Raw genomic sequence first — 94,521 nt, 5'->3', positions numbered from 1 at the left:
TGCCTGATGACCATAGCAAGTTGGTACCACTCCTTCCCATCCCGAACAGGACAGTGAAACGACTTTGCGCCGATGATAGTGCGGGTTCCCGTGTGAAAGTAGGTCATCGTCAGGCTCTTACAGCCCAGAAAACCCCAGTCAGCAATGACTGGGGTTTTTTGCTTTGCGCGATGCAAAAGCAGAAATCGATGTGAGTGAATCGTAAGACTCGTCGGCGATTTTTTCAGCCACCAAGCGTTCCCAGAAGGCCAAACTGGCGGGGCCCCCGAGTCTTCGCCGCTGCCCCGGCCAGCACTAAATTGACAGCCTTCGGCCCTGTTCAAAGACCAGCAACTCACCCTTGCCGAAGGCTGTCCACTCTTCGTTCGTCGTCAGTGGGCTTGTCACGATCACTGCCACCTCGTCCCGCTCGTCCGTCTCGCGGGAAAAGTCCAGTCGCACGTCCTCGTCGCTCAGCTGCGCCTCGCCGAAAGGGTGTCGGCGCTCGATGTAATACAGGCTGGTCGACGCATGGCTCCACAGGGCTTGGCCGTTGGACAGCAGGAAGTTGAAGGTACCGTGCGGGCTGATGCGCGCCGCCAGTTCTTTCAAGGTCAGGGTGAGCTCCCGCACAGTGGGAACGCTGGCGTGGGATTTGGCGAGTTCCTGCATGATCCAGCAGAAGGCATGTTCACTGTCGGTGTCTCCCACCGGCCGGAAATGCGAGTGCAGGCGGGGGCGAAAGTCCTTGAGATCTCCGTTGTGAGCAAACACCCAATAGCGGCCCCACAGTTCGCGCACGAAGGGGTGGCAGTTCTGCAGGCTGACCACGCCCTGCGTGGCCTTGCGGATATGGGCGATGACGTTGCGGCTCTTGATGGGGTAGCGCCGGATCAGTTCGGCAACCGGCGAGTCCACGGCAGGCAGGTGGTCGACAAAGTGCCGAAGGCCTTTGTCCTCGAAGAATGCGATGCCCCAGCCGTCGCTATGGTGGTCGGTCTTGCCGCCGCGCTGTGCAAACCCCGTGAAGCTGAAGGTCACATCCGTCGGTACGTTGCAGTTCATGCCGAGCAATTGGCACATGACTTGGTTTCCATTTGGGCAATGTTCGTGAAAGTGTGGCGCGCAACGAGCCTGGGATGAGTGGACAGCCGCATCCCGAGGCCGTGGAAGCCGCGTCTGCGCGGCACCCTGTTTATAGCTCTGCGATGCATGCCCCGGCCACCGACGCCACCGCGTGGCAGCAGAAGCATCCGTGGCGTGCTTGCGGGTCAGCATACCGCCAGTTCGTCTGCTGCCCCGAGCCAATCACTCGCGAATCTATCGGGGCAGGCCCGTCCGCCAGCGCTTTGAACAACCGAGTTCAGGCCGTCCCTGCAGCATCCGGCTCTGCCGGAGCCTCCTTCAGTTGCCAGGCGGCCACCAGGGCTAGCCCGCACAGCAAGGTCAGCATCAAAAACGTTTCACCAAACGCCGCGATGCGCGCGGGGTTGCTGCCCCCGGCCGCCAGGGCAACGCCGTGGGCGCCCAGGCGCCACTCCAGGACGATCCCGCAAAGGCTCACGCCCGCAGCGCCGCCCAGCATCCGCAGAAAGCCGATGGTGCTGGAGCCTTGCGAAATGAGCGACTTGTCCAGTGGCCGCATGGAGCCGAGATTGAGCGACGGCAGAATGAACCCGAGGCCGATCCGGCCGAGGATCGCCAGTGCCACAAGGATCCACAGCGACACCCCCAGGCCCACGAACACCATCAACCCGAACGACAGAGCCAGGAGTGTCAGGCCGATGCTCACCAGCAGGTTGGTCGGCTGGCGGTCGGCCAGCCGGCCGACCACGGCAATCGTGGCGGCGAGCACAAAGCCCGCAGGCAGCATCAGCGTGCCCACGTGCGATGCCGATAGCTCCAGCCCCAGCTGCATGAACACGGGCAAGAGGTAGGTGGAGCCGAACAGCGCGGTGCCATAGATGAACGCCACCACACTGCCCATGGCGAACTGCCGGTACTGAAAGAGGCGCAAGTCCATGAGGGGTTTGCGTCCCTGTTGCAACTGCCGCCGCTGCCAGGTGATGAAGAGCGCGACCGAGATCGCTGCGCCCAGCAGCAAGATGCCAGCTTCGGCCGCAGACCCGCCGTGCAGCGAGACCAGGCCGTTGAGCAGGCACAGCGTGCCCACGGTGCCCAGGAGCAGGCCGCGCCAGTCCAGCGCCTGCCCCTGTCGATTCGCCTCGACACCGCCGGGGGCGGTGACGGGCACGTACTTGTAGGCCAGCGCAATGGACGCCAGGCACAGCGGCACCACCATGAAGAAGATCGAGCGCCAGCCGAACCAGTCCACCAGCAGGCCGCCAATGCTGGGGCCGATGGCCGGGGCCAGCACAACGCCCATGCCGAAGATGCCGCTGGCGCGGCCCTGTTCGTGCGGCTTGAAGGCATACAGGATGATCACGGCCGGGATGGGCTGCACCACGCCAGCGGCCAGCCCCTCGGCCACGCGGGCCACGAGCACCAGCCCGAAATCGCGTGCCAGGCCGCCGCCGATGCCGCCAGCGAGCAGCAGCAGCATCGCACCCACGTAGGTGGCCCGGTAGCCGTAGCGTGACAGAAGCCACGGCGTGGTGAGCATCGAAACGGTGGTGGCGACCATGAAGCCCGACGTCACCCACTGCGCGCGTTCCTGGCCCAGGGTGAAGTAGTGGCTCATGTCCGGGATGGCCACGTTCACGATGGTGGACGACATGATCGACGCCATGGTGCCGACCATGACGGACAGCAGCACCAGCCAGCGGTAGCGCTCTCCGTAGCGCTCGCGCAGCACGGCCAGGGAGCCGGAATGCGGGGATGTGGACATGGCCGGTGGGAGCGATGGTGATTGTGAGCCCGGCTGCCAGCGCAGCAGGGCCGCTTTGCTCAGTGTGCGGCTATCTCAAGTCCGCTCGGACCAGAGCTTGCCGCCCGTGGCCCAGTTCTCGCGCTTGATATCGGTGATCAGGATGTCCACGGACTCGGGCGAGCCGCCCAGCACTTCGACGGAGACGCGGGTGATCTCTTCGACGAGCTTGCGCTTTTGTTCGACCGTGCGGCCTTCCATCATTTCAACGTGGTACGTCGGCATATCTGTTTCCTCGTGGGCAGTTAAAGAAGAAGAGAAATCGCTGTTCCATGCAAAACAGCGGCAGGGGGCAAATCATATCGGCGGGCTTGCCGGTATGTCGGGTGTTGGCGGGGCGTCGGGCAAAGCTACAGGGTCTGCCGGGGGCGCGCCGCAGACCGGGCAGATACATGCCCTGCTGCGCTGGTTGGCGGGCACACGGGCCAGGGCGTCGCGGTCAATGGACTTTGCCATGCACCAGCAACTCTCGGGTGCACGGCCCGCAGCGATGGCGCAGCGGTTGGGCTGGCCGCACAAGGGGCAGCGCGAGGTGTCGGGTTCCGAGGGGTGGGGCATGTGAGCAGGGGCGCATTGCCAACACGCGGCGCCCGCAAGCCAGTGTACGGCGTGCGCCGCAGCCATGCCCGCACGGGGATATCCGGGCCACCCGGAACACGGCGAACCCGGCCCAGACACGATGGCGGCATGCACCGACACGGGTTTCCCAATGCAGTCGGGCGCCCGACAACGCAGCCGGTGCCTGCATTTCAAACAAAAAAAGCCGCCGCCGCAAGGTGTGCCAGCGGCGGCAGCTATCAGTTTGGGAGCGTTTCCCGCCCCGCCAGCGACAGCTGAGCAGGCGGTAGGCTGCCTTGGAGCCCTGCAGGCTCAGGCCTGCGCGGCCTTGAGCTTCAGGCGCCAGGCGTGCAGCAGCGGTTCGGTGTAGCCGCTGGGCTGCTGCTGGCCCTTGAAGACCAGATCGCAGGCCGCCTTGTAGGCCATGCTGCTGTCGAAACGGCCGGCCATGGGCTTGTAGAGCGGGTCGCCAGCATTCTGGCCGTCCACCACTGCGGCCATGCGCTCGAAGGTCTCGCGCACCTGGGCCTCGGTCACCACGCCGTGCAGCAACCAGTTGGCCATGTGCTGGCTGCTGATGCGCAGCGTGGCGCGGTCCTCCATCAGGCCTACGTTGTGGATGTCGGGCACCTTGGAGCAGCCCACGCCCTGGTCCACCCAGCGCACCACGTAGCCCAGGATGCCCTGGGCGTTGTTGTCCAGCTCCTGCTGCTTCTCGGCGTCGCTCCAGTTCGGGGCGGCGGCCACGGGCACGGTCAGCAGGCCGGTCAGCAGGTTGTCGCGCTCGGCGTTGGCATCGGTCTTTTCCAGCTCGATCTGCACGTCGCTCACGTTCACTTGGTGATAGTGCAGCGCGTGCAGCGTGGCGCCGGTCGGGCTGGGCACCCAGGCGGTGTTGGCGCCGGCCTTGGGGTGGGCGATCTTCTGCTTGAGCATCTCGGCCATAAGGTCGGGCATGGCCCACATGCCCTTGCCGATCTGCGCCTTGCCGCGCAGGCCGCACGACAGGCCCACCAGCACGTTGTTCTTCTCGTAGGACTGGATCCAGGCGCTGGTCTTCATGTCGCCCTTGCGCACCATGGGGCCGGCATGCATGGCGGTGTGCATTTCGTCGCCGGTGCGGTCCAGAAAGCCCGTGTTGATGAAGGCCACGCGCGCCGATGCAGCGGCGATGCAGGCCTTGAGGTTGACGGACGTGCGGCGCTCCTCGTCCATGATGCCCAGCTTGACGGTGTTGGCGGGCAGGCCCAGCAGTTGCTCCACGCGGCCGAACAAGTCGCTCGCAAAGCCCACTTCGGCGGGGCCGTGCATCTTGGGCTTGACGATGTAGACGCTGCCCTTGCGGCTATTGCGAATACCGTTCGCGCCATGGCCTTGCAGGTCGTGCAGGGCAATGGCGGTGGTCACGACCGCGTCCATGATGCCTTCAGGGATCTCGCGCACCTGGCCCTGTGTATCCGTCCACAGGATGGCCGGGTTGGTCATGAGGTGGCCCACGTTGCGCAGGAACATGAGCGAGCGGCCATGCAGGCGCACTTCGCCGCCTTGGGGGCCGGTGTAGAGGCGGTCGGCGTTCAGGCCGCGTGTGAAGGTCTTTCCGCCCTTGGCGACCTGCTCGGTCAGCGTGGCCTGGATGATGCCCAGCCAGTTGCTGTAGCCCAGCACCTTGTCCTCGGCGTCCACGGCAGCCACGGAGTCTTCCAGGTCCAGGATGGTGGACAGGGCCGCTTCCAGCACCAGGTCGCTCACGCCCGCCGCGTCGGATTGGCCGATGGGCGTTGTGCGGTCGATCTGGATATCGAGGTGCAGGCCGTTGTGCTGCAGCAGCACCGCCTTGGGTGCTGCGGCATCACCCTGGAAGCCCTTGAACTGCGATGCGTCCTTCAGGCCCGTCGTGGAGCCGTTGGCGAGCGACACCACCAGCTGGCCGCCTTCGACACGGTAGCCGGTCGAATCCTTGTGCGACCCGCTGGCCAGGGGCGCAGTGTCGTCCAGCACCTGGCGAGCGAACGCGATCACCTTCGCGCCACGCACGGGGTTGTAGCCCTTGCCCTTTTCCGCACCGTCGGTCTCGGGGATGGCGTCCGTGCCGTACAGCGCGTCGTACAGGCTGCCCCAGCGGGCGTTGGCGGCGTTCAGCGCATAGCGGGCGTTCAGGATGGGCACCACCAGTTGGGGGCCGGCCTGCGTGGCCAGTTCGTCGTCCACATTGGCGGTGGTGGCGCGCGCGTCGGCGGGCTGGGGCACCAGGTAGCCGATCTTTTCGAGGAAGCCACGGTAGGCCACCATGTCCTTGATGGGGCCGGGGTTGGCCTTGTGCCAGGTGTCCAGCTCCGTCTGCAGGCGGTCGCGCTCGGCCAGCAGCGCGATGTTGCGTGGAGCGAGGTCGGCCACGATGGCGTCGAAACCCTTCCAGAAGGCTGCGGCATCGACACCCGTGCCGGGCAGCACCTTGTCTTCGACAAAGCGGTACAGGGAAGTGGCCACTTGCAGGCCGTGGACTTGGGTGCGGTCGGTCATGGGGGTGCCTTGCAGGAAGGAGGGGTCAAAAAGAGAATGAAAAAAGCCTACAGGCCCGCTTTCGCAGGCTGATGGAAAGACTGTATTGCATTTGTTTGGCGATATAAAGATGCTGAAAATCTCTAAACCAGTGACTTTTGCGCAAAAATGAAAGCGTGTGTCCAGCCTGCATGCGCAGGCAGATTGCTCACTAATTAATAGCTGTCATCGCTTTGTGGCAAAGCGTCGGCAGCCTGTTTCACCTGGACCATCATGGACAAGCTCAAGGCTTTTGAATCCTTTGTCTCCGTGGCCACCCGGGGCAGCCTCACCGCCGCTGCCAAGGCCGAGGGCGTGGCGCCCGCCATCATGGGCCGGCGGCTCGACGCGCTGGAGGAGCACCTGGGCGTGAAATTGCTCGTGCGCACCACGCGGCGCATCAGTCTCACGCACGAAGGCAGTGCCTTCCTCGAAGATTGTCAGCGCCTGCTTTCCGACGTGGCCAATGCCGAGGCCAGCGTGTCGGAAGGTGGGGTCAAGGCCACGGGCCACCTGCGGATCACCGCGCCTGCGGGCTTCGGGCGCCGGCACGTGGCGCCGCTGGTGCCCCGCTTTCGCTCTGCGCACCCGGATGTGACCATCTCGCTGAACCTCAGCGACCGCGTGGTGGACCTGGCCGGCGAGGGTTTTGACTGCGCTGTGCGCGTGGGCGATCTGCCCGACTCCTCGCTGGTGAGTGTGCGCATCGCCGACAACCGTCGCCTGTGCGTTGCGACGCCGGAATACCTGGCCCGCCGCGGCACCCCGCGCGCGCCTGCGGAGCTGGTGCAGCACGACTGCCTCACGCTGTCCAGCGACGCCTCGCAAACGCGCGGCTGGGCGTTCAAGGGGGCGCATGCCGAGGGCTCCACCGAGGTGATGCACCTCAAGCCCGGCGGACCCCTCGATTGCTCCGACGGCCAGGTGCTGCACGACTGGTGCCTGGCCGGCTGGGGCATCGCCTGGCGCAGCACCTGGGAGGTCGAGGCCGAGATCGCCGCCGGCCGCCTGGTCGCGGTGCTGGAGGACTTCGCCGCTCCGCCCAACGGCATCTACGTGGTGTTTCCCCAGCGCAAGCACCTGCCGCTGCGGGTGCGGCTGTGGATCGACTTCCTGAAACACCAGTACGCACAACCGGCATTCTGGAAGGGCGAATGAAGCCCCCTGCGCCGCGTCGTGCCAGCACGGCGTATGGTGCAGGGTGACTGCTCCGTGGCAGACTGCGCATTCCATGTCCGAGCCCACGCTCCTCGTCGCTGACGACCACCCCCTGTTCCGCGCGGCCGTGCTGCACGTGCTGCGCGAGCGCCTGCCCCAGTTCCGCACGCTGGAGGCGGCCAGCGCGGCCACGCTGGGCACCGCGCTGCAGGAGCACCCCGAGGTGGAGCTGGTGCTGCTGGACCTGAGCATGCCGGGTGCGCGCGGCTTCTCGTCGCTGCTGCACGTGCGCGGTGAGTACCCCGAGCTGCCGGTGGTGATCATCTCGTCCAACGACCACCCGCGCGTCATCCGCCGCGCGCAGCAATTCGGCGCCGCAGGCTTCATCCCCAAGTCCGCACCGGCCGAGGCAATGGGCGAGGCGATCGAGGCCGTGCTGGACGGCGGCAGCTGGTTCCCGCCCATGGCGGCCGAGCGTTCCGAGGCCGACGCCGAGCTGGCCGCGCGGCTTGCGCAGCTCACGCCCCAGCAGTTCCGCGTGCTGCTGTGCCTGGCCGACGGCCTGCTCAACAAGCAGATCGCCGCTGCATTGGGGCTGGCGGAGAACACCGTCAAGGTGCACGTCACCGCCATCCTGAAGAAGCTCGCGTGCTACAGCCGCACGCAGGCGGCGGTGCTGGTCAAGAGCTTGGAGGCGGATGAGGGTGGTGCGGGGTGAGGAGAGCCGAAGAGGGCTTGCCTGTGCGGAGGCCCCCTCTCCCCGGCCCTCTCCCGCGAGGGGCGGGGGAGTAAAGACAAGGGCGCAGCTGACGGAGTGAAGGTAGGGTGCGATGGCTTGGCAGCGGTTTCATTGCCTCGCGAGGGTTGCTCCCGGCCAATGCTTGATAGCGCGCACGCCCAGCTCCCTCTCCCCGCGCGGGAGAGGGCCGGGGAGAGGGGGGCGCAGCCCAGGGCAGACCGCCCCATCCACCCCCTCAATCCCAGGTCAGCAGTTTTCACACCTAAGGCTCCCTCTTCTCCCGCAGCCTGAGCAAGGTCTGGCTCACCAGCGCCCGCAGCGCCGGCGCCCGCACCGGCTTGGCCAGAAATCCCCATCCCCGTTCCGCAGCCTGCCGGCGCAGCGTGGCGTCGCGCTCTGCGGTGACCAGGATCACGGCGGGGGCTTGCCCCCAACGGTCGCACAGCTGCGCATAGACATCGGGGCCGTGGTGGCTGGCGCCCAGGTGCACGTCCAGCAGCACCAGCTGCGGCGCCTGGCCCGGCTGGGCGTGGGCCAGGGCTTCGGGTGCACCGCCTGCCAGCGGCACCTGGCAGCCCCAGCGCTCCAGCAGGGCCCGGGTGGCGGCGCAGGTGGGGCCGTCGTCCTCGATCACCCAGGCGGTGCAGCCCTGCAGCGGCGCGTCTTCCTGCGGCTGCTGCTGAACGGTGGCGGGTGCGGGGGCCTGCTGCTGCGCCGCGGCGGGGTCGCCCAGCGGCACGCACACCCAGAACACGCTGCCGCGCCCCAGCTGCGAACGCAGCCCGATATCGTGGCCCAGCAGGCGGCCCAGCCGCTCGACGATGGCCAGGCCCAGGCCCGCGCCCCGGTCGTCGGCGCGGCCTTCGTCCAGGCGGCGGAACTCCTCGAAGATCTCGCGCTGCAGCGCCTCGGGGATGCCGGGGCCCTGGTCATGCACCTCGATGCGCAGGTGGCGGCCCACGCGCCTGCAGCCCACCACGATGCGCCCTCGCCGGCTGTAGCGGATGGCGTTGGAGACGAAGTTCTGCAGGATGCGGCGCAGCAGGTTCTCGTCGGTGCGTACCACCGCGCGCGTGGGCACGCAGGCCAGCTGCAGGCCCTGGCTTTCGGCCAGCACGCCGAAGTTGTGCGCCAGCACCTGCAGCAGCGGGCCCAGCGCCACGTCGTGGATGTGCACGTCAAGCTGGCCCGACTCCATGCGCGAGATATCGAGCAGGCTGTTCAGGATCGCATCCTGCGACGCGAGCGCGCCGTCGATGCTGTCCACCGTGCGCAGCGCGTCCTCGCCCTGCACATGGCTGCGCAACAGGGATGTGAACATGCGCGCCGCATTCAGCGGCTGCAGCAGGTCGTGCACGGCGGCCGCGACGAAGCGGGTCTTGTAGCGGTTGGCGCGCTCAGCCTCGCGCCGTGCGGCGTCCAGGTCGCGCGTGCGGTCGGCCACGCGCTGCTCCAGCGCGTCGGCGAGGGAGCGCAGTTCGCGGGCGGCATTCTTGTAGCTGGTGATATCGGCGTAGCTCGTCACGAAGCCACCCTCTGGCAGCGGATTGCCGCGGATCTCCAGCACCGTGCCGTCACCCTTGGCGCTTTCATGCAGGTGCGGTTGGCCGCTGCGCAGGTGCGCCAGGCGCCGTTCGATGGCGCCCTCCGTGGGCCCGGCGCCCAGCAGCCCGCGGCGCGCGTTGTGTCGTAGCAGGTCTTCGATGGGCTGGCCCACGCGCATCAGGTCGGCGGGATAGCGGAACAGCTGCACGTAGCGCGAGTTCCAGGCCACCAGGTTCAGGTCGGCATCGATGATGACCACGCCTTGGGGCAGGTGCTCCAGGCTGCGCGACAGGCCTGTGTCGGTCTGCTGCGCCGCCTGCTGTGCCGCCTGCACGATGCCGTCCTGGGCGGTGCGCAGCTCCTGCGCGTGCTGCTGCAGCACGGTCTCCAGCTCCTGGCGGCTGCGCTGGCGCAGGTTGGCCAGGCGCTGCCGCTGGCGCACGAACAGCACCAGCAGGGCCAGTGCCAGCCAGCCGCCTCCACCGGCTGCGGCAGCCCAGCGGCTGTCGGCGATGCTGCTGTGCGTCTCGTGCACCAGGTGCAGCTGCCAGGGCGTGCCGGGCAGCGGCTGGGTTTGCCAGAGCACGCGGCCGGGCAAGGGCGGCAGGTCGGGCGACAGAATGCGCACCAGGCGGCCGCCGTTGTCCATGTGGTCGTCCACACGCCAGGCCAGCGGGCGCAGCGGCTGGGTGGAGTACTGGCGCGTGGCGTTGAGTTCGCGGCGCTCCTCGTCACCAAGCGGCTCCAGCAGGCGGTAGCGCCACGGGTCCTGGCTGGCAAGGAACACCACGCCGTGCGCGTCGGACGCGAGCACGATGTCGGGGGTCTGCAGCCACTCGCGCTCCAGCTCCTGCAACGCGATCTTGATCGCCACCAGGCCCAGGGTGCGGCCGTCCGAGTCGCGGATCGCCTGCGACAGGAAGTAGCCGGCCTCCCCGGTAGTCACCCCGATGCCGTAGAAGCTGCCGCGCCCCTGCGCCAGCGCCTGCTGCACATAAGGGCGGAAGCTGTAGTCCACGCCCACGTTGCTGGTGGCGGTGCGCCAGTTGCTGGCAGCCACGGCCAGGCCCTCGCGGTTGAGCAGGGTGAGCGTGGACGACTGGCTCGCGCCGTTGGCCTGCTCGAGCTTGAGGTTGAGCTGCTCGACCTCGGCCGGGCTGAGATTGCGGGTGAGAGCGTCCTGCAGTTGCGCGTCCAGCGCCAGCACTTCGGGCAGCGTGCGGTAGCGGTCGATGCGCTGGGCCAGGGTCTGCCCATACAGGGCCAACTGCCGCTGCACCGTGTCGCTTTCTTCGCCCAGCGAGTGCCGCCACGCCCACTGCCCGGCCACGAACATGCAGCCGGCCATGCCGGCCAGCACGAAAAGCAGGGTCCAGAACTTGCGAAGGCGCGGCGTTGTCATGGGCAGAAAGCAAGAATGTCGGGGCTTGGCCCGGGCGCTGGTACTGGGCCGCCAGCGATCCAGAGTGGGTGCTGGAGTCTAGGGGTTTTCCCTATATTGGGGCATTTACCGCCCTCTGGCGGTGCCGCCGACTAATACCAATAGGTTATCGGCTGAAAGCAGGTGCGGCGGTACAAACGGCACCCTCGACGCACCCCGATGGTGCCGTCACCGTGATTTCAGGAGACATCCCCATGCACGCCATCCCCGCCTCTGCCGCCCAGCCCGTGCGGCTGCCTTTCTACCGCCAACTGTACTTCCAGGTGGTGGTCGCCATCGTCCTGGGCGTGCTGCTGGGCCACTTCGAGCCCGCCTACGGCGCCGCGCTCAAGCCCCTGGGCGATGCGTTCATCAAGCTGATCAAGATGATCATCGCGCCGGTGATCTTCCTGACCATCGTGACCGGCATCGCCGGCATGTCGCAGCTGTCCACCGTGGGCCGCGTGTTCGGCAAGGCCATGGCGTACTTCCTGACCTTCTCCACGCTGGCGCTGGTGGTGGGCCTGGTGGTGGCCAACGTGATGCAGCCGGGCGCCGGCATGCATATCAATCCGGCCGATCTGGACCAGAAGGAAGTCAGCTCATACGTGGCCAAGTCCCACGACATGACGCTGGTCGGCTTCGCGATGGACATCATCCCCAAGACGCTGGTCAGCCCCTTCGTGGGCGACAACATCCTGCAGGTGCTGCTGGTCGCCGTGCTGTTCGGCGTGGCGCTGGCGCTGTCGGGCAATGCCGGCCGGCCGGTGACGAACTTCCTCGAATCGCTCACGGTGCCCGTGTTCAAGGTGGTGAACATCGTCATGAAGGCCGCTCCCATCGGCGCGTTCGGCGCCATGGCCTTCACCATCGGCAAGTTCGGCCTGGGTTCGCTGCTGAACCTGGCCGAGCTGGTGGCCACGTTCTACATCACCTCGCTGCTGTTCGTGTTCATCATCCTGGGCGCGGTGGCACGGGCCTGCGGCTTCTCGGTGTTCAAGCTGATCAAGTACCTCAAGGCCGAGCTGCTGCTGGTGCTGGGCACGTCGTCGTCCGAATCCGCCCTGCCGTCGCTGATGGAAAAGATGGAGCGCGCAGGCTGCAAGAAGTCCGTCGTCGGCCTGGTGGTGCCCACCGGCTACTCCTTCAACCTGGACGGCACCAACATCTACATGACGCTGGCTGCGCTGTTCATCGCCCAGGCCACCGATACCCACCTCACGCTGGGCCATCAGATCGCGCTGCTGCTGGTGGCCATGCTGTCGTCCAAGGGTGCGGCCGGCGTGACCGGCGCGGGCTTCATCACCCTGGCGGCCACCCTGGCCGTGGTGCCTGAAGTGCCGGTGGCCGGCATGGCGCTGATCCTGGGCGTGGACCGCTTCATGTCCGAATGCCGCTCGCTCACCAACTTCATCGGCAACGCGGTGGCCACCGTGGTCGTCTCGCGCTGGGAAAACGCGCTGGACTACACCCGCCTGAATGCGGCGCTGGACGGCCATCCGCTGCCGGAGCCGGTGACTGCGCCGGTGGTGCCTGCAGACTTGCCCGCGGCCGCCTGACCGAAAGCGGCGGGATCGGGCCACCTCACACCTTTGCTGCCTGTACTGGCGGTGCGTGCCCTCGGGCCGCACCGCCTTTTTCTTTAATGGAGCCGGCGTTGCCAAGGCAGCTGGGTGTGTGGGAGATGTTGATTGCTATATTTTTAATAGCTACTGGCGATTGCCTGATGAGCGGCAGGGGGCGTTGGGGTCTTCAACATGGCCTGGGTGCCAGGGGCGCGTGCCGTGCGGCCCCTGCGGGCCCTTGTGGCGGGCCCGGCGCGCGGGCTAGGATCGCGCTCATCAAGCCCGCCCCCCGCGCCACTCCACGAAAGCCATCGCCATGACCACCGAAGCCCTGCTGGCCTATGCCCATTTCGTCGCCATCCTGACCATGACCGTCTTTCTGGCCAGCGAGGCGGCGCTGTGCCGCAAGGAGTGGATCAACCCCGCCGTGGTCGAGAGGCTGGCGCGGGTGGACATGATCTACGGCATCGCGGCCGTTGCCGTGCTGGCCACCGGCCTTGCGCGCACCTGGTGGGGCATGAAAGGCATGGGCTGGTACTGGTCGCAGCCGCTGCTGCACACCAAAGTCACGCTGTTCGTCATCATGGGCCTGATCTCCATCGTGCCCACACTGCGCTTTGGCCGCTGGCGCAAGGCCCTGCGTGCCACGGGTGCGCTGCCCACCGACGCCGAAGTGCGCAGCACCCGCCGCCTGGTGATGATCGAAGCGCACTTGCTGGTAGTCATCCCGCTGCTGGCCGTGTTCCTGGCGCGGGGCGTGGGAGTCCGCTGAAAACACAAAGCCCCGCAGGCGTTGCAGCATGCAGGGCTGTGGCGGTGTGCAGCGCAACCGCGCTGCGGTACTGGGCGACTCAGGCCTTGTTGCTCAAACACTCTTTCATGAAGGCCTTGCGCTCGTCGCCCTTCTTGTCCTTGGCGTCGGCATTGCAGGTCTTCATCTTGCTCTGCTGCTTTTCCTGCTTGTTGGCGGACAGGCATTCCTTCATGAATGCCTTGCGCTCGTCGCCCTTGAGCGTCTTGGCCTTTTCGTCGGCGTTGCAGGTGGCCATCTTGGATTGCTGCTTGGTCGGCGCCTTGGCATCTTCTGCGGCGTGAACACTGGCGCCCAGGGTCAGGGCCAGGCCCAGTGCGGTCAGGGAAATCAGCTGTTTCATGGAAGCTCCTGGAGTGAATGCGTTATAGGGGGAACCCGGCGGGATTGCACCATAGAACAGAGTGGCCCACAACGCGAATCCGCCGGTGCGGATCCCTTCGGCAGCTTGTGCGCAACTGCGCGGGGCGGGCAGATGTTTTTGCGGTATGACCCTCCTCTGCACGGCACGCACCCAGCCCCGATCTGGCGCCGCCCCGAGCGCGTGGCTGCGCGGCTTGCGATGTCCGTGCCGGACGCCCCGTAAAATCCGCCGATGCTCTCTGCAAAAAATGAATTGCTCGCGGCGTTGGCCGGCGAGCTGGAAAAGCTGTCGCCCGGCTCTGCCGTGCGCGCCGCCTTCGAATCCCCCAAGGTGGCCGCCCATGGCGACTTCGCGTGCACTGCCGCCATGCAATTGGCCAAGCCGCTCAAGCTCAACCCGCGCGCGCTGGGCGAGCAGCTCAAGGCGGCGCTGGAGGCCACGCCGGCCTTCACCCGCTGGGTCGATGCCATCGAGATCGCGGGCCCGGGCTTTCTGAACATCCGCCTCAAGCCCGCCGCCAAGCAGGAAGTGGTGCGCGAGGTGCTGGCCGCCGGCGAGCGCTTCGGCTACCAGCAGGACAACGGCCAGCGCGTGCTGGTCGAATTCGTTTCGGCCAACCCCACCGGCCCGCTGCACGTGGGCCACGGCCGCCAGGCGGCTCTGGGCGACGCGATCTGTAACCTGTTCAGCACCCAGGGCTGGAACGTGCACCGCGAGTTCTACTACAACGACGCGGGCGTGCAGATCCAGACGCTGACCACCAGCACCCAGCTGCGTGCCAAGGGCTTCAAGCCTGGCGACGAGTGCTGGCCCACCGACCCCGAGAACCCCGCGTCCAAGGCGTTCTACAACGGCGAGTACATCCAGGAGATCGCGGGCGACTTCCTCGCGAAGAAGACCGTCAAGGCCGACGACCGCGAGTTCACCGCCAGCGGTGATGTGGAAGACCTGGAGTCCATCCGCCAGTTCGCCGTGGCCTACCTGCGCAACGAGCAGGACAAGGACCTGCAGGCGTTCAACCTGAAGTTCGACGAGTACTACCTCGAGTCGAGCCTGTACACCAGCGGCCGCGTGGACGCCACGGTGAACAAGCTCATCGCCAACGGCAAGACCTACGAGCAGGACGGCGCCCTGTGGCTCAAGAGCACGGACTACGGCGACGACAAGGACCGGGTCATGCGCAAGAAGGACGGTACGTACACCTACTTCGTGCCCGACGTGGCGTACCACATCGCCAAGTGGGAGCGCGGCTTCACCAAGGTCGTCAACATCCAGGGCACGGACCACCACGGCACCATCGCCCGCGTGCGTGCCGGCCTGCAGGCGGCCGACGTGGGCATACCGCAGGGCTACCCCGACTACGTGCTGCACACCATGGTGCGCGTGGTCAAGGGCGGCGAAGAGGTCAAGATCAGCAAGCGCGCGGGCAGCTACGTCACGCTGCGCGACCTGATCGAGTGGACCAGCAAGGACGCGGTGCGCTTCTTCCTCCTGAGCCGCAAGCCCGACACCGAGTACACCTTCGACGTGGACCTGGCCGTCGCGCAGAACAACGACAACCCGGTGTACTACGTGCAGTACGCGCACGCGCGCATCCAGTCGGTGCTGCGGGCTTGGCAGGAGGCCGGTGGTGGCGACGTGGCGTCGCTCAAGGGGGTGGATCTGTCCGCTCTTGAAGGTCCCCAGGCCCAGGCGCTGATGCTGCAATTGGCCAAGTACCCCGAGATGCTCACGGCCGCCGCCGACGGCGAGGCGCCGCACGACGTCACCTTCTACCTGCGCGACCTGGCCGCCAGCTACCACAGCTACTACGACGCCGAGCGCATCCTGGTGGACGACGAGGCCGTGAAGAAGGCCCGCCTGGCGCTGGTCGCCGCCACCGCGCAGGTATTGCACAATGGCCTGGCCGTGCTGGGCGTGTCGGCTCCAGCCAGAATGTAAGCAGTTACTCGCACTATGAAAAAGCAACAGACGGGCGGAACCATCATCGGCTTTATCGTCGGCGTCATCGTGGGCCTGGGCGCCGCGCTGGCCGTGGCGGTGTACGTGACCAAGGTGCCGGTGCCCTTCCTGAACAAGGGCAATGGCCGGGGCGTCGACATGGATGCTGCCGAATCCCAGAAGAACAAGAACTGGGACCCCAACTCTCCGCTGTACGGCAAGAATCCGGCCCGTCCTCCCGTGGCTGCGGCATCCGCACCCCCTTCGGCCCCTGCCGCCGCGCCTGCGCCGGATGTGCGGGCCGCAGCGTCCGCACCCAAGCTTGCGGCCAGCAAGCCCGAGCCCGCCAAGGCCGAGAGCAAGCCCGGCGCCGACCCGCTGGGCGATCTGGCTGTCGCCAAGGCCGCAGCCAAGGGCAACGTGGACCCGTTCGACTATTTCGTGCAGGCCGGTGCCTTCCGCACCCAGGCCGATGCCGACGCCCAGCGCGCCAAGCTGGCCATGCTGGGCTGGGAGGCGCGGGTGAGCGAGCGCGAGCAGAATGGCCGGCCCGTCTTCCGGGTGCGCGTGGGGCCGTTCACCAAGCGCGACGATGCCGAGCAGCTCAAGGAAAAGCTGGACGGCACGGGCGTGGAGTCGGCCCTGGTGCGCGTGCAGCGTTGATGGTTGCGCCCCTCGCCGCGACTTTGGCGCGCGCGGGGCTGAACTTTTTCCGGGGGCAGGGCTCCCATCCCCAGACCTGAACTAGGAGAGTCTTTGTCATGAAACGCCGTGAGTTTTCTTTGTCCGCTGCCTCGGCAGCCGCCGCTTGCGCCCTGGCGCTGCCCGTCGCCACGCCCGCGCTGGCGCAGGCCCGCCAGTTCAAGGAGGGCAAGGACTACCGGCGCCTGGACAAGCCCGTGACGCCGGACGCGCCCGCGGGCAAGGTCGATGTGATCGAGTTCTTCTGGTACAGCTGCCCCCACTGCAATGCCTTCGAGCCCACGCTGGACGCCTGGGTCAAGGCCGCGCCGAAGGACCTGTCCATCCGCCGCGTGCCCGTGGCGTTCAATGCCAGCTTCGTACCCCAGCAAAAGCTGTACTACGCCCTGGAAGGCATGGGCAAGCTCGAAGCCCTGCACGCCAAGGTGTTCCGCGCCATCCACGTGGAAAAGCAAAAGCTCGCCAAGGACGATGAAATCATGGCCTGGGTGGCCCAGCAGGGCGTGGACGCCGCCAAGTTCAAGGAGGTCTACACCTCGTTCACCGTGTCCAACCAGGTGCGCCGCGCCTCGCAGCTGCAGGACGCCTACGGCGTGGAAGGCGTGCCTTCGATGGGCGTGGCCGGCAAGTACTACACGGACGGCCCCATGGCCGGCAACATGCAGAACGTGCTGCAGGTGGTGGAGTATCTGGTCAAGCAGAAATAAGCAGCCAGGCACGCCGCGTCATTCATTGGCCCGCGGTGCCCGTTCAAGGGCGCACCGGGCCCGGCGGCCAGTGGTTGTGGAAAGCCCGGACCTCTATACCCGACGGAGAAGCCCGCATCTGCGGGCTTTTTTCATGGTGCATGCTCTTGGATGGCTACAATGAACTGCAAGATTCGTGCCCTATGAAACACAGCATCCTCCCAACCCTCCTGCTTACGGCCCTGGCCTGCATTCATGGCGTTGCCCACGCTGAAAAGGCCGACCGTGCCAAGCCCATGAACATCGAGGCCGACGCCTTGCGACACGACGAGCTCAAGCAGACCAGCGTGTTCACCGGACGGGTGGTCATGACCAAGGGGTCCATCATCCTGCGCGGTGCGCGTCTGGATGTGCGGCAGGACGCCGACGGCTACCAGTTTGGCGTCGTCACGGCCGAGGCCGGCAAGCGTGCTTTCTTCCGCCAAAAGCGCGACACAGCCCCCGGCGCACCCGACGAGTTCATCGAAGGCGAGAGCGAAATCATCGAGTACGACGGCAAGGCCGACAACGTCCGCTTCATCACCCGCGCCGAACTGCGCCGCTACCGGGGCGAGGTCCTGAGCGACGAGATCACAGGCGCCGTCATCGTCTACAACAACCTCACCGACGTGTTCACCGTGGACGGCCAGCGCAAGCCTTCCACCAACGCCGCGGGCGACGCCCCGGCCTCCGGCAACCGCGTGCGCGCCGTGCTTGCGCCCAAGGACCCCGCTCCCGGCGGGGCGGTGCCTGCAGCGCCTGCGGCGCCCTCTTCGGCGCCTGCGCTGCGACCCAGCAACAGCCTTGGCGGCGGCGCCCGGTGAGCGCGGTGCCTGTGCAGTCCGGCGCCGAGACCGCCGCAAATGCTCAGCCCGGCAGCCGCCTGGAGGTGCAGCATCTGGCCAAGTCGTATGGCAGCCGCAAGGTGGTCAAGGACGTGTCGCTCGTCGTGCAAAAGGGCGAAGTCGTCGGGCTGCTCGGCCCCAACGGCGCGGGCAAGACCACATCGTTCTACATGATCGTGGGTCTGGTGCGCAGCGATGCGGGCGACATCCGCATCGACGGGCAATCGGTCGCCCACATGCCCATCCACCGCCGCTCGCGCCTGGGGCTTTCCTACCTGCCTCAGGAAGCGTCCATCTTCCGCAAGCTGTCGGTCGAGGAGAACGTGCGCGCCGTGCTGGAGCTGCAGCGCGGTGACGACGGCCAGCCGCTGCCCCGCGCCGCCATCGAGGAGCGCCTGACCGCACTGTTGCAGGAATTGCGCGTGGACCACCTGCGCGCCTCGCCCGCGATGGCCCTGTCCGGCGGCGAACGCCGGCGAGTGGAGATCGCCCGGGCGCTCGCCACGCAGCCGCGCTTCATCCTGCTGGACGAGCCCTTCGCCGGCATCGACCCCATCGCCGTGATCGAGATCCAGCGCATCATCGGCTTTCTGAAGGCGCGCGGCATCGGCGTGCTCATCACCGACCACAACGTGCGCGAGACGCTGGGCATCTGCGACCACGCCTTCATCATCAGCGACGGCCAGGTGCTGGCGCAGGGCACACCGTCCGAGATCGTGGACAACGCGGAAGTACGCCGCGTGTACCTCGGCGAACACTTCAGGATGTAGACATGGCCCCCACGCTTGTCACTCCGTGTACTGCGCTGCCCCCCATGGGGGCCCTCGCGCCTTGGGGCGGCCCGGCGGCGCACTATTGCGCCCCCACGCTCCCCGCTGCGCGTGGTTCGCTGCCCCCCATGGGGGCTCTCGCGCCTTGGGGCGGCCCGGCGGCGCACTATTGCGCCCCCACGCTCCCCGCTGCGCGTGGTTCGCTGCCCCCCATGGGGGCCCTCGCGCCTTGGGGCGGCCCGGCGGCGCACTATTGCGCCCCCACGCTCCCCGCTGCGCGTGGTTCGCTGCCCCCCATGGGGGCCCTCGCGCCTTGGGGCGGCCCGGCGGCGCTCGATCAATGAAACCAGGCCTTTCGCTGCGCGTCTCGCAGCACCTCGCATTGACCCCCCAGCTGCAGCAGTCCATCCGGCTGCTGCAGTTGTCCACGCTCGAGCTCTCGCAGGAAGTCGAGCAGATGCTGGACGAGAACCCGTTCCTCGAACGCACGGCCGACGAGGCGCCGCGGGAGGAGTTTGGGCTGGACGCCGAAAACGCGCCCGCACAGGCCGATGACTACAGTGCGGATGATGCTATCTTTTCAGGAGCTTCCAGCGCAAGTGCCACAAGCGCTGAGGGCCCGGGGGATGCTGAAGCGCCGAGCGCGGGGGCCGACGAACCCGACTGGAGCGGCGACGGCACGGTCGAGATGGCGCCCAACGATGCGGAGTGGGGTGGCGACGCCCCCGCCCGCAACCGCAACGATGGCGAAGGCGACGAGGCCGACGCCACCGAGCTGGCCCGCTCGCACGAATCGCTCACCGCCTTTTTGCATCGCCAGGCGCTATCGCTGCGCCTGTCCGAGGTGGACTGCGCCGCGCTGCGGTTCCTGATCGAATCACTGAACGACGACGGCTACCTCGAAGAACCGCTCGAAGAACTCGCCATCGCCCTGGCCGGCCCCGAGGACCTGGAGCAGATTGAGGAGCTGGTGCACCGCTTCACGGTGGCCCTGCGCCTGCTGCAGAGCCTGGAGCCTGTGGGTGTGGGCGCGCGCAACCTGGCCGAATGCCTCACGCTGCAGCTCAAGGCGCTGGACGCCGACGAGGAGGCCGACCCCGACACCGTCAAGACGGCGCTCACCATCTGCCAGCAGCCGCTGGAGATGCTCGCACGCCGCGACATCCGCCGCCTGACACAGCTCTGTGGCGATGGCGAGGAGCGCACCCGCGCCGCCATGGCGCTGATCGCCCGGCTGGAGCCGCGCCCCGGCCGCAAGTTCGTCGATGTAGAGCGCAACATCATCATCCCTGACGTCATCGTGCGCAAAGCCGGTCGCGCCAACGGGCGCGATGGCCAGCACAACTTCATCGTGCAGCTCAACCCCGACGTGATGCCCCGTCTGCGCGTGCACGACATCTACGCTGGCGCACTGCGCGGCCACAAGGGGGGCGAGGGCCACCAGGGGATGCAGCAGCGGCTGCAGGAGGCGCGCTGGTTCATCAAGAACATCCAGCAGCGGTTTGACACCATCCTGCGCGTCTCGCGGGCCATCGTGGAGCGGCAAAAGAACTTCTTCACCCACGGCGAACTTGCCATGCGCCCCCTGGTGCTGCGCGACATCGCCGACGAGCTGGGCCTGCACGAGTCCACCATCAGCCGCGTGACCACGGCCAAGTACATGGCCACGCCCATCGGCACCTACGAGCTCAAATACTTCTTCGGCTCGGGCCTGGGCACCGAGACCGGCGGCAACGCGTCCAGCACTGCAGTGCGCGCGCTGATCAAGCAGTTCGTGTCGGCCGAAAGCTCCGCCAAGCCGCTGTCGGACAGCCAGATCGCCGAGATGCTCAAGGAGCAGGGCATCGAATGCGCGCGCCGCACGGTGGCCAAGTACCGTGAAGCGCTCAAGATCGCGCCGGCCAACCTGCGCAAGGCGCTGTAGGGGCGCAGCCATTGGGGATGGGGGGCTGCGCAGCGCTCGCCGGCGCTGAGCCGGCGCCCCCCGGCTCCTACTGTCCTTCTATTTGGTGGCCACAAACACCGCGTCGTAGGCCTGGGCCGTGAAGCCATTGATCCGCTTGCCTTGCGTGAGCAGCACGGGCACGCCACGTCCGCCGATCTGGGTGAACGCTGCCTTTCCTGCCGGGGTATCGATGTCCAGCTCGCGGTAGGCAATGCCTTTGCGGCCCAGGTAGGCCTTGGCTGCCTTGCAGTAGCCGCACCAGGTGGCCATGTAGAGCACCACCTCTCCACGCGGGGCGGCCGCAGTCTGCGCCTGTGCAGCGGCAGCGCTGGATGCGGGCTGGGGCGCGGCGCCCGGCACCACGCTGACCGGCAGGTTGTCCAGCTTCAGCGCCTTGTCCACGCCCGCGCCCGTGGGCGGCTTGTCGCTGTAGACCACCCTGCCGTCCGTGCCCACTGACTTGTAGAGCGTCTGGGCGCCTGTCGAGGGCGCGCACAGCGCCATTGCCATTGCAAGGGCGGCAGCCGCGCTACAGCGAAAGAGGCTCATGGAGGGGCTCCGTTAAAATCCGATGCCTGCGAGCATAAGAGACAGCGTGCCTGCTGTCTGCAAGATGGCCCTGCGGTGCCCCGCCATTGCGCTGCCGTCCAGGCGCGACCCGCTTCGCTGCCGGCCCGACGGCGCGTGCTGCCGCAGGCGAATTGCGCTCACGCGGTGAGCCCTGCCACAGCGGTGGCGCCACCGTGGTGCCGTGATGATCGTTGTCCCCGTTCCCACCTTCACCGTCCGTCCCATGGCCCGCATCGTCTTCGACCTCCCCGCTCAGTTCGGTTTTTCCACCGAGCTGCAGATCTACATCAGCCATGTGAACCAGGGCGGGCACCTGGACAACGCGCAGCTGCTGAGCCTGGTGTCCGAAGCGCGCGTGCGATTTTTCCAGTCGCTCGGCTATCCGGAGGCGGACGTGGGCGGGCTGTCCATCGTGGTGGGTGACATCGTGGCGCAGTACAAGTCCGAGGGTTTTCACGGCGAGACCCTGCGTGTGGAGATGGCGCCGATGGATTTCAACCGCTATGGCTTCGACCTCGTGTACCGCATGACGGAGAAGACCACGGGCCGCGAGGTGGCGCGCGGCAAGATCGGCATCGTCTTCATCGGGCGCAGCGACCGCAAGGTGGCGGGCATTCCAGAATCCATCCGGCAGTTGCTGCTCCAGCGCGCGCCCACAAGTGCCGCTGCCCCGGCGGCCTGAGATCATCAACATCGACATGTTCTCAGGCGTATCCTCCAGCCAGTCCTATGAACCAACTACAACTTTTCCTTCCTTGCGCCGCGGGCGTCGAGGGCTATCTGGCCGACGAGGTGCACGCCATCACGGGCCTTACCGGGCAGGACCTGCTGGTCGGGCGCGGCGGCGTGCTGCTGCGCGCCTCCTGGCGCGATGCGCTGCTGCTGAACCTGCACAGCCGGCTGGCCCAGCGCGTGCTGGTGCAACTGGCGCACCGTCCCTACCGCTCTGAAAACGACCTGTACGCCGCCGCGAGCGATGTGGCCTGGGAGATCTGGTTCACCACGCGCCAGACCTTCAAGGTAGAGGTCACAGCCCAGCACAGCCCGCTGACCAGCCTGAACTTCGCGGGCCTGAAGGTCAAGGACGCGGTGGCCGATCGCTTTCGCGCCAAGAGCGGCGTGCGGCCCGATGTGAACACCCAGTGGCCGGACGTGCGCATCCACCTGCACCTGACCACCGACGAGGCCACGATCTACATCGACACCTCCGGCGAGCCGCTGTTCAAGCGCGGCTGGCGCGAGGACAAGGGCGACGCACCGCTCAAGGAAACCCTGGCCGCAGCCATGATCGCCGCGAGCGGCTGGGACCCTCTGGGCGACAACCCCCAGCCGCTGTACGACCCCTGCTGCGGCAGCGGCACCATCGCCATCGAGGCCGCGCAGATCGCCTGCCGCATCCCGGCCGGCATGGGGCGGCGCTTTGCGTTCGAGAAGCTGCTGCCGTTCCAGGCACATGTCTGGTCTGCTATCAAATCAGAAGCCAATGGCGCAATACAGACAAGCGCTGTCCCCATATTTGGCAGTGATGTGGCCTTCCGCATGGTCGATTTTGCTGTGCGCAATGCCGAGCGTGCCGGCGTGGCCGATGCGGTGCAGCTGCGCGGCGGCGACGCCCTGCAGCGCATGCCCCCCTGCGAGCAGCCGGGCGTGATGCTGCTCAACCCGCCCTACGGTGAGCGGATCGCTGCGGCGGGCACGGCGGGGCGCAGTGCGGGCGAGCGCATGGGCCAGGTCGAACGCGTCGGGCGCGAGACGGCGCAGACCGAAGACGGCGGAGAGTTCTTCAGCCAGCTGGCCGCGCACTGGAAGAAGAACTACAGCGGCTGGACGGCCTGGATGCTCACGCCCGACCTGAAGCTGCCCGGCAAGATGCGCCTGAAGGAATCGCGCCGCGTGCCGATGTGGAACGGCCCCATCGAGTGCCGCATGTTCCGCTTCGACATGATCAAGGGCGCCGTGCGCGAGCGCGCCGCCAAGCCTGGCGAACCCGGCCCGCGCGATGCGGGTTGAGCTGCCCCTGCCGGCCGAGGCTGCCGCGGGCGAGCCCGCGCGCCCCGTGGTGGTGGACACCAATGTGGCGCTCGACCTGCTCATCTTCTCGGACCCCGCCACCGTGCCGCTGCGCACGCTGCTTGAAGCCAGGCGCCTGGACTGGATCGCCACGCAGGTGATGCGCGACGAACTCGAACGCGTGCTGGCCTATCCCCACATCGTCTCGCGCATGGACTACTACCGTGTGGATGCCGCGCAGGTGTTGGCGGCGTTCGACGCGCAGGTGCGCCTGGTGGACATCGCCACGCCCGTGCGCTACGTGTGCAAGGACACGGACGACCAGAAGTTCATCGACCTGGCCGCCGCGCACCGCGCCATCCTGCTCTCCAAGGACAAGGCCGTGATCTGCATGAGGAAGCGGTTGCTGACGCTGGATGCGCACGTGGCCACGGCGCTGGTGCTCGTGCAGCCCGAGGCCGCAGCTGCCTGATACCCGTTTGTCTTCGGCAACACCAAGCAAAGCGGTTCGCGCCGCATGAAAGCGGCGCGGTGACGCCGTGCCTTAGCCGTGCCTTCGCCGTGCCTTATGCCGCGAACTGAAAGTCGCTCGCAGCGTGGAGCTGCCAAGTCCCATCGCCCTTGAGCTCCAGCACATGGCTGTGGTGCTGCAGCACGGCGGGCCGGTGGGCAATGCTCACCAGCGTGGTGCCGCTGGCGCGCAGGCGCTCGTACAGCGCCGCTTCGTTGGCGCTGTCCAGCGCGCTGGTCGCTTCGTCCAGGATCACGATGCGCGGCTGGCGGGCCAGCACGCGCGCGAACGCCAGGCGCTGCTGCTCGCCGGTGGACAGCAGCTTCTCCCAATCGTGCGAGGCATCGAGCCCGCCCACGCGTTCTGCCAGCGATTCCAGGCGCACGGCCTCCAACAGCTGCAGCAGCTGCTCGTCGCTGAGCTCTGACTCCCGGCTGGGGTAGATGATCTGGCTGCGCAGCGTGTCCTGCTGCATGTAGGGGCGCTGCGGCAGGAAGAACATGTCCGTGAGCGGGGGGCTTTGCACGGCACCGGTGCCGCTGCGCCACAGCCCGGCCATGGCGCGCAACAGCGAGCTCTTTCCGCAGCCGCTCGGACCGGTGATCAGCAGGGCATCGCCCGGCTGCAGCGACACGCACAGGTCCTGCACGAGCAGTCGGCCGAATTGCGGCGTGTGCAGCGTGAGGCCTTCGATGGCCAGCGTATCGCCCTCGCGCGCAGCGATCTGCGGCGACGGCGCGGCGTCACCGGCGTCCACGGGCAGGGCCTTGCCCGTGGCAGGCACCGCAGAGGGCTTGGGAGGCCCGGCCTGCTCAGCCCAGGGAGTCGGCGCTTCGGGCGTTTTGAGCGCGACCTTCGACAGCGCGTGCAGCCGGTCGATGCCTGCTACAAAGCGGCTCAGACTCTCGAAGTTATCCACGATCAGCGAGACAGCCGCCAGCACCGCAGCAAATGCGCCCGCCGCCTGGATGGCGCGGCCCACTTCCATCTCGCCCGACAGCACGCCGTTGGCCAGGATGATCGCCGGCAGCACCAGCGTGAGCTGGCTGAACGCGCGCTGGTACAGGTTGAGCGCGCGCTGCTTCTTGATGAGCCGGCCGAAGTTGTTGAACGCGGCTTCAAAGCGGCGGTTGAGCTGGGCCCGCTCCTGCGGTTCGCCCCGGTAGAACGCGATGGACTCGGCGTTCTCGCGCAGCCGCATCAGGCCGAAGCGGAAGTCTGCCTCGCGCCGGATCTGCCAGAAGTTGAGCCGGATCAGCGGCGCTCCGAAGAAGTACAGCGCGCCGAACGTGCCGAGCAGCGCATACACCGCCAGAAACGCCACCAGCGTGTGCGAGATGGACCACAGCACGGCGCTGAACGCCACCAGTTGCATCAGCGACCCAAGAAAGATCAGCAGGAAGTGCGTGGAGCGCCCGGTGAAGGTGTTGATGTCTTCGCTGATGCGCTGGTCCGGGTTGTCGATTTCGCTGCCCGTGCCGATCTCGTAGTACTTGCGCTCGCCCAGGTAACCGTCCAGGAAGCGGTGCGTGAGCCAGCGCCGCCAGTGGTTCGAGAAAGCGTCGCGCATGAAGTAGTAGAAGGCATACACCGGCACGGCGAACGCGAGCACCAGCAAAGTGCCGCGCACCGCACCCCAGAACCTGTCGGCCTGCTTGGCGGCCAGGGCGGATGTCAGCTCCCCGCTCTTGTCGACCAGCATCACCGCCAGCTGGGTTTCCAGCACCATCAGCCCGATCAGCAGCGCAAGCAAACCCCAGGCGGTGCGTTTCTTGTCGCCCGTCCAGTAGGGGCGGGCCACGCTCATGAACTGTTTCCAGGCGGACCAGGACAGCGTGGGGGGGCGGCGGCGTTTTTTCTTGGCAGGCTGGGGCGTGGCTGAAGGGACGGCAGTCGGGTCAGGCAGGGCGGTGGCGATGGAAGCGGCGGAGGCAGGCTGTGGCATGGGCAAGGGTCTGAGAAGCGTGGTGCGAAACACCTGCCTGCACGATAGGTTGCAGACACCCGTGGTGCTGTCAGCCAATGCCTACCTGGCAGTACAGCGGCTTGCGCGACCTGTCCGAGCAGCGCGATCTGCGCCCTCCCGTGAGCGGGCAGGTCTCAGCCCTGCCCAAAGATGACGCTCAGGGCCGCAGCAGGTCGTACGCCGCCCGCACGCGCTGCAGGTCGCGCCCCAGCCGGCGGCTGGCCGGCAGCAGGCGCATCCAGCGCATGCGGCGCAGGCTGGCGGCCAGCACGGCCTGCATGTCGGGGCTGCCCTGTGCGGCCCACACCGCCCAGCGTGCGCGCGCCGCTGGCAGCAGGCCACCCTGGTGCAGGTAGATGGCGGTGGAATGCGCATAGCACAGCGCATCGCGCGCATGGCACAGCGCCAGCGGCAGCACGGCGGCCGGGTCGTCCTCGAAGTCGATGCAGACCACAGCGCCGCTCGGGTCGCGCACCATGTTGCGGGCGAAGGCCTGGCTCAGGCAGGCGCCCTGTCGGTGCACATGGGTCAGAGCATCGAGGCCCTGCTGCCACAGCGCCAGAACGGCGGCGGGGTCGCCCGCCCGCAGGGTGCGATCGATCGCATTGCCCAGCGAATGGGCCTCCTCGCCCACGCGGCCCAGGTGGCGCATGGCAAAGCCGTTCGGCTGCACCGCCAGCACCTCGGGCACGCGCACGCCGCGCGCCGCCAGGTCGGCCAGGCGCCGCACTTCGGTGGCGATGGCCGCCTCTCCGCCCGGGTTGGGCACGGGGCGCAGCACCGGCAGGCGCAGCAGGCCCGCCAGAACCGCCATGGCGCGGTAGCGGCCCACGCCGTGGGGTGCGCCGGCGCGCTTGACCCAGACCTGCTCGTGACCCAGCACGTGGGTCATCACGTTGTGGGGCTGCGTGGCCAGTTGTTGCCGCAGGAAGGCGTCGTAGTCCGTGCGTGCTTCGGGGAAAAGGGCAAGGGGGCTCTCCATGCGCGTCATACGGCCGCGTCTCCCGTGGCGGCCGCAGCCTGCGTCACGGCCACGGCGGCCTGGGCGATCTCCACATGGTGCGGCACCGAGGGCTCTAGCTGCGGCTCGCGCGCGGCGAAGCTGTGGGCATTGGCCAGCGGCCAGTACAGGCGAAAGACGTTGTGCTGTGCCTCGAGCGGGCCCAGCAGCGCGCCCGGCTGCATGCGCGTGATGAGGTTGGACAGCAGGCGCACCTCGGTGTCCGTGATGCGGCGCACGATGTGGTGCGCGGTGATGTCCTTGGGATGGGTGAGGCCGGCTGCCTGCACCAGCTCCTGCAGCGCGTGCAGCGTGCTGTGGTGAAACTGCGCCACGCGCGCGGCCTTGTCGGGCACCACCAGGGCCTGCTGGCGCAGCGGATCCTGCGTGGTCACGCCCGTGGGGCAATGGCCGGTGTGGCAGCTTTGCGCCTGGATGCAGCCCAGTGCCATCATGAAGCCGCGCCCCGCGTTGCACCAGTCGGCCCCGAGCGCCATCATGCGCGCGATGTCGAACGCGCTGATCACCTTGCCCGCGCAGCCGATGCGCACGCGATCGCGCAGGTTCACACCCACCAGCGTGTTGTGCACCAGCAGCAGGCCCTCCTGCAGCGGCGCGCCCACGTGGTCGCTGAACTCCACGGGCGCGGCGCCCGTGCCGCCTTCGGCGCCATCGACCACGATAAAGTCGGGCGTGATGCCGGTGACGAGCATGGCCTTGACGATGGCGAACCACTCCCAGGGGTGGCCCAGGCAGAACTTGAAGCCCGTGGGCTTGCCGCCCGAGAGTGTGCGCAGCTTCGCGATGAACTGCATCATCTCGACCGGCGTGCGAAAGGCGCTGTGGCTGGCGGGCGAGATACAGGCCTCGCCCTGCACCACGCCGCGCGCCGCCGCGATCTCGGCCGTGACCTTGGCGCCGGGCAGCACGCCGCCGTGGCCCGGCTTGGCGCCCTGGCTGAGTTTCAGCTCGATCATTTTCACCTGCGGGTCGGTGGCGTTGGCGGTAAAGCGCTCTTCGCTGAAGCTGCCGTCGCTGTTGCGGCAGCCGAAGTAGCCCGAGCCGATCTCCCAGATCAGGTCGCCGCCGTGCACGCGGTGGTGCTGGCTGATGCTGCCCTCGCCCGTGTCATGCGCGAAGCCGCCTTTCTTCGCCCCCTGGTTCAGCGCCAGGATGGCGTTGGCCGACAGCGCGCCAAAGCTCATGGCCGAGATATTGAATACGCTGGCTTGGTAGGGCTTGGTGCAGGGCGCCACCGACTGCGAGGGCGCGTCCGGGCTGCCGCCGATCCACACGCGGAAGTCGTGCGAGGGCAGCTGTGTGGGCGCGAGCGAGTGGTTCACCCATTCGTAGCCGTGCGCGCCCACGTCCAGGTGCGTGCCGAAGGGCCGGTTGTCCGGGTCGCCCTTGGCGCGCTGGTAGACCAGCGAGCGCTGGGCGCGCGAGAAGGGCGCGGCCTCGCTGTCGCTCTCGATGAAATACTGGCGCACCTCGGGCCGGATGTACTCGAGCATGAAGCGCAGGTGGCCGATGACCGGGTAGTTGCGCAGGATGGCGTGGCGCGTCTGCTGCAGGTCGTACACGCCCAGGGCCACCAGGGCCGCGAACACCAGCACCACGGGCAGGCCCGCGCTGAACGCGACCAGCGTGAACAGCGACAGCAGCAGGCCGAACACGCTGAGCGCGAAGGCGGTGTAGCGCACCGGGTACAGGGAGTTGAGCTGGTGGATCATGGGGTGTGGGACTTTCTTGTGGACTGCGGCCGGGCGTACACTGGCCGCCTTTCACGCAGGCACCCCGCCCGGGCGCCACCCATCATAGAAGTAAAAGATTGTTGTGGCCGCCGCGCGGTGGCCGGAGTTTTCCCCATGACAGACGCACCAGCCACCTCTGCAATTCCCCCGGGCCTCGGCCCCGACGAGCTTGAGGAGATCGACAACATCCTCGACGACCTGCGCTCGCGCGGCGAGGAAATCCCGCAGTGGGAGTTCTGCGACGGCTTTCTCGCTGCGGTGGTCTGCAGCCGCCGGCCCATCGCGCCCGCCGAATACCTGCCCATGCTGCTGGGCGACGGCGCCGAGCTGGATGTGGCCGAAGGCGAGCCGCTGCCGCTGCTGCCCGCGTTTGCCGACGCCGCGCAGCAGGCCCGCTTCCTGGAGCTGTGGGAGCGTCGCTGGAACGAGGTGGTGGCCCAGCTCGACGCCAAGGTCGAGTCGCTGGACGACGAGCGCACCTACCAGCCCGAAGCCATGGACATGCGCGGAGCGGTGGCCAGCCTGACCGACGAGCAGCGCGCCGAGATGGGTGACGACCAGGAGATCCCGTCCTTCGGCCAGGTCTGGGCGCTGGGCTTCATGTTCGCGGTGGAGAACTGGCCCGAGGACTGGGCCGCCCCGCGCGACAAGGACGCCGCCCGCTGGCTCGACGACGCGCTGGACAGCATCGTGGCCCTGACCGAGGACGACACCGGCAAGCCCGAGGTCTGCATGTACGACGAGGACGGCCCGCCCAGCACCAGCCAGGCGCGCGTGGAAGCCTTCGGCGAGGCCATCTGGGCCGTGTACGACCTGCGCCAGGTGTGGAAGAGCCTGGGTCCGCGCGTGGAGACCTTGCGCAAGGCCCCCGAACCCGGCCGCAACGACCCTTGCCACTGCGGCAGCGGCAAGAAGTACAAGAAGTGCCACGGGGCGTGAGCCCTGTTTTGCTATTGATTTGATAGCTTTTGCCGCTTGCTGGATGGGCGGTACAGGCCGTTTTTTGCTTGAATGTTCATGTCGCGCCCCCGGGGCGCGATGTTTTTTTGCCGTATGAATTCCGTTTTTCTCACCCGCCTGCGCGCCGAATGGGCGCCCAGCGTTCCGCGCGAACTGCTGGCGGGCGCCGTCGCCACGTTTGCGCTCATCCCCGAGGTCATCGCTTTCTCGTTCGTGGCGGGTGTCGATCCGTCGGTGGGGCTGTTCGCCTCGTTTGTCATCAGCCTGGTGATCGCTTTTGTGGGTGGCCGTCCTGCCATGGTGTCTGCGGCCGCGGGCTCGGTGGCGCTGGTCGCGGCGCCGCTGGTGCAGTCGCACGGACTTGGCTACCTGCTGGCGGCGGGGCTGCTGGCGGGCGCGGTGCAGGTTGTCTTCGGCCTGCTCAAGCTGGGGGTGCTGATGCGCTTTGTCTCCAGCTCGGTGCGCACGGGCTTCGTCAATGCGCTGGCGGTGCTGATCTTTGCCGCGCAACTGCCGCACCTGCAGGGCCAGGGCGTGGCCACGTGGGCCATGCTGGCACTCGGGCTGGCCATCATCTACGGCCTGCCGTGGCTGGGCGGCGTGCTGCGGCTGCCCGCGCTCAGCGCCGTGCCGTCCCCGCTGATCTGTGTGGTGGCACTGACCCTGCTGGCGCAAAGCCTGGGCGTGCAACTGCCGACGGTGGCGGACCTGGGCAAGCTGCCGGACTCTCTGCCCGTGTTCGGCTGGCCCGGCGTGCCGCTGTCACTCGACACGCTGCGCATCATCCTGCTGCCCGCGCTGGCCATCGCGATGGTGGGCCTGCTCGAGTCGGTGCTCACGGCCGCCGTCGTCGATGAGATGACCGGCACCCCGAGCGACAAGAACCGCGAATGCGCGGGCCTGGGCGCGGCCAACATCGCCGCGAGCCTGTTTGGAGGCATCGCGGGGTGCGGAATGATCGGCCAGGCCGTGGGCAACGTGAAGTACGGCGGGCGCGGGCGGCTGTCCACGCTGTTCGCAGGCGTTTTCCTGCTCATCCTCATGGTGGTGCTCAAGGACTGGGTGTCCAGGGTGCCGGTGATCTCCCTCGTGGCCATCATGGTCATGGTGTCGGCATCGACCTTCGACTGGAAGTCGCTGTCCGCGCTGGTGCGCCACCCGCGCCTGTCCAGCGCCGTGATGGCGGCCACCGTGGTGGTCACCATCGCGACCCACAACCTGGCGGCGGGGGTGGGCGTGGGCGTGCTGCTCAGCGGCGTGTTCTTCGCGTTCAAGGTCTCGCGCATGCTCGACGTGCAGGTGCACGACGAAGGGGGGGCCGCCGGTGCGCGCACATGGCGTGTCGCGGGCCAGGTGTTCTTTGCTTCGGCCGATGCTTTCGTCGAGGCGTTCGACGTGCTGGGCGCCGAGGGCCGCGCGGTGGTCATCGACGTCACGCACGCCCACTTCTGGGACATCACGGCCGTGGCCGCGCTCGACAAGGTGGTGCAGCGTCTGCGCCACCACGGCTGCACGGTGCAGGTGCTGGGGCTGAACCAGGCGAGCGCGGTGCTGATCGACCGGATGGGGGTTGAGCGGGGCTGAGAGCCGCCGTGCAGGGCAGCAGCCTGCCGAATCTTTCAGCACCTTGCCGCATGCGCGCCAGCGCCTGGTGCCCCGGGAGTTGTCAGGCCAGCAGGTGTGCCAGCAGCCGCTGCAGCGCGTAGCGCAGCGTGGCCGCGCGCACGGTGCCCCGGTCGCCCGGAAAATGCTGCACCTCGCTGTGGGTCTCGCCGCCCACGCACCACGCGAACCATACGGTGCCCACCGGCTTGTCGTCACTGCCGCCCGTCGGGCCGGCCACGCCGGTCACGGCCAGGCTGACCTGGGCCTGCGAGTGGGTGAGCGCGCCGTCGGCCATGGCGCGTGCCACCGCTTCGCTCACGGCGCCGTGCTGCTCGATGAGCGCGGCGGGCACGCCCAGCATGTCGGACTTGGCCGCGTTGGAGTAGGTGACGAAGCCGCGCTCGAACCACTGGCTCGAGCCTGAGAGGTCGGTACAGGCTGCGGCAACCATGCCGCCGGTGCAGCTCTCGGCGGTGGCCAGCATGTGGCGGTGCTGCAGCAGGTGCAGCGAGATCTGCGTCAGATTGGCTTCCAGCGCAGCACTGTCAAGCGCTATCAGCTCACTTTTTGATAGTGACGTCATGGTCATCGGAGTCTCCGCAGCGCCTGTCGGCAAGCCCCCAAGGCTGCCACAAACTTCTGGCGCGGTACAGGTGCAGGATCAGGCCACGGTGCCTGCCGGCACCGCGCCGCCGTTCACCAGAAGAGGAAACGCCACAGCGCGATGACCAGCAGTGTGCAGAAAGCCGCCACGAAGTCGTCCCACAGGATGCCCCAGCCGCCGCGCCAGCCGAAGCCCTTGAACAGGCCGTCGGCCCAGCCTACGGGCCCGGGCTTGGCCGCGTCGAAGAAGCGGAACAGCGCGAACGCCGTGAGCTGGCCCCAGAAACCCATGGGCATGGCCAGCCACAGCACGAGCCAGAAGGCGACGATCTCGTCCCACACGATGCTGCCCGGGTCGGCCACGCGCAGTTGGCGCGCGGCGGTGGTGCAGGCCCACCAGCCCACCAGCGTGCCCCCGGCGATGAGCAGGCCCATGCGCCACGGCGTCATCCACTGCTGCAGTACCAGGAAGGCCAGCCAGGCCCACAGCGTGCCCACGGTGCCCGGCGCCTTGCGCGAGAGGCCCGCGCCAAAGCCGAGCGCGATGAAGTGGGCCGGGTGGGCGAGCAGGAAGCGCACGGTGGGGCGCAGGGCGTCGGGGGCGGAGGGCATGTCGGGGTCAGAAAGAAAAAGGGCAGGCCCGTCATGGCGCCTGCCCTTGGATTGTCGCCCAGCGGGGCAGGTGGGCCCGGCGGGTGGTTCGATGGTGCGCCTGCTGTATCTGCCGCGTTACTGCCGTTCCTGCAACTGGATATCCTTGGGGTAGCGGATGGTGTGCTCCGCACTGAACTGCGCCGTGGCGCCGGCCGCCAGGCTCTGCTGCCAGGCCACGGTACCGGGCGAGCGGTCCCACGCCAGGTCGGCGGGTTGGGGCTGGTAACGCGACTCCACCTCGATCTTCTCGTTGCGCGACACCGGCGCCGCGTGCAGCACCTGCAGCGTGATGGCGGTCTTGTGGCGGTTGTCCACGCTGTAGGCGCGCCGTGTCTTGCGCTCCGTGCGCGAGCCGGTGAAGCCCGTGCTGCCGGTCAGGTCCTGCACCGCCTCGGCGCGCACCGTGACCAGCTCATCGCGGCCGAACGACAGGTTGGTGCTGCCCGCTGGCGTACCGGCACTGGCGCTGGCGAAGTCGATGCGCCCCGTGCCCACGAAAGCGCCGTCACGGTACAGCCCCACCGCGCCTGCCGGCCACACGCCCGCGGGCTGCGCCATCTGCGCGATGAGATAGGCCGCTTCTTCCACCGCTGGCGCAGTGCGCGTGATCAGCGTGGCGGTGGCCGTCTGGCTGCCCAGCGCCAGCGTCACGCGCTGGCCGTTGGACGGCACGGTGATGCGCTGCGGCACGGCGAACTCGGTGGCGAAGCCCTTGTCGATGGAGCTCACATCGAAGCTGGGCATGGCTTCTTCGGCCATGCGCGAGCGTGCGAGCGGGGCGGGGGAGGCTGGTGGCGCGGGCGCTGCCATGGCCATGGCAGGCGCAGCCGCGACGGGCTGCGGCGGCGGCGCCACGTCCAGCGTCCACGCGCGTGGCAGTCGGCCCTGCGTGGCGCGGCCGGGCTGGCCGGTGGACAGCGTCAGCTGCACGCCGCTCCAGTCCTCGCCGCTGTTTTGCGCCACCAGTGCCTGGCGCTCCAGCAGCACGGTGGAGTTGGCGCTGTCCAGCGTTGCGCGGTAGGTGGGCTGCCAGCCGGGCCCGCGCACCTGGTAGGACAGGCGCAATTCGGCGTCACGCTCGGCCGCCAGGTTGATGCTCACCGTGACCACGCGCGCGCGTTGGCCGGCCACACGGTCGCGCTCGGCCACCAGGGGTTTCAGCGCGAGTTCCAGCGCCTCCTGCTTGCGCTTGAGCTGGTGCGCGCGGGTGAACGCGTCCTGCCCGGACTTGCGCAGCACCTCGGCCGTGGCCGTGATCTGGGCGGGCGTGGGGCTGGCGGTGCGGCCGGCGGCGGCGGTAGTGGGCGGCGTGGCGGCGTCATCTCCCGCTACGATGCCGCCCACGCCGGCCACGCCGCGCAGGTATCCGTCCACCAGTTGCAGCGCCGACGACTCGGCCTTCACGCCCGCGATCTGGTCTTCCAGTTCGCGGATGCGGCCATCCAGCGGGCTGGCGCAGGCTGCGGCCACATCGCGGTCTTCGGTGAGCACGTTGAATTCGCCCACGCGCACGGCCGGGTCCGCGCTGATCTGCAGGCTTTGCGCGTCGATGGATGCGGGCAGGCAGCCAAGGGTCAGGCTGCGCGCGCCGGCCGGCACACGGGCCACACGCTCCACAGTGGCGCTGCCGGGGTACACGGTGACGCGGGCGATACGCGACGCGGCGCCCGCCTCAGCGGCGGGCCGGGCTTCCTGGGCCTGCGCGCCGGCCATGGTGGCGCACCACAGTGCTAAGCCACCCAGCGACAGCGGAGCGACGGTGCGCAGAACGGAGCGGGAGTGGGGCATGCGGCTCATGCAGATCCTTGGGCAATGGCAAGAGGGGTGGGGGGGAACATCCGGCCCGCATGCTAGCAGTCCGACACCAGGCCCTGCACCGCCCAGGGCAGGCCGCTGGGCCGGGCGTCACAGCGCCTGCGGAACCTCCTGCGCCAGGAAGTCATACACCGCGCGGATCTTGCGACTGGTGCGGATCTCGCGGTGCACGGTGAGCCAGACGGGCAGTTCCGGCAGCGCCAGCGTGGGCAGCACGGGCACCACGTTCGGGTCCGTGCGGGCCATGTAGGCGCCGACGAAGCCCACGCCCAGGCCTGCGCGCACGGCCTCCCAGCAGGCGATCAGGTCGTCGGTGCGAAAGGCAAAGCGCTGGCGGTCCACCGGGTAGCCCATGGCGGCAAAGCCTTGCTGGATGTCCTCGTGCCGGTCGTTGCCGATCAGCTCGTGCTGCAGCAGGTCCGACGGCTGGCGGGGCGTGCCCTTGCGCCGCAGGTAGTCGCGGTGGGCGTAGGCCCCCAGTTTCACCGCGCCGATGCGCTTGGCGACCAGGCTGGCCTGGTCCGGGCGCACCATGCGCAGCGCGATGTCGGCCTCGCGGCGCAGCAGGTTGGTCACCTCGTTGCTGGAGACCAGCTCCACCTGCACCTCGGGCAGCGCCTGGCGCATGCGCGCGAGCACCGGCGGGAGCAGCACGCAGGCCACGGGCTGGCTGGCGGTGATGCGCACAGTGCCGCTCACGCCGCCGTCGGCGCCCGACACGCTGCGCGCCAGCTGGTGGGCGCCCGCCTCCATGGCGCGGGCTGAATCGGCCAGCTGCAGTGCCATGGCCGTGGGCTGCAGGCCGCGCCCGGTGCGCTCGAACAGCACCACGCCCAGTTGCGACTCCAGCTCGGCGATGTGGCGGCCGATGGTGGGCTGGCTGGCATGGAGCACGCGGGCGGCGCCCAGCAGGCTGCCCTGGTCCAGCGCGGCCAGGAAGGACTGCACCAGGCTCCAGTCGAAGGTCTGATTCATGGCGGTAGCGTGCTCCGGTCGTGCGTTGTTGTGCTATTCAAAAATGAATTGCTGGTATGGAAAGTTAAGCAATTGTGTGGTTGGCCGCGCGTTTCCACAATCCGCTCATTCCTTCTTTTTGGAGACCGCGATGAACCGCACCATCACAGATTTGCCCGCCCCCGCCACGCCAGCCGCTGCCTCCGATGGAGCGCCTACCGTGCTGATCCTCGGGGCGCGCGGCCGGTTCGGGCTGGCTGCGGCGCGGGCCTTTGCCCAGGCCGGCTGGCAGGTGCTGGCGCAGGTGCGGCCCGGTGCGGGCGGCCCGGCGCTGCCCGCCATCGGCGGTGTGTGGTGGCTGCCTGTGGCGGTGCACGATACGGCGGCGCTGGTGCGCCAGGCGCAGGGCGCGCAGGTGGTGGTGCATGCGCTCAGCCCGGCCTACACCGACCAGGCATGGCGCACCGAGGCGCCAGCGCTGCTGGACGCGGCCATCGCCGCCACGCGGGAGCTGGGCGCCACGATCATGCTGCCTGGCAACGTCTACAACTTTGGAGAGGGCATGCCGCCCGTGCTGCGCGAAGACACGCCCCAGGCGGCCACCGGCGTCAAGGGCCGCGTGCGCATGGGGCTGGAGCAGCGCCTGGCCGCCGCCACGCGGGACGGGCGCATGCGGGCCGTGGTGGTGCGAGCGGGCGACTTCTTCGGCAGCGGCGCGAGTGGCTGGCTCGACCAGGTCATCGCCAAGGACCTGCACCGGGGCCGCATCACCTGGCCCGGCGCGCTCGACGTTGCCACGCCCTGGGCCTACCTGCCCGACCTGGCGGCCGCCTTCGTGCGCGTGGCGCAGCAGCGCCACCGCCTGGCAGCGTTCGACTGTCTGCATTTCCAGGGCCATACGGTGAGCGCACAGGCCTGGCTGCGCAGCCTCTCCGCGGTCGCCGCAGAGCGCGGCTGGCCCCCCGATTCCGGCGCGCTGCGCGTCGTGCGCCTGAACTGGACGCTGATGCGCGTGGCCGGCCTGTTCATGCCCATGCTGGCGGCGCTGGCGGCCATGCGCTATCTGCGCGACCAGTCGCACCGGCTGGACAACACCCGCCTGCGGGCGCTGATCGGCGACGAGCCGCACACGCCGTTCGACCAGGCGGCGCGCCAGGCGCTGGCCGACCTGGGCCTGGGCGGGCAGCCATTGCCGCGCGCCGCGCTGGCCTGACGCGTGCCCCCGTTCTTTTCCATGTTGTTGGCAACGCACCGGCCGCAGGGCCAGAAGGAATCGCCATGAACCGTCGCAATTTCATCCGCCTGGCCGGCGGTGGCACCGTCGCCGCCGCCACGGCCGGCACCCTGGCCGCCTGTGGCATCTACGGCCCCCACTACCCGGCCGAAGCGGTCGAGGCCTGGCAGGGCCCGGTGGGCGAGACCGATCTGCGCCGCCGCGCCGTGGCCTACGCCATCACCGCGCCCAACCCGCACAACCTGCAGCCCTGGGTGGCGGACCTGCGCGAAGAGGGCGTGATCACCCTGCGCACCGACCGCGAGCGCGTGCTGCCGCACACCGACCCGCTGGGGCGCCAGATCCTGATCGGCCACGGTGCCTTCCTGGAGCTGCTGGTGCTGGCCCTCGCTCAGCAGGGCGTCGGCAGCGAGGTGCAGTTGTGGCCGCAGGGCCCGCTGCCCGCAGCGCTGGCGGATTGGGACGAGCGACCGGTGGCGCGTGTCACCTTGAAGCCCGCGGGCCGGTCAGACCCGCTGTTCGCCCACGTGCTGCAGCGCCACACACCCAAGAGCGATTTCGACACGGCCCGCTCCGTGGCGCCCGACGTGCTGGCTGCTCTGCTGGCCGGGCAGCGGTCCGGCACGGCGCTGCAGGTGGGTGGAACGGTGGAGGAGGCGCGCCTGCAGCCGCTGCGCACGCTGTGCTGGGAGTCGGCCCAGGTGGAGCTGCTGACCCCGCGCACGATGATGGAGAGCATCCACCTCACGCGCGTGGGCCCTGCGGAGATCCTGCGCCACCGCGACGGCATCTCGCTCAACGCGCCGTTCGTGCGCGCCGTGGCCGCTTTGGGCATGTTTGACCGCTCCGCCCCGCCCGCCGAAGGCAGCGCGGCCTACAAGAGTGCGATGGGCCGCTTCGAGGGCCACAGCCGCACGGCGATGGGCTTTGTGTGGATCACTGGCGGCAACACGCGCGCCGATCAGGTGGAGTCCGGCCGCGCCTACGTGCGTCTGCAACTGCAGGCCACGGCGCTGGGCGTGGGCATGCACCCCATGAGCCAGGCGTTGCAGGAGTTCGCCGAGATGGCGCCGCACTACGAGCGCGTGCACCAGTTGGTGCTGGGACGGCCGGCGCCGCGCGCGCCGCAGGATGCGACGGTGCAGATGTTCTGCCGCATCGGCTACCCGCAGGATGAGGTGCCCGCCACGCCGCGCCGGCCGCTGTCGCAGTTCGTGCGGGCGTGATGCGGGGCGGGTTTGAGGTGCCGGGAAGCTGGGGGAAGCTCACAGAATAGGCGCTTCATTCAGCAAACCGTTCGGGCTGAGCCCTTCGACGTGCTCAGGACAGGCTCAGCGTGAACAGGTGAGGTTCTACCAGCCCATCGAGACCATCGGTATCAGGCCACGGGCGCCACGAACGCGATCAGCCGCCCCATGCGCCGTATCCATTCGGCCGTGACGATGAACTGGGGCTTGTCCTTCTTCACATACGGCGGCACCTCGGGCGGGTTGTCGGCCGGGTAGGGGGAGGTGTCGTACACATCGCCCACGTGCTTGCTGCGGTAGGCCGTGCCCGTGTAGGGGGCGGTGGGGCCGTCGTTCTGGTAGGGGTTCACGATCTCGGGCACGGGTGACGTCCAGTAGTTGCGGGTGCCCAGCTCGGCGAGCAGGGTGGCGACTTCGCTCTCGGGCACGGCGGGCGTGGCCATCACCGCGCCGGTGAACAGGTCCGGAAAGTCCACCTCGCGGATGGAGAAGTACCTGGGCAGCGAGCGGCCGCCGCCCGTGACCTTCAGGGGCGAGCGCGCGGCCATCTCTGCCACGGCGGCGTCGGTCATGCCTGCGAGCTTGGCGTACGTGGCCTCCAGCCCGGCGATGTCGATGGCCCGGCCCGCCGAGTAGTGGCTCACCGTGTTGGTGTAGTTCTTGTCGTAGTAGTAGGCCCCGTTGTGGATGTTCGAGCCGTAGCGGTGCACGTACAGGCCGTCGTTGGTGCCCAGCTCGACGAAGGTGGGGTGGGTGCGGCCGCCGGCGAGCAGCGGGTTCACCGTGGCGGCATCGGCCGGCAGCGGGCAGCTCTTGAGCCACGCAATCGCCTCGGGCAGGCGTGCCAGGTACTTGCGGTCGCCCGTGAGCTGGAAGTAGTTGAACATCTGGCGGATGTTGGTCTGCGTGGTGTGCGTGGCGAGCGACCGGGGCTCGTAGCTGCGCGCGCCGGCGGGCGAGCCCGCAGGGCGTCCATCCTTCTCGCGCGAGAGGTGCTGCAGGCCCCAGCCGGCCTGCGCTCCGGGCTGCTGCATGAGGCGCATGCATTCCATCGCGCGGGTGATGTGGGGCAGCAGGCGCGTCTCGCCGAGCGCCATCACGCACAGCGTGAGGAACTTGATGTTCTCGCCCATCACGTCGTCGTTGAAGGTCACGTGCAGCGTGTAGTCGCCGTCGTCCATACCCGCCTTGGCCCCTGCGGGCAGCTGCGATGCATTGGGCAGCGGCATGCTGCTGACCGCACCGGGGAAGTGCGGAAAGCGCTGCGGCCAGCCGCCCCCGGCCACGCCATACTCGGGGCCGAACTGCGCGTTGACCACGAAGTCGATGGCCTTCTGCACTGCCGGCAGGTAGCGGGCCTCGCGCTTTTCGAGGTACATGCGCAGCAGGAACTGCGAGGCCACGGCCGTGCCCGCGTCGTCGAACGTGGCGTTGCCGTAGTAGTGCTGGAACTCTTCGAGCCGCCAGCCGTTCTTGCCGATGGTGTCGTACCACTTTTTCAGCGACGCCTCGCCCGCGAAGTCGTGGATGTAGTTCCAGCCACCCGAGCTGTGCTGCGCGGCCATGATGGCCGTGGCGGTGCGCTCGGCCGCGCGCCAGTGGCGCTCGTCGCCGGTGGCGTGGTACGCATCCAGGTACACGTGGCCCACCGACGGCGTGCCCGGCGGCTGGATCCAGCACATGGTGCGGTACGCCTCCATCTCGCCGAAGGTCTGCCGGAGGTCCGGAGAGTACGACCACACGTAGCCGCCCTGGTAGGACACGGTGTCGTCCATGTAGTGCGTGGCGCGTTTCAGGGCATCGGCCGCGTCGGCCCGGGGGCCGGGCGGAAAGGTGGGCGCGGGGTCGTCGCTGCCGCCGCAGGCGCTCAGCAGCAGGGGGGCCAGGGCACTCAGGGTGAAGTCTCTGCGCTTCATCGTCAGCATGGGATGTCTCCTCGTTGGATGGCAAGGGGTCTGGAAGGGGCCGAAGCGGTCGCGCCTGCTGCCAGCCAGGCGGCACGGCCCCAGGCTGTACAGCGTAATGACAGATGACGTCGTACAACTTGGCGCGGATTTTGGGCGTGTGATTTGGCGCTGGGACTGGCGTTAACCCCAATCGGCCTCTGGCGGCTACCGCTGCAGAATCGGGCGCGAGAGTTCGGTGGGAACCCAGCTGAAATGCCTTGGAGTCCGCATGAAATCTCAGATTTCGGGTTCTGCGGATGGCCCTGTCGATGGCGCTCAACTGCGCCGCGGTACATGCCGAAGCAACCCGATCCACACTCTAAAAATTTGTGATTATTTGTATGACGTCAGATGATGACGTTAACAATGCACACACAACAACAGGATGGAGGGACAGGCATGCACAAGGGATTGAAAGCCGGGTGTCTGGTGGCGGCAGCATTGCTGTGCGGGGGCGCGGCATGGGGGCAGACCAAGCTGCGCGCATGGAACATCCACCCCGACGGCTACCCCGTCACCGAGGCCATGAAGAGCTTCGCGCAGCAGGTGGGCAAGGCCACGCAGGGCCGCTACCAGATCGAGGTTTTTTCCAACGCTACTTTGGGCGATCAACCCAAGGCGGTGCAGATGCTCAAGAGCGGCGAGATCGACATCGCCGAGTTCAGCTCGGGCCCGCTGTCCGATGCGGTGCCCGGCATCAAGGTGCTGAACCTGCCCTTCCTCTTCACCGACTCGGCCCACATGTTCCGCCACCTGGACGGGGCCCTGGGCCAGCGCTTTGCCGCCAACCTGCAGTCGGCCGGCTTCGTGGTGCTGGGCTGGTATGACGGCGGCGGGCGCTCGTTCTACTGTGCCAACCGCGCGCCGGCCACCATCCGCGACCTGGCGGGTGCGTCCATCCGCGTGCAGCAGTCCGAGATCTACATCGAAATGGTCAAGCTGCTTGACGCCAAGCCCGTGGCGCTGCCCTTCAAGGAGGTGCTGGGCGGCTTCGAGAAGGGGGCCATCGACTGCGCCGAGAACAACATGCCCTCGTACGAGTCCACCGGCCACTACCGGCTGGCCAAGAGCGTGTATGTGACCAACCATGTGATCTCGCCCGAGGCACTGGTCGTGTCCACGGCGCTGTGGGCCAAGCTCTCGGCCGAGGACCGCAAGGCATTTGCCGACGCGGGTGCGCAGTCGGCCCTGCTGATGCGCGAGTTGTGGAACAAGCGCGTGGCCCAGGCGCTGGAGACCACCGCCAGGCAGGGCGCGCAGTTCGTGCGCGTGAAGGACGTCTCGCCCTTCGTGCGGCGCATGGCGCCGCTCTACACCAAGTACATGACCGACCCCACCACGCGGGAGGAGCTGCTGACCATCATCGCCAAGTAGGCGGTGCGCTGGCGCGAACGCTCAGGCCGGAAAGGCCGGGCCGTGCGGCTGCAGGCACATCGGCCGTTCATCGAACGCCAGCCAGCCCAGGGTGTCGCACAGCACCTGCACCCACGCCGTGTAGTCGGTGCGCAGCGAGCAGTGCATGGCGAGGGGCCCTTCGGACACATCGTCGGGCAGGTGGAATTCCACCCCGTGGCCCAGCACCGTGGCGTGGCCCCAGGTGGGCAGGGCCCATTCCAGGCCCGGCACCATCTGCGCGAGCGAGGCCTTGATGTGGTCGATGTCGCGCAGCACCAGCACCGTGTCGGGCGAGAGTTCGTCGGTGGACAGCGGCAGGCGCGCAGGCTGGAAGAACAGGTAGGTATAAGCCATGGGCCGCGATGTTGCACCTTGTTGCACCGGCCGCCCACAGGCACGCGGCGCGCTGCGTGAACTAATGCGCAGTCGGCCCGACTGTCTGCAGTGCGGGCCGGGGCGCGGCTCAGCCCGGGGCCGGCGCCGACGGCTGCAGGTACTCCCGCACGAGGGCCCTGGCGCGGTGCAGACGGCTCTTGGCGGCCTCGCGCGTGGTGCCCAGGCGCGTGGCCATCTCCTCGATGGTCAGCTCCTCGAAGTCGCGCATCAGGAGCGCATCGCGGTAGATGGGCGGCAGCGAGTCGATGGCCAGGGCCAGGTCGTGGCGCAGTTCGTGGTCGGGCCTGTGCGACCAGGCCAGGTGGTCTTCGACCTGCGCCAGCGGCTCACCCTTGAGCCAGGCCAGCATGGGCCGCATGCACAGCCGCTGCACGATGCGCACCACCCAGCCGCCGAAGGCAGCCACCTCGCGCAGCGCGCCCACGCGGCGGTACACGATGATCAGCGCCTCCTGCACCACGTCGTCGGTGGCCGTGGTGGCCGCGCAGTGGCGCAGCGCGTAGCGGCGGATGTCGGGGCGCGCCAGGGCCAGCAGCTGTTCCATGGCCTGCGCGTCGCCGTCGCGGGCGGCGGGCAGCAGCTGGGCGAGCGTGCGGGGCGGGTTGGCGGTGCTCATGGCAGGCTGTGGTGTCTGAGGTGTCGCCGCATCACTCCACCGGCTTGCGCCCGACCAGCGCGCAGGCGGGGCAGTAGCCGAAAGCGCCGCTGAGCACGCTGCCCACGCCCGATGCCACGAGCACCAGGCCCATGGGCGATGCGCCTTGCCACCACAGGCCGACGGCGACGAGGGCGATGCCGCCGACGATGCGCAGCAGGCTTTCGGGGCGGGTGATGTTCTTGCGGTACAGCATGGTGAAAAGCTCCTGGGAATCTGGGTGGATGGACAGCGAGGCGCACCCGTTGCGCACCTCACCACCAAGAGCCGGCGGATTCCGCAAAGGATTCATGGGTCGTGAAAATAATTTTTGGGCAGGGCCTGGATGCCGCGCTCCGCGGCCCCCTGCCAAGCCTCACTGAAAGTGGTCGAACGAGGCATACCGGTTGGCCAGCGGCTGGCCGCTGCCATCGACCAGCGCCAGGCCGGGCTCGGCCACCACCGTGCCGATGCGCGTCACCGCAGTGCCGCTGGCGGCGGCGGCCGCCGCCACCGCAGCGCGCTGCCCGGGCGGTGCCGTGAAGGCCAGTTCGTAGTCGTCGCCGCCCGACAAGGTGCAGCGGCGCGCCAGTTCGGCATCCAATGTGCCGCTGGCGCTACATGAATAAGCGCTGGCAGCTATCAAACTAATAGCAATTTCTGCATTGATCACCGCCCCCGCGCCCGACGCCTTGAGGATGTGCGACACATCGCCCACCAGCCCGTCGCTCAGGTCCATGGCGCTGCTGGCAATGCCGCGCAGCTGCAAGCCAAGGGCGACGCGCGGCGTGGGGCGCTCCAGCCGCTGGCGGGCGTGGGCCAGTACCTCGGCGGGCAGCGTGATGCGGCCCAGCAGCGCCTCCAGCGCCAGCCGTGCATCGCCCAGCGTGCCGCTCACGTAGAGGTCGTCGCCGGGCCGCGCGCCGCTGCGCAGCAGGGCCCGGCCAGGGGGCACTTCGCCGAACACGGTGATGCAGATGTTGAGCGGGCCCTGCGTGGTGTCGCCGCCCACCAGCTCGCAGCCGTGCGCATCGGCCAGCCGCCACATCCCGCGCGCGAAGCCGGCCAGCCACGGTTCGTCCACGCGCGGCAGCGACAGCGCCAGGGTGAAGGCCAGCGGCCGTGCGCCGCAGGCCGCCAGGTCCGACAGGTTCACCGCCAGCGCCTTGTGGCCCAGCGCCTCGGGGTCCACGTCGGCGAAGAAGTGGCGGCCCTCCACCAGCATGTCGCTGGAGATGGCCAATTGCATGCCGGGGGCGGGCGCGAGCAGCGCGCAGTCGTCGCCCACGCCCAGCACTGCAGCGCCATCGGGGCGCACGGAGCGCGTGAAGTACCGGGCGATCAGGTCGAACTCACCCATGGCGTCCGTCGATGGTCAAAGGATGTGCGAAAGGCATCCAGCCCATGAGGGCCGAGCGCTCGGGCGCAGTGGCAGAGCGTGACCCCAGTTCGGCCACGCGGGCAAACGGGTGCAGGTCTTCAAGGCGGATGTCGCGCATCGGGCAATGGTAACGGTGGCGCTGCCCGCGCGGGACCGGGGCTACGGCGGCGTCACGCGCTGGCGCGTCGGCCGGTGTTGCCGGCGTGACGTGCCGCAGGACGCTCAGGCGAGCGTGCCGCGAAAGCGCTGCGCGGCCTGGCGGCTGACCTCGGCCAGCAACTGCTCTTCGCGCTGGCGCTCGCGCAGCCAGCGCGCATCGTTCTGGCTGGCTTCCACCTCGGTGCGCAGCATGTGCATGGCGCTGGCCGAGCCCTGCATGGCCGCGTGGCTCGCGATCTTGTCCATGGTCTTGAGGATGTGCTCGCGCAGCGGCATGTGGTCGCCCGTGGACGGGTCCACATAGACCGCGTCCATGCCGAAGCGGCAGGCCTGGAAGCGGTTGTACGTGTAGACCAGGTAGTCGTCCTCGGCGGGCATGAACGGCTGGTCTGCCAGGAACCAGGCACCGAGCGACTGCACGTAGCCTGCGAGCGCCGCGGCGCGCTCGATGGTCAGCGGCGTGTCGAACACGCGGATCTCGATGGTGCCGAACTCGGGCTTGGGCCGGATGTCCCAGTAGAAGTCCTTCATGCTCTTGACGACGCCGGTGCGCGTCATCTTGTCGAAGTAGGCAGTGAAGTCTTCCCAGGTGAGCGCCAGCGGCGCGCGGCCCGAGAGCGGGAAGGCGAACACCGAGTTCAGGCGCGCGGAGTCGAACGCCGTGTCCTGACCCTGCACGTAGGGGCTTGATGCCGACAGGGCGATGAAATGCGGGATGTAGCGCGACATGCGGTGCAGCATGAGCAGGGCGGCGTTGGCATCCGGGCAGCCGATGTGCACGTGCTGGCCGAAGATGGTGAACTGCTTGGACAGGTAGCCGTACAGCTCGGACAGCTCGCGAAAGCGGGGCTTGTCGTAGATGCGCCGCTCGTGCCACTGCTGGAAGGGGTGCGTGCCGCCGCCCACCACGGCGATATTGAGCTTGTCAGCGCTCTTGACCAGAGCATCGCGTATCGGCGTGAGCTGACCCAGCACCTCGCTGCTCGAATGGCAGATGCCGGTGGAGATCTCGATCATGCTGTTGGTCATCTCGGGCACCACGCTGCCGGGCAGCGGGGTCTTGTGCATGAGGCGCAGCATGTCCTCGGCGTAGGGCGCGAGGTCGTAGTCGTTGGTGTTGACGAGTTGCAGTTCCAGCTCGACACCCAGGGTCAGCGGTTCGGAATGGTTGAAGGCTTCTAAGCTCACGATTGCGACTCTCCGTTTTGGCTGCGTGCTGTCAGGGTTGCCCAGGGCTTGGAGCTTTCGCCTGCACGGTAGATGGCCACGGTGGCGATCACGGCGCCCAGCACTTCCATCAGCAGGATGGCGGGCAGGGCGACGCCAGCGATCACGTGGCCGGTGGAGGGCGAAGCCAGAACGAACTGCGAGGCGATGAGCAGCGCGATGGAGGACATCGGCGTCATCGCGCAGCCCACCCACAGCGCCTGCTTCCAACTGGCGCCGCTGCCCACGTTGCCCAGCGCCACGCCCGAGGCCTTGGCCACCAGGCGCACGGCGATCAGCGCCAGCACCACGCCCGCCACCGGGGCGCTCCAGTCGGCCTGAGCGGCCACGGTGGAGACCAGCACGAACATCAGCATGGTGAGCAGCGACGAGGCATTGCCCAACTGGCGTGGCCAGGCCCAGGGCCGGGGGTTGAGCTGCTTGAGCAGCATGCCGCCCAGCAGCGCGGCCAGCGGCGCCGAGCCGCCCATGTGAGCAGCCACCGCGGTCCCGGCGGCCACGAGGGCCAGGAACAGCATGGAAGTGTTCTCGCTCGTGGGGCTCATCACGCGCAGGGCCATGCGCAACACCAGCGCCAGCACGGCGGCCACCACGATGGAAACCCCCAGCACCACCACGACGGGCGACATGGTCTCCAGAAGCGTCAGGCCCTGGCGGTTGATGAGTTCGGCCTTGGCACTGCCCAGCGTCAGCGCGTACAGCGTGGAGAGCGTCGTCAGCACGATGGCGCGCTCCGTCACCGGGCCGGCGGCGCGGGTGTCGGCGACCACGCGGGTCAGCACGGCAGGCGAGGCGGCCAGCGCCACCAGGGCCAGCGGCCCGGCCACCTGCGTGGGCAGGTTGAGCCACACCAGCACCCAGTACACCGCGAAGTAGGTAAACACTGATTCCGCAACGCTCTGCACCAGCACCATCGGGTTGTGGCGGAACCACCGCAGCGGAATGCGCCCGCCGCACTCGAACAGCACGATGGCGATACCGAGCTCCAGCAGGAACAAGCCGATGCCCTGCAGCGGCCACACGGCGCCGCTGAAGCCCGCCAGGCCCGCCGCTGTGCCCACGAGCGAGTAGCCCAGCACCTTGGGCAGGCCGGTGTGGCGCTGGGTGAGATAGCCTGCCATGGCCGCCACTGCCAGAAGCAGTGACCACTGGACCGTGGGCAACCCGGCCGAGGGGCGCAGCCACTGCGCCCAGAAGGTCAGGATTTCATTCATGTCTGGAACCTCTGCGTCAGGCGGGGACGGACCCCACCGGGAGTGATGAAGCAGGTGCGCACATCCCTACGGCGAGGGGCGCAACTGTCGCTGCCTGAATTTACAGGCCGAAACATCCTGGCCATGTAGGACAGGGGCGGGGCTTGCCGACGCCCCCCAGCCTGTCTGTGTTCAGGCTGTACGGCGCGCAGGCAGAAAAAAGCTCAGGGGCGCGGTGCGAAGGCGCGCGCGGATCGCGCGGTAGATGTGCGAGCGGTCGACGCCGCTCACGTTCTGCGCCCGCAGCGCCAGGCTGAACGCGAGGTAGAAACTCACCGTCACATTGAGCGCGCCCAGCAGCGGCAGCGATGCCACCGCCCACCAGAAGGCCGGCGCGTGAAGAACGCCGATCCCGAGCGTTGCGCTGGCCGCAGCCACCTGGCCCGTGGACAGTGTGACATGGCGCACGTCCAGGCCCAGTCCAAAAAACCCTGCGAATGCCGGGACGAGCCCGAGCATGAACCCCAGCGAGATGTTGGCCGCAAAGCCCGAGAGGTTCTCGCGCAGGAAGCGCGCCCAGCGCGCGGCACGCTCGGCGCCCAGCCAGCGCGTGATGCGCGGGTTGTAGTGCAGTGCCGAGTCCAGGCGACTGAGCACGAACCAGTTCTCCGTCCAGCCCGCGATGATGCTGGATGCGAACAGCAGCACGCCGGTGAACGCGGCGAAGAACAGCGACGGGCCCAGCAGGTGCAGCGAGGCCAGCACATGGTGCGCCTCCTTCTCGCTGATGGCCGGCGCGCCCGTGGCCAGCGCGATGGCGGTGGCCAGCAGCAGCACGGCCGGGAACACCACCAGCACGTTGCCCAGCACGGCAGCGACCTGCGAGCGCACCAGGTGCGTGATCTCGTCCACGAACGATTCGATGGCACCGCTCGCGCCCAGCTCCTTGAGCTTGGCGGCCATGGCGGGCGCGGTCATGGCGGGCTGCTTGGTGGCCACCGTGAGGTGCAGCAGCTGGATCAGCACGAAGGTGATGGCGTAGTTCACCCCCGCGATGAAGCCGCCCCAGAAGGCCGACAGCGCCAGAGCGTGCAGCCCGAACTTCACCAGCGTGGTGACGGACATCAGCGCGCCGCCGCCCGCGGCCTTGGCGACCATGGCGCGGTAGTCGGCGGCGTTGCGGGTGATGTAGTGCTCGCCGGTCTCGGCGCTGCGCTCGGCCACCTTGGCGGCCAGCAGGGAAGAGTTGGAGGCCAGCAGCGCGCGCAGGCTCCTCCGCTCCTGGCCCACCATCACCAGGCGCGACAACAGGCGCGCGGCGGTGGCTGGCGGGGTGGGAGACAGCAGGCAGTCGATCAGATCGCGCACCCGCAGGATGCGCTCGCGCAGCTGCCGCAGGCGAAACACCAGGCCTACCGAAATGCCGTTGTCCTCGAAGTGCGTGTAGACGGTGGCCGCTGCCGCGCGGCAGGCCTCCAGGCGCTCGCGCAGGCGCTGGGCGGCCTCGTTCAGGCGATCGGGCGTGCGCAGCGCGTGCAGCACTTCCACACGCAGGCTCTCCACGTCGCGGATCAGCGCATGAAAGGGCTGCGCGTCGCGCGCTGACTCGCTCATGCGCAGGCGCAATTCGGGCGCGAAGCCGGTGGAAAGGATCTGGCCCGCGCAATAGGTGATGGCGTCCAGCAGCGCCTTGTGCCAGCGCGAGGGGCCGGTGCTGGCCGCCGGGTCTGCCAGCAGCGCCACCAGGCGGGCGAGCTGCGACTCGTCAAGCGCGGCGAGCCACTGGGCATCGAACTCGCTCGGCAGGGCCAGCATGAAGAGCTCGGACGCGTCGATGGTCTCGGGGCTCCCGGGCAGCAGCTTGATGCGCAGGCGGTGGCCGATCTCGCTGACCAGCGCCGTGCGCGGCGCAAAGCCGAAGTCGGCCAGCAGCGTGGTGATGTCCACCTGGTCCACCAGGGTGGCCCACCAGGCCTGCAGCCGCTGCTGCACGTCGGGGCGCGTTTCGACGGCGTCCAGAAACAGCTGCACCCGGCCCACGGCCGCAGGAATGGAGTCCCGCTTGCCGCGGACCCATTCGAGCAGATGGATCAGCCACAGGTGCCGGTGCGCCAGGTCGGCGCAAGGGTCGAGCGCGGCCAGCAGGCCCGCCAGATCAACGGCAGGAGCAGCCCGCTTCAATGAAGCACCCGACCGGTCAGGGGTTCGCCGGCAGGGCCGTGGCCCATTGCTTCGAGCATGAACAGCGGCACGGGCGTGTCGAACGGCTCGCCTTCTTCTCCCACGCAGTGGAAGGTGCCATGCATGGTGCCGCTGGCGGTGCGCAGGCGGCATCCGCTGGTGTATTGAAACGATTCGCCCGGCTTGAGCAGCGGCTGGTGCCCCACCACGCCCAGGCCCTTGACCTCCTCGGTATGGCCGCGCGAGTCGCTGATGATCCAGTGGCGCGCAATGAGCTGGGCCGGCGCATCGCCGGCGTTGGTGATCGTGATGGTGTAGGCGAAGCTGAACACCCCGGTATCCGGCGCGGACTGCTCGGGCAGGTACTCGGGCAGCACGGTCACGTCAAACTGGTACTTTGGCATGGGCCGAATGGTAACGCTGGCGGCCCCCGGCCATCGCTGCCGCGGCAGTCCAAATCCCTGGGTGCCGCACGCTTTGCGACAATCGGGGCATGAGCCGCACATTCCAAATCGCCCCCTCGATCCTCTCCGCCGACTTTGCCCGCCTGGGCGAAGAAGTGCGCAACGTCATTGCCGCCGGCGCGGACTGGATCCATTTCGACGTGATGGACAACCATTACGTGCCCAACCTCACCTTCGGCCCGATGATCTGCCAGGCGCTGAAGCCGCACTCCAAGACGGCCGACGGCGTGGCGGTGCCCATCGACGTGCACCTGATGATCCAGCCCGTGGACGCGCTGGCCGCAGCGTTTGCCGAAGCGGGCGCTGACTACATCAGCTTCCACCCCGATGCGTCTGGTCATGTGCACCGCAGCATCCAGGCCATCCGCGGGAAGGGCGTGAAGGCCGGGCTGGTATTCAACCCGGCCGCGCCGCTGGATGTTCTGGACTGGGTGATCGACGACATCGACCTCATCCTCATCATGAGCGTGAACCCGGGCTTTGGCGGCCAGAGCTTCATCGATTCGGCCCTGCGCAAGATCGAGGATGTGCGCCGCCGCATCGATGCGACGGGCAAGGACATCCGCCTGGAGGTGGACGGCGGCATCAAGACCGACAACATCCGCCGCGTGGCCGATGCCGGTGCCGACACCTTCGTGGCCGGCAGCGCGATCTTCGGCAAGCCCGACTACAAGGGCGTCATCGACACGATGCGAGAGGCTTTGGCCACCCCCTGAGGCGCTGCGCGCCTTCTCCCTTCAAGGGGGACGCACCCTGTGGCCTGGCAAAGCCAGTTCCACGGGTGCGCTGGTCTGGATCGCGCCAGTTGCGCAGGATGTTGCTATGTTTTTAGTAGCTTTCGGCGCTTGATGGGTAAGTGGCGGAGCCGATTTTTATTCGATTTTTTGTCGGGCGCCGCAGGTTCACTTTGCCGGGATGACCGTGGTGGTGACCGACTCACGCAGCACACCGCCGCCCGACACCGAGCCGCTGGTGGATGTGGACTGGGTGCGGCGCACGCACTCTGCCTGTTCGGCGGCCGTCTGGAATGCGTCGCAGCGCTGGGTGGCGTTGTCTGCAGCGGCGGGGCCGGGGTTGCTGAGCTGGCCCTTGCGCGATGCGTCCAGGGCGTTGTTGGCCTCGCGCAGGCAGGTGGCCAGCGAGTCCTGGGTGTTGTTGGTCATGCACTTCTCGCGCTCCTGCTCGTAGCGGGCGCGGGCGTCGCCGGCCGGAGCCTGGGCGATGGCAGCCGCCGAGGTAGCGAGCAGCACGGCGGTGAGGGCGGGAGTGATGAAGGCAAAGCGTGGCATCGAGGAAACTCCTTGCGCGCTGGGCGCTGGGATGAACGGGCGCACCGGGGTGCGAGGGAATGCATTGCAGCGTAGGGCGTGCGCCCGCCAGCCGCTGTCGGACGCCGCCGCCCTTGGCCGTGCGCGCACACGCCCGCTGACTGCCCTTGGATTGCCCTTGCGCAAGGGCCCGCGCTCGCCTTATCTCTCCCCGCCAAGTTGTGCCCGGGCTTACCCCAGCCGCTGGAAGGTCAGCGTGAACGCCACACCGTCGGCCGTATTGCGGGCGTTGACGGTGCCGCCCATCTTGGCCATGTAGGTCTTGGCGACGAACAGGCCCTGGCCCCGGTGCTCCGACCCGCCCGGCGGCGTGGGCTGGCTGGGGTCCGACACGCCCAGCTCGAAGATGCGTCCCAGCAGGTCCTCCTCGATGGTGGAGCCCTGGTTGTGCAACGTGGCGCTGGCGGTGGATTCCGACGCGGCGAGCGTGAGCACGATCGCCGTGCCGGCCGGGCGGTAGCGGTCCGCGTTGCCCAGGATGTGCGTCACCACATCTTCCAGCGCAAACTCGTCGGCCCGCACGATCACTGGCCCCGCGCCGCCGTCGTACACCACATTGCCGATGCCCGCGAAATGCGCGTTGTCGGCCACGTGGCGCAGGAAGGCGTCCAGGTCGAGCCGGCCCTGGGGCAGGTCGGCGGCCTGCAGCGCCTCGGCCGGCGAGGCCGTGCCGTAGAGCACGTGCACTGCCTGCTGCATGCGCTGAACGTAGCGGTGCCCCGGGTCTCCGGGCCCGCCGTGCAGCACCATGAGGGACTGCAGCGGCGACATGATCTCGTGGCCCACGGCGTGCCACATGTCGCGCTCCTGCTGAGCGCGCAGCTGTTCGCGCTGGAGGTCGTCCTTCACGCGCTGCAGCAGGTCGGCCAGGCCGCCCGCCAGGATGCCCAGCTCGTCCGAACCGCGCAGGTCCGACACGTCCAGGTCGCCCAGGCGCGGTCCGATGTGGCCGTCCTGCACGTTGTACGAGACGGCGGCCGCGCGGCGGGTGAGCGCTGTCACGCGCCTGAGCAGGCCCACTTCCACCGCCAGCCAGGCCAGCGCGATGGCGGCCAGCATGGCCCCCAGGTACCACGACATGCGGGTGGCCACGACCGCCAGGCCTTGCTCCACGCCGCGCAGGTTGCCGGTGAAGGTGACGGCGTAGTTGCCCAGCGGCGTGTCGAGGATGTCCAGCCCGGCGGGCACTGCCTGCACCTGGCCCGGGCCCTGCATGTCCAGCGGCAGCCAGCTGATCAGGCGTATCAGCCACGGCGCCGAGGGGCCCGCTTCGACCTCGGAGCCTCGCAGGGTGAGCGCGTCCTGTTCGCTGCTGCCCAGCTTGCGGATCTGTACTTTCTCGCCCGGCAACAGCGAGCGTGCCACGTCGGCCAACGACGCAGCGGGCTGTGCGCCGGGCGCGTTGCTGTCGAACAGCACGGGCGTGGCGTTGGGGGAGCTTCCGGTGTCGGCCACTGGCCCCAGCATCTCCACGCGCACCCGCATGCTGCCCAGGTCCTCGGGTGGCCACACCAGGCGCTGCTTGCCGAAGAGCGCTTCGCGAAACAGCTCCACCGGCAGTCGGATCGAATAGAACGTGCGGCGCAGGCAGTCGGGCGCCGCGCCTGCGGGGTCGCGGCAGGCGTTGCCTTGCCACAGCCAGCCCCGGAAATCGCGCACCGGGCGCGCGCGCACGTCGAGGGTGTCGTCGCCGCTGTCCGCAAATCCCGTGAGGCGGCCCCGCGTCTGGATGCCGCCCTGCGGCGGCAGCGCCTCGAACGGCGCTACCCAGCGGTGGGTGGTGCCGCGCATGTCCAGCGTGATGCGCGCGCGGTGTACGCCCGCCAGGTCCAGCGCGCCGCGCTCTCGCGCCACCAGTTCACCCGCGTAGAAGCTGCCCACCAGATAGATGAAGCCGCCCGCATAGGGGTTGTTGCCGATCGCTGCGCAGGCCGAGGCGCCGTCGGGGTACTGCACCGCGCAGCCGGCCATCTCGACGGCCTGCTGCGCCTTGTTCTGGTCGTCGAAGTCGATGGCCGCATACGGCAGCAGCAGCGGCGCGAGCGGGGTGGCGCCCTGGCCCTGGATGTGCGCGTTGAGCAGCGCGAGCTGGCCCGACGGGTGGCGCAGGCGCGCCATCACCTCGGACTGGCTGCGCTTGAAGCCGTTCTGGTAGCCCTGCCAGGCGCGCTCCTTTTCCTCCTTGAGCAGCACCACGCTGAGCACCACGGTGGCGGCTGCCAGCAGCAGGAACACGCTGCGCACGAGGATGCGCAGGCGAAACGCCGGCAGGCCCAGGCGGGGCATCTCCAGGCGAGGCATCTCCAGCGCCGTGCGCCGCAGCAGGCGCTTCATGGGCGCTTGGCCGCAGGCTGCGCGGGAACGCCAACCCAGCGGAAGCCGCGCATGGGCACGTTCTCGATGCCTTCGAAGGTGGCGTCCACTTCGCGCAGTGCCTCGCGGATGGTGCTCACATGCTTGCGCACGTTGTCGCGGTTGCGGCCGCTCTTGACCACGTCGAACAGCTCATCGTAGGAGACCACTTCGCCGCTGCGCTGGTGCAGCGTGGCCAGGATGCGCTGGGCGGTGAGCGGCAGGTTGATGCGCTCGCCGCGCCAGGTGGGGGTGCGCTGCCACAGCGGGTCTAGCACCAGCGCGTCGCCCGGTGCCGCAGCGGCGGGCGCGGCTGGGGCGGGGGCTGTCTGCGTGGTGCGCAGGATGTCGAGGAAGGTCTCGATGAAGTCCGCCTCTTCAAAGGTCGTCTTCTGCAGGTAATCCCACGCATCCAGCGCCTTCATGATGCTGCGGTAGATGGCGGCAGGCATGGCCGACACCACCAGCACGGGCGTGCCCTGGCGGCGCTTGTTGATCGCGTTGATGAGCGCCACGCCCGCATGGCGCTCGCGGCCCAGTTCGATGTCGAGCACCACCGCGTCGTAGTACTCGCGCGCCAGCGCGGCTTCGGCGTCGTCGCGCGTGAACCACTGGTCGATCACGATGCCGCTCTTCGCGCTGGCAATCCAGCCTGCCAGCTGGTTGCTGGTGGGCAGGTCGTCTTCGATCACGGCGATGCGTGCCATGCGTGCCATGGGTGCGTTGAGGGTCATGAAAGCGCTTTGCGGTGGTGTTGGCCGGATTATCCCGGCGCTCCCCACGGGGCGGTGTGAGTTTTTCTTCCGGGGCCGGAGCGTTCGCTCGCCGGCCGTGAGGGCTTTGGGGCGTGCGCCGCGTTGTTGCTTCCGCGGGTTCTCCGAAGAATCACCTACCAATGAGCCGCCACCCATCGGTTGCTCAGGCCCCGACAACAACACCACCCAACCGAGAGAGAGAAACACCATGAAATTCGCCTGGAACCGCATCGTCCAAGCCCTGCGCGGCCGCAGTGCCGCAGAGCCCTCCGTTGCCGACGCCGATGCACTGCACGACCAAGCCCTCGCTGCAGGCCCCGCCCTGGAGGCGCATCAGGACAGCCGCAGCATCCGGTGGTCCTACCTGCTGCCCACCGCGCGCACCGTGCGCTGGATGGTGGCCGGCACGGCTGTCGCCGTGGCGGCCGTGGCCGTGGTGCGCAACCCGCCGGTGCGCCACCTGGACCAGGGCGAGCTGGGCCTGCGCATGAACCAGTTCACTGGCTCGGTCACCCAGTGGCGCGACGGTGGTGTGTGGGTGCTGCCCGGTGTGCACAGCGTGCGCGTGTTCTCGTTGCGCGACCAGAGCTACCGCCCCGAAGCCATGCGCCAGGCCAGCGGCAGCGCGCCACTGCAATCGGTGGAAGGCCTGTCTTTCGGTCTGGACCTCAGCGTTCGCTATGCGCTGGACCCTTCTTCCGCCGCCGTGAAAACCGGCAATCTTCCGGATGACGTCGATGCCGACATCGTGTCCCCTGCCGTTCAGGGCCTGGTCTACAAGGTGTTTGCACGCTACACCGTGCGGGAGATCTTCTCGTCCAAGCGTGCCGAGATCGCCCAGATCATCGAGACCGAGCTGCGCACCCGCCTCGCGGCCGACGGCGTGCTGCTGCGCAGCGTGCAGATCGGCAAGGTGGACCTGCCCGCCGAGTACCGCCGCGGCATGGACAGCCTGCTGGCCGAGGAACTGGCCTCCGAGAAGATGCGCTACACGCTGGAGCTCAAGGACAAGCGCGTGAAGGAAACCGAGCTCGACGCATCGGCAGAAAAGGTCCGCCGCGAAGTGGCCGCCGAGGCCGCGGCACGCGAACAGGTCATCGCCGCGCGCGCCCAGGAAGAGGCCATGAAGCACGTGCTGCCCTTCAAGCAGCGCCAGATCGAGCAGCGCCAGCTGGAAGCCGAGGCCGAGCGCGTGGCCCGTGTGAAGGCCGCTGAAGGCAATGCCCAGGCCCGCCGCATCGAAGCCACCGGCGAGGCCGACGCCCGCCAGAAGCTCGCCGAGGCCGAGGCCTACCGCATGGACCGCATCGGCAAGGTGAATGCCGAGCAGATGGCCCGTGAGGGCGCGCTGGTCACCCGCCATCCGCTGCTCATCCAGAAGACGCTGGCGGACAAGCTCTCGGACAAGATCCAGGTCATCATCGCGCCGCCACCTGCCAACGGCGACTTCATCGGTGCGGCGCTGCTGGGCGGCAGCCGCAATGCCCAGGCCGCCGCAACCCAGACCGGCGCCGACGACGCCTCCATGACCCCATCCACGGAGCAATGACCATGAAGCGCACCCTCTTCACGCTGGCCACGGCCATCGCCAGCGCCGCCACCACGGTCGTCTGCGCTGCCGTTCCCCCCATGCCCGCTTCTGCCGCCACGCTGGGCAGTGCCATCGTCGTGCAGGACCAATCCAGCCTGCGTGCCGCGCCGCGCGACTCGGCCCTGCAGCAGACCGTGCTGTGGCAGGGCGAGGTGCTGGAAGTGCGCGGCGAGCGCATGGACTACCTGCAGGTGTGGGACCACAAGCGCGAGCGCGGCGGGTTCGTCCGTGCGAGCGATGTGCGCCGGGTCTCGCTCACAGAGGCAGACGGCCCCGCGCTGCTGTCGGTGTTGCGCTTCGTGCGCGACACGCCCGGCGCCGAGGCGATGGGCATAGGCCTCACGGCCGCCTACCTGCAAGCGGCGCCCGCCGCGGCGATTGCGGGCGAGCAGGGCGCGCTGGCCTTCGATGCCCTGGGCACCTTCGCCGACCGCCTGGCCCGCAGGGCATCGGCCCCGCCCGCCAGCACGGCTGCGGGCAAGGCCGGCGGCGCCGCGCTGTCGGCGCACCTGGACGTGGCCAGCGGCTACGGCGTGCGCTTCACCACCTACGAAGTCGAAGGCCGCATGCAGGTCTGCTATGACGGCGAGGCCTTCCGCCGCCTGCTGGCCATGCCCGCCGCCAGCGCCGATCAGCGCGCGCGCGCCGCCCTGGCGCTCACGCGGCCCGAATGCACCAACCCCGACCTGCCCGCGCACGAGCGCGCCAGGCTGCAGGACTGGCAGGCCCAGGTGCTGGAGAAGGTCGATGTTGCCGGGCTGCCGAGCTACCTGCGCAATCGTGTGCAGATGCGCCGCGCGGGCCTGTGGGGCGCCGTGGCCTTCCAGCAGGCGCGCAAGGACGGCGCGCAGGCCGCAGGCGCGGCCGCGTCCCGGGCATTGGCGGAGTTTGCCGGCGTGAGCAAGAGCGATCTGCCCGACGAGGACCAGCCCGCCTACAACGACGCCGCCATGCGGGTGAGCGCCGTGCGCTGGGCGCTGGTCCCGGCCGCCGTGCCTGTGGTCGATGCCAAGCGGCCCGCCGTGGTGGTGCAGCCGGGCGCGCCAGGAGAGACCTGCGTGCTGCTGGTGGATGCCCAGCACGGCGCCAGGGAGCCGCTGGTGCGCCGCTGCACCTATGGCGTGGTGTGGACGGCCTCCGCCACCGTCAACCGCGAAGGCAATGCCGTGGCGCTGGCCGTGCAGCCGCTCGAAGGCTGGCGCGAGCTGTGGGTCCTGCGCAAGGCGGGCGGCGATTGGGTGGTGGACGTGCTGCCGCCCGCGCCCACGTCGCCCGAAACCGGCTATGCCGAATGGGCCGGCTGGGTGCCCGGCGGGCAACAGATGCTGGTGGCGCGCGAGGCGCGCGGCCAGGGCCGCTACCGCAAGAGCTTCGAGGTGGTGCGCATCGATGGCTTGTCCACCGAACGCGTGACGGGCGACGTGGCTGCGCTGCCGGTGTTCCAGCGCTGGCAGGACGCGGGCTGGAAGCGCGAGACGCTGAGCCTGCGCTGACGGTGGGCGACGCCCGGCGCCGGCCTACAGCGGTAGAGCCGTCAGCCTACGTGCGATGGCTGCAGCGTGCGCGACGCTATGAATCCGCCGCCCGGAATGGCCTGGGCGGAATCGACTTTCCCCCAGGTCTGCGTCCATGCAAAGCCTTCTCCAATACCAATGCTTTTCGAGCCAACTGCTGGTGTGCGACAGCTTTCGGGCGTTGACCGCGTGCCACACGGCCTGCCCCCGGGCCCTCCCGGCCGCCCGAGTGCCGCCCCCGCTGCGCCCGGCGGCAACGGGTGCCGATGGGGCGCCCGGCAGCGTCAGCGACAGGCAGCCCGTCGCGCCCCTGCACGCCTGACCGGTAGCGAGCTGTAGGAGAAGCCGGTCGTGGCCCGGCATTCGCCTTACCATCCAGTGCATCGCCAACCATTCCTGCCGCTGCCTTGAACTTTCTTCCCCTGAACCAGAAAATGGTGTGCCTGAATAGAGTTTTGAATTGGAGTTGTCATTTTTACCTGTGCAGGCCGTTGTGAACAGGGTTTCAGAAAGCCATGCAAAGTTTGCAAAAACTGGAATTTGAGCTTAGCGAGTATGCAGTGCCAAGGGAATAGAGTTGCGAAATAATCTGAGAAGCTCAGGAACCTGTCTACCGGTAGGAGCTAGCCTTCACACGGCGTTTGTACTAACTCTTCGAACGCAAGCTGCGAGGACAAGGGTTTACACAAGACGTGAGTTCTACGGGTTTAACGCACACTCAATTAACGCCTTTGGAGTCGGGGCTGGTTGGGTGAGTAGAAACTACTTTGCTGGCAAAGTCACGCCGCAAGACGTTCTGGTCAAGCACACTGTCTTTGGCTTCGCCAGATTGGGGTTGTCTAGCTTGGATGCCGAAAGGGCAAGCAGTAGCCTTATAGGGGGGCGCCGACTTTGCGGTGAGCTTCAAGCAAGCACTCAAGTACACGTGCGAGGTGCTGTGCTACGTTGGTGCCCAATTTGCGCTGATGCGGAGTCCGGTGAGCTTGGGTTTGCCTCATGGCATGTGTTTCATCAGCTCCCGTTCGTGTTGATGTGCCCCACACATTGCACTCCGCTCGTCACCGTAGACGGCCTATGTCAATGCTATGACCGCGACCCTATCAAGCTGCGACTTCCAGGCGAGAGATGTCATACCTGCCACAAAATTGAACCAGTCGAGCTGGCAGTCCCTACAGGAAACGCCTACCGCCGATTTGTGAAACTATGCGCGGAAGCTTTTCATGAGCAACCATCGACTTTCATCCACGAAAATTGGACCCGATTCGTCTTGGAATTTGTTGGCTGTTTTGGATCGGAAGCCAGAGCAATCGATGCTATTGAGAAGCAACTGTGCAAGGATTGGGAGTTGCCGTTTGCTGAGTCGATTGGGAGCGCTTGGGGTTGGGCCATCTCGGTGCCCGAAGTTCTTGGCTTAGTCGTTAAGGACAGATACAACTCCTCTGCCACATGGAAAAAAATCGTTGTGTATGACGCAATGAAGAAAGTTCTTCCATGCGATATCAAGGTTTGCTGTCGACCACATTCCTAGTAAATCAGTTGCGTCGGCACATACGCCAGAGCATGCGCCAAAACGTTGCCCCGGAGCATGCTTGCGCAGAGGTCGCACAGGAGGCTTGCTTTGTTCAATTTCGTCGCTTTTACTGAATTCGGCGAAAGGCTTTCATTGCCTCCTGGGGATCGGGCTCACACGTCAATTCTCTGGATGTGTGAAATGCTTGCAGCATTTGGTTCTGGGGCTGTTGAGATCGGTTGCCGGAAGCGGTTATGTGAGTATGGCCCATGGGCGTTTCAGGGGTGATCGCGAGATGCGTACTTCTGCCGCCGGAGCGGGTTTCGCTAGCGCTATGTCCTACTTTGGGAGGCATGGAGTTCAGATTCCGCCGCCATATAGTTTGCTGTGACCAATTTGCAAGGTACTCGCCGTGCCATTGAACCCAGGAACCTCGATTGCGGAGCCCTTTGTTCCGCAGACATCGTGATAGATGATCCCTTCAGGTTCCCAATTCTTAGAAGGGCGAAAAACGCGCATACTTCTCGGTTCGAGATGAGAAGGAAGGGCAGTGTGTATTTAGGGAGCGCCCCTTGCATTTGTATAGGAGGCGAATGCTCTCAGTGCGCGTACGCAGGATGAAACAGAAGCGTGACGGCCGAAAGGTGGTCATTTGAGCGATCGACCGGCTTCTGAGGGAAGTGGCAGGACATCCTTAAGTGCGGCAAAGTACTCAATCTGACGAAATGTCATTCCATGTTCAGCTTGCTTTATTAATACTCGTGTTGCCAAGTAAACCGAACAGATGCTCGTCTCAAGCAATTCCTCCGTGATACAGCTCCACTTGCTCCTCCAATTGGGCGACAGGTTCCGGCGCCTCCGAGAGTCCCAAGGCCTGAGCACGGTGGAGACGGCGAGCCGCCTGGGAATCTCGCGGGCAACACTGAGAGCGGTCGAAGCGGGAGATCCCACGCCGTCCATCGGCACCTACTTAATAGTCATGTCCGCGTTAGGCATCTTGGGTGACTTGGCGTTGCTGGTGGATGAAGTGACACAACCGGTCACGCCAAACAATCGGGCGGCTGGCGTAAGCCTTGAAGCGCCGTTGGCTCGAATCGTCGTTTCCGCCGACACCTCCCGTCACCGGATCCAGGATCTGCAAAGTCTCGCCCTCCATGAAGAAGCGGTGCGACGCGTTCGCGCTGAGCCTGCGTTGTTGCAGCAGGCCCAGGCAGTTCTTCAAAAGTGGTTGGATGCTGGAGACCTACGTTCGGCAAGCCTGTGGCTTGAGTGGAAAGACATCCTGGAGCATCGCAAGTGGCGTAAGGCACTGGGGAGAACCCACCGAGCGCAGGAACTGAGGCAAGCGTCCCCAATGACCGCTGTTCTGCCACCAGAGGTCCGAAAACGCATCCTCCAAGAAGTCCGTGAACTGAAGGAAGGCGTCGTTCTTGAAATCGCCGGTAGGTCTCGTCAATGACAAGTACCGTTCGGACAAGCCTTTGGCAGAGGCCGAAATTTGACGCTCGATCACAAGAATTGCACTATCAGTGTTGCGTACTGATCCCCATCCATTTCCACGGAGCAAGCCATGGCCCTTGAAGACGACATCGCCACTCTCACCGTGCTCGTACAGGGCATGCTCGCTGAGTCAGGAGAGAAAGCCGGTTTTGATGCAAGGGCGTGGCTGGACCGTTGGCTTACTGGTATGGTCCCAGCATTGGGAAATCGGAGACCCATCGATGTGCTCAACGAGCCCGATGGCCTGGAGGTAGTGAAGAGCTTGCTCTCGCGAGCCCAATCTGGTGCGTACTCGTGAGCAAAGGCAGGGAGTTGGCTAGTCACGTGTCTGATCAGGACCGGTCGCCATCCCCACTGACCAATTGACACCATGCAGAATACCTATGGCTATGCCCTGTAGCCAGAACTCTCCGTATCTCCCTGCGTCTACTCCCCGGAGCGCGGACGTGGTGCTGTACCTCGACCTCGATGGTGTTGTCCACCATGAAAAAGTGCTCTGGCATCCAACTAGGGGCATCTACATGAGCCCGTATGAGGCTGCAGGGCACACTCTTTTCGAATGGATTCCTATCTTGGAATCGGTGCTTGAACCGTACCCGGCAGTTGCCCTGGTGCTAAGTAGCACCTGGTGCATCCGCCCCGGATACAGCGCAACCCTCAAACGGCTTCCGGCCTCCCTGCGTGCTCGGTTCATTGGAGGGACGTACCACAAGCGTGTCCATGGCGTGGACCCCTGGAACCTGTCCATGTTTCGCACCACACCCCGGGGTAGGCAAATTCAAGAAGACGCGCAACGCCGAAAGCCCCGGCAGTGGATAGCTCTCGATGACGATTTGGAGGGGTGGCCCGACTCGTGTCGGGAAAATTTGGTCGCGTGCGAAGGAACTACCGGCTTGTCCAACCCTGTAGTTCAACACGAGCTGAGGGAAAAACTGCGCGGCTGCCATGCGGGGTTGTCCGCCCAACTCTCGTAGTTTCTGAAAACAACTAACCGATGATGCGACGCCACTCAGACATCCTCGCGGTCTTGCAATCTGTCGCTGGCATCGTGAAGCGTCGCCACGCACTCCCGATCTTGGCCAATTTGGTCAGCCGTCGGACAGCCAGTATCGACCTCATGGATTTGGATATCGGCCCGTTGGTTCTCGAAGCGCCAGTTCGCCACAGCGCCGAGGTCTTCGCCTTGCTCTCACGTCCGGTGGCCATGCTCAAGCAGGCTTTTGCCTTGAACTTGCCCCGCACTTCCTTTTTCAGCAGCAAGGTCGGCGGCCGCAACGCGCCATAGGGCGCCAGTGATGAAGTCCCCATGAAAAAAGCCTCGACAACATCAACCTCAACGACTCGCCACCGAACAAACAACACCCCAAGCGCAGTTGGAAATCCGTCGCCCTACGCGTCTGCTGCTGAGACCAAGGCCTTTCTGGCTGGCAGCCTGGCCGCCCGGATGGTTCGCTTGGAAGCCAATGACATGCTCAGCACAGACATGGCTGCGGATCTGGTCGGTACCACCCCAGCGACAATCAATGCGTGGATCGCCAGAGGGCGGGCTATCGGATTGACTCAAACTCGGCATGCTTTCAAGTTGCCCAGTTAGCAGTTTGAACCTGCCCTATGGGATGCAGTGCCCAAACTTTCAAAAGCCTTGGGAACGACTGAGGGCTGGGCGCTACTCTCCTTCTTGGAGACACCATCGGGCGCTTTGGGCGGCCGGACACCGCGTCAGGCGATAGAGCAGGGTCATCTGGCCCGTGCAATTGAAGTGGCGGGTGCTGAGGGCTATTGACCCCTCTACGCCCCATGAAACTCGCAGATCTTCAGTACATCCGTTACTTCTAGCTCCTAGCTCCTAGCTCCGCAGCTTCTATTCCGTGTTGGCAATCAAGCGCCCCTGCGGGCACGGTGAAGAAAGGGAGACGGCTACTCCTGTTTCGATGCTCGGCCACGATGTGACGATCCTGGTGACCAAAACGGTCCGGCAACGGCCGGGGAAGATTGAGCTGGAGTTCCGCTGCTCCTCCTGAGCGCCAGCTCACCAGATCAGTGGTTCTCGACAGGAGCGGCAATCATCAGGGCGCGTTCTTCAGCATCCAACCGTCGACGCTTGGGCACCTTGACAATGCCTTTCATGTCATCGGCGGTCTCATTTATTTACGCGCTCGGACAGTCGTGCGACCGCGACGCAGCGAGAGCGGTCTTTCACCTTGCCGAGGTCTGCGAGCCAATAGCGGTCGTCTGCAACCGCGGCACGCGCATGTGCAGGTCTCTGGTCTCCTGGATCTGCTGACTGATCCAAGTCGAGCCGATGATCAATATCTTCTCGATGTGAGCGGCTTGAGTAACGGATATTCCGGCGTTGGTTCATGAGCGCATAGACGTCGTACAGGCCTCGCACTACGAGTTTCTCTACCTTGTGTAACTCATCGGTGGGTTCAGAAGGCTTGAGTGATTCGGGGTGTACTTGCGCTGGATCACGAAGCAGCCATGCGCGTTTTTTGGGGTTCGGCTCAGATCAAGGCCCGTTGGCAATGCTCTGCATGTAGTGTCCCCTCCGATACTATGTAACGAATGTTTCGAGATATTCTTGCCTCGAACGCCGGTGTTGCGCTTGAGTAGCTCCCCGGCACTGTGGCATAGAGATCAGAGAGAGCCATGCACAAAGATGAGGGAGGGAGCCATGCACAAGATCGGATACATCGATATCGTCGGCCTGCGAGCCTGTCGTCACGTTGCCATGCCGGTGGAGGCCTTCACGCCGCTGGTTGGGCAGAACAACGTGGGCAAGTCAACTATCCTTTTTGCGCTTGCGTGGGTATTGAAGCCCAGCGCCCTGGAGGCCTCCGACTTCGCGAACGCTGGTGAGCCCGTTGTAGTCACGGCGCGAATTGATGGGATCACCGAGGAGATCCTGAAACTGATACCGGAAGCGAAGCACCAGGCGGCCATTGCCCCGTTCTGCAAGACAGGCTCAATGTGGATTCGCGTCGTCTGTACGGCGCCCGGCGCCAGGGGGATCAACTGCGAGGTATTTGACGTAGAGAAATACTCTGGGGAAGGCCTCCCACAGGCTTGGAGAGCCTACCCGACGGGGTTGCCCCAGGCGGTGTCGGCGCTACTGCCCGATGCATTGCAGATCGATGCCATGGAGGATCTCGGCGAAGATCTAGGAAAGGCCAAGGCTGGCAGCACGCTGAAGTCGCTGCTCGACTTGATCATGGGCCCAATAGTCGAAGCCCATGCCGAGCTGGCCACTGCGATGGAGACCGTTCAGAACATCCTCAGCACTGAGGGAAAATCTCGGTCGGGTCATTTGAAGACCTTTGATCAGGGGGCGACGCAGGCCCTTGCCGACTTCTTCCCTGGTCTCGCGATCGAGTTAGGCCTTCAGACTGTCGAAGTGAAGGAGTTTTTCAAGGCCGGCAGTCTGAACGTCACCGACGTAGAGACGGGGGACCGCAGGACCTTCGACCAATTGGGATCCGGGTCACAACGTGCGATCCAGATGGCATTGATCCGACATCTCGCGGACCTCAAGATCGGCGAGAAGCCGACCGCCGCCCGCCGCCTGTTGCTTATCGACGAGCCTGAGCTCTACCTTCACCCGCAGGGCGTCAAACGCCTTCGCCAAGCCCTCGCCGCGTTATCGCAGAAGGGCTTCCAGGTGATATATGCCACGCACTCTCCGTTAATGTTGAGCAGGGAGAACGCCGCCGACGCAGTAATAATTCGAAAGGACAAGGCCTTGGGAACCCTTGCGCGACTGCCTCTCAGACATGCTGTGGCTAGCACCCTTGATGATGCTCAGGCCCAGTCTCGAACACTCTTCGAGCTGGGCAACCTCGCCGAGATCTATTTCTGTGATCTTGTCGTGTTGTGTGAGGGAAAGACCGAGAAACGTCTTCTGCCACTGCTCTATGAGCGTCTGCGCGGGCGCCACCCAGAGCTTGACCAAGTCGCCTTCGTCGCCGTTGGCGCGTGCTCCGACATTCCGAAGGCGCTTGCTGTATTGGCCGCCATGGGTATTCAAGCCTGCGGGATCGCCGATCTCGACTTTGCGTTCACGGAAGCCCGCAAGGGTCAGAAGCCCATGCTTCCGAAGGACGACGAGACGTTGGCGCGAACCAAGGCTGCCCTCAAACGTTTGCAACCCCAACACGGTTACCTGCTGGGCGGCAACGAGCTGCCAACAAAGGACAAGAATACGGGCTGGCAGGCTGCCGACACTTGGGCGGTGTTTGCCCAAGACGCTGAGGGAATTGAAATTTCCGCAAGCCTGCATGACGCGCTTCTCGAGCAGCACGTTTGGATCTGGAAGGCAGGCTGCATAGAAAACGTTACCGGCCATGATGAAAAGGGCGAAGACGCAATCCTGGATCAGGAGCTTGCCATCAGTACGATGGATGGAGTGGCGATCCAGACGGCTATGCCAGCGATCGTGCAGTGTTTCAGATGGCTGGACAGGCTGCGTGCGAACTCGGGCTGACGATTGGAGCTTGCGACACCAAACAACCTAACTAGATGCCATTTATGGTTTGAGTTCATTCGTCCTTTTGACGCGGCTCATGGGTGCGTGGCAATGCCGTTCTCTCCCCTGGACGCCCTTCCGAATGTTGAGTTACCGCAAAGCAGTCCATGGTGAACTTCCGCTCCCAGCCTAAAGCCGCCACGCCTGAAGGTTCAGGGTTGGATGTCGTCAACTTCTGTTTGCATTCGAACGAAACTTTCTAGCTGACTAAGACGAGCCAATCCGGCCTGAGCAACATCGAAGCTTGGGCAATGTTCGATGCCGTACAGCAACTTGACATGGCACTTCCTAGGATCGTTGGTCTCGGACTGCCTAAGCTGCCTACTGCTGTTCCAGAATCTCCAGAGCCTCTTTCGCAATCGCCAGCGAGAGTTCCTCATGAAGAATCCCAGCCTTTAGCACCAAGTGTTGCAAACGACGTTCGCGACTAGGCTCCTTGCCGATGAAGTCGCGCCGTTCAATGCGCTGGTAGATGTCAAGCTTGGCCTGGTGCATCGCCTGCAGTCGGGCGATTTCCTTCTCAAGCCCCGTGGGGCCAACCGCAGCCTCGGCGCGCAGGCGCACCATGAGCTCGTCGCGCAGGGGCGTGGGGTCCTGCTGCTCGGCGATCCAGCGCCGGAGTTCCTTGCGACCTGAAGGCAGCAGGCGGAACTGGCGCTTTCGGCCGCGGCCCGTCTCCGCGGGCAAAGCCTCGATCCATCCTGCTTCCTCCAGCCGTGCCAACTCGCGGTAGATCTGCTGGTGCGTGGCGTGCCAGAAGTAGCCGATGGACTTGTCAAAGCGCTCGGCGAGCTCCGAGCCCGAGCAGGGGTGCTCGACAAGGGCAGTGAGAAGGGCGTGGGGCAGGGACATCGAAAGGGTGCGCCGGGAGGAAACTGCAAAGGCCGCCATCTTGCCTGAATCGGGAGGGTTCTTCATTGTTTATGCAACCAGTTGCATAAATGCGGGATACTGGCTATATTTGTGCAACTGGTTGCATAAACAAGAAAGAGACCTGCGATGAACGCCATCCTGAAACCCGCCCCGGCCCCGCTGAAATCTCCGGCTGACAGCAATAGCCCCTATCCACACCTGCATGCCCCGCTGGACCTGGGCTTCACCACGCTGAAGAACCGCGTGCTCATGGGCTCCATGCACGTGGGGCTGGAGGAGGTGGCCAACGGCTTCGAGCGCATGGCAGCTTTCTATGCCGAGCGCGCGCGCGGCGAGGTCGGGCTCATCGTCACGGGCGGCATTGCACCCAACGAGCGCGGTCGGCCCATGCAGGGCGGGGCCATGCTGGTCAACGAGCACGAGGCCGCGCAGCACCGCAAGGTGACCCAGGCCGTGCATGCTGAGGGCGGCAAGATCGCGATGCAGATCCTGCACTTCGGTCGCTATGCCTACCACCGCGACCTGGTGGCCCCGAGCGCGCTGCGCGCACCCATCAACCCCCACGTGCCGCATGCGCTCACCGCTGATGAGGTGGAGCAGACCATCGAAGACTTCGCGCGCTGCGCCGCGCTGGCCCAGCACGCGGGCTACGACGGGGTGGAGGTCATGGGCTCCGAGGGCTACCTGATCAACGAGTTCATCGCTGCGCGCAGCAACCACCGCGATGACGCCTGGGGCGGCAGCTACGCCCACCGCATGCGCTTTCCGGTGGAGATCGTGCGGCGCACGCGCGAGCGCGTGGGGCCGAACTTCATCATCATCTACCGCCTGTCCATGCTCGACCTGGTGGAGGGCGGCTCCACGCTGGCCGAGGTGATCGAGTTGGCCCAGGCCATCGAGGCGTCGGGCGCCACCATCCTGAACACCGGCATCGGCTGGCACGAGGCACGTATCCCCACCATCGCCACCAAGGTGCCGCGCGCGGCCTATGCGTGGGTGACAAAGCAGGTGATGGGGCAGGTGGGCATACCGCTCATCACCTCCAACCGCATCAACACGCCCGAGGTGGCCGAGCGCCTTCTGGCCGAGGGCTTTGCCGACATGGTCTCCATGGCGCGGCCCCTGCTGGCCGATGCCGACTTCGTGCGCAAGGCGCGCCAGGGCCGGGCCGACGAGATCAACACCTGCATCGCCTGCAACCAGGCCTGCCTGGACCACACCTTCGGCGGCAAGATCACCAGTTGCCTGGTCAACCCCCGCGCATGCCACGAGACGGAACTGGTCATCGCCCCCACCGCCGCCAAGAAGCGCATCGCCGTGGTCGGCGCCGGTCCGGCCGGCCTGAGCTTTGCTGTCACGGCCGCCCAACGCGGCCATGCAGTGGTGCTGTTCGATGCGGGCAGCGAGATCGGCGGCCAGCTCAACATCGCTAAGCAGGTGCCGGGCAAGGAGGAGTTCTACGAAACCCTGCGCTACTACCGCCGCCAGCTGGAGCTGCACGGTGTGGAGGTGCGCCTGAACACCCGAGTAGAAGCGGCCGACCTGGCGGGCCAGGGATATGACGAGGTGGTGGTGGCCACAGGCATAAAGCCGCGCACCCCGGACATCGAAGGCATCGACCACCCCAAGGTGCTGAGCTACCTGGACGTTCTGCGCGACAAGAAGCCGGTGGGCCGGCGCGTGGCCATCATCGGCGCGGGCGGCATCGGCTTCGACGTGGGCGAGTACCTCACGCACGAAGGCGAGAGCGGCGCGCTGGCACCTGCCAAGTTCAATGAGGAGTGGGGCATCGACCCCGCCTATGCCCAGGCCGGCGGTCTGCGCCCTGCACAGGTGGAAGCCCCCGCGCGCCAGGTGCACCTGCTGCAGCGCAAGAGCAGCAAGGTCGGCGATCAGCTGGGCAAGACCACGGGCTGGATCCACCGCACCTCGCTCAAGGCGCGCAACGTGGGCATGAGCTCGGGCGTGGCCTATGAGCGCGTGGACGATGCGGGCCTGCACATCACCATCGATGGCGGCGCACCCCAGGTGCTCGACGTCGACCACATCGTAGTCTGCGCCGGCCAGGAGCCGCTGCGCGCGCTGTACGACGCGCTGGTGGCCGCGGGCCAGAGCTCCCACCTCATCGGCGGTGCCGACGTGGCGGCCGAACTCGACGCCAAGCGCGCCATCCTGCAGGGCACGACGCTCGCCGCATCCATCTGACTGATTTTCGATTTATCCCCAGGAGACACACCATGACCGAAGCACCGAAGAACATCCACCCCGCCGTCGCCTGCTCGCTCGACACCTGGCACCACATGGTGGCCAGCCGCGACCTGTCGAACCTGCTCTCCATCGTGCATCCCGACGCGGTGTTCCGCTCGCCCATGGCGAACACGGCTTACACCTCGGCCCCGGCGCTGATGCTGGCCCTGTCCACGGTGATCCAGGTGTTCGAGGACTTCACCTACCACCGCCAGCTGGCCACCGACGACGGCCTGAACATCGTGCTGGAGTTCAGCGCCCGCGTGGGCGACAAGCAGCTCAAGGGGATCGACCTGGTGCGCTTCAACGAGCAAGGCCAGATAACAGAGTTCGAAGTCATGGTGCGCCCTTTGAGCGGCCTGCAGGCCCTGGGTGCCGAGATGGGGGCGCGGCTGGGCGACAAGCTTCCGGCCTTCAAGGCAAAGGCTTGAAGCGTTCGTAAAAGAAAAGACAGGAGACAAAGCCCATGACCGCCACCACCGCACCGCCAACTTTCGCGCCTTGGGAGAGTTCCTACCCGCCAGCCCTGCGCAACTACCAGCTCGACTTGGCGGCGCTGCCCGCCAATGCTGCGCAGCTGGCCACGCAGGCCGCGGCGGACCACGGGGACCAGCCCGCATTCACATTCGTACTGCCCACGGGCGCGAACGTGGTGCGCAGCTTTCGCGAGATCGATGCCCTGTCGGACGCCTTCGCCGTCTGGCTGGTGCGCGAGCAGGGCCTGCAGGTGGGCGATGTGCTCGCGCTGCAGTTGCCCAACAGCCTGCACTATCCCATCGCGGTGTTCGGTGCGTGGAAGGCCGGGGTCATCGTGACCAACGTGAACCCGCTGTACACCGGGCGCGAGCTGCGCCTGCAGCTCGAAGACAGCGGCGCGCGGCTGCTGTTGGTGTGCGACATGTTCCTGCCGGTGGCGCGGCCTGTTGCAGAAGAGTTGGGGTTGCCGGTGTTGACGGCCAGCCTGTGGGACTTTTTTGAGGAACCCGTGGCCTCAGCCATCCGCGCCAAGATGGCGGGGCCTGCCGACCCCGCCGCGGTGCCGCTGCCGCGCATGGTCGATGCGCTGGCGCAGGGCAAGGCGCTGGCACCTGTCGACCACCGCAGCCACCCCGTGGCGGTGTATCAGTACACGGGCGGAACCACCGGGCGCAGCAAGGGCGCGGTGATCACGCACGGCAACATCCTGGCCACCCTGCGCATCACGCGCGATTTTCTGGATGCCTACGACGGCCCCCAGCGCGGCGAGACCATGCTCACCGGGCTGCCCATGTACCACGTGTTCGCTTTCATGGTGAACTTCCTGGTGTTCTTCCAGGTGGGGGCGCGCAACCTGCTGGTGCCCAACCCGCGCCCCATGTCCAACCTGCAAAAGACCTTCGAGCAGTTCGACGTGCAGTGGACCGCCGGGGTGGACACGCTGTTCGCTGGCCTGATGGCCGAGCCCTGGTTCCAGGCCAGCCCACCGAAGCTGCGCTACGCGTTTTCGGGTGGCACGGCCTTGCGTACATCGACCGCGCAGGCCTGGCAGGCGCTGGTCTGCCCCATCATCGAAGGCTATGGCATGACAGAGACGTCCTGCATCGTCTCGTGCAACCCGCCCTCGGCCACGCCGCGCCTGGGCACCGTGGGTGTGCCCATGCCTGGTTGCCGCGTGCGCGTGGTGGATGATCAGGGGCGCGACCTGCCCCAGGGCGAGCGCGGCGAGCTGCTGGTGCGGGGCCCGCAGGTCGTGGCCGGCTACCTGCATGCGCAGGCCGACAGCGCCAGTGCGATCAAGGACGGCTGGCTGCACACGGGCGATATCGCGCAGCTGGAAGAGGGTGGCTACATCCGCATCGTGGACCGCAAGAAGGACATGATTTTGGTCTCGGGCTTCAACGTCTACCCCAACGAGGTGGAGGACGTGCTGGCCGCCCACCCCGGCATCGCCGAGGCCGCCGTCATCGGTGTGCAGGATGCCGCCACCGGCGAGGCCGTACGCGCCTTCGTCGTGCCGCGCAACCCCACGCTCACGGTCGAGGACGTGGAGCGCCACTGCCGCACCCAGCTCACGGCCTACAAGGTGCCGCGACAGATCGTCTTCCGCGATCAACTGCCCAAGTCGCCGGTGGGCAAAATCCTCAGGGCTTCGCTGCGCGAAGCAATGTGATCGTGGTCTGATGCGCGCTGCGGCTCTTGCAGACTCGATTTACAGGTACGGCGGCAATGCAGCGGTTGCGGACTGTCGGCATCGCCGGTCGAACTCGCGCTGACCGCCGTAAATCGGTCACAGCCCCTGACGGCCCCGGCCCGCATGACGGTCTGCGATCCGAAGTGAAGCGGTCATAGGTCCTGGCCTTTGCGGTTTGAGCCGCACCGGCAACCGCTTCTCCTCGGGCTGAATTCACACTGTCGACCCGTTGCGGTCATCGGTAGGCAAGAATTCACTGCCTTAAAGCCGTCGCTTAACGCTCGAGCCATGCCTTCCATAGCATGCTGAACTGCTTTAACGATCAGGCCATGACCTTGCCACCCGACGTTGATCTCGTTTTCTCTTGCCACCGATCAAGAGGCTTCAGGACTGCTATCGACGATCATTCGATGGCGGCACTGGATGTCGCAGCGGAAGATGCGAGGTAGTCTCTGAGCTGAAAGGCTAGAGAGGACCCTGCATCTACGAGCCGATCAAGTACATCGAGCGCAGCCCTTCGCAGGGTGACATCTCGCATGAGCGCTGGACGGTGCTCATGCACTGCCACACGGCAGATAGTCTCCGCATTCCAAAGACAATCCCCATCATCGAACAGGTCGGCTGGAGCGCTGCGAATCGCATCACGAAGCTGAGGTATGGCAGCAGGGACTGCTTGTGTCTGCCCAATCCCCGCCATCAGTCTCAGCAAGTTCTCTAGCGCCGGCAGGCTGTCACCTGCCACCCGGAGGCAGTGCGCAATGAAGTCGGGGCGGCGCTGCAGAAGGGGCAGGTCGTACCGCGTGTTCAGCCAAGGTACCGAACAGAACAGCAAGGTTCGAAGGACCTTGTCGAATTTGCTGTATGACTGCCTCGAGCGAGTCCTAAGTGTTGGATCGGCAAGGACGATGGCAATGGCCCAATCCCAGACTCGCCAAAATGCTTCAGCGTTTGCGTACTCCTGCTTCATGCTCGCCATGAGGGACGAAATGAGTACTCGCTCGCTCAATTCAGGAGCGCGATTCAAACAGTAAGCCAGCAGTTCGAAAGCTGGGCCCTCCCTAGACGGCTGCGCCAGAAGTTCAGAAGCTAGAAGCTCCCCCGTTTCCTTACGAGCGTCAAAGTCAACATGTTCTGGGTCATGGCGATCGACTCGAGGCTTTCCTTCCTGATCCGCCATGAGGTGCACCAGCGCTGAGAGCGCCCTAACCCGCCATGTCCCCGTTGACTCAGTCCTGGCGGCATCTAGCGCGATCGTCCATTCCTTGGCTGCAACAAGACTCGTTGGAACCGGCATTTCACCAGGTCTGCCGTTTGCAAGGGCGCGAAGCAGAGCCTTAACGCTTGCGTCTCGAGCAATGCCGACCAGGTCTCGCCTTCGGCAACGTGGCCGCGAAATCATCGTCTCCAGGGTCTTCGCGTGGTGAGCAAGGCCCCAGGTGAGTACGGCGGCCAGCTCTGGCTGCCGTGCTCTCACGACATCAGAAATGGTATTGGCCGCGGCGCGCCTTACCTTCCAGACCGGCTCGGTGACGATGTTCGCCAGTGCCTTCGGCATGTTGGGCAGTGAGGGGCTTCTACCCGCGAGTATCAGCAAGGTACGAACTCTGAGCTCACCTTCCATCGTCCCACGCAGTACCCATTTGTCTTTGTCCGGCTTATGTGCGTTTGTCTCGATGAGGTAATCCCGGGCCCATTGAAGGGCCGGCGACGAGTCCTCTGGCCAGAGCTGAATCAATGCGCATGGGAGCTCGTCTTGCAGGCCGACGAGCATTGCGCTGTCCTCACCGGTGAACTCCTCACGGACCTTCAAAAACTCGTCGTACACCTCCGTCGGGGATGAGAAGCTGTCCGCGCGGTTAGGATCTGAGCTAATGTCTGGTCTTGTTATCGCGGTTGCCCATAGTTGAATGGCTGACAGCCGATTCATCCACTGCAAGCGCTCTCCCGCTCGAGCACTTGTCCGTTGGCTCGAGATGGATGACGGTTTGCGAATCAGGTGGCGCCAACGTCTCAAAGAAGGGCGAGAAGCCGTATGCATAGAGCGAGTCAGGGAGGCTGTCTTAGCGGACCCCGACATATCAAGAACCCAGCTCGAAGGTCGTTGCAGTGCTGAGATTCGATGGCTGCGCGACCACGAGCCCGAGCGACTGCGCCAGCTACTCAAGTCTCTGCCGAGTCGCGGTGGACCACAGAGAGGACTCTTCGATCGGCTGTAGCGCTACGTCCGGGTATTCTGCAAGTCCCAATTGAGACGCTTCCAGACCGATTTCTGCCCCCTGCTATGGCAGGTACAGGCTGGTCTCCGACATTCGAACTTCTTTAACTAAAGGCAGCTCACTATCCGATAGCAGTCGATCCCCGGGGATACTCTTGTTATTCGCTGACGAGCCAATACGCCTTCGCGACTCCACCTCGCTTGGCATAGTCGACACCGAACACCATCAGGTCTGCCAAGTGGGCGCCTACTTGACGCCGACTGATGCCGGGCTGGACGCCGACCACTGTGAAACCAAGCTTCGTCGCGGGCGTCGATTGAATAAGCTGTCTCAGATCGCCAAGGGTGCCGGAAATGAATGTGGACGGGCTCGTATGCCGAGCATGCATGCGGTCGTGCATGTGTTCCAGGAGGGTGGTGACATCGCAGTAGTACACCGACTTCACCAATTGGCCAGCCACTTCGTACACATCTCCGACTCGACCACCGCTCGGTGCCCCACCGGCGCCTTTGCAGTGATAAAGCGCAATCTCGACCTCGCCTTGTGGAGATAAAGTAATCGCGATGTAGTCAGCCGCTTCGCCCGAGCGGTGGTCATAGAAGAGAGCGGTGAGGCCAGGAGCCTGCAGCAAGTACCGCTCAAGGTGCTCTTGAACTGTTGTCTGGCCTGCCAATCGCTGTCGCAGTTGTGCAGCAGATGCAGAGCCGTTGTTCGGTACGAACTCGACGTCAATGGCGCAGCCAGTCCAATCGATCACCTCAGCATCCCCATGGGAGAGAACTGCGACTTGCAACTGTGTGGCCGACATTTGATTCATCCCTTCAAAGGACGACTTGTCGGCAGCATAGAAGATTGGTGGATGCTCGGCCAGCCATTCGGATAAGTGCATCCAAGAGTCCGTCGCTGATTCCACCTCAATGACGACGGTGTCGTCTCGTTGCGTCACCATGCGTCCGTGACCCAGTGAGAAGCGCATCAGAACCGAGAACTGTTCCAAACTAACCTTGAAGTCCATAACGCCGTTAGCAGGCTGGGGCGCGAAATCGCACAGCTCCCAGTCGGTCAGACTCTTGTAGTCGAACCGGGCTGCGCCCTCAGTGCGAAAGCGAACGCGTGGGTTTGTCTTAAATCCAGCCTTTGCCCATGCTCCTGCGATGACCACGTCAGGGAGCCGGCGCAGCGTCGTCGCAGACTTGACGATGTCGAACTGGGTTTGAGCGAACGGAGCAGTGCCGACCAGCCGTGCATCGAGTTGAGCGACCCAGGATACAAACTCAGAGATCGTCAAAGTTTGATTGCTCCATATTTTGGAGCTGCTGCTCGCCCCAATCGTTTCCTTAGCATCCCCTGCCAAGCCACTACCGAAGAAGTGCCCTTGTACGTATGCACGGCCGTCGCCAACGGTCACCGCGCGCTCGGCGGCGGGACCAGTGAGCATGCGATATGTCTCGCTTTGGGAATTGAAAGTCGTGTTCTTGAGCCCTACGTTGTAGAACCGGACTCCGAGGGCCCCCTTACTCCCGCCGACTCATCGCGAGCGAAGAGCTTCCCCGGGAAACTCGGTACGGACGGCAGCGTTCCAGCCTGTGTGCCGATTCCGACCGATGGGGGATGTCTAATCGCGTCCACCCTCGATCACTTGCAGCACCGGCCGCCGCGGGCGGCTCTGCGTCTGAGCATCACCCGCCAGCGCGGTCAGCGCCAAGCCGAAGACCAACTCGTCGACTTCGTTGACGTGTACGGCGAGTTGATCCGCTATATCTGCGCGCGTCAGGCCATCCTCGCGCAGCGCGGCGAACACCTTTTGGAAGACCTGTGACGTCTCTCGGGGCGCACTATTTGGCTCTGACTTCTGGTAGCCACGTTGCGCTATCTCGATGCACAGCGATCTGTAGTGCCACTCGTTGACAAGCTTCAGGTCTTTCAGCCTGTAGGCAAGCGCTGCGACTGAGACTGTCCAGAACACCTTATGTGAGACCAATTGGTCTACGGTGGCCATAACAGGCGCGTTGGCCAGAACGCTTCCTTCCGGCATGAGAAACGCCGATGCAAACTCGTTTGCCTGGCGCTCAGCGTCCTTGACCTTCGGCCCAGCATGACGATGAAGGACCAAATGCCCAAGTTCATGGGCGGCATCGAATCGGCTGCGTTCACAGGACTTCATCGTGTTGAGGAAAACGAACGGCGTAGACGTATGCCACATGGAGTAGGCGTCCACGTGGGCCGTGTCCAGCGACAGCGAGAACACCCGCACGCCACGCGCTTCCAGCAGATGCACCATATTCTTGATCGGCAATTCGCCAAGACCCCAGATCCGGCGCAATGCGGCTGCAGCCGCAGCAGGGCTGGACTCGTGACTAAGGTCAGGCAACTGCGCCGCTGGTAACTCGAAGCGCTGCTCAATCCACTCGTTCAGCATGAGCGCGACCGCGCCAGCGCCTAGCGCTGCATCCCGCTGGCCGGCGGTCATCTTCGACATAGACCGGAAGCTAACTACATCAGGCGTCACCTCCTCTACGTCCGATCCAACAAAAAACTGCACTGGGAAGTGCAGTTGGTCAGCTAGAGCGAGGAGCCTTTCTCTTTCGGGCTTGTACTCTCCGCTCTCGTACGCGGTAACCGCCCGCACATCTGCGCCAATGAGCTCTGCCAACTTCCTCTTCGTAAGCCCTCGACGTCGACGAGCAAGGCCTAGGCGATTCGGGTTGAACTCTGCACCGTAGCTCATGCCTTCCGCCGAACTGCAACGTCGATGTCAGGCTGGACAGGGGGCGTAATCACCACCTGTTCGCCATCAAGCGGCTGAGCCCGCAAGATGATCCGCTCCTGCCAAACGGACACCCGGCCATCGCTCCCGACGTCCAGCGGCAACGACAGCTCCGCACGCAACTCGTTCTTCGCGTGGTGCGCCAACAAGATCCAGGTCGTCACCTTCTCGTCTTCATCCTGCAGCGGCACGGGCAGTTCCATGCCCGGCAAGTACAGCTGCATACTCCGGTTGATCTCGATGGCGCCCGCAGTGTTCGGACCCTTTGAAGAGGTCGTAGAAGGCTCAGCATGCGGAATACCAGTCGCCTCATTGCCGGTGGAGACAATAATCGAGATCGAGCCGTCGGGGCTCACGGTCTTCGGCGAGTTCTGGTCGTTGAAGCGCGTCCAACCCTCGGGCTTCAGCACGTCACGCAGCGTACGAACAGCTTCGCTCCACGCCGCAATGGGCGGGAACAGCGGTGGGTGGTTCTCGGTGCAGTTGGACTTGGCGATATAGCCAGCCATGACCGCGCGCAACAATGCCGCTTCGCTCAAGCCGAGCTGCTGCAGGCGTGAGAGGACAGAGTTAGGTTCAGCTTGCAGGATCGAATTCATCGTGGCTTCCGGAAGTTAAGCTTCCTGAAATCATACCGCAAATGAGTTTAAAAAACAGGAAGTTTGACTTCATTTTTATCTAATGAATGCGAGAGGCTGAGCGGCCGCCTCGTGCCACCCTGGGCTGCATGTGGGCGGAGAAGCGTCATTCGCACTGGCGTGCGGAGTGTCTGCTATCGCTGCGAAGCAGCCGTCGAGCAGATGAGGGCAGCTTCAGGCTGGATGCAGTCGTTCAGTATTGGCACCTGTATGACAGTTCATTCCAAGACTGGTCATTGAACTGTTCGTGCCCACCTGATTGGTGCGGACTCAGGATCGGTCGTTCAAAGTGTGCGGACGAGCGGTCGCGGTGCCCCGAAGTTCGGCATGGGTCAATGGCTGTCCACACCGACCGCAAATTGGCGCAATCGACCCAAAGTGCTCTGCTAAGAGTTTGGAAAAGTGCTTACGGCTCAAGACGGCACTTCGAGGTCCGATGCTAGTCAAGTCAACCAATACATTCCGATAGCGCTTGGCTCGGTGCTCCGGCCGACCTGGCCCAGGCTGCTCTCTTCGTGTTGGGCAACGCCTATCTGACGGGTGAAGTGCTGCACGTGGATGGTGGCGGTCGTCTGAGCTGAGCCAGGGTGCGGTGTTGCGCCAGGCGCCAGGCGCCTGGCGCTGGATGCGAGCTGCCCAGGCTTGCTCGCGGGTTCGGCAGCCTCGTGGCGCTAGCTCTCTGCGATGCCGGTCAGTGGATGCTGATCCGGCCCAGAGGCCACCCGCCTGAACTTGGAAGGCGTCACTCCCATGTGTTCCCGGAAAAAGCGTGAAAAATTACCCGGCGATGAAAACCCCAGTTCCATGGCGACTGAGGTCAGCGGCTCGTCCTGCAGCACCAGACGCTTGACGGCCTCCTCCACGCGCACCGCACTCCAGAACACTTGGGGTGTGGTGTGCAACTGATCCCGAAACAGCGAGAAATAGTGCGCGCGTGACAGACCGACCTTGTCCGCGACGTCTTCCACCGCGATGGGGTTGGCCACGTGCTCCCGCATGTAGGCGATGGCGGCGCGCAAGCGGTGATCCAACATGGGCGAGCGACTGCGTGGTGGCTCGATCACGGGGGCCAGCGTGGCATCGATCGCGGTGATGATCAGCGCTTCGACCTCTTGTTCCAGCCTGTCCAGGGCGTTGGCGTTCACCGAGATGATCAGGTCCAGCAAACGCCAGCAGGCTTGGCGCAGCGCCGGACTGATAGGAACCCGAGGCGATGGGAAGAAGAACGGTCGGCCGCTGGCAGCGCGACGCTCGTCCAGCCACGGCTTGCTGATGTAGAGCACCAGGAAGATGGCGGGTTGGTTCTTGTCCAGCAGGCGTGCATCGTGCGATTCGTAGGCGTTGGTTCCCAATGCGACGTTCTCGCTGTAGGACACAAGTTCTGCCCCCAAATGGGCTTGCACGCGGCCGCCGCCCAGCCAAAAGGCGAACTGGGTTTCTGCGTGTGCATGGGCCACGAGATCGCCGCGCAGGTCGAGCACGACTGCACGCCCAAAGGCGCCTTCGCGCAGGGCATAGGCTTCACTCATATCTTGTTGGGTCTCCTGGGAGTGGACTATCGCAGAGCGATGCTTCGCATGAAAGGCCCGAAATATTCAATTTAGGGAAAGCACCAAGGACCGGATCAGACTTTGCGATAAGTCAACGGATTGGACGATAAGCGCGCAGGAGCTTGAGTTCCTACAGTCAAGCCATCGTGACTCGCTACTTCAGCAGGTCGTTCCTCAAGGTTCAAACGAAGGAGAACTCCGTGCGCATCGCAACCTATTTTTCTGGTGGGCTACGGCAAGTGGGCACCGTATCAGCCGATGGTCAATCCATCACGCCTTTGGCGCTGACACCACAACAGGCTGAGCAGGGTGTTTTGGCCATCATTGAGTTGCTGAACGAAGGGCACGCGCTGCCAGAGGCCGGCGGTGCCCCGATTCCAGTCAACGACGTGACCCTGGACGCCCCCATCCCCACGCCGCGCCGCAACGTCTGGTGTGTGGGACGCAACTACCACGCCCATGCCAAAGAGCTGCAGGCCTCGGTGTTCAAGGACAACGACGCCAACCCTGAGTCCTGGCCCATCGTTTTCACCAAGGTGCCCGACTGTGTGGTGGGCCCGTTCGATGATATTCAATTGCCGGTGGGTGTGTCCGACCAGATTGACTACGAGGCCGAGTTGATGGTGATCATTGGCAAGGGGGGCAAGAACATCAGCCGAGCAGACGCCATGGGCCATGTCTGGGGCTACACCATCGTCAACGACGTGACCGCTCGGGATGTTCAGATGCGCCACCAACAGTGGGACATGGGCAAGTCGTTCGACACCTTTTGCCCAACTGGCCCCTGGGCTGTGACAGCCGATGAGCTTGACGGTACCCGGACCCGGGTGCGCTGCTGGGTCAATGGCGAGTTGCGCCAGGACGGTCCCACAGAAAACATGATCTTCGACATCCCCGCGTTAATCGAAACCGTCTCGCGTGGCATCACGCTGTTTCCGGGCGACATGATCGCCACCGGCACGCCTGCCGGTGTGGGCATGGGTCTGAAGCCACCGCGTTACCTCCAGGCGGGTGATGTGGTGCGGGTCGAGATCGATGGCATCGGCGCCATCGAAAACAAGTTCGTTTGAGGCTGACACCATGAGCACTCAGTTCATTCACGGCCTGGCGGTCGAGGTCGATGGTGACGGCACCCCCGTGCTGTGCATCCACGGCCTGGGCGGATCGTCAAACACCTGGACGCCTCTTTTAGAAGCCTTCAAAGGCTGCAAGGTGATTCGACCCGATCTGCCGGGCAGTGCCCGTTCAGCTCTGACGGTTCAACCGTTGTCGATCGATCTGTATGTTGCAGCGCTGACGCAGATACTGGACGAGCTGAGGATCGGCGCCGTGCACCTGGTCGCCCATTCGCTGGGCACCATCGTTGCACAACACCTCGCGGTGCAACACCCTGGTCGGGTGAAGTCCTTGGCGCTGTTGGGCCCTTTGGTGGCGCCTCCTGAGGCGGCGCGCCCGAACATCCTTGCGCGTGCCGCCTTGGCGCGTACCGGCATGGCTGCGATGCAGGAGATCGCAGATGCCATCGTCAAAGGTGCGACCAGCGCTGAGACGAAGGCTCAGCAGCCCGCTGTGCTGGCCTTGGTACGCGAAAGCTTGATGCGCCAGCCTCCTGAAGGCTACGCACAGAGCTGCCAGGCGCTGGCCGAGGCCCAGTCCGCTGCCATCGAAAGCCTCAACGTGCCCACGCTGCTGCTCACCGGTGACCAAGATGGCGTGGCGCCGATGGCCAACGTGACGGTGATGCACCAGCGCATCCCCGGCAGCCGAATGACCGTGTTCGGTGCTTGCGGCCATTGGACACCGTTCGAGCAGTCTCAGGCCTGCGTACAGGCCCTGCAGGCGTTTTACGCCGAAGTTTGCTAGTCCTTTTCGATTTCCTTTTTCAACCACAAAAAACGACCCCCTTTGAGGAGCCGTAGGAGACTGTCATGTCCAAAATTGCATTCACCAACGTCAACATCTTCGACGGCAGCGGCGAAGACACCTTCCTGGGCGAGGTGCTGGTCGAAGGCCAGCGCATCGTCAACGTGGTACGCGCACCGCAGCACGTCAACACCGATGGCGCCCGCGTCATCGATGGCAAGGGGCGATTCCTGATGCCGGGCATGACAGAGGCCCACACGCACTTCTCGTGGAATGATCAACCCTCGCTGGCTGCGATCCAGTTCATGCCGCCAGAAGAACACATCCTGTGGTGCGTGCGAGTGGCCAAACGCTATCTGGACATGGGCTGGACCTCCGCGATCGGCGCTGCTGCCGCCAAGCCGCGACTGGATGTCGTGCTGCGCAATGCCGTCAACGCCGGCGAGTTCCCTGGCCCACGTTATTTGGCGGGCAGCCAGGAGATCACCACCATCGGGGCCTTGGGCGACAACAGCCTGCCGCACATGAAGTTCGACGAATTGAGCTTCGGCAGCGTTTGCACAGGCCCTGAGGAAATCCGAAAGTCCGCCCGCACCTTCATCAAGTACGGCGTTGACCACCTGAAGATCAACCTTTCGGGCGAGTACATCGCCGGCATTGCCGCCGAGCAATCCCCGTTTGCGGAAGACGAGGTGGCGATGCTGGCTGCTGAGGCCCACCGGTACGGCAAGCGCATCGCAGCGCATGCCCGCTCGGCCGAATCGGTGAAGCAGTGTGTGCGTCACGGCATCGAGCTGATCTACCACGCCAGCTTTGCGGACGAAGAAGCACTGGATTTGCTGGAAGCCAACAAGGACAAGCACTTCGTCGCACCCGGTATAGCCTGGCTGGTCCGCACCAACTTCAATGCGTCGGAGTACGGTATCAGCCCGGCAGTGGCCGAGGCCATGGGCTACAAGCGCGAGCTGGAGATTGCCGCGGAAACCCTGCGCAAGATGCACAAGCGTGGCATCCGCATCCTGCCCGGAGGCGACTACGGCTTTGCCTGGATGCCGCACGGCACCAACGCCAACGATTTGCAATACTTTGTCGACTACATCGGCATGACGCCAGCCGAGGCCCTGCGCTCGGCCACCCAACTGGGCGGCGAGATCATGCAACGGCCTAACGAGCTGGGCATGTTGAAGCCAGGCTATCTCGCTGACATCGTGCTGGTGGATGGCAATCCGCTGAAAAACCTGGCCTTGCTGCTGGACCCTGCCAAGGTGCAATTGGTGATGAAGGATGGCGCCATCCATAAGGACTGTGCCACCCCAGTGCCCTTTGAAGCAGCTTTGCACCTTCCCGGTGCGGACCGTCCATTGCAAGAGGAAGGTGTCAAAGAGGCACTGGCTGACCTCGCGAGCTGATACTGCTGGTAGGGGGGCTGCGATGAGTCCGCAGCACCATTAAGTGAGTTAGCGGCGCGCTGTGGACGCGCGTCGCTTCACTGGCAGACGTTTGAATCGCCCCAGTGTTGAACTGACCCCCAGAAGTTGGACAAACTTTAAGGGGTTCATGAAAAGTACCAAACAGGGTTCAAGCTCAAAGTGGTTATGAGCTTTTGGCTCGGGATGGTGGGGCGAAGCTGCTGGCGCGTCAATGGTCGGTGCCTGAGGAGAAGATCCGCACTTGGGTGAGCCACTACCGCCTGCACGGCATAGACGGATTGCGCCCCAAGCGCAGCACGTACAGTGCGCAGTCCAAACTGCAGGTACTGTCCCATCAGGATCGCGAACAGCTCTCCAGCCGCCAGGTCGCGGCGATCTATGACATCCGCAATCCCAACCAAGTCGTGGTCTGGCGACGCATCTCGATCAACACCGCCTGCAGGCTGTTGAGAATGAGAAAGAAGAGCGTCCCAAGATGAAACAGGAAGGTCGCTGCGCAGCGCCGTCGAACAAGGTTGCCGCCGACGCAGCGCAAACCCGAAGAGAAGAGAACGAACGACTGCGCGCTGAGGCCGCGTACCTAAAAAAATTGCAGGCCTTGATTCGGTCGAAGAGATCAGCTGCGCCGACAAAGCGCATCTGATTGCCGGGTTGAGGTATCACCATAAATTGGCATACCTGGAGCATGTCGCAGGCCTGCCACGCAGCACGTTCTACTACCAATGTGTTGATTTCCACGCAGAAGTGACCCACTAACCCCCAGGAGGGGGTATGGCCGCCAGACCTCGGGGAGCGGCGGCCAGAATAGGCGCCGAACGCCCGAGCCCAATGACCGCTTAGTGCTAGCTAGCGAGAGTTTGGTTGGCCGAATTGAGCGACAGCAATCGCTGCCGAGCCGACTTTGAGCTAGAAGATGCCTTTGTTCAGTTGTCGCAAAATTCCCGACAGGTTCAAAACTGCGCAATACGCCCCCTAGGGACCCTCTGCACGAATCACCGCGCCGTCTGGATCTGCGGACTCGGGTGGTCTGCGGTGTTGCAAATACTCGCAATAGCTACGGCTATTGCTGCGTCTTGCGCCTGGCAGCCCCTCCCGATCCGTAGCGCACACCTACCGCTCGATTCGTGCAGAGGATCCCTAGAGAAGTTGAAGAGGCGGGCGTTCCCAGAGCTCACTTGGCGAACGTTGCCTTGCTCAAACAGACTCATCCTTAAGAAGAATGGACCGAGTGATCAATATTCCATTTCTCGTCAGCAGCAAGCGCCTTGCGCCATCGGTAGGGGAACAGCCGCGAGTGCAGATTGCAGTGTGGAGGCTTCTTCGCGTTGGCGAGAGTGAGCTAATTCTGGTTACCGCGCTGCCGTCGGGTGCTGTGCGCACAACGTCTGGGTTGGATTATTTCGACCCAGTGACATGGCAGGCTAGGACATTTTCTGGGCGTGTATACGAACTGCAGTGCGGGCCAACGGAGGACTCTTTTCAGCGCCGTAGGATTGCCGCCGCGCTGGAACATGCAGGGCTTCAACTAGCGTCAGATGTGAGTGACGACTTTTGGGCGTCGGTGATGGCTGCGACGCACTAGAGAGTGAATGGAAACGGCGACTGCCATTTTGCGCCACAGAAAAATCTACATTTGACTCCCACTGACCAGTTGCCACTCATCTCATAGACGAGAGCATTAACGCGGCTGATGTCGTCAGACTAAAACCTCACGTTGACTTTCCCGTAGAACCCCACGTGATTTGAACGTGTTCAGGTAGGCAGGCGGAGGGAGCAAAAGAGCTGTCCACACGAGAGCGGCCGGCGGCTTCCTTCCTTGTGTGCTCGCTGCGCCAGAACATCAGATGTCTGCAATCTTGGACAATCAGTTTGAATTTGTCCAGAAAATTGGACATCCACTTGGCCCGCGCCGAAGTCAAAGAATCTCTTCACCCTCAGGGCGTCTCCCCCCAAAGAGCCAAGTCAACGGAGGTGATGCCTTCAGGTCGCACTGCGCAACGATATCGCACAGAAAAAACTTGCTGGCGCCAGTTTGTCTGCGGAGACGACGGCATAGCCGAGCTGACTCAAGAACTTGCATCTCACCGCTGAAACCTACGAGTTGAATCGCCCCGGGTTACGCAGAGGCTGTTTGGTTTAAGTCAGCCGGCCACCGCGGCAGTCTGACTGGCGAGTTGCCGATAGTAGTTTGCCTCGGCCTCGGCAGGCGGGATGTACCCGATGGGTTCGAGGAGGCGGTGGTGGTTGAACCAGGACACCCATTCGAGCGTGGCGAACTCAACAGCTTCCCTGGTTTTCCATGGGGCCCGACGGTGAATCAGTTCGGCCTTGTACAGGCCGTTGATGGTCTCGGCCAGAGCGTTGTCGTAGCTGTCGCCCTTGCTGCCCACAGACGGCTCGATGCCGGCCTCGGCCAGCCGCTCGGTATAGCGAATGCTGACGTATTGCGAGCCCCTGTCCGAGTGGCAGACCAGGCTGCCATCGCGCCCGGGTTGCCGGGCGTACAGGGCTTGCTCCAACGCGTCCAGCACGAAGTCCGTTCGCATTGAATTGCTTACTCGCCAGCCCACGATGCGCCGGGCGAACACGTCGATGACGAAAGCCACGTACAACCAGCCCTGCCAGGTCGAGACGTAGGTGAAGTCGCTGACCCACAACTGGTTGGGCCGCTCGGCACGGAACTGCCGGTTCACCCGGTCCAGCGGGCATGGTGCCTTGGCATCGCCGATCGTGGTGCGCACGACCTTGCCTCGCACCACACCGCGAAGCCCCATCCTGCGCATCAAGCGCTCGACCGTGCAGCGGGCTACTGTCACGCCTTCACGAGCCAGTTGCCGCCACACCTTGTCCGCACCGTAGACCTGCATGTTGGCCTGCCAGACGCGTTGGATCTGCGGCATCAGTGTCTCGTCGCGTTTGGCGCGGGCGCAGCGCCTGTGGGGCTCGCGCAGCAGCGCTGCATGGCGCCGATACGCCGACGGGGCGACCTGCAGAACCTTGCAGAGCGGCTCGACCCCGAAGGCTTTGCGATGCTGGTCAATGAAGGCTCTCACGACTTCAGTCGGCGGTCGAGCTCCGCCTGGGCGAAAAACGCGCTGGCCAGCTTCAGGATCTCGTTGGCCTTGCGCAACTCGCGCACTTCGCGTTCGAGATCCTTGACGCGCTGGGCCTCGCTCGTCGTCACACCGTCTCGCACGCCAGCATCGACCTCTGCGCGCTTGACCCATTCGTTCAGCGTCTGCGGCACGCAGCCAATCTTGGGGGCGATGGACTCGATTGCCGCCCACAACGACGGGTACTCCCCACGGTGCTCTTGCACCATCCTCACCGCGCGCTCACGGACCTCGGGCGAGAACTTGTTCGACTTCTTCATGGCTTTATCTTCTCAAGAATTGAAGCCTCCCCAAAACCCGGGGCGATTCAGGAAGATGTGGATTCCTCACCTTCCAACAAATACCTGCGCTGGCGGCAAGGGACACTTCCACATGATGATTCGTTGACCCACGTGGAGGCGCGAACTGCTGGGTCGGTTCAGGGTGGCCGCCTTGGCGAACAGCACGTTGCTGCCCGGATGGGGCGCAGGAACAATGCTGACCAGCGTTCCCAGCGGCGAGAGCGCTTCCATAGACTGCGCAAACACTTCCGCACCCACGTTGTCCATGATGGTGGGCATTCCTTGGTACCCCGCATCGGCGAGGCACACGGCAACAAAATCTTCTTCCCGGTAGTTGATCACTCGCTCGACGCCCAGGCGATGGCAAGTGGCGATGGAATCTGAGTTCCCGGCCGTGGACCAGACGCGCCATCCCAGTGCCCGTGCCAACTGGATTTGCAGATGACCCACTCCGCCCGCGCCGGCATGCACCAGCACCAAACGCCGCTCACTGCATGCTGCCGCGCGCTCCAGGCACTCCAGGGCAGTGACTCCCGCCAACGACATCGCGGCGGCCTGTGCATGGGACCAGCTCGCAGGCTTGAGGCACAAAGATCGAAAGTCCACCAGGACGTATTCAGCGTTGGCCCCCTGCCCCCGGAGAGAGGGCGATCCAAAGACGGCATCGCCGACCTGGAACCCTTGCACGCTGTCTCCAATGCTTTCCACGACGCCCGACACGTCGTACCCCAGTACGAGTGGGAAAGTGCGCGCGATCACCCGCTGCGAGGAGGGCGCGCGCGCCCGAATGTCGGCGGGGTTCACGCTGCTGCACACCACACGCACCAAAACATCGTGCGCCGAAGGCACCGGTTGCGCAATCTCCAGCGGCCGCAATTCAGAGGCATCCCCGTGCCGTTCCAATCCCATGGCTTTCACTGGCCTCACTCCTTGGTTTGACTTGGTTTAAAGATCACAGCCCGTGGATGAAACCGGGCTGCCGGGCTTCCGCCCCCTTTGCACTGGCAGCAATCAGTCGGTGCCCAGTGCGAAGTCCACTGCCGCCTGTGCGTGCAGCTGGGTGGTGTCGAGCACCGGCAGCACGCTGTCTCTCTGCTGGATGAGGAGCGTGATCTCTGTGCAGCCCAGCACCACCGCTTGGGCGCCGCGCTGCGCAAGCGATGTGATGACGCGCTGGTATGTGCTGCGGGAGGCTTCGCTCACCACACCGGCACACAGCTCTTCGTAGATGATCCTGTGCACGTCGGCTCGGCCTTCCTCATCCGGCACCAGCACTTGCAGGCCGAACTCCTGCTCCAGCCGCTCCCGCATGAAGGGCTGCTCCATGGTGAAACGGGTTCCCAAAAGGCCCAGCACCTTGACGCCGGACTGCGCGGCATGGCGCCCCACCGGGTCGGCAATATGCAAAAAAGGAACGGGCACGGCCGCGGCCACACGGTCGGCCACCTTGTGCATCGTGTTGGTACACAGCACCACACAGTCAGCGCCACCGCGGTGCAGGCGTATCGCGCCATCTTCCAGCATGCCGGCCAGTTCGTCCCATCTTCCGGCATGCTGTGCCTGTTCGATGGGTCCGAAGTCGACGCTGTACATCAGCAGCTTGGCCGAGCGCAACGGTCCGAGCCGGCGGCGCACCTCCTGGTTGATGAATTTGTAATACTCGGCGCTGGACTCCCAGCTCATGCCGCCGATGAGGCCGATGACGCGGGCAGTCTCGCTGCCTTGGTTTGCAGAGGTGTTGTTCATGCAGGCAGTATCGATCTGCGCGATGCACGCGTATATCAAGAAATTTCAGCGCGACGCTACCTAGCCTTTCACGATGAGACGCAACGACCCAGCTTTCCGCAGTACGGTTTTCGAAAGCGCGGCGACGCCGCAGGCGCGGCTGTTGAGCCGCAGTCCTTACAGCACCGTGGACCCGGCGCGCACCCACGCGCTCTGCATCGCGCTGGAGAGGCAGCGGCGTTCATGCCATTGGGTCCGACCGGCGAGAGGACTTCGACACTTGGCCAGGCACCCTGGCCTACACGCCCCCTGGCATCGATGTCTTCAGCGAATCCGAAACGGGCGGCGAGTACTTGGTCGTGCGCTGGAGCGACGAAGGCGCGCCACTGACTACGAGCCACAGCAGCAGCGGGCAGCGGCTTTACTGGACCGGGCACGCCCGCGCGCTTCAGGCGGCACGGAGACTGCGGGCCCTGCTGTTGATGGCGCCATCGCCCGACGCTCTGGCCATCGAGCAGGCCACATTGGATTTCGTAGGCCAGATGGAACAACTCGCTCCCGCCTGTCCGACTGGCCAAGCCGATGCGCGGTTGCGCACCGTATACGGGCGCGTGCTGGACCGCATTGGCAGCGACTTCGCGCAACCTTTGACGATTGCGGAGCTGGCCCAGGCAGAAGGCAGGGCACCCTTGCAGTTCCTGCGGGAGTTCACGCGGTTAGTCGGCGTGACGCCCCATGCCTTCATCGTGGAGACACGTGTGCAAGCCGCGCGTGCCATGATGCGACACGGCGCGGAGTCGCTCGCCAGTATCGCCCTGGACTGTGGCTTCAGCCACCAATCGCACATGGGGACGGCGTTTCGGAAGCTGCTCGGGCAAACCCCGCGCCAGTACGCGAACGCCCACACGCTCTCAGCAAACCATAGCTCCGGAGCGTAAGTGCACAACGCCGTGGAAGCCCGGGCGAGCGTTCCCGTGTCTTTGAAACCCGGCGGCTCCTCTGCCGGCGCATCGTGCCAGCCGACGCGCCAGCCGACGCGCCAGCCATGTTCCGCGTCTATGGCGATGCCGAGGCGATGCGCTGGGTTGGAGATGGCAAAGCGTTGAACCAGGCCCAATGCCGCGATTGGATCGCCATCACAGAGCGCAACTATGCAGAAAAGGGGTACGGGATGTTTGCGTTGGCGTGCCGGGCATCCGGCACGGTTATCGGCTTCTGCGGGATCGTGCACCCCGGCGGCCAGCCGGAAGCGGAAATCAAGTATGCACTGCACCGGAACCACTGGGGCCGTGGCCTTGCCACGGAGGCGGTTCAGGCTCTGCTGGCGGCGGCCCCTCACCTCGGGATTCGGCACGTCATCGCCACCGTCGCGCCCGAAAACCTGCCGTCCCAGGCCGTGCTGCTAAAGGCCGGCATGGCGCGCGGCGAAATCCGCGTCAATGACGACGGTTCCACCAACCAGTTCTTCAGTTACGCAACGGCCACTGACGGCAGCGTGCAGGTGATTCCGAACAACGCTCTTCCCGGATGAGGCGTACCTTGCAGTCGATCCGCTATTCGTTTGAAGACCCCCGCGATCGCGCGGAATACCGCAGGCCTGCCCACCGGCCCGGGGTCGAAATTGTCGAGGGAAGGTTTGTGCGCCTCGCTTTTGAAGCCCACACGCACCAAGCCTTTGGCCTGGGCATCGTCCATGAGGGTGTGGAACGGTTCAGATACCGAGGAGCTGACCACCTGGCGGCGCCAGGCTCGATAATTCTGATGAACCCGGATGAACTACACGCCGGTCGTGCCGAGTGCCCGCAAGGCTGGGGCTACCGCATGCTGTACCTGGAACCTGGCACTCTGGAAGAGATCGTGGATGAAGCAGGCTGGTCGTTCCGCGATGTGCTGGTGGACGGCGATCTGAGCACCGCCAGGCTGCTGGGCGCGCAGTTGCAGGCGCTCTGGCAATCGCAGGACGCCTTGGAGCTGGACGGTCTCCTGCTTCAGTTTCTGCAGACGCTGCGTCCGCACGCGCGATGCAGACCTGCGCGCAAGGAGGCCGCGCCAGGACGTTTTGCGCAGGTGATCGACTACATGCAGGCCCACATGGACGAAGCCATCCAGCTGGACGATCTGGCTGCGGTGGCGGGCCTGAGCCGCTTTCATTTTTTGCGTCAGTTCAGCGCGCAGTACCATGTCACCCCCCACAAAATGCTGATGGCACTGCGGCTTCACGCAGCCAAAGGCTGGCTTGCCAAGGGAACCCCCTCCGCCGAGGTCGCTGTACGCGCCGGCTTGGCCGACCAGGCGCACCTGACGCGTGCCTTCACGCAGCGCTACGGTGTTGCGCCCGCGAGATACCAGCGCCAAGTCGCTGAGTGATCGTGACAGGGGCGAGCGCCGCAGTTAGGCAGCAATCTCGTACAAGACAGCCTGGACGGACTGCCCCACACTCGGGCAAATTCACTTTTTTTGTGGCCGTGAGGGCACGGGGGCTGCGTTTGGCCCGCCGAACCGGACAGCGCGCTGCTTCGCCCGGCCGCTGTGGGTCTAGCCACACGCGGGGTCCAAGGCGCTTAACCATCAGGAGTACATGTTGTTTGCAAGACTATGGACCACAGGAGTCTCGCCGGGCGCGAGCTCGACCTACGACACCTTCGCCGCCCAACGCTCGCGGTCCATGTTTGCGTCCTTGCCGGGATGCCTGGGCGCCGTTTTTTTCGGAACGGGTGACACGCGCTGTGTCTTGAGCCTGTGGCTTGATCAAGCCTCCATCGACGCCCTGGAGAGCAACCCCCTGTACGCCGAAACCGTCCAGAGCTTTCTGGCCACCGGCGCTTTAGCAGCGCCGCAAACTACCGTAGTCCACGAGGTCACCGGTGGCACATTGGATCTTTCCGGCCTTGCACGTACCCCGCTCAATCCTGACGCACCCATTGAGTGAGCGCGCATGCGGCGCCGACCGGCATCGGCCTGCTCCGTTGGCAGACCGCCGAGTGCGTCCCGGTAGCTTCTCGCAGTTCAGCGCTTTTTCGCAGTATGTTCCTATCCTCCCCACGCATCAAAATTTGCTGCATCAGCAGCCTCTCCGAGGCTGACGTCGCCATCCAGGCCGGCGCCGACGCGCTGGGTCTGGTGGGCGACATGCCCAGCGGGCCGGGAATCATCGCAGACGCCGCGATCCGCTCCATTGCGCTGGAGGTACCCGCAGGCATCTCCGTCTTCTTGCTGACCCGGGAGTGCACTGCATCGGCCATCGCGGCCCACGTTGAGCGCTGTGCGGTATCCACCGTGCAGATCGTGAACCATATTGCGCCGCAGGAGTTGGAGCGCCTGCGCGAAATGTTGCCGTCCTTGCGCATCGTCCAGGTGATCCATGTGGAGGACGCGATGGCCCTAGACCTGCTGGGCCGGTACGAAGCATTCGTGCACGCGTTTCTCCTGGACTCCGGCTCGCCCGGCGCGTCCATTCCCCTACTCGGCGGAACGGGCCGCGTGCACGACTGGGGCGTCAGCGCTGAGTTTGTGCGCCGCGCGCGCCGGCCGGTTTTTCTTGCGGGCGGGCTCACGCCGGCCAATGTTGCAGAGGCCATCCGCACCGTGCGGCCCTTTGGACTGGACATTTGCTCCGGCGTCAGGACGGAGGGACGCCTGGATGCCGCGAAGCTCTCTGCCTATGTGCAAGCAATCCGATCGGCCACTCACTGATTGTCATGACGCCGTGCAGCGATGAGGCCGAAGCGGCCCAAGCTGCGCGCACGCCGGTCTCACCACAGAGCTATTTTTGGAACGACAACAACATGATTGAATGGATCCACCACGGCATCGACACTGTGACGGGCATGCCATACGCGCAGGCCGGTAGTGGCGATGCAGCCGTGCTGGTGCACGGCGCCCTGGCCGACGCACGCATGTGGCGACCGCACCAAGCCTTGCTAGCCGAGCAATGGCGCACGACCGCAGTGACCCTGCGCTATCACTTTGGCTCGGAGGACGCGGACCCATTGCGCCGCCGCGCAGACTCAGCCCCGTTTGGCGTCGCTACGCACGCGGAAGACCTGGCCGCGTTCATCGAAGGGATGAACCGCGGCCCGGTACACCTGGTGGCATGGTCCTATTCCGCCCATGCAGCGCTGTACCTCGCTTGTCACCGCCCACATCTTCTTCGCAGCGTGTTCGTGTATGAACCCGGCTTTCCCACCTATGTCACCGACGCCCAAGCCTTGCAAGTGTTCGGCGAAGACGCAGCGCGGATGTACGGACCCATGGGCGCAGCATTGCACAGCGGCGATCTGCCAGGTGCCGTGGAATTGCTGATGGATGCCTCGGGCCAGCGGCAGGGGTACTTCCGTGAGCAGCCCGCGCACCGGCGGCAGATTCAGCGCGACAACGCGCACACAATCCCGCTGCTGATGACGCAAACGCCCCCGCCCGCCATCACTGCGGAGCAGTTGCGCTCCGTGTGCGTTCCGGTGTGCGTGGCTCAGGGCGCGCAGACGCGTCCAGTGTTCAGCGTAGTCTGCAACGCAGCAGCGAAGGCCATGCCCCAAGCACGCCATCTTGTGGTGGACCACGCCGATCACATGTGGCCAGATGAACAACCGGCCGCATTCTGCAGTGCGCTGCAAAGCTTCTGGGAATGTGACACAGTGGCTCGGAGAACAGACGCCTAAGTGTTGTTGACATGTACTCCTGCAGTAGCCCAGCAGGAGGGAATAACCAGCTGTAAGCGCGTGGCCCTCTGCCAGCGCGCCAATAGTCCCTGGCATTGCGGTGCTCCCACCAGTTTACCGCCATCTTCAATGTCCCTTTAACGATACCCCGTGGACAGACAGACCGGAACCCAAACCTGCGACCGAGCAGTTAACCGAGGGGAACTCTATTGGATCGCGGCCGACCCGACGAAGGGAGCCGTGCCCGGGGTGCCGCATCCCCATTTGGTGGTACAGGACGATGTGGTCAATCACTCGCGCATCGGCACAGTCATCGTGTGCGCGTTGAGCTCCAACCTGCGCAAGGCCGCAGAGCCAGGCAATGTGCTGCTCCACCCTGGTGAGGGCGGGCTTGCGCGGCAGAGCGTTGTCGTTTCGACCCAGGTGTCCTGCATCTACAAGGCACAGCTAGGCGCCCTGATAGGCGAACTCTCACAAGAACGCGTGGATGAGTGGTGGCAGGGTTACGCTTCGTGCTCCGATCGTTTCATCGGCGCGGCTGAGGGCCGAAGCCCCAAGCCAACTCTTAATCGAGTCAGCGCTCCCATAGCCCGTCGCGCGCCAAGGCGATTCAGCTTATCCCCACGCGCACAACTCCAGCAACGTACTTCAAAAGATCGCCACCCACCTTCATCCGTATCAACCTATGCACATTCGACTTGCACGTAGCACTGAGACCGACGCATTGGTGACCTTGTGGCGCCGCTCCGTGGTGGCAACGCACACGTTTTTGGCGATGAGCGATGTGGAAGCCCTGCTGCCAATTGTTCGCGACAAAGTCCTCGGTGAGCTGGAGGTTTGGGTCCTTGAAAACGGCGGCACCCCCATGGGCTTCATGGCGCTGTATCACGCGTCCCTGGAGGCCTTGTTCATCGACCCGGAGCAAAGGCGCCGCGGTGGTGGCCGACTGCTCTTGAACCATGCTCGATCCCTGAAGGGCCCCCTTACCGTCGATGTCAATGAACAGAACCCCCACGCACTTCAGTTTTACCTTGCCGAAGGTTTCGAAGTGGTAGGTCGCTCCGAACTCGACGGAACCGGCAGACCTTTCCCGCTCCTGCACCTCAGAGACTCTTGGCAAGACAGTTGAAGCTGCGATAACTGCAAGACGTTGGCAAGCAGATGATTCGGCCGTCGCGTTGCCGGCCCAGAAATGGTTCAAGCGCTCAGGTGAGCGACAGAGCTTTTCGCCCCTTCTCTATTGATTGCCGCTTCTTCCAAAAGCCCGCCCACGGATCCTCCTGCTGAAAACTCATATACTCCCGCGCCGTCGCAATCGTCCACTGTGCGCCGCCCTTGAGCTCCTTGAGCTGCTCCCACCCCACCGGCATCGAAACCCCCATCCCGGGCCGCGAGCGCGCTGAGAACGCGCAGGCTGTTGTCTGCCCATGGCCGTTGCGCAGGTAGTCGATAAAGATCTTCCCAACGCGATTCTTGCCGCCCATCACAGCGACGAACCGGTTCGGGATGACCCGCGCCATGTGCTTAACCACCGCTTGCGAGAACGCCTTTACCTCCGTGTAATCCCGCTTCGGTGTGATCGGCACCACCACATGCAGGCCCTTTCCGCCGCTGGTCTTGAGCCAGCACTCCAGGCCCAGCTCGGCGAGCATCACGCGGGTGAGCTCTGCCGCCTCTTGCAGCATGGGCCAGGTCACACCTTCTCCAGGATCAAGGTCGAGCACGAACCGATCCGGCTGGTCGATGCGCGCGACCTTGGAGTTCCAGGTGTGGAACTCAACCACGTTCATCTGCGCTGCCGCAATCAGCGCGTCTGCGGAGTTCACAGCCAACAGCGCCTCGTGTCCAGGCCACAGAGCCGGGTCCAGCTCCTTGAGGCCCGGCATCTTGCTCTCCGGGTGCTTCTGAAAAAACAGCTGTCCCGTGATCCCGGTCGGCGCTCGGACTAGCGATGTCGGTCGATCTTTGAGGTGGGGAAGCATCCATTCGGCGATGCTCTCGTAATAGCGCACAAGATCAATCTTGCGCAATCCGGTGCTGGGGTCAATCACCCGGTCGGGACGGGTGATCTTGACTTTGGAGATAGCGGCCGCTGCCTTTGACTTCGTCGCCATAGGGGGCGCGGCCGTGGGTGCAGGAGTCTTGGCGCGCTCGAGTGTGATCATCCTGGCGGGCTTGTCCGTGCGGATACCCCGGAACACCGCGTGGCGAATGCGCTTGTCAGGTGTCCATTCCCCAAAAGCCACCTCGACCACCAGGGAGGGACGAACCCACCGCTCGGCACCGACCTTGCGCTTGGACCATCGGCCCGGCTTGAACTCGGCGGCGTCCAGAGGCGGGTCCGGAACTTCGAGCTTCACCAATCGGGCATGCAGCTCGGCCCCCGTCGAGGAATCCCAGCCAGTGCCGACGGATCCGGCCGCCACAAGCTCTCCCTCCTCGTGATAGCCCAGCAGCAGACTGCCCACCTCCTTGGTGGCGCCGGTGCGGTTGGTGAAGCCGAGCACCACGAACTCCTGCCTGTGTTGGCACTTGAGCTTCATCCATGTTTCGGTTCTTCCAGATACATACGGTGCATCCGCCCGCTTAATGATCAGGCCCTCAAGACCCATATCGCACGCGGCGCCCAGCAGCTGCGATGGTGCCACCTCGAAGGTCTGGCTGAACCGGACGATGCCGTTCTCGCGTTCATCAAACAGTTCCTTGAGCAACTGCCGCCGCGCTGCGAGCGGGACGCCGCGCAGATCCTGGTCGCCCAGGTAAGGCATGTCGAAGACGAACATTACGATGTCCCGCGTGCGCGCGTTGTCGATCGCGTTCTGAAGCCGGTTGAAATCCGGGATGCCAGCGTCGTTCAGGACCACGATCTCACCATCCAACCATGCCCGGGTCAGGCCAAGCTCGGCGATGCCGTCTGCGACCTGTTGCAGCTTCTCGGTCCAGTCATTGCCGTTGCGCGTGAACAGACGGACCTCTTCGTCCTCCACGCGGGCAAGAATGCGGTAGCCGTCAAACTTGGTCTCGATGATCCAGTCGCCCTGCGGAACCGACGACACCAGCGTGGCGAGCTGCGGCTCCAACTTGGCGGGAAGGCGTGCTTTGCGCGCATTGGCCAGCGGTTGTGTCGCCGCGGCGCCTGATGCTGTCGCGCCGATAGCGTCCTCGCGCTCCTCCGCGAGACCGAGCGGCGTTTCGACAACGCTGTCGGGCAGCGCGGCGATGACGTCGTACTCCGTGCTCGGGCGCGCCCAGGCGTCGCCGCGCTTCTTGAACAGCATCCACTGGTCCTGTTTCTTCTCGCCCGGCTTGGAGATGCGCACGAGTTCCCAGAGGCCTGCGAGCTTTTGGCCGTGGAGGTGGAACATGATCTTGCCCTGCGCCAGGCCATCCCGGGGATCGCCCACGGGCTCCCACGTTCCGCGGTCCCAGATGATGACCTTGCCAGCGCCGTACTCGCCCTTGGGGATGGTTCCCTCAAAGGTGTTGTAGTCGATGGGGTGATCCTCGACATGGATGGCCATGGACTTGACCTTGGGGTCGAACGATGGTCCCTTGGGCACTGCCCAGCTCACCATCACGCCGTCCATCTCCAGTCGAAAGTCGTAGTGCAAGCGGGACGCCCAGTGTTTTTGGATCACGAACTGCAGCGGCTCCGCCGCGCCCTTTGCGCGACGAGGTGGTTTCGCTGCGACGCCCGCTGGCTCGGAGGTTTTGGTGAAGTCGCGCTTGGCCTGGGCAAGTACTACAGCAAGATCGTGGACGGGATGACCGCGCGAGGGTACGACCGGGCTTTCGCGGAACAGATTTTTGAGCAGATCAAGGGGTTCTCCGAATACGGGTTCCCGGAAAGCCATGCGGCCAGCTTTGCGCTGCTGGTCTATGCCTCTTGCTGGATCAAGCGGCATGAGCCGGCGGCATTCCTTGCGGCACTGCTGAACTCGCAACCCATGGGGTTCTACAGCCCAAGTCAGCTCGTGCAGGACGCGAAGCGCCACGACGTGGAGGTGCGGCCGGTGGATGTGATGTACAGCGATGTGGAGTCATCTCTAGAGGACCTGCCCACGACACCCGCTGTGCGTCTTGGCTTGCACATGGTTCGCGGGCTGCGGACCGATAGCGCAGAGCGCATCGTGCTTGCTCGACGCAAATGTCCATTCGACAACGCCGAGGAGCTGGCCCGTAGAGCAAGGCTGGAACAGCATGAGATGAAGCTGCTGGCGGCCGCCGGAGCGCTGGCCACGCTGTCCGGCCATCGGCGCCAGCAAGTGTGGGATGCTGCCGCGCTGCATGCGCCGCCCGAACTGCTGCAGGAGGCGCCGGTAGATGAGGAGTTTCTGGAACTGCCTGCAGCGCCGGAGGGAGAAGACGTGCTCTGGGACTACGCCTCTGTTGGTCTTACCTTGCGCTCCCACCCCATGGCACTGCTGCGCAAGAAGCTCGACAAGTACAAGCTCAAGACCTCCGAAGAACTGCGGCGCATTCCCAATGGCCGGATTGTGCGTACGGCGGGCATCGTGACGTTGCGGCAGCAGCCGGAGACGGCCAAGGGGACCATCTTTGTTTCGCTGGAAGACGAGCATGGTGCGACCCAGGTGATCTGCTGGCGGCACATCAAAGAGGCGCAGCGGGAAGTGCTGCTGGGGTCGCGGCTGATGGCGGTGAAGGGGCGCTGGCAGCGCGAGGGGGAGGTGTGCAATCTGATTGCGGAACGGCTGGCGGATCTGTCGCCCATGCTGGGACGGCTGGCAACCGAGAGTCGGGATTTCCGTTAGGAGAAGCGGGATGACACAAGCGACTCTGTTTGATGAAGGGCCGATCAAGTCCTCCATCGAGGGGCTGGTCTACGAGCCTGAGTTCCTGAGCCTTGACGAAGAGAAGGAGCTGATCGGGATCATCCAGACACTGCCGCTGCATGCGGCGCGGTACAAACAGTACCTTGCAAGACGACGGGTGGTGAGCTTTGGTGGGTCGTATGACTTTGATGCGAACCAGATGCAGCCGGGTATCGCGCTCGACGAGCGCCTGCTTGGGCTGCGGGATCGCGTGGCGGGATGGCTGGGGGTGCCGCCCGGCGATCTTGTCCATGCTTTGGTCGCGGAGTACGCGCCGGGGACGCCGCTGGGGTGGCACCGGGACGTGCCCGATTTTGAGACGATTGTGGGGGTATCACTGAGCGGGCACGCGACGCTGCGGCTCAGGCCGTACCCGGATGCTCCCGCTGCGCGCAAAGTGGTGCAGTTGGATGTGGCACCGAGATCCATCTACAAGCTCGCAGGGGAAGCGCGGTGGGGGTGGCAGCACAGTGTGGCTCCGACGGGCGAGCTGCGGTGGTCCATAACCTTCAGGACTCGACGGTAGACCCTCCGGGTTTCGCAACGCGACTAAGAGACTGCAATGCAGCGGTTGCAGTCGTTCGCATATCGGTCATGAATGAGTACTATCGGCCAGGAGCCGTCGCTGATGGAATCAAGAAGCAGACATTCAACGTTTGACATGAGAGGCACGACCCGGCTCGCAGGGGCGAGTCCTCTCGATGAAAGGGTTGGGCGGCATTTTGCGACAGGTGT

General features: G+C 65.4%; 82 protein-coding genes, 1 rRNA gene, 1 pseudogene and 1 other annotated feature. Of the genes and pseudogenes, 45 read left to right on the top strand and 39 right to left on the bottom strand.

Going from position 1 to position 94,521, the window contains the following annotated elements:
- The first annotated feature begins 2 nt into the window (after nt 1-2).
- A 5S ribosomal RNA gene (rrf, locus tag KW835_RS23140) occupies nt 3-115 on the top strand.
- 179 nt (nt 116-294) lie between these two features.
- Here the strand turns inward: rrf and KW835_RS23135 are convergent.
- The 5 genes from KW835_RS23135 to KW835_RS23115 form a co-directional block, all read right to left on the bottom strand.
- Nucleotides 295-1,062, bottom strand: a complete 768-nt coding sequence (locus KW835_RS23135) for a class II glutamine amidotransferase (RefSeq protein WP_056420565.1) — start codon at nt 1,060-1,062, stop codon at nt 295-297.
- A gap of 280 nt (nt 1,063-1,342) precedes the next feature.
- On the bottom strand, nt 1,343-2,827 hold the full coding sequence (locus tag KW835_RS23130; protein ID WP_218386765.1) for a DHA2 family efflux MFS transporter permease subunit: 1,485 nt from the start codon (nt 2,825-2,827) through the stop codon (nt 1,343-1,345).
- A 75-nt stretch (nt 2,828-2,902) separates the two neighbouring features.
- Nucleotides 2,903-3,091, bottom strand: a complete 189-nt coding sequence (locus tag KW835_RS23125) for a 4-oxalocrotonate tautomerase (RefSeq protein WP_007850839.1) — start codon at nt 3,089-3,091, stop codon at nt 2,903-2,905.
- A 72-nt stretch (nt 3,092-3,163) separates the two neighbouring features.
- On the bottom strand, nt 3,164-3,358 hold the full coding sequence (locus KW835_RS23120; protein WP_339385475.1) for a cysteine-rich CWC family protein: 195 nt from the start codon (nt 3,356-3,358) through the stop codon (nt 3,164-3,166).
- 378 nt (nt 3,359-3,736) lie between these two features.
- Entirely contained in the window at nt 3,737-5,944 is a 2,208-nt protein-coding gene (locus KW835_RS23115) for a malate synthase G (protein ID WP_218386761.1), read from the bottom strand.
- Nucleotides 5,945-6,196: 252 nt separating this feature from the next.
- Here KW835_RS23115 and KW835_RS23110 point away from each other — a divergent pair, with 252 nt between their 5' ends.
- A complete protein-coding gene (locus KW835_RS23110) occupies nt 6,197-7,120 on the top strand; it encodes a LysR family transcriptional regulator (RefSeq protein WP_218386759.1) in 924 nt (307 codons plus the stop codon).
- Between the two features lie 73 nt (nt 7,121-7,193).
- The gene (locus KW835_RS23105; RefSeq protein WP_218386758.1) at nt 7,194-7,838 is read left to right on the top strand and encodes a response regulator transcription factor; all 645 of its coding nucleotides are present in this window, start codon (nt 7,194-7,196) and stop codon (nt 7,836-7,838) included.
- 283 nt (nt 7,839-8,121) lie between these two features.
- On the opposite strand, the gene KW835_RS23100 is transcribed toward KW835_RS23105, so the two are convergent.
- Nucleotides 8,122-10,806, bottom strand: coding sequence for a PAS-domain containing protein (locus KW835_RS23100; RefSeq protein WP_218386757.1), 2,685 nt, complete (start codon nt 10,804-10,806; stop codon nt 8,122-8,124).
- A gap of 233 nt (nt 10,807-11,039) precedes the next feature.
- On the opposite strand from KW835_RS23100, the gene KW835_RS23095 reads away from it, so the two are divergent.
- Complete coding sequence (locus KW835_RS23095) at nt 11,040-12,383, top strand: dicarboxylate/amino acid:cation symporter (protein WP_218386755.1); 1,344 nt, start codon at nt 11,040-11,042, stop codon at nt 12,381-12,383.
- A gap of 322 nt (nt 12,384-12,705) precedes the next feature.
- Entirely contained in the window at nt 12,706-13,161 is a 456-nt protein-coding gene (locus KW835_RS23090; protein WP_218386753.1) for a DUF2214 family protein, read from the top strand.
- Between the two features lie 79 nt (nt 13,162-13,240).
- Here the strand turns inward: KW835_RS23090 and KW835_RS23085 are convergent, their stop codons facing one another.
- Nucleotides 13,241-13,543: a PsiF family protein gene (locus tag KW835_RS23085; protein WP_218386751.1), complete on the bottom strand. Its 303-nt coding sequence runs from the start codon at nt 13,541-13,543 to the stop codon at nt 13,241-13,243.
- A gap of 252 nt (nt 13,544-13,795) precedes the next feature.
- On the opposite strand from KW835_RS23085, the gene argS reads away from it, so the two are divergent.
- The 6 genes from argS to KW835_RS23055 all read left to right on the top strand — a co-directional run bounded on the left by argS (nt 13,796) and on the right by KW835_RS23055 (nt 20,471).
- On the top strand, nt 13,796-15,505 hold the full coding sequence (gene argS / locus KW835_RS23080; RefSeq protein WP_218386749.1) for an arginine--tRNA ligase: 1,710 nt from the start codon (nt 13,796-13,798) through the stop codon (nt 15,503-15,505).
- Nucleotides 15,506-15,520: 15 nt separating this feature from the next.
- Nucleotides 15,521-16,168 carry an SPOR domain-containing protein gene (locus KW835_RS23075; protein WP_218386747.1) on the top strand — a complete coding sequence of 216 codons (648 nt, stop codon included), beginning with the start codon at nt 15,521-15,523 and terminating at the stop codon, nt 16,166-16,168.
- 98 nt (nt 16,169-16,266) lie between these two features.
- Nucleotides 16,267-16,914: a thiol:disulfide interchange protein DsbA/DsbL gene (locus KW835_RS23070; protein WP_218386738.1), complete on the top strand. Its 648-nt coding sequence runs from the start codon at nt 16,267-16,269 to the stop codon at nt 16,912-16,914.
- 182 nt (nt 16,915-17,096) lie between these two features.
- The gene (gene lptA, locus KW835_RS23065; protein ID WP_218386737.1) at nt 17,097-17,756 is read left to right on the top strand and encodes a lipopolysaccharide transport periplasmic protein LptA; all 660 of its coding nucleotides are present in this window, start codon (nt 17,097-17,099) and stop codon (nt 17,754-17,756) included.
- Nucleotides 17,753-18,547, top strand: a complete 795-nt coding sequence (gene lptB, locus KW835_RS23060) for an LPS export ABC transporter ATP-binding protein (RefSeq protein WP_218386735.1) — start codon at nt 17,753-17,755, stop codon at nt 18,545-18,547. The genes lptA and lptB overlap by 4 nt, the downstream gene beginning before the upstream one ends.
- A gap of 340 nt (nt 18,548-18,887) precedes the next feature.
- Complete coding sequence (locus tag KW835_RS23055; protein WP_218386733.1) at nt 18,888-20,471, top strand: RNA polymerase factor sigma-54; 1,584 nt, start codon at nt 18,888-18,890, stop codon at nt 20,469-20,471.
- Between the two features lie 78 nt (nt 20,472-20,549).
- Here the strand turns inward: KW835_RS23055 and KW835_RS23050 are convergent, their stop codons facing one another.
- Entirely contained in the window at nt 20,550-21,041 is a 492-nt protein-coding gene (locus KW835_RS23050) for a glutaredoxin family protein (RefSeq protein WP_218386732.1), read from the bottom strand.
- A gap of 244 nt (nt 21,042-21,285) precedes the next feature.
- On the opposite strand from KW835_RS23050, the gene KW835_RS23045 reads away from it, so the two are divergent.
- From KW835_RS23045 to KW835_RS23035, 3 genes are read left to right on the top strand one after another with little or no spacing between them, the layout of a single operon-like run.
- Nucleotides 21,286-21,744, top strand: a complete 459-nt coding sequence (locus KW835_RS23045) for a thioesterase family protein (protein WP_218386777.1) — start codon at nt 21,286-21,288, stop codon at nt 21,742-21,744.
- 47 nt (nt 21,745-21,791) lie between these two features.
- Entirely contained in the window at nt 21,792-23,072 is a 1,281-nt protein-coding gene (locus KW835_RS23040) for a class I SAM-dependent RNA methyltransferase (protein ID WP_218386730.1), read from the top strand.
- The gene (locus tag KW835_RS23035) at nt 23,062-23,544 is read left to right on the top strand and encodes a putative toxin-antitoxin system toxin component, PIN family (protein WP_218386729.1); all 483 of its coding nucleotides are present in this window, start codon (nt 23,062-23,064) and stop codon (nt 23,542-23,544) included. The genes KW835_RS23040 and KW835_RS23035 overlap by 11 nt, the downstream gene beginning before the upstream one ends.
- A gap of 94 nt (nt 23,545-23,638) precedes the next feature.
- On the opposite strand, the gene KW835_RS23030 is transcribed toward KW835_RS23035, so the two are convergent.
- The 3 genes from KW835_RS23030 to KW835_RS23020 all read right to left on the bottom strand — a co-directional run bounded on the left by KW835_RS23030 (nt 23,639) and on the right by KW835_RS23020 (nt 28,282).
- On the bottom strand, nt 23,639-25,390 hold the full coding sequence (locus KW835_RS23030) for an ABC transporter ATP-binding protein/permease (protein WP_218386775.1): 1,752 nt from the start codon (nt 25,388-25,390) through the stop codon (nt 23,639-23,641).
- Between the two features lie 316 nt (nt 25,391-25,706).
- Complete coding sequence (locus KW835_RS23025) at nt 25,707-26,540, bottom strand: hypothetical protein (protein WP_255593850.1); 834 nt, start codon at nt 26,538-26,540, stop codon at nt 25,707-25,709.
- Nucleotides 26,537-28,282 (bottom strand): FMN-binding glutamate synthase family protein, encoded by a 1,746-nt coding sequence (locus tag KW835_RS23020; protein ID WP_218386727.1) that lies wholly within the window; start codon nt 28,280-28,282, stop codon nt 26,537-26,539. Before KW835_RS23020 ends, KW835_RS23025 begins: the two co-directional genes overlap by 4 nt.
- 135 nt (nt 28,283-28,417) lie before the next feature.
- On the opposite strand from KW835_RS23020, the gene KW835_RS23015 reads away from it, so the two are divergent.
- The gene (locus KW835_RS23015) at nt 28,418-29,242 is read left to right on the top strand and encodes a UPF0149 family protein (RefSeq protein ID WP_218386725.1); all 825 of its coding nucleotides are present in this window, start codon (nt 28,418-28,420) and stop codon (nt 29,240-29,242) included.
- Between the two features lie 114 nt (nt 29,243-29,356).
- The gene (locus tag KW835_RS23010) at nt 29,357-30,847 is read left to right on the top strand and encodes a SulP family inorganic anion transporter (RefSeq protein ID WP_218386723.1); all 1,491 of its coding nucleotides are present in this window, start codon (nt 29,357-29,359) and stop codon (nt 30,845-30,847) included.
- 82 nt (nt 30,848-30,929) lie between these two features.
- On the opposite strand, the gene KW835_RS23005 is transcribed toward KW835_RS23010, so the two are convergent.
- From KW835_RS23005 to KW835_RS22990, 4 genes are all read right to left on the bottom strand, one after another.
- Entirely contained in the window at nt 30,930-31,457 is a 528-nt protein-coding gene (locus KW835_RS23005) for a CinA family protein (protein ID WP_218386721.1), read from the bottom strand.
- Between the two features lie 107 nt (nt 31,458-31,564).
- Nucleotides 31,565-32,083 (bottom strand): phosphatidylglycerophosphatase A, encoded by a 519-nt coding sequence (locus KW835_RS23000; protein ID WP_218386719.1) that lies wholly within the window; start codon nt 32,081-32,083, stop codon nt 31,565-31,567.
- Nucleotides 32,084-32,200: 117 nt separating this feature from the next.
- A complete protein-coding gene (locus KW835_RS22995) occupies nt 32,201-33,838 on the bottom strand; it encodes a DUF4139 domain-containing protein (protein WP_255593856.1) in 1,638 nt (545 codons plus the stop codon).
- A 192-nt stretch (nt 33,839-34,030) separates the two neighbouring features.
- Nucleotides 34,031-34,915 (bottom strand): LysR family transcriptional regulator, encoded by an 885-nt coding sequence (locus tag KW835_RS22990; protein ID WP_218386718.1) that lies wholly within the window; start codon nt 34,913-34,915, stop codon nt 34,031-34,033.
- A gap of 130 nt (nt 34,916-35,045) precedes the next feature.
- On the opposite strand from KW835_RS22990, the gene KW835_RS22985 reads away from it, so the two are divergent.
- Entirely contained in the window at nt 35,046-36,107 is a 1,062-nt protein-coding gene (locus KW835_RS22985) for an NAD-dependent epimerase/dehydratase family protein (protein ID WP_218386716.1), read from the top strand.
- A 65-nt stretch (nt 36,108-36,172) separates the two neighbouring features.
- The gene (locus tag KW835_RS22980) at nt 36,173-37,354 is read left to right on the top strand and encodes a twin-arginine translocation pathway signal protein (RefSeq protein ID WP_218386714.1); all 1,182 of its coding nucleotides are present in this window, start codon (nt 36,173-36,175) and stop codon (nt 37,352-37,354) included.
- A gap of 152 nt (nt 37,355-37,506) precedes the next feature.
- Here the strand turns inward: KW835_RS22980 and KW835_RS22975 are convergent, their stop codons facing one another.
- The gene (locus tag KW835_RS22975) at nt 37,507-39,300 is read right to left on the bottom strand and encodes a pectate lyase (protein ID WP_255593849.1); all 1,794 of its coding nucleotides are present in this window, start codon (nt 39,298-39,300) and stop codon (nt 37,507-37,509) included.
- A gap of 420 nt (nt 39,301-39,720) precedes the next feature.
- On the opposite strand from KW835_RS22975, the gene KW835_RS22970 reads away from it, so the two are divergent.
- On the top strand, nt 39,721-40,695 hold the full coding sequence (locus tag KW835_RS22970; RefSeq protein WP_218386712.1) for a TRAP transporter substrate-binding protein: 975 nt from the start codon (nt 39,721-39,723) through the stop codon (nt 40,693-40,695).
- Nucleotides 40,696-40,716: 21 nt separating this feature from the next.
- Here the strand turns inward: KW835_RS22970 and KW835_RS22965 are convergent, their stop codons facing one another.
- The 9 genes from KW835_RS22965 to apaG all read right to left on the bottom strand — a co-directional run bounded on the left by KW835_RS22965 (nt 40,717) and on the right by apaG (nt 48,291).
- Complete coding sequence (locus KW835_RS22965; protein WP_218386710.1) at nt 40,717-41,070, bottom strand: hypothetical protein; 354 nt, start codon at nt 41,068-41,070, stop codon at nt 40,717-40,719.
- Nucleotides 41,071-41,179: 109 nt separating this feature from the next.
- Nucleotides 41,180-41,728, bottom strand: a complete 549-nt coding sequence (locus KW835_RS22960; protein ID WP_218386709.1) for an RNA polymerase sigma factor — start codon at nt 41,726-41,728, stop codon at nt 41,180-41,182.
- A gap of 31 nt (nt 41,729-41,759) precedes the next feature.
- Entirely contained in the window at nt 41,760-41,963 is a 204-nt protein-coding gene (locus KW835_RS22955) for a DUF2892 domain-containing protein (protein WP_218386707.1), read from the bottom strand.
- A 159-nt stretch (nt 41,964-42,122) separates the two neighbouring features.
- On the bottom strand, nt 42,123-43,106 hold the full coding sequence (thiL, locus tag KW835_RS22950) for a thiamine-phosphate kinase (RefSeq protein ID WP_218386706.1): 984 nt from the start codon (nt 43,104-43,106) through the stop codon (nt 42,123-42,125).
- A complete protein-coding gene (locus KW835_RS22945; RefSeq protein ID WP_218386704.1) occupies nt 43,099-43,245 on the bottom strand; it encodes a hypothetical protein in 147 nt (48 codons plus the stop codon). Before KW835_RS22945 ends, thiL begins: the two co-directional genes overlap by 8 nt.
- 104 nt (nt 43,246-43,349) lie before the next feature.
- Nucleotides 43,350-44,474 carry a YbdK family carboxylate-amine ligase gene (locus tag KW835_RS22940; protein WP_218386703.1) on the bottom strand — a complete coding sequence of 375 codons (1,125 nt, stop codon included), beginning with the start codon at nt 44,472-44,474 and terminating at the stop codon, nt 43,350-43,352.
- Nucleotides 44,471-45,727, bottom strand: a complete 1,257-nt coding sequence (locus tag KW835_RS22935) for a cation:proton antiporter (protein WP_218386701.1) — start codon at nt 45,725-45,727, stop codon at nt 44,471-44,473. The genes KW835_RS22940 and KW835_RS22935 overlap by 4 nt, the downstream gene beginning before the upstream one ends.
- A gap of 171 nt (nt 45,728-45,898) precedes the next feature.
- Nucleotides 45,899-47,887, bottom strand: a complete 1,989-nt coding sequence (locus KW835_RS22930; RefSeq protein WP_218386700.1) for a site-specific recombinase — start codon at nt 47,885-47,887, stop codon at nt 45,899-45,901.
- On the bottom strand, nt 47,884-48,291 hold the full coding sequence (apaG, locus tag KW835_RS22925; RefSeq protein ID WP_218386698.1) for a Co2+/Mg2+ efflux protein ApaG: 408 nt from the start codon (nt 48,289-48,291) through the stop codon (nt 47,884-47,886). The genes KW835_RS22930 and apaG overlap by 4 nt, the downstream gene beginning before the upstream one ends.
- Before the next feature lie 89 nt (nt 48,292-48,380).
- Between apaG and rpe the strand changes: the two genes are divergently transcribed.
- The gene (gene rpe / locus KW835_RS22920) at nt 48,381-49,067 is read left to right on the top strand and encodes a ribulose-phosphate 3-epimerase (RefSeq protein WP_218386696.1); all 687 of its coding nucleotides are present in this window, start codon (nt 48,381-48,383) and stop codon (nt 49,065-49,067) included.
- A gap of 186 nt (nt 49,068-49,253) precedes the next feature.
- Here the strand turns inward: rpe and KW835_RS22915 are convergent, their stop codons facing one another.
- The 3 genes from KW835_RS22915 to KW835_RS22905 all read right to left on the bottom strand — a co-directional run bounded on the left by KW835_RS22915 (nt 49,254) and on the right by KW835_RS22905 (nt 52,738).
- On the bottom strand, nt 49,254-49,640 hold the full coding sequence (locus tag KW835_RS22915; protein WP_218386695.1) for a hypothetical protein: 387 nt from the start codon (nt 49,638-49,640) through the stop codon (nt 49,254-49,256).
- Between the two features lie 210 nt (nt 49,641-49,850).
- Nucleotides 49,851-52,013 carry a HAMP domain-containing sensor histidine kinase gene (locus KW835_RS22910; protein ID WP_218386693.1) on the bottom strand — a complete coding sequence of 721 codons (2,163 nt, stop codon included), beginning with the start codon at nt 52,011-52,013 and terminating at the stop codon, nt 49,851-49,853.
- Nucleotides 52,010-52,738 carry a response regulator transcription factor gene (locus tag KW835_RS22905; protein ID WP_218386770.1) on the bottom strand — a complete coding sequence of 243 codons (729 nt, stop codon included), beginning with the start codon at nt 52,736-52,738 and terminating at the stop codon, nt 52,010-52,012. The genes KW835_RS22910 and KW835_RS22905 overlap by 4 nt, the downstream gene beginning before the upstream one ends.
- A gap of 256 nt (nt 52,739-52,994) precedes the next feature.
- Between KW835_RS22905 and KW835_RS22900 the strand changes: the two genes are divergently transcribed.
- The 8 genes from KW835_RS22900 to KW835_RS22865 all read left to right on the top strand — a co-directional run bounded on the left by KW835_RS22900 (nt 52,995) and on the right by KW835_RS22865 (nt 63,381).
- Entirely contained in the window at nt 52,995-54,335 is a 1,341-nt protein-coding gene (locus KW835_RS22900; protein ID WP_218386692.1) for an SPFH domain-containing protein, read from the top strand.
- 80 nt (nt 54,336-54,415) lie between these two features.
- On the top strand, nt 54,416-55,870 hold the full coding sequence (locus KW835_RS22895) for a hypothetical protein (RefSeq protein ID WP_218386769.1): 1,455 nt from the start codon (nt 54,416-54,418) through the stop codon (nt 55,868-55,870).
- A 772-nt stretch (nt 55,871-56,642) separates the two neighbouring features.
- Nucleotides 56,643-57,419, top strand: a complete 777-nt coding sequence (locus tag KW835_RS27195; protein ID WP_218386691.1) for a TniQ family protein — start codon at nt 56,643-56,645, stop codon at nt 57,417-57,419.
- 766 nt (nt 57,420-58,185) lie between these two features.
- Nucleotides 58,186-58,860, top strand: coding sequence for a helix-turn-helix domain-containing protein (locus KW835_RS22885; RefSeq protein ID WP_218386690.1), 675 nt, complete (start codon nt 58,186-58,188; stop codon nt 58,858-58,860).
- Between the two features lie 111 nt (nt 58,861-58,971).
- On the top strand, nt 58,972-59,199 hold the full coding sequence (locus KW835_RS22880; protein WP_218386689.1) for an antitoxin Xre/MbcA/ParS toxin-binding domain-containing protein: 228 nt from the start codon (nt 58,972-58,974) through the stop codon (nt 59,197-59,199).
- Between the two features lie 85 nt (nt 59,200-59,284).
- Entirely contained in the window at nt 59,285-59,875 is a 591-nt protein-coding gene (locus KW835_RS22875) for an HAD domain-containing protein (protein ID WP_339385474.1), read from the top strand.
- A gap of 20 nt (nt 59,876-59,895) precedes the next feature.
- Nucleotides 59,896-60,186 carry a hypothetical protein gene (locus KW835_RS22870; protein WP_218386779.1) on the top strand — a complete coding sequence of 97 codons (291 nt, stop codon included), beginning with the start codon at nt 59,896-59,898 and terminating at the stop codon, nt 60,184-60,186.
- 1,389 nt (nt 60,187-61,575) lie between these two features.
- Nucleotides 61,576-63,381, top strand: coding sequence for an ATP-dependent endonuclease (locus KW835_RS22865; protein ID WP_218386688.1), 1,806 nt, complete (start codon nt 61,576-61,578; stop codon nt 63,379-63,381).
- A gap of 363 nt (nt 63,382-63,744) precedes the next feature.
- Here the strand turns inward: KW835_RS22865 and KW835_RS22860 are convergent, their stop codons facing one another.
- Nucleotides 63,745-64,275 carry a PadR family transcriptional regulator gene (locus tag KW835_RS22860; protein ID WP_066788839.1) on the bottom strand — a complete coding sequence of 177 codons (531 nt, stop codon included), beginning with the start codon at nt 64,273-64,275 and terminating at the stop codon, nt 63,745-63,747.
- Between the two features lie 147 nt (nt 64,276-64,422).
- Between KW835_RS22860 and KW835_RS22855 the strand changes: the two genes are divergently transcribed.
- Genes KW835_RS22855 through KW835_RS22845 form a run of 3 tightly spaced genes read left to right on the top strand, consistent with a single transcriptional unit; the run spans nt 64,423 to nt 68,692 of the window.
- On the top strand, nt 64,423-66,501 hold the full coding sequence (locus KW835_RS22855; RefSeq protein WP_066788834.1) for an NADPH-dependent 2,4-dienoyl-CoA reductase: 2,079 nt from the start codon (nt 64,423-64,425) through the stop codon (nt 66,499-66,501).
- Nucleotides 66,502-66,533: 32 nt separating this feature from the next.
- The gene (locus KW835_RS22850) at nt 66,534-66,974 is read left to right on the top strand and encodes a nuclear transport factor 2 family protein (protein WP_218386687.1); all 441 of its coding nucleotides are present in this window, start codon (nt 66,534-66,536) and stop codon (nt 66,972-66,974) included.
- 35 nt (nt 66,975-67,009) lie between these two features.
- Entirely contained in the window at nt 67,010-68,692 is a 1,683-nt protein-coding gene (locus tag KW835_RS22845; protein ID WP_067511704.1) for an AMP-binding protein, read from the top strand.
- A 424-nt stretch (nt 68,693-69,116) separates the two neighbouring features.
- On the opposite strand, the gene KW835_RS22840 is transcribed toward KW835_RS22845, so the two are convergent.
- From KW835_RS22840 to KW835_RS22820, 6 genes and pseudogenes are all read right to left on the bottom strand, one after another.
- Entirely contained in the window at nt 69,117-70,538 is a 1,422-nt protein-coding gene (locus KW835_RS22840; protein WP_218386686.1) for a hypothetical protein, read from the bottom strand.
- Nucleotides 70,539-71,086: 548 nt separating this feature from the next.
- Nucleotides 71,087-72,367, bottom strand: coding sequence for a hypothetical protein (locus tag KW835_RS22835; protein WP_218386684.1), 1,281 nt, complete (start codon nt 72,365-72,367; stop codon nt 71,087-71,089).
- Nucleotides 72,368-72,544: 177 nt separating this feature from the next.
- Nucleotides 72,545-73,408 (bottom strand): ImmA/IrrE family metallo-endopeptidase, encoded by an 864-nt coding sequence (locus KW835_RS22830; protein WP_304505176.1) that lies wholly within the window; start codon nt 73,406-73,408, stop codon nt 72,545-72,547.
- Nucleotides 73,409-73,477: 69 nt separating this feature from the next.
- A pseudogene (locus tag KW835_RS27065) lies at nt 73,478-73,657 on the bottom strand (helix-turn-helix domain-containing protein); the annotation flags it as partial.
- Nucleotides 73,654-74,295 (bottom strand): hypothetical protein, encoded by a 642-nt coding sequence (locus KW835_RS22825; protein WP_218386681.1) that lies wholly within the window; start codon nt 74,293-74,295, stop codon nt 73,654-73,656. The pseudogene KW835_RS27065 and the gene KW835_RS22825, both read right to left, overlap by 4 nt.
- Before the next feature lie 710 nt (nt 74,296-75,005).
- Entirely contained in the window at nt 75,006-75,863 is an 858-nt protein-coding gene (locus KW835_RS22820; RefSeq protein WP_057226033.1) for an AraC family transcriptional regulator, read from the bottom strand.
- Between the two features lie 221 nt (nt 75,864-76,084).
- Between KW835_RS22820 and KW835_RS22815 the strand changes: the two genes are divergently transcribed.
- From KW835_RS22815 to KW835_RS22800, 4 genes are all read left to right on the top strand, one after another.
- Nucleotides 76,085-76,954 (top strand): fumarylacetoacetate hydrolase family protein, encoded by an 870-nt coding sequence (locus KW835_RS22815; protein WP_057226035.1) that lies wholly within the window; start codon nt 76,085-76,087, stop codon nt 76,952-76,954.
- Between the two features lie 10 nt (nt 76,955-76,964).
- Nucleotides 76,965-77,747, top strand: coding sequence for an alpha/beta fold hydrolase (locus KW835_RS22810; RefSeq protein ID WP_057226037.1), 783 nt, complete (start codon nt 76,965-76,967; stop codon nt 77,745-77,747).
- A 65-nt stretch (nt 77,748-77,812) separates the two neighbouring features.
- Nucleotides 77,813-79,156, top strand: a complete 1,344-nt coding sequence (locus tag KW835_RS22805; protein WP_057226039.1) for an amidohydrolase family protein — start codon at nt 77,813-77,815, stop codon at nt 79,154-79,156.
- A 266-nt stretch (nt 79,157-79,422) separates the two neighbouring features.
- Nucleotides 79,423-79,656, top strand: a complete 234-nt coding sequence (locus KW835_RS22800; RefSeq protein WP_218386680.1) for a hypothetical protein — start codon at nt 79,423-79,425, stop codon at nt 79,654-79,656.
- A gap of 1,662 nt (nt 79,657-81,318) precedes the next feature.
- Here the strand turns inward: KW835_RS22800 and KW835_RS22795 are convergent.
- The 3 genes from KW835_RS22795 to KW835_RS22785 all read right to left on the bottom strand — a co-directional run bounded on the left by KW835_RS22795 (nt 81,319) and on the right by KW835_RS22785 (nt 84,317).
- A protein-coding gene (locus tag KW835_RS22795; RefSeq protein WP_218386678.1) for an IS3 family transposase occupies nt 81,319-82,550 on the bottom strand; the annotation gives its coding sequence in 2 pieces (ribosomal slippage) (nt 81,319-82,262 and nt 82,262-82,550; 1,233 coding nt in all).
- Nucleotides 82,156-82,272, bottom strand: a sequence feature (AL1L pseudoknot). Its footprint overlaps the gene before it by 117 nt.
- 66 nt (nt 82,551-82,616) lie before the next feature.
- Nucleotides 82,617-83,480, bottom strand: coding sequence for an NADP-dependent oxidoreductase (locus KW835_RS22790; protein WP_255593853.1), 864 nt, complete (start codon nt 83,478-83,480; stop codon nt 82,617-82,619).
- Between the two features lie 102 nt (nt 83,481-83,582).
- Complete coding sequence (locus KW835_RS22785) at nt 83,583-84,317, bottom strand: aspartate/glutamate racemase family protein (RefSeq protein ID WP_218386676.1); 735 nt, start codon at nt 84,315-84,317, stop codon at nt 83,583-83,585.
- Between the two features lie 338 nt (nt 84,318-84,655).
- Between KW835_RS22785 and KW835_RS22780 the strand changes: the two genes are divergently transcribed.
- The 8 genes from KW835_RS22780 (at nt 84,656) to KW835_RS22745 (ending at nt 90,083) form a co-directional block, all read left to right on the top strand.
- Entirely contained in the window at nt 84,656-85,234 is a 579-nt protein-coding gene (locus KW835_RS22780; RefSeq protein ID WP_339385472.1) for an AraC family transcriptional regulator, read from the top strand.
- A 74-nt stretch (nt 85,235-85,308) separates the two neighbouring features.
- A complete protein-coding gene (locus KW835_RS22775) occupies nt 85,309-85,827 on the top strand; it encodes a GNAT family N-acetyltransferase (RefSeq protein WP_339385471.1) in 519 nt (172 codons plus the stop codon).
- Nucleotides 85,828-85,835: 8 nt separating this feature from the next.
- Nucleotides 85,836-86,663 carry an AraC family transcriptional regulator gene (locus KW835_RS22770; RefSeq protein ID WP_255593845.1) on the top strand — a complete coding sequence of 276 codons (828 nt, stop codon included), beginning with the start codon at nt 85,836-85,838 and terminating at the stop codon, nt 86,661-86,663.
- Nucleotides 86,664-86,961: 298 nt separating this feature from the next.
- Complete coding sequence (locus KW835_RS22765) at nt 86,962-87,225, top strand: hypothetical protein (RefSeq protein WP_218386673.1); 264 nt, start codon at nt 86,962-86,964, stop codon at nt 87,223-87,225.
- Complete coding sequence (locus KW835_RS22760) at nt 87,222-87,989, top strand: phosphoribosylanthranilate isomerase (protein WP_339385470.1); 768 nt, start codon at nt 87,222-87,224, stop codon at nt 87,987-87,989. The genes KW835_RS22765 and KW835_RS22760 overlap by 4 nt, the downstream gene beginning before the upstream one ends.
- A 92-nt stretch (nt 87,990-88,081) precedes the next feature.
- Complete coding sequence (locus tag KW835_RS22755) at nt 88,082-88,954, top strand: alpha/beta fold hydrolase (RefSeq protein WP_218386672.1); 873 nt, start codon at nt 88,082-88,084, stop codon at nt 88,952-88,954.
- A 150-nt stretch (nt 88,955-89,104) separates the two neighbouring features.
- Nucleotides 89,105-89,662 (top strand): type II toxin-antitoxin system PemK/MazF family toxin, encoded by a 558-nt coding sequence (locus KW835_RS27190; protein ID WP_218386671.1) that lies wholly within the window; start codon nt 89,105-89,107, stop codon nt 89,660-89,662.
- A complete protein-coding gene (locus KW835_RS22745) occupies nt 89,640-90,083 on the top strand; it encodes a GNAT family N-acetyltransferase (RefSeq protein ID WP_218386670.1) in 444 nt (147 codons plus the stop codon). The genes KW835_RS27190 and KW835_RS22745 overlap by 23 nt, the downstream gene beginning before the upstream one ends.
- A gap of 76 nt (nt 90,084-90,159) precedes the next feature.
- Here the strand turns inward: KW835_RS22745 and ligD are convergent, their stop codons facing one another.
- Nucleotides 90,160-92,859 carry a DNA ligase D gene (gene ligD / locus KW835_RS22740; RefSeq protein WP_370633677.1) on the bottom strand — a complete coding sequence of 900 codons (2,700 nt, stop codon included), beginning with the start codon at nt 92,857-92,859 and terminating at the stop codon, nt 90,160-90,162.
- A 42-nt stretch (nt 92,860-92,901) separates the two neighbouring features.
- Here ligD and KW835_RS22735 point away from each other — a divergent pair, with 42 nt between their 5' ends.
- Nucleotides 92,902-93,726, top strand: coding sequence for a hypothetical protein (locus tag KW835_RS22735; protein ID WP_370633675.1), 825 nt, complete (start codon nt 92,902-92,904; stop codon nt 93,724-93,726).
- A 10-nt stretch (nt 93,727-93,736) separates the two neighbouring features.
- Nucleotides 93,737-94,312 (top strand): alpha-ketoglutarate-dependent dioxygenase AlkB, encoded by a 576-nt coding sequence (locus KW835_RS22730; RefSeq protein WP_218386669.1) that lies wholly within the window; start codon nt 93,737-93,739, stop codon nt 94,310-94,312.
- Nucleotides 94,313-94,521: the final 209 nt, after the last annotated feature.

The organism is Acidovorax sp. sic0104 (assembly GCF_019219095.1).
Lineage (GTDB): Bacteria > Pseudomonadota > Gammaproteobacteria > Burkholderiales > Burkholderiaceae_C > Acidovorax.
This window is presented reverse-complemented; position numbering and strand designations above follow the sequence as displayed.

Bases quoted from the DNA above. Each gene is read 5' to 3' on its own strand.
- KW835_RS22955 (WP_218386707.1), bottom strand. From the start codon at position 41,963: ATGCTGTACCGCAAGAACATCACCCGCCCCGAAAGCCTGCTGCGCATC.
- KW835_RS23030 (WP_218386775.1), bottom strand. From the start codon at position 25,390: ATGAGCGTGGCCCGCCCCTACTGGACGGGCGACAAGAAACGCACCGCC.
- KW835_RS23135 (WP_056420565.1), bottom strand. From the start codon at position 1,062: ATGTGCCAATTGCTCGGCATGAACTGCAACGTACCGACGGATGTGACC.
- KW835_RS23050 (WP_218386732.1), bottom strand. From the start codon at position 21,041: ATGAGCCTCTTTCGCTGTAGCGCGGCTGCCGCCCTTGCAATGGCAATG.
- KW835_RS23090 (WP_218386753.1), top strand. From the start codon at position 12,706: ATGACCACCGAAGCCCTGCTGGCCTATGCCCATTTCGTCGCCATCCTG.
- KW835_RS22995 (WP_255593856.1), bottom strand. From the start codon at position 33,838: ATGGCCGGCGCGCAGGCCCAGGAAGCCCGGCCCGCCGCTGAGGCGGGC.
- KW835_RS23100 (WP_218386757.1), bottom strand. From the start codon at position 10,806: ATGACAACGCCGCGCCTTCGCAAGTTCTGGACCCTGCTTTTCGTGCTG.
- lptA (WP_218386737.1), top strand. From the start codon at position 17,097: ATGAAACACAGCATCCTCCCAACCCTCCTGCTTACGGCCCTGGCCTGC.
- KW835_RS22900 (WP_218386692.1), top strand. From the start codon at position 52,995: ATGAAATTCGCCTGGAACCGCATCGTCCAAGCCCTGCGCGGCCGCAGT.
- ligD (WP_370633677.1), bottom strand. From the start codon at position 92,859: ATGCCGCTTGATCCAGCAAGAGGCATAGACCAGCAGCGCAAAGCTGGC.
- KW835_RS22790 (WP_255593853.1), bottom strand. From the start codon at position 83,480: ATGGGATTGGAACGGCACGGGGATGCCTCTGAATTGCGGCCGCTGGAG.
- KW835_RS22945 (WP_218386704.1), bottom strand. From the start codon at position 43,245: ATGCGCGACATCCGCCTTGAAGACCTGCACCCGTTTGCCCGCGTGGCC.
- KW835_RS22825 (WP_218386681.1), bottom strand. From the start codon at position 74,295: ATGAATTCGATCCTGCAAGCTGAACCTAACTCTGTCCTCTCACGCCTG.
- KW835_RS23130 (WP_218386765.1), bottom strand. From the start codon at position 2,827: ATGTCCACATCCCCGCATTCCGGCTCCCTGGCCGTGCTGCGCGAGCGC.
- KW835_RS23055 (WP_218386733.1), top strand. From the start codon at position 18,888: ATGAAACCAGGCCTTTCGCTGCGCGTCTCGCAGCACCTCGCATTGACC.
- KW835_RS23110 (WP_218386759.1), top strand. From the start codon at position 6,197: ATGGACAAGCTCAAGGCTTTTGAATCCTTTGTCTCCGTGGCCACCCGG.
- KW835_RS22735 (WP_370633675.1), top strand. From the start codon at position 92,902: ATGGGGTTCTACAGCCCAAGTCAGCTCGTGCAGGACGCGAAGCGCCAC.
- KW835_RS23025 (WP_255593850.1), bottom strand. From the start codon at position 26,540: ATGACGCGCATGGAGAGCCCCCTTGCCCTTTTCCCCGAAGCACGCACG.
- KW835_RS22985 (WP_218386716.1), top strand. From the start codon at position 35,046: ATGAACCGCACCATCACAGATTTGCCCGCCCCCGCCACGCCAGCCGCT.
- KW835_RS23075 (WP_218386747.1), top strand. From the start codon at position 15,521: ATGAAAAAGCAACAGACGGGCGGAACCATCATCGGCTTTATCGTCGGC.
- KW835_RS23095 (WP_218386755.1), top strand. From the start codon at position 11,040: ATGCACGCCATCCCCGCCTCTGCCGCCCAGCCCGTGCGGCTGCCTTTC.
- KW835_RS22915 (WP_218386695.1), bottom strand. From the start codon at position 49,640: ATGCCACGCTTTGCCTTCATCACTCCCGCCCTCACCGCCGTGCTGCTC.
- rpe (WP_218386696.1), top strand. From the start codon at position 48,381: ATGAGCCGCACATTCCAAATCGCCCCCTCGATCCTCTCCGCCGACTTT.
- KW835_RS23020 (WP_218386727.1), bottom strand. From the start codon at position 28,282: ATGATCCACCAGCTCAACTCCCTGTACCCGGTGCGCTACACCGCCTTC.
- KW835_RS23035 (WP_218386729.1), top strand. From the start codon at position 23,062: ATGCGGGTTGAGCTGCCCCTGCCGGCCGAGGCTGCCGCGGGCGAGCCC.
- KW835_RS23040 (WP_218386730.1), top strand. From the start codon at position 21,792: ATGAACCAACTACAACTTTTCCTTCCTTGCGCCGCGGGCGTCGAGGGC.
- KW835_RS22895 (WP_218386769.1), top strand. From the start codon at position 54,416: ATGCCCGCTTCTGCCGCCACGCTGGGCAGTGCCATCGTCGTGCAGGAC.
- KW835_RS22990 (WP_218386718.1), bottom strand. From the start codon at position 34,915: ATGAATCAGACCTTCGACTGGAGCCTGGTGCAGTCCTTCCTGGCCGCG.
- KW835_RS22855 (WP_066788834.1), top strand. From the start codon at position 64,423: ATGAACGCCATCCTGAAACCCGCCCCGGCCCCGCTGAAATCTCCGGCT.
- KW835_RS23010 (WP_218386723.1), top strand. From the start codon at position 29,357: ATGAATTCCGTTTTTCTCACCCGCCTGCGCGCCGAATGGGCGCCCAGC.
- KW835_RS22880 (WP_218386689.1), top strand. From the start codon at position 58,972: ATGGCCCTTGAAGACGACATCGCCACTCTCACCGTGCTCGTACAGGGC.
- KW835_RS22730 (WP_218386669.1), top strand. From the start codon at position 93,737: ATGACACAAGCGACTCTGTTTGATGAAGGGCCGATCAAGTCCTCCATC.
- KW835_RS22975 (WP_255593849.1), bottom strand. From the start codon at position 39,300: ATGCTGACGATGAAGCGCAGAGACTTCACCCTGAGTGCCCTGGCCCCC.
- KW835_RS22830 (WP_304505176.1), bottom strand. From the start codon at position 73,408: ATGTCGAAGATGACCGCCGGCCAGCGGGATGCAGCGCTAGGCGCTGGC.
- KW835_RS22965 (WP_218386710.1), bottom strand. From the start codon at position 41,070: ATGGCTTATACCTACCTGTTCTTCCAGCCTGCGCGCCTGCCGCTGTCC.
- KW835_RS22785 (WP_218386676.1), bottom strand. From the start codon at position 84,317: ATGAACAACACCTCTGCAAACCAAGGCAGCGAGACTGCCCGCGTCATC.
- KW835_RS22850 (WP_218386687.1), top strand. From the start codon at position 66,534: ATGACCGAAGCACCGAAGAACATCCACCCCGCCGTCGCCTGCTCGCTC.
- KW835_RS22835 (WP_218386684.1), bottom strand. From the start codon at position 72,367: ATGCTCACTGGTCCCGCCGCCGAGCGCGCGGTGACCGTTGGCGACGGC.
- KW835_RS22865 (WP_218386688.1), top strand. From the start codon at position 61,576: ATGCACAAGATCGGATACATCGATATCGTCGGCCTGCGAGCCTGTCGT.
- KW835_RS23085 (WP_218386751.1), bottom strand. From the start codon at position 13,543: ATGAAACAGCTGATTTCCCTGACCGCACTGGGCCTGGCCCTGACCCTG.
- KW835_RS22885 (WP_218386690.1), top strand. From the start codon at position 58,186: ATGCTCGTCTCAAGCAATTCCTCCGTGATACAGCTCCACTTGCTCCTC.
- argS (WP_218386749.1), top strand. From the start codon at position 13,796: ATGCTCTCTGCAAAAAATGAATTGCTCGCGGCGTTGGCCGGCGAGCTG.
- KW835_RS22745 (WP_218386670.1), top strand. From the start codon at position 89,640: ATGCACATTCGACTTGCACGTAGCACTGAGACCGACGCATTGGTGACC.
- KW835_RS23105 (WP_218386758.1), top strand. From the start codon at position 7,194: ATGTCCGAGCCCACGCTCCTCGTCGCTGACGACCACCCCCTGTTCCGC.
- KW835_RS23115 (WP_218386761.1), bottom strand. From the start codon at position 5,944: ATGACCGACCGCACCCAAGTCCACGGCCTGCAAGTGGCCACTTCCCTG.
- KW835_RS23125 (WP_007850839.1), bottom strand. From the start codon at position 3,091: ATGCCGACGTACCACGTTGAAATGATGGAAGGCCGCACGGTCGAACAA.
- KW835_RS23070 (WP_218386738.1), top strand. From the start codon at position 16,267: ATGAAACGCCGTGAGTTTTCTTTGTCCGCTGCCTCGGCAGCCGCCGCT.
- thiL (WP_218386706.1), bottom strand. From the start codon at position 43,106: ATGGGTGAGTTCGACCTGATCGCCCGGTACTTCACGCGCTCCGTGCGC.
- KW835_RS23015 (WP_218386725.1), top strand. From the start codon at position 28,418: ATGACAGACGCACCAGCCACCTCTGCAATTCCCCCGGGCCTCGGCCCC.
- KW835_RS22870 (WP_218386779.1), top strand. From the start codon at position 59,896: ATGATGCGACGCCACTCAGACATCCTCGCGGTCTTGCAATCTGTCGCT.
- KW835_RS22875 (WP_339385474.1), top strand. From the start codon at position 59,285: ATGGCTATGCCCTGTAGCCAGAACTCTCCGTATCTCCCTGCGTCTACT.
- KW835_RS22765 (WP_218386673.1), top strand. From the start codon at position 86,962: ATGTTTGCGTCCTTGCCGGGATGCCTGGGCGCCGTTTTTTTCGGAACG.
- KW835_RS22910 (WP_218386693.1), bottom strand. From the start codon at position 52,013: ATGAAGCGCCTGCTGCGGCGCACGGCGCTGGAGATGCCTCGCCTGGAG.
- KW835_RS23045 (WP_218386777.1), top strand. From the start codon at position 21,286: ATGGCCCGCATCGTCTTCGACCTCCCCGCTCAGTTCGGTTTTTCCACC.
- KW835_RS22935 (WP_218386701.1), bottom strand. From the start codon at position 45,727: ATGAATGAAATCCTGACCTTCTGGGCGCAGTGGCTGCGCCCCTCGGCC.
- apaG (WP_218386698.1), bottom strand. From the start codon at position 48,291: ATGCCAAAGTACCAGTTTGACGTGACCGTGCTGCCCGAGTACCTGCCC.
- KW835_RS22810 (WP_057226037.1), top strand. From the start codon at position 76,965: ATGAGCACTCAGTTCATTCACGGCCTGGCGGTCGAGGTCGATGGTGAC.
- KW835_RS22905 (WP_218386770.1), bottom strand. From the start codon at position 52,738: ATGGCACGCATCGCCGTGATCGAAGACGACCTGCCCACCAGCAACCAG.
- KW835_RS22820 (WP_057226033.1), bottom strand. From the start codon at position 75,863: ATGAGTGAAGCCTATGCCCTGCGCGAAGGCGCCTTTGGGCGTGCAGTC.
- KW835_RS23005 (WP_218386721.1), bottom strand. From the start codon at position 31,457: ATGACCATGACGTCACTATCAAAAAGTGAGCTGATAGCGCTTGACAGT.
- KW835_RS22845 (WP_067511704.1), top strand. From the start codon at position 67,010: ATGACCGCCACCACCGCACCGCCAACTTTCGCGCCTTGGGAGAGTTCC.
- KW835_RS23000 (WP_218386719.1), bottom strand. From the start codon at position 32,083: ATGCCCTCCGCCCCCGACGCCCTGCGCCCCACCGTGCGCTTCCTGCTC.
- KW835_RS22805 (WP_057226039.1), top strand. From the start codon at position 77,813: ATGTCCAAAATTGCATTCACCAACGTCAACATCTTCGACGGCAGCGGC.
- KW835_RS22860 (WP_066788839.1), bottom strand. From the start codon at position 64,275: ATGTCCCTGCCCCACGCCCTTCTCACTGCCCTTGTCGAGCACCCCTGC.
- KW835_RS22980 (WP_218386714.1), top strand. From the start codon at position 36,173: ATGAACCGTCGCAATTTCATCCGCCTGGCCGGCGGTGGCACCGTCGCC.
- KW835_RS22970 (WP_218386712.1), top strand. From the start codon at position 39,721: ATGCACAAGGGATTGAAAGCCGGGTGTCTGGTGGCGGCAGCATTGCTG.
- KW835_RS22960 (WP_218386709.1), bottom strand. From the start codon at position 41,728: ATGAGCACCGCCAACCCGCCCCGCACGCTCGCCCAGCTGCTGCCCGCC.
- KW835_RS22755 (WP_218386672.1), top strand. From the start codon at position 88,082: ATGATTGAATGGATCCACCACGGCATCGACACTGTGACGGGCATGCCA.